This window comes from Melioribacter sp. Ez-97 (assembly GCF_051488665.1).
In the GTDB taxonomy this organism is placed as follows: Bacteria; Bacteroidota; Ignavibacteria; order Ignavibacteriales; family Melioribacteraceae; genus Melioribacter.
The window spans coordinates 57,672-147,987 of sequence record NZ_JBPSEG010000008.1 but is presented as its reverse complement, the minus strand read 5'-3'; the positions used below and the strand labels follow the sequence as shown (position 1 = coordinate 147,987).

At 42.3% G+C, this 90,316-nt stretch carries 83 protein-coding genes, 1 tRNA gene and 1 pseudogene; 33 read left to right on the top strand and 52 right to left on the bottom strand.

The genetic code is table 11. The features are described 5' to 3' along the window. The 3 genes and pseudogenes from ACSSWA_RS10560 to ACSSWA_RS10550 form a co-directional block, all read right to left on the bottom strand. Window positions 1–301 (bottom strand): annotated as a pseudogene (locus ACSSWA_RS10560) (hypothetical protein); the annotation flags it as partial. Between the two features lie 75 nt (window positions 302–376). Beyond that, window positions 377–523, bottom strand: a complete 147-nt coding sequence (locus ACSSWA_RS10555) for a phage integrase N-terminal SAM-like domain-containing protein (protein ID WP_437356546.1) — start codon at window positions 521–523, stop codon at window positions 377–379. 285 nt (window positions 524–808) lie between these two features. Further along, window positions 809–880, bottom strand: a tRNA-Lys gene (locus tag ACSSWA_RS10550). 303 nt (window positions 881–1,183) lie between these two features. Here ACSSWA_RS10550 and ACSSWA_RS10545 point away from each other — a divergent pair. After that, entirely contained in the window at window positions 1,184–2,527 is a 1,344-nt protein-coding gene (locus ACSSWA_RS10545; protein WP_437356545.1) for a sigma-54-dependent transcriptional regulator, read from the top strand. Window position 2,528: 1 nt separating this feature from the next. Next, window positions 2,529–3,611, top strand: coding sequence for a hybrid sensor histidine kinase/response regulator (locus ACSSWA_RS10540; RefSeq protein WP_437356544.1), 1,083 nt, complete (start codon window positions 2,529–2,531; stop codon window positions 3,609–3,611). On the opposite strand, the gene ACSSWA_RS10535 is transcribed toward ACSSWA_RS10540, so the two are convergent. The 11 genes from ACSSWA_RS10535 to aspS form a co-directional block, all read right to left on the bottom strand. Then, window positions 3,608–4,282: a response regulator transcription factor gene (locus tag ACSSWA_RS10535; RefSeq protein WP_437356543.1), complete on the bottom strand. Its 675-nt coding sequence runs from the start codon at window positions 4,280–4,282 to the stop codon at window positions 3,608–3,610. The genes ACSSWA_RS10540 and ACSSWA_RS10535 overlap by 4 nt on opposite strands. Further along, complete coding sequence (locus ACSSWA_RS10530) at window positions 4,279–7,734, bottom strand: ATP-binding protein (protein WP_437356541.1); 3,456 nt, start codon at window positions 7,732–7,734, stop codon at window positions 4,279–4,281. Before ACSSWA_RS10530 ends, ACSSWA_RS10535 begins: the two co-directional genes overlap by 4 nt. A gap of 31 nt (window positions 7,735–7,765) precedes the next feature. Continuing rightward, window positions 7,766–9,010 carry a type II secretion system protein GspD gene (locus ACSSWA_RS10525; RefSeq protein ID WP_437356539.1) on the bottom strand — a complete coding sequence of 415 codons (1,245 nt, stop codon included), beginning with the start codon at window positions 9,008–9,010 and terminating at the stop codon, window positions 7,766–7,768. A 1-nt stretch (window position 9,011) separates the two neighbouring features. Further along, window positions 9,012–9,899: a hypothetical protein gene (locus ACSSWA_RS10520; RefSeq protein WP_437356537.1), complete on the bottom strand. Its 888-nt coding sequence runs from the start codon at window positions 9,897–9,899 to the stop codon at window positions 9,012–9,014. Next, window positions 9,896–11,449 (bottom strand): hypothetical protein, encoded by a 1,554-nt coding sequence (locus ACSSWA_RS10515; protein ID WP_437356536.1) that lies wholly within the window; start codon window positions 11,447–11,449, stop codon window positions 9,896–9,898. The genes ACSSWA_RS10520 and ACSSWA_RS10515 overlap by 4 nt, the downstream gene beginning before the upstream one ends. A 1-nt stretch (window position 11,450) precedes the next feature. Continuing rightward, entirely contained in the window at window positions 11,451–12,677 is a 1,227-nt protein-coding gene (locus ACSSWA_RS10510; protein ID WP_437356534.1) for a type IV pilus twitching motility protein PilT, read from the bottom strand. A 28-nt stretch (window positions 12,678–12,705) separates the two neighbouring features. Further along, entirely contained in the window at window positions 12,706–14,493 is a 1,788-nt protein-coding gene (locus ACSSWA_RS10505) for a GspE/PulE family protein (protein ID WP_437356533.1), read from the bottom strand. A gap of 30 nt (window positions 14,494–14,523) precedes the next feature. After that, window positions 14,524–15,867 (bottom strand): type II secretion system F family protein, encoded by a 1,344-nt coding sequence (locus ACSSWA_RS10500; protein WP_437356532.1) that lies wholly within the window; start codon window positions 15,865–15,867, stop codon window positions 14,524–14,526. Window positions 15,868–15,978: 111 nt separating this feature from the next. After that, a complete protein-coding gene (locus tag ACSSWA_RS10495; protein WP_437356530.1) occupies window positions 15,979–16,389 on the bottom strand; it encodes a hypothetical protein in 411 nt (136 codons plus the stop codon). Window positions 16,390–16,462: 73 nt separating this feature from the next. Further along, window positions 16,463–16,846 carry a hypothetical protein gene (locus tag ACSSWA_RS10490; protein WP_437356529.1) on the bottom strand — a complete coding sequence of 128 codons (384 nt, stop codon included), beginning with the start codon at window positions 16,844–16,846 and terminating at the stop codon, window positions 16,463–16,465. Between the two features lie 1,051 nt (window positions 16,847–17,897). Then, entirely contained in the window at window positions 17,898–19,667 is a 1,770-nt protein-coding gene (gene aspS / locus ACSSWA_RS10485; protein ID WP_437356527.1) for an aspartate--tRNA ligase, read from the bottom strand. A gap of 161 nt (window positions 19,668–19,828) precedes the next feature. Between aspS and ACSSWA_RS10480 the strand changes: the two genes are divergently transcribed. After that, entirely contained in the window at window positions 19,829–20,335 is a 507-nt protein-coding gene (locus ACSSWA_RS10480; RefSeq protein WP_437356525.1) for a PaaI family thioesterase, read from the top strand. Window positions 20,336–20,354: 19 nt separating this feature from the next. On the opposite strand, the gene ACSSWA_RS10475 is transcribed toward ACSSWA_RS10480, so the two are convergent. The 6 genes from ACSSWA_RS10475 to ACSSWA_RS10450 all read right to left on the bottom strand — a co-directional run bounded on the left by ACSSWA_RS10475 (window position 20,355) and on the right by ACSSWA_RS10450 (window position 28,552). After that, window positions 20,355–21,653 (bottom strand): MFS transporter, encoded by a 1,299-nt coding sequence (locus ACSSWA_RS10475; RefSeq protein ID WP_437356523.1) that lies wholly within the window; start codon window positions 21,651–21,653, stop codon window positions 20,355–20,357. A gap of 833 nt (window positions 21,654–22,486) precedes the next feature. Further along, a complete protein-coding gene (locus tag ACSSWA_RS10470; protein ID WP_437356522.1) occupies window positions 22,487–23,914 on the bottom strand; it encodes a M16 family metallopeptidase in 1,428 nt (475 codons plus the stop codon). A gap of 1 nt (window position 23,915) precedes the next feature. Then, the gene (locus tag ACSSWA_RS10465) at window positions 23,916–25,280 is read right to left on the bottom strand and encodes a M16 family metallopeptidase (RefSeq protein WP_437356521.1); all 1,365 of its coding nucleotides are present in this window, start codon (window positions 25,278–25,280) and stop codon (window positions 23,916–23,918) included. An 8-nt stretch (window positions 25,281–25,288) separates the two neighbouring features. Next, window positions 25,289–25,639, bottom strand: coding sequence for a cupin domain-containing protein (locus ACSSWA_RS10460; RefSeq protein ID WP_437356520.1), 351 nt, complete (start codon window positions 25,637–25,639; stop codon window positions 25,289–25,291). A 17-nt stretch (window positions 25,640–25,656) separates the two neighbouring features. Next, window positions 25,657–27,033 (bottom strand): sigma-54-dependent transcriptional regulator, encoded by a 1,377-nt coding sequence (locus tag ACSSWA_RS10455; protein ID WP_437356518.1) that lies wholly within the window; start codon window positions 27,031–27,033, stop codon window positions 25,657–25,659. 4 nt (window positions 27,034–27,037) lie between these two features. Further along, entirely contained in the window at window positions 27,038–28,552 is a 1,515-nt protein-coding gene (locus ACSSWA_RS10450) for a two-component system sensor histidine kinase NtrB (protein WP_437356517.1), read from the bottom strand. 137 nt (window positions 28,553–28,689) lie between these two features. Here ACSSWA_RS10450 and ACSSWA_RS10445 point away from each other — a divergent pair, with 137 nt between their 5' ends. Next, entirely contained in the window at window positions 28,690–30,261 is a 1,572-nt protein-coding gene (locus ACSSWA_RS10445) for a DUF4139 domain-containing protein (RefSeq protein WP_437356516.1), read from the top strand. 25 nt (window positions 30,262–30,286) lie between these two features. Here the strand turns inward: ACSSWA_RS10445 and ACSSWA_RS10440 are convergent, their stop codons facing one another. Genes ACSSWA_RS10440 through ACSSWA_RS10405 form a run of 8 tightly spaced genes read right to left on the bottom strand, consistent with a single transcriptional unit; the run spans window position 30,287 to window position 38,449 of the window. After that, complete coding sequence (locus tag ACSSWA_RS10440; RefSeq protein WP_437356515.1) at window positions 30,287–31,090, bottom strand: sterol desaturase family protein; 804 nt, start codon at window positions 31,088–31,090, stop codon at window positions 30,287–30,289. Between the two features lie 17 nt (window positions 31,091–31,107). Further along, window positions 31,108–33,051, bottom strand: coding sequence for a glycoside hydrolase family 97 protein (locus ACSSWA_RS10435; RefSeq protein ID WP_437356514.1), 1,944 nt, complete (start codon window positions 33,049–33,051; stop codon window positions 31,108–31,110). Next, entirely contained in the window at window positions 33,051–33,920 is an 870-nt protein-coding gene (locus tag ACSSWA_RS10430) for an N-acetylneuraminate synthase family protein (protein WP_437356513.1), read from the bottom strand. Before ACSSWA_RS10430 ends, ACSSWA_RS10435 begins: the two co-directional genes overlap by 1 nt. Then, a complete protein-coding gene (locus ACSSWA_RS10425) occupies window positions 33,917–34,456 on the bottom strand; it encodes a KdsC family phosphatase (RefSeq protein WP_437356512.1) in 540 nt (179 codons plus the stop codon). Before ACSSWA_RS10425 ends, ACSSWA_RS10430 begins: the two co-directional genes overlap by 4 nt. Before the next feature lie 30 nt (window positions 34,457–34,486). After that, window positions 34,487–35,290 carry an SDR family oxidoreductase gene (locus ACSSWA_RS10420; protein ID WP_437356511.1) on the bottom strand — a complete coding sequence of 268 codons (804 nt, stop codon included), beginning with the start codon at window positions 35,288–35,290 and terminating at the stop codon, window positions 34,487–34,489. Window positions 35,291–35,297: 7 nt separating this feature from the next. Beyond that, window positions 35,298–36,635 carry an aminotransferase class III-fold pyridoxal phosphate-dependent enzyme gene (locus tag ACSSWA_RS10415; protein ID WP_437356510.1) on the bottom strand — a complete coding sequence of 446 codons (1,338 nt, stop codon included), beginning with the start codon at window positions 36,633–36,635 and terminating at the stop codon, window positions 35,298–35,300. Between the two features lie 6 nt (window positions 36,636–36,641). Further along, complete coding sequence (locus ACSSWA_RS10410; RefSeq protein ID WP_437356509.1) at window positions 36,642–37,445, bottom strand: cytidylyltransferase domain-containing protein; 804 nt, start codon at window positions 37,443–37,445, stop codon at window positions 36,642–36,644. Beyond that, window positions 37,442–38,449, bottom strand: coding sequence for a CDP-glycerol glycerophosphotransferase family protein (locus ACSSWA_RS10405; protein WP_437356508.1), 1,008 nt, complete (start codon window positions 38,447–38,449; stop codon window positions 37,442–37,444). Before ACSSWA_RS10405 ends, ACSSWA_RS10410 begins: the two co-directional genes overlap by 4 nt. Window positions 38,450–38,688: 239 nt before the next feature. Between ACSSWA_RS10405 and ACSSWA_RS10400 the strand changes: the two genes are divergently transcribed. From ACSSWA_RS10400 to ACSSWA_RS10360, 9 genes are all read left to right on the top strand, one after another. After that, entirely contained in the window at window positions 38,689–39,594 is a 906-nt protein-coding gene (locus tag ACSSWA_RS10400) for a metallophosphoesterase family protein (RefSeq protein WP_437356507.1), read from the top strand. 185 nt (window positions 39,595–39,779) lie between these two features. Then, window positions 39,780–41,099, top strand: a complete 1,320-nt coding sequence (gene rsxC / locus ACSSWA_RS10395) for an electron transport complex subunit RsxC (RefSeq protein WP_437356506.1) — start codon at window positions 39,780–39,782, stop codon at window positions 41,097–41,099. A gap of 13 nt (window positions 41,100–41,112) precedes the next feature. Continuing rightward, window positions 41,113–42,087: an RnfABCDGE type electron transport complex subunit D gene (locus ACSSWA_RS10390; RefSeq protein WP_437356505.1), complete on the top strand. Its 975-nt coding sequence runs from the start codon at window positions 41,113–41,115 to the stop codon at window positions 42,085–42,087. Next, on the top strand, window positions 42,084–42,647 hold the full coding sequence (locus ACSSWA_RS10385) for an FMN-binding protein (RefSeq protein ID WP_437356504.1): 564 nt from the start codon (window positions 42,084–42,086) through the stop codon (window positions 42,645–42,647). The genes ACSSWA_RS10390 and ACSSWA_RS10385 overlap by 4 nt, the downstream gene beginning before the upstream one ends. Next, window positions 42,644–43,318, top strand: coding sequence for an electron transport complex subunit RsxE (rsxE, locus tag ACSSWA_RS10380; RefSeq protein ID WP_437356503.1), 675 nt, complete (start codon window positions 42,644–42,646; stop codon window positions 43,316–43,318). The genes ACSSWA_RS10385 and rsxE overlap by 4 nt, the downstream gene beginning before the upstream one ends. Beyond that, entirely contained in the window at window positions 43,318–43,890 is a 573-nt protein-coding gene (gene rsxA, locus ACSSWA_RS10375) for an electron transport complex subunit RsxA (protein ID WP_437356502.1), read from the top strand. The genes rsxE and rsxA overlap by 1 nt, the downstream gene beginning before the upstream one ends. A 1-nt stretch (window position 43,891) precedes the next feature. Next, window positions 43,892–44,854, top strand: coding sequence for an FAD:protein FMN transferase (locus ACSSWA_RS10370; RefSeq protein ID WP_437356501.1), 963 nt, complete (start codon window positions 43,892–43,894; stop codon window positions 44,852–44,854). Further along, on the top strand, window positions 44,854–45,675 hold the full coding sequence (locus tag ACSSWA_RS10365) for an RnfABCDGE type electron transport complex subunit B (RefSeq protein WP_437356500.1): 822 nt from the start codon (window positions 44,854–44,856) through the stop codon (window positions 45,673–45,675). The genes ACSSWA_RS10370 and ACSSWA_RS10365 overlap by 1 nt, the downstream gene beginning before the upstream one ends. A 1-nt stretch (window position 45,676) precedes the next feature. Continuing rightward, on the top strand, window positions 45,677–46,123 hold the full coding sequence (locus ACSSWA_RS10360) for a SoxR reducing system RseC family protein (protein ID WP_437356499.1): 447 nt from the start codon (window positions 45,677–45,679) through the stop codon (window positions 46,121–46,123). Here the strand turns inward: ACSSWA_RS10360 and ACSSWA_RS10355 are convergent. Then, entirely contained in the window at window positions 46,120–47,277 is a 1,158-nt protein-coding gene (locus ACSSWA_RS10355; protein ID WP_437356497.1) for an MFS transporter, read from the bottom strand. The two genes, ACSSWA_RS10360 and ACSSWA_RS10355, sit on opposite strands and share 4 nt — an antisense overlap. A gap of 154 nt (window positions 47,278–47,431) precedes the next feature. Here ACSSWA_RS10355 and ACSSWA_RS10350 point away from each other — a divergent pair, with 154 nt between their 5' ends. Next, window positions 47,432–48,046 (top strand): L-threonylcarbamoyladenylate synthase, encoded by a 615-nt coding sequence (locus ACSSWA_RS10350; protein ID WP_437356496.1) that lies wholly within the window; start codon window positions 47,432–47,434, stop codon window positions 48,044–48,046. A 40-nt stretch (window positions 48,047–48,086) separates the two neighbouring features. Here ACSSWA_RS10350 and ACSSWA_RS10345 read toward each other — a convergent pair whose 3' ends face one another. The 6 genes from ACSSWA_RS10345 to ACSSWA_RS10320 all read right to left on the bottom strand — a co-directional run bounded on the left by ACSSWA_RS10345 (window position 48,087) and on the right by ACSSWA_RS10320 (window position 54,880). After that, window positions 48,087–48,647: a DUF192 domain-containing protein gene (locus ACSSWA_RS10345; RefSeq protein WP_437356495.1), complete on the bottom strand. Its 561-nt coding sequence runs from the start codon at window positions 48,645–48,647 to the stop codon at window positions 48,087–48,089. Between the two features lie 12 nt (window positions 48,648–48,659). Next, complete coding sequence (locus ACSSWA_RS10340) at window positions 48,660–50,318, bottom strand: glycoside hydrolase family 10 protein (protein ID WP_437356494.1); 1,659 nt, start codon at window positions 50,316–50,318, stop codon at window positions 48,660–48,662. A gap of 6 nt (window positions 50,319–50,324) precedes the next feature. After that, the gene (aroB, locus tag ACSSWA_RS10335) at window positions 50,325–51,422 is read right to left on the bottom strand and encodes a 3-dehydroquinate synthase (protein ID WP_437356493.1); all 1,098 of its coding nucleotides are present in this window, start codon (window positions 51,420–51,422) and stop codon (window positions 50,325–50,327) included. Next, on the bottom strand, window positions 51,409–51,951 hold the full coding sequence (locus ACSSWA_RS10330; protein ID WP_437356492.1) for a shikimate kinase: 543 nt from the start codon (window positions 51,949–51,951) through the stop codon (window positions 51,409–51,411). Before ACSSWA_RS10330 ends, aroB begins: the two co-directional genes overlap by 14 nt. 63 nt (window positions 51,952–52,014) lie before the next feature. Continuing rightward, window positions 52,015–52,716 carry an outer membrane beta-barrel protein gene (locus ACSSWA_RS10325; protein ID WP_437356491.1) on the bottom strand — a complete coding sequence of 234 codons (702 nt, stop codon included), beginning with the start codon at window positions 52,714–52,716 and terminating at the stop codon, window positions 52,015–52,017. Window positions 52,717–52,789: 73 nt separating this feature from the next. After that, entirely contained in the window at window positions 52,790–54,880 is a 2,091-nt protein-coding gene (locus ACSSWA_RS10320) for a peptidylprolyl isomerase (protein WP_437356490.1), read from the bottom strand. Window positions 54,881–55,064: 184 nt separating this feature from the next. Between ACSSWA_RS10320 and ACSSWA_RS10315 the strand changes: the two genes are divergently transcribed. Then, window positions 55,065–55,280 (top strand): hypothetical protein, encoded by a 216-nt coding sequence (locus ACSSWA_RS10315; RefSeq protein ID WP_437356489.1) that lies wholly within the window; start codon window positions 55,065–55,067, stop codon window positions 55,278–55,280. A 7-nt stretch (window positions 55,281–55,287) separates the two neighbouring features. Then, the gene (locus tag ACSSWA_RS10310) at window positions 55,288–57,405 is read left to right on the top strand and encodes a sodium:solute symporter family protein (RefSeq protein WP_437356488.1); all 2,118 of its coding nucleotides are present in this window, start codon (window positions 55,288–55,290) and stop codon (window positions 57,403–57,405) included. Here the strand turns inward: ACSSWA_RS10310 and coaD are convergent, their stop codons facing one another. The 8 genes from coaD to hrcA all read right to left on the bottom strand — a co-directional run bounded on the left by coaD (window position 57,406) and on the right by hrcA (window position 63,380). Continuing rightward, the gene (gene coaD, locus ACSSWA_RS10305) at window positions 57,406–57,885 is read right to left on the bottom strand and encodes a pantetheine-phosphate adenylyltransferase (RefSeq protein WP_437356487.1); all 480 of its coding nucleotides are present in this window, start codon (window positions 57,883–57,885) and stop codon (window positions 57,406–57,408) included. A gap of 55 nt (window positions 57,886–57,940) precedes the next feature. Further along, a complete protein-coding gene (gene rsmD, locus ACSSWA_RS10300) occupies window positions 57,941–58,489 on the bottom strand; it encodes a 16S rRNA (guanine(966)-N(2))-methyltransferase RsmD (protein WP_437356486.1) in 549 nt (182 codons plus the stop codon). A gap of 3 nt (window positions 58,490–58,492) precedes the next feature. Then, the gene (locus tag ACSSWA_RS10295; protein ID WP_437356485.1) at window positions 58,493–59,419 is read right to left on the bottom strand and encodes a hypothetical protein; all 927 of its coding nucleotides are present in this window, start codon (window positions 59,417–59,419) and stop codon (window positions 58,493–58,495) included. An 18-nt stretch (window positions 59,420–59,437) separates the two neighbouring features. Continuing rightward, window positions 59,438–59,995, bottom strand: a complete 558-nt coding sequence (locus ACSSWA_RS10290) for a hypothetical protein (RefSeq protein ID WP_437356484.1) — start codon at window positions 59,993–59,995, stop codon at window positions 59,438–59,440. A gap of 20 nt (window positions 59,996–60,015) precedes the next feature. Beyond that, window positions 60,016–60,450 (bottom strand): ComEA family DNA-binding protein, encoded by a 435-nt coding sequence (locus ACSSWA_RS10285; protein ID WP_437356483.1) that lies wholly within the window; start codon window positions 60,448–60,450, stop codon window positions 60,016–60,018. A gap of 128 nt (window positions 60,451–60,578) precedes the next feature. Further along, window positions 60,579–61,697 carry a molecular chaperone DnaJ gene (gene dnaJ / locus ACSSWA_RS10280; protein ID WP_437356482.1) on the bottom strand — a complete coding sequence of 373 codons (1,119 nt, stop codon included), beginning with the start codon at window positions 61,695–61,697 and terminating at the stop codon, window positions 60,579–60,581. Window position 61,698: 1 nt separating this feature from the next. Then, a complete protein-coding gene (gene grpE, locus ACSSWA_RS10275; protein ID WP_437356481.1) occupies window positions 61,699–62,328 on the bottom strand; it encodes a nucleotide exchange factor GrpE in 630 nt (209 codons plus the stop codon). Window positions 62,329–62,330: 2 nt separating this feature from the next. Continuing rightward, entirely contained in the window at window positions 62,331–63,380 is a 1,050-nt protein-coding gene (gene hrcA, locus ACSSWA_RS10270; protein ID WP_437356480.1) for a heat-inducible transcriptional repressor HrcA, read from the bottom strand. 170 nt (window positions 63,381–63,550) lie between these two features. Here hrcA and purM point away from each other — a divergent pair, with 170 nt between their 5' ends. Genes purM through prmA form a run of 4 tightly spaced genes read left to right on the top strand, consistent with a single transcriptional unit; the run spans window position 63,551 to window position 68,195 of the window. Then, window positions 63,551–64,546, top strand: a complete 996-nt coding sequence (gene purM / locus ACSSWA_RS10265; RefSeq protein ID WP_437356479.1) for a phosphoribosylformylglycinamidine cyclo-ligase — start codon at window positions 63,551–63,553, stop codon at window positions 64,544–64,546. A 15-nt stretch (window positions 64,547–64,561) separates the two neighbouring features. Next, the gene (locus tag ACSSWA_RS10260) at window positions 64,562–65,920 is read left to right on the top strand and encodes a TatD family hydrolase (protein WP_437356478.1); all 1,359 of its coding nucleotides are present in this window, start codon (window positions 64,562–64,564) and stop codon (window positions 65,918–65,920) included. A gap of 8 nt (window positions 65,921–65,928) precedes the next feature. Next, window positions 65,929–67,347, top strand: coding sequence for a D-alanyl-D-alanine carboxypeptidase/D-alanyl-D-alanine endopeptidase (gene dacB / locus ACSSWA_RS10255; protein WP_437356477.1), 1,419 nt, complete (start codon window positions 65,929–65,931; stop codon window positions 67,345–67,347). Next, window positions 67,344–68,195, top strand: a complete 852-nt coding sequence (gene prmA, locus ACSSWA_RS10250; protein ID WP_437356476.1) for a 50S ribosomal protein L11 methyltransferase — start codon at window positions 67,344–67,346, stop codon at window positions 68,193–68,195. Before dacB ends, prmA begins: the two co-directional genes overlap by 4 nt. On the opposite strand, the gene ACSSWA_RS10245 is transcribed toward prmA, so the two are convergent. Continuing rightward, the gene (locus tag ACSSWA_RS10245; RefSeq protein ID WP_437356475.1) at window positions 68,184–68,609 is read right to left on the bottom strand and encodes a MarR family winged helix-turn-helix transcriptional regulator; all 426 of its coding nucleotides are present in this window, start codon (window positions 68,607–68,609) and stop codon (window positions 68,184–68,186) included. The two genes, prmA and ACSSWA_RS10245, sit on opposite strands and share 12 nt — an antisense overlap. Window positions 68,610–68,807: 198 nt before the next feature. Between ACSSWA_RS10245 and ACSSWA_RS10240 the strand changes: the two genes are divergently transcribed. The 7 genes from ACSSWA_RS10240 to menE are packed head-to-tail and all read left to right on the top strand — an operon-like array spanning window position 68,808 to window position 76,947. Beyond that, window positions 68,808–70,145, top strand: a complete 1,338-nt coding sequence (locus ACSSWA_RS10240; RefSeq protein WP_437356474.1) for an isochorismate synthase — start codon at window positions 68,808–68,810, stop codon at window positions 70,143–70,145. Between the two features lie 35 nt (window positions 70,146–70,180). Next, window positions 70,181–71,923: a 2-succinyl-5-enolpyruvyl-6-hydroxy-3-cyclohexene-1-carboxylic-acid synthase gene (gene menD, locus ACSSWA_RS10235; RefSeq protein ID WP_437356473.1), complete on the top strand. Its 1,743-nt coding sequence runs from the start codon at window positions 70,181–70,183 to the stop codon at window positions 71,921–71,923. Beyond that, entirely contained in the window at window positions 71,892–72,725 is an 834-nt protein-coding gene (menH, locus tag ACSSWA_RS10230; protein ID WP_437356472.1) for a 2-succinyl-6-hydroxy-2,4-cyclohexadiene-1-carboxylate synthase, read from the top strand. The genes menD and menH overlap by 32 nt, the downstream gene beginning before the upstream one ends. Next, window positions 72,722–73,555: a 1,4-dihydroxy-2-naphthoyl-CoA synthase gene (menB, locus tag ACSSWA_RS10225; protein WP_437356471.1), complete on the top strand. Its 834-nt coding sequence runs from the start codon at window positions 72,722–72,724 to the stop codon at window positions 73,553–73,555. Before menH ends, menB begins: the two co-directional genes overlap by 4 nt. Window positions 73,556–73,557: 2 nt before the next feature. Continuing rightward, window positions 73,558–74,451, top strand: a complete 894-nt coding sequence (locus tag ACSSWA_RS10220; protein ID WP_437356470.1) for a 1,4-dihydroxy-2-naphthoate polyprenyltransferase — start codon at window positions 73,558–73,560, stop codon at window positions 74,449–74,451. Beyond that, window positions 74,448–75,524 (top strand): enolase C-terminal domain-like protein, encoded by a 1,077-nt coding sequence (locus ACSSWA_RS10215; RefSeq protein ID WP_437356469.1) that lies wholly within the window; start codon window positions 74,448–74,450, stop codon window positions 75,522–75,524. The genes ACSSWA_RS10220 and ACSSWA_RS10215 overlap by 4 nt, the downstream gene beginning before the upstream one ends. Then, window positions 75,508–76,947, top strand: a complete 1,440-nt coding sequence (menE, locus tag ACSSWA_RS10210) for an o-succinylbenzoate--CoA ligase (protein WP_437356468.1) — start codon at window positions 75,508–75,510, stop codon at window positions 76,945–76,947. Before ACSSWA_RS10215 ends, menE begins: the two co-directional genes overlap by 17 nt. Here the strand turns inward: menE and ACSSWA_RS10205 are convergent. Then, window positions 76,930–77,328: an acyl-CoA thioesterase gene (locus ACSSWA_RS10205; RefSeq protein ID WP_437356467.1), complete on the bottom strand. Its 399-nt coding sequence runs from the start codon at window positions 77,326–77,328 to the stop codon at window positions 76,930–76,932. The genes menE and ACSSWA_RS10205 overlap by 18 nt on opposite strands. A gap of 60 nt (window positions 77,329–77,388) precedes the next feature. Between ACSSWA_RS10205 and ACSSWA_RS10200 the strand changes: the two genes are divergently transcribed. Continuing rightward, window positions 77,389–78,663, top strand: a complete 1,275-nt coding sequence (locus ACSSWA_RS10200) for a toxin-antitoxin system YwqK family antitoxin (protein ID WP_437356466.1) — start codon at window positions 77,389–77,391, stop codon at window positions 78,661–78,663. A 5-nt stretch (window positions 78,664–78,668) separates the two neighbouring features. Here ACSSWA_RS10200 and ACSSWA_RS10195 read toward each other — a convergent pair whose 3' ends face one another. Next, window positions 78,669–79,253: a D-sedoheptulose-7-phosphate isomerase gene (locus ACSSWA_RS10195; RefSeq protein WP_437356465.1), complete on the bottom strand. Its 585-nt coding sequence runs from the start codon at window positions 79,251–79,253 to the stop codon at window positions 78,669–78,671. Window positions 79,254–79,322: 69 nt separating this feature from the next. Between ACSSWA_RS10195 and ACSSWA_RS10190 the strand changes: the two genes are divergently transcribed. The 4 genes from ACSSWA_RS10190 to pepF all read left to right on the top strand — a co-directional run bounded on the left by ACSSWA_RS10190 (window position 79,323) and on the right by pepF (window position 84,314). Continuing rightward, window positions 79,323–79,505, top strand: coding sequence for a hypothetical protein (locus ACSSWA_RS10190; RefSeq protein WP_437356464.1), 183 nt, complete (start codon window positions 79,323–79,325; stop codon window positions 79,503–79,505). A gap of 73 nt (window positions 79,506–79,578) precedes the next feature. After that, complete coding sequence (locus ACSSWA_RS10185) at window positions 79,579–80,391, top strand: hypothetical protein (protein WP_437356463.1); 813 nt, start codon at window positions 79,579–79,581, stop codon at window positions 80,389–80,391. Between the two features lie 40 nt (window positions 80,392–80,431). Beyond that, entirely contained in the window at window positions 80,432–82,405 is a 1,974-nt protein-coding gene (locus tag ACSSWA_RS10180) for an OPT family oligopeptide transporter (RefSeq protein ID WP_437356462.1), read from the top strand. Window positions 82,406–82,433: 28 nt separating this feature from the next. Further along, complete coding sequence (gene pepF, locus ACSSWA_RS10175) at window positions 82,434–84,314, top strand: oligoendopeptidase F (protein WP_437356461.1); 1,881 nt, start codon at window positions 82,434–82,436, stop codon at window positions 84,312–84,314. Window positions 84,315–84,373: 59 nt separating this feature from the next. Here the strand turns inward: pepF and ACSSWA_RS10170 are convergent, their stop codons facing one another. After that, a complete protein-coding gene (locus ACSSWA_RS10170; RefSeq protein WP_437356460.1) occupies window positions 84,374–84,532 on the bottom strand; it encodes a hypothetical protein in 159 nt (52 codons plus the stop codon). 71 nt (window positions 84,533–84,603) lie between these two features. On the opposite strand from ACSSWA_RS10170, the gene ACSSWA_RS10165 reads away from it, so the two are divergent. Beyond that, the gene (locus ACSSWA_RS10165) at window positions 84,604–85,746 is read left to right on the top strand and encodes an aminotransferase class V-fold PLP-dependent enzyme (RefSeq protein WP_437356459.1); all 1,143 of its coding nucleotides are present in this window, start codon (window positions 84,604–84,606) and stop codon (window positions 85,744–85,746) included. Here ACSSWA_RS10165 and ACSSWA_RS10160 read toward each other — a convergent pair. The 5 genes from ACSSWA_RS10160 to ACSSWA_RS10140 form a co-directional block, all read right to left on the bottom strand. Then, a complete protein-coding gene (locus ACSSWA_RS10160) occupies window positions 85,743–86,390 on the bottom strand; it encodes a phosphoribosylanthranilate isomerase (protein ID WP_437356458.1) in 648 nt (215 codons plus the stop codon). The two genes, ACSSWA_RS10165 and ACSSWA_RS10160, sit on opposite strands and share 4 nt — an antisense overlap. Window positions 86,391–86,443: 53 nt before the next feature. Next, on the bottom strand, window positions 86,444–86,659 hold the full coding sequence (locus ACSSWA_RS10155) for a hypothetical protein (protein ID WP_437356457.1): 216 nt from the start codon (window positions 86,657–86,659) through the stop codon (window positions 86,444–86,446). Between the two features lie 54 nt (window positions 86,660–86,713). Next, complete coding sequence (locus ACSSWA_RS10150; protein ID WP_437356456.1) at window positions 86,714–88,060, bottom strand: phosphomannomutase; 1,347 nt, start codon at window positions 88,058–88,060, stop codon at window positions 86,714–86,716. A gap of 109 nt (window positions 88,061–88,169) precedes the next feature. After that, window positions 88,170–88,349, bottom strand: coding sequence for a hypothetical protein (locus tag ACSSWA_RS10145; protein ID WP_437356455.1), 180 nt, complete (start codon window positions 88,347–88,349; stop codon window positions 88,170–88,172). Between the two features lie 4 nt (window positions 88,350–88,353). Beyond that, window positions 88,354–90,186: a hypothetical protein gene (locus ACSSWA_RS10140; protein ID WP_437356454.1), complete on the bottom strand. Its 1,833-nt coding sequence runs from the start codon at window positions 90,184–90,186 to the stop codon at window positions 88,354–88,356. Window positions 90,187–90,316 lie beyond the last annotated feature (130 nt).

Sequence of the window (90,316 nt, the reverse complement as noted above, 5' to 3'; positions counted from 1 at the left end):
TGTCATAAACTGGAAGTCTTATCATCCTATTAGCTTCTTCTATTGATTTGGGAGCAGGTATTATCATAGTCTCTGGTGATAGTTTTCTAAATAGTGCTTCCTGTCTCTGAAGATCAATTAAGTCATCTTCTGTATATCCATTTGCTCTCTTTTCTTCTAATGACCTCAATAGTTCACTTTCATAGATTTTTGGCAACAGTTCGGTGGGGTCATTTAAGCTATCTATGGTTGCAAATTTTATATTCCCAGCAACTATACTTTTAAGAGCCGTTTCTGATGAGATATATTTGTATAGTTTCATTTTGCTTATCCCTCTTCTTACAGATAACTATTATTTAACCCGCCAAATCACTATAGTATATGGCGGTTCTGCATACTATATGCTTTTATTGTTAAACAAAATAAAACGCTTAATCCATACGATGTATGCTCCTTCAGTCTTTCTACCGTAATGGTTCGCTCTGAGCGTTATTCTTACCCGGTCAAGTAGTTTGGGCTTGTCTTTAGTTTCTTTTAAGGTCATCAATTGTCCCCTCGATTCCCTCAATACACATATTTTAACAAGAAATTAAACAAATCTAAAAATAATGTCAATCAAATATTTTCGAATGCGCGCCGGAAACCGGCTTATCACGTAAAATAAAACCGAAGGGATTTTTCAGGCTATCTTTTTCTTTTACTCGATTACACAACCTTAAGACGAGACTTGCCGTTCTTAAATTTGTTTTTAACTTTTCGTCAGCCCCGGGACATGAAATTTTTAAAACAAAAAAGCCCTGCAAATTTTAATCTGCAAGGCTTTGAAAAGTGAGCGCGGGTGGGATCGAACCACCGACCCTCTGCTTAAAAGGCAGATGCTCTACCCCTGAGCTACGCGCCCGCTGTAATTTCAAAAAAATTTCCCGCCTTTAGCGGGATGCATTTACAAATGCATCATTTTTTGAGTCAACAAATATATGGTTTACGAAAATAAAATACAACTGTTTCAATTTATACCGCGTCAATTTTTCAATTTTTATACCAATAATGCGGAAAAAATTCCGCCTGCAAACGCCTTTATTAAACTTAAAGTGTGAGGAAGAAAACATTAACCGGCGCCGGCGAGCCTCAATCCCTTTTAACAAATTGTTTTATCCCCGATTTTTTTTATATTGTTCAACAACTTATTTTCCCGATTGCAAATATGAAAGACGCCAAAATATTAATCGCCGACGACGACGAAACTTTGTGTTACCTTCTGAAAGAAGAGCTGGTAAACGAAGGCTACCGCGTCGACGTTGTCTACGACGGCAAGTTTGCCATCGAGAAACTTAAATCGATTCCTTACGACATCATCCTGCTCGACCTCGAAATGAAGGAAGTCCACGGCGAAACCGTTCTCGAATACGTTATGGAAAATCATCCATCCACGCAGGTAATCGTATTGACCGCTAAATCCGACGTGCGTACGGCTATCGACTGCATCAAAAAAGGCGCTTACGATTTCATTACCAAACCGTACGAATTCGGGCAGCTCTGCGTAACGATCGAACGCGCCATGGAGCATAAAGACTTAATTGTCAAAAACAAAATCCTTTCTTCGAAAGTCAGTCAGGCATACGCAGGTTCGATTGTGGGCGAAAGCGAAGCCATTAAAGACGTAATCCGCCTTGCCGAAAAAGCCGCCCGGTCGGATTCGAATATATTGCTAGAAGGCGAAACGGGGACGGGCAAGGAATTATTTGCCGAGTTTATACATAAAAATTCCGAAAGAGCTTCAAAACCGTTCGTAGCAATCAATTGCGCGTCGCTGCCCGACCAGTTGATCGAAAGCGAATTGTTCGGCTACGAAAAAGGAGCGTTTACGGACGCCAAAACTTCCAAACAGGGACTGGTCGAAATTGCCGACGGAGGCACTCTCTTTCTCGACGAAATCGGAGAGCTGAGTCTTACGCTTCAACCCAAACTGCTGAGATTTCTCGAAAACGGCGAGTTCAGAAGAATCGGCGGCGTTTCGAATCTGAAATCGAACGTGCGGGTAATCGGCGCTACGAACAAAAATTTGATGGAAGAAGCCGAAAACAAAAATTTCCGGCGAGACCTCCTTTTCAGACTCAATGTTATTACTCTTACTATTCCCCCTCTGCGCGAACGACAGAACGACGTTCTTCTGCTGGCGGAATATTTCTTGAGAAAGAAATCGCCCGTCAGATCGATCAAAAAATTATCCGACAACGCGCGGAAAGCGCTCCTCCGGTATAATTTTCCGGGCAACGTGCGCGAACTCGAACATATGATCGAAAGAGCAATTATCTTTTCGGAAGGCAACGTTATCGAGCCGAAGGATTTGAACATACCGAAAGACGATTTCGACTTCAGTAAATTTTCGGAAGACGACGGCGAATTCCTTACGCTCGAAGAACTCGAAAAAATCCATATCAAAAGGGCATTGGACAAATTCCAGTGGAACCGGGAAAATACCGCCCGGGCGCTCGGAATAAGCCAGAAAACGCTCTACTCGAAGATTATCAAGTACAAACTGAAATAAAATGGCTAATCAAAATTTATCGGCTGCGCACCTTTCGCACGACCTTAATAATATTATCACGCGCATTTTAAACAGCCTCGAAGCGCTTAAAAAGAAAGTGGCAAATTACGACGAAGTGGCGCCGATAATTAACGGCATCGAAAACAGCGCTTTTATGGCAGCCGAAATAATGGAAGACATTCAAGCCGAATCGAAAGGGAAACCGCCGCGCAAAAAGAAAATCGACGTCAATAAATTAATCGAAGACCTTGTTTCTACCGTCAGCCTCAGTCAGAAAAATAAAATCAAATTCAATCTCAAACTTCAATCAGACCTTTATCCCGTCGAAGGACGATATTCCGATTTCTACCGGATTTTGCTGAACCTGATCGTAAATGCGGTCGAAGCTATCGGTAATCGCGGAACCGTTACTATTGCCACTTCGAATATCGGAATGACCGACCGCGCGGGTTCGTCCGATTTGTTCGACACTCAGCCTTTTGTGCAAATCAAAATATCGGACAACGGAACGGGCATCGACCCCGAAATCATTCCTTTTATTTTCGACGAGAATTTTTCGACAAAGTCGAAAGTCAAAAACAGAGGATTCGGATTATCCATCGTAAAACGATTGGTCGACAATTACGAAGGCACAATCAAAGTATCGAGCGAGAAAGGAAAGGGGAGCGAATTCTTGCTTGCGTTTCCGTCTTCCGGGCGTTCAAAAGTAAAAATCAGCGAAAAAGAAAAACACATACTGCTCGTTGAAGACGAAGATATACTTCTGGAACTGCTGACCGAACTGCTCGAGTCGTACGGTTATAAAATAACCGCGGCGCCGGACGGCAAAGGAATGTTTAAGAAATACGACCCGGTAAATCCGCCCGACCTTTTGATAATCGACCAGAAACTGCCCGATATCGACGGCGTCGAATGCGTCCGAAAATTAAGAACCATGAACAAAACCATTCCCGTAATTCTGGCGTCGGGCTCGCAAACAGACTACAGCATGGAACCCGGCGTCAACGAAATCGTGAACAAAACGATTCACAAACCATATAACTTCGAAGAAATCCTTTCGATTGTAAAAGAGTTGATCGGTTAGTTTTCCGTCTCGCCCGATTCGAGGTCGATAATATTCAGATCGTTTACGTAAGGCGTTATGACGGGTTTTTTAATCGAACCGAGTTTTTCGAGAACTGCGATTATATCCCGCGCCGCGTTTTCGATAAATTCGATTCTCTTGAGCACCGCTTCCTTCGAAAAATTATCTTTCGACAGCTCGCGTCTTATGGCGGCGGTGGAAAGATTAATCAGCGTTAGCGGCTGTTTGATTTCGTGATTTGCCGTAACAACCGTAGCGGCGTAAGTTTTGATTTTTTCGATTTCGATCAGGAACTTGTTGGTTTCGCTGAAGCGGAGGGCTGATTTTATGCGAGCCACCAGTTCTGTGCGGTTGAACGGCTTTTTAATATAGTCGAAGGCTCCCGCCTGCAAGCCTTCTTTCAAATTTTCCGCTTCGGTAAGCGCGGTCAATAATATTATCGGTATCTGTTTTGTCTCTTCGTTGTTCGTAAGAGTTTTGCAAACCTCGTAGCCAGAAATTCCCGGCATCATAATATCGAGCAGAATCAAATCGGGCTTTTCTTCGATCGCTTTCTTGATGCCCATATTTCCGTCGTAAGCTTTTATTACTTCAAAGCCTTCCTGCTCCAGCCTGTCCTGCAGCAGGAATACATTGTCGGGATAATCGTCGATAACGAGAATCTTTTTCATTTAACGCTCTTGTTTTGAAGAATGTTTTTCATTTTAGCCGAAAGCAGCGAGAATTCGACCGGCTTTGTAATCAGGTCGTCGAAACCGTTTTTTTCGATTACTTCTTTGTTTTCGAGCATGGCGTATGCTGTAAGAGCAATTACGGGAATCGAAGCAGTTCTGCTCTCGGCTCTGATTTTTTTAATAGTTTCGAAGCCGTCCATCATCGGCATCATAATATCGAGGAAGATCAAATCGGGTTCCACGTGATTCAACGTTAAAAGGCATTCCATTCCGTTGTGCGCAAAGATGGCGTTGCATCCGAGCTGCTTGACGAATTCTCCGATTGTAAAAAGCGTGTCCTGGTCGTCGTCTACGATCAATACCGTCGGTTTTATTTCTTTAACCGGAATCCGCTCCGACGGTTTTTCGGTCTCATCGGTTTCAATCAGTTTTTCTTTGAGCTGTTCGTTGTCGATTTTAATTCTGTCGCGGATTACTTTGAGAATATCGAGAGGATGATTTTTTTCTCTGAGAGCGACGGAATTCATTACGCGCGACAATTCGCCCGGATTCAGGTTTTCAATGTCTCCGGGCAGAACAAATACGATAATCGTATTGCGCGTAAACACGTTCTGCCTGATCATTGCGGCAAACAAAACGGCGTCCGTCGAGAACGATTCGAGGTCGATAAAAAATATCTGAGCCGAATTAAAATCGAGAGCTCCGATTGCAGCCTCGAGGTTCGACCTGTATTCGATTTCCGGCAAACCTTCGTTTTTTAATTTGTCGAATACTTCTTTCTTTTTATCCACCCAGAAAAGAGCGCCGGCTTTTTTACCAAGAAAATTTTCAATTTCCTGCTTCAATTTTTTTAGCGATTCAGCCGATGCCGGTTTAACCGTAAAATCGAATATGTTTGGTATCCAGCCTACTTTTTGGTCTTCCAGCACAGTAAGAATTACTACGGGAATATCGCCGTATTCTCCCGACTTCAATTTGTAAAGCGTCTCCCATTCTTTGCCGCGGTCGTCGATATTGCCTACAATAAAAAGATCGGGAACAGTCCCGGTCTTAAGTTCGGTTAAATTTCCCGGATTGATATTCTTGACGTCGTAATCGTACGACGTAAGATAATCCGCAATTAATTTACAGGTGTTTTTATTGGTAGTTATAATTGCGGCGCATTTTTTACGGTTTTCTTCGCTCTGCGCAACGGGCTCGTTTTCCGATTCGACCACGTCGACTATTACGTCGTTAAGTACAAAGGAAAAACGCGAGCCTTCGCCTCTATTCGATACGAGTTCAATTTTGGAATTCATCAGTTCCAGAAAATGTTTTGCGATCGAAAGACCGAGACCGGCTCCGCCGTATTTTCGCGAAGCTCCGGCGTCGATTCTTCCGAACTCTTCGAATATCTTTTCCCTGTTTTCTTCCGAAATGCCTATGCCCGTATCTTCCACTTCAAAATAGAGCGAGGCTTCGTCGCTTTGCTCGACTTTTAGTTTGACGTACCCCTTTTCGGTAAATTTAAACGCATTAACCAATAAATTCGAAAGGATTTGTTCAAGCTTGGAACGGTCGGTCTCTACCGCAAAATCGACGTTCCCGGGAATATCGACTATAAATTCGAGATTTTTCTCTTCCGCCATCTGTTCGACGTCGATAAGAATATCTTCTATTAATTCGGATAATAAAAATCTCTCTTTGTTCAATTCCAGTTTGCCGGCGTCCACTTTGGAGAAATCGAGGATATTGTTAATAAGCCGCAAAAGTTTTCTGCCGTTTCTTAAAATCACTTTTAATTTTTTGCCGCTCTTTTCCGAATGGATTTCTTTTAACATCAGTTCCGTCAGTCCGAGTATCGATATCAGCGGAGTTCTCAATTCGTGAGACATGCTGGCAAGAAAGCGCGATTTGATATCGGAAAGTTCGACCGCTTTTTTTCTTTCCTCTTCTAGTTCTTCTGCTTTTTTCTTCAATTCCAGATGAAGCTGTTTCAATTCTTTGTTTTGCAGTTGATATTCTTCGTTAAGGCGTCTCAGCTCGCCTACGATATTTTCGAGTTGTTGGAGCGAAAGCGCGTTTACCAGTCCGACAGCCAGTTGTTCCTGGATATTGTTCAGATAATTTTTAATATCCTGATCGGGCAGTTTTTCCGACGCCAGTTCCAGCGCCGCCACGGTTTTATCGTTATAAATTATTGGGTAAAAGAGCAGATAGCGGATTTTAATTGCGCTTAGTCCCGTTTTAATTTCAGGATGATTTTCGTCAAACGTCAGTTCTACAATTTCGCCTTTCTCGACAGTCCGTTTGAGATAAGCAGCCGGCTTTTCGATCGATTCGGCGTCGATTCCGTACGAGGCGCCGACAGTCAATTTATTCTTATCGACTATATGAATTAAACCGAAGCCGATTTTCGTCGTTTTTACAATCTTATTCAGAGCCGCGTCGCAAATCTCGCCGAGCGTAGGATTCCTGTTGATCAGTTTAATAAATTCTGTGTATTCCCTCTCGGCGTTTTCTTTTTCGTTAATCACGTCGAGCATTTTATTGAACGCTTCGCCGAGTTTTCCGATTTCGTCTTTAGTTATAATTCGCGCTCTGTGATTTAAATCTCCTCCGGCTGTAATCTCCGCGGCTTCGTCGAGTATCTTAATTTGCTTTCTGAATTTATAAGTAAAAATCAGAACTATAATAAACGTGAATGCGACGCCCGAAACGACAATCAGAATCACGACGTTCTTGAGAGTATTTCTGAAATTCACTCCTTCTTCGAATGTGTCGAAAGTAAGAAATGAAAATTTACCCGTGGGAGTAATAATTTGTCTGGGCGTATAAATCGACGCGCTGAAATCGATCTCGTCCGATTCTTCGCTGAATAGATCGTAGTTGTTCTTGTATTTGAGATTATTGACGGCTTTATCGAGATAGCTCATAATAGTCTTGTTCTTCGAGGAATTCGAGACTTCCATAACTCTGTTATTAACCACGAGCGCAACTTCCGACCGGATTTTTTCGCTTATTTTATTTAAGAAATCCGAATCGATTACCATTCCGTAATAATAAATCGTATTATCCGGCGCGTTCCAATAACCGAGGACAATTCCCGGATTGTTATTGATAAATTCTCTGAAGTCGAGCCGGCTCAAATTCAATCCCGCATTTTTCTTTACTTTGAGCGACTGCAAATCGATAACGGAATTATTTTTCAAGGTAAAGATGAAGTCGATGTCGAGGGAATCGAGATTATACGAAGCGCCGCTGCCTGCAATTCTTTTTACGTCGTACTCGTTTTGCTGCAAATAATTTTCGAAAAGGAACGCGAGGTCGTTGGTGGAATTCAGAATAAGCTGGGATTTAAAGCGCGTAAAAAGTCTGTCTGTCAGCGAGTAATAAATAGTTGAAGTAGCGGCAATAGTAATAAGCGCTATTACAAGCGATATTAATATCAGCTTGGCATTTAGTTTCATCTTTTCCCGACATGGTTAATGAGTCGCCGTATTATTTATCTTTGTTCTCTTTATCCCGCTGGGATTCCTGCATGTACTGCTGCATTTCTTCCGCATTCTTTTTCAATTGTTCTTTCAAAACGCCTTTGCCCTTCTTGTCGGCAATTCTGTCTTTAAGCGAAGGCAGAATATCGGCTTTAATAAGCATGATTATTTCTTTAGTGGTGATTGATTTCTGGTCGTAGCCGAAAATATATCTCAGTCCCAGAACCCACCATGGCAGGTCTTTCAATATAGGCACGCCGCGTCTGTCGGAAGTTTCTTCGTTGACGTAGAGTCCTCCGATTGCTGTTTCTTCGCCGTCAAGCAGAAGCACGCTTGTTTCCGCCGTAGTCTTCCTTATTTCGGTTGTAATTGTTCCCGGATTTGCCGAACTCCTTTCGACTTTGAGTTTCATATAGACATAATCGATGCCGTCTTCGGTATAAATGTAGGGCGTCACTTCGATAATCGTTCCCGTCGAATAGAAACGGTCGATTATATTTCCGGCAAAGTCGCGTTCTTTTATCGATATATCCGAACCGACCTGAGTTCTGCCCTTAACGCCGTTGACCGTGCTTACGGTGGGACGAGAAATAATTTTTCCGAGATTCTCGGTTTCGAAGAAACGGAACAATGCTGTTGCGTCGCCTTCGAATTCGCCCATTGTAAATTGGGAGTTTGTTTCTACTCCGAATTCGGGCGGCTGCTGCTGCACCTGATTCGTAGTGGATGTTTGCTGTTGTTCTTCCTGCAGAGTAACGAGTTTACTTCCTATCGAGAGTCCGCTTCGCGAAAGGAGGAATTCCCAATTAATTCCGCGTTCTCTCATTTCCGCTACATTCCCTTCAAATAGGAGCGCGGAAATTTTGACTTCCCGCTCGTCGACCGGCGCATAAATTTCTTTCGAAAGTTCGGCTTTCGTGTCGTCTTTTCTTTTAACGATTATTGTCGATTCGGTTTCCTCGTACATCAAATTATTGTATTGTACGATTATCAGCAAGGCTTTTTTATATTGAATGTTTTTAAGTTCTATACCGATCGGTTGATTGATATCGACTGTCGATACGATTTTTTTGCCTGTGATTTTCTGACTTACCGCGCTCAAGACTTCGATTGCCTGATTGAAAGTAATATTTTCGGAAAGCGTTACAAGTTCTTCCGGATTGACATAGCCTTTTAACTTTTCCTGAAGGTCTGCTTGCGCGTTCAACAACGAGGCAATTAATAAGACCGATATGAAAATTAACCTTTTCATTTTATTTACTCTTTTTATTTTCTTTTTCGAGTTTGAGAGTAACCGTTTCGACAATGCCTCCTTTATTCAAAAGGAAATCGACCTGATTGTTGTCGTAATCGATTTTAGTCAAATATCCGAGATATACTCTGTCGCCTTCCCACAAGAGATAAGTATTGCCGTTGGCGTCGGAAAGGAATGCGCCGTCGGGAATGAGCGCCAGCAGCGACGCAGTCTGAACGTCCAGAAGTCCTTCGACATTCGGCGGAATTTCGTTGCGTATTAACGGATAGAAGACGTCGTATATCAAATTCGGTGTCAGCCGGTTTTCCGTAAAATCCTTCACATAAAAACGGTCGTCATTCGAGAAATAGACCATGGCGTTAAATTTGAACGAAACCAGATAATGCGGAATGCCGTCTTCGTCCACCTGTACGTTGTTCGCCATATTAAGATCGCCGATTTTCTTCAACATCTTGCTCTCCTCGATGGCGTAAATCAATCTGTTCAAATCATTGAATTCGGCGACTCCGCTCAGTTTATAAACATAATAATTTAGCTGCGCTCCCGTTTCGGTTCTGTCGTATTCGATATTTACGTATGAATACGGCGAGAAATTAAAAGATACTCTGTTGACGAAGTCATAAAAGTCGGATTGCGGCAAGTTAAACGGAACGTTGTATTTTCTGTTCGAAAGAATCGAGTCGAGTTTTGCAACTCTGTCCCTCAAAAGAATAAGCTGCTGCTCCAGCGTTTCGGTGTCGAGCTGGAACAATGTCATATCTTTAATTTTCTTCTGTCTGTCCTCTATTTTTCCTTTAAGATAGACATAATTAAATAGAGCGCCTCCTATAACTATCAGCACGAGGATGATAAATATTATTACGGTATTTTTAACTTTGGCGCTCATTGAACGCTGCTCTGTTTTTCGTTTATTTTCAGATTGATTATATACGAGAAAGCCGTCTTTTCGCGTATTGTTTCCGAGTTAATGCTTTTTACGACCGCCGCGGGATAATTTCTGGCAAATTCCGTAAGCACGCTTCTGGAGAGAGAAAAACCGTAAATAATAATATCGCCGGGATTCGGATTTTCGAATTTCGATATCCAGAAGTTTCTTCGCCGTTCCATAAAGTCGGATATTGCGGAAAGATTTTCGCTCCAGATTCCCGCGTCGACGGTAGCTGAATCGAGTATCGCCTGAGTGGCGTCGAAACTATTTATTCTGTTTTGAAGCGGAGTTATTTCCGCAATCAAAGCCTGGTTTTGTATCTGTTTTTGATTAAGCCTGTTAATTTCGAGGTCGAGCTCGTTGATCTTCTGCATATTCGACAATATCTCGAACGTGAAGAAAAACGTTGCGCCGAACAACAACGGCATCAATGCATAACTGTGCCATCCGAATTGCAGAAACTTCTGATTCTCCTGAATGTAACGCGGCAGTATGTTGACGCCTTTATGTTTTTTATCGAGCTCGTCGAAATATTCGATTCCGGCGGAAATCGGGATCGAATAAAGAGCCAGCTCTTTCTGATCTTCCTCGCTCAATTCGGAAATGTCGATATCTTCGAATTTCATCTCGCTGACGTTGGCTTCCGGGAAAGTGCCGTAAAAAGAAAGAATCAAGTTTTCCGAACGGTCTTCGCCGCACAAAATTATATTGTCTAATTTGGAGATGCCGCCGTTTTCCATTTCGAGTAGTATCTTCGAAAAATAAACGTCGTAAGTATGCAAATTTGAAACGCCTACGTCGAGCGTGGCGCCGATATGTTTCAATTTATTTCCTTCGAGGAATATAAGCTTGCTCGTTTCCCTGCCGATATAAATTATAAGAGTATTGTCTTCCGGGAAAAAGTTTCCGTTTTTTGCAACATAATAAGCCAGCGACAATTCAGCCGGTTTAATGGCGGGAATTTTCAGATAGCGACGTTTATTAAAATTAGCCAGCCGGTTAATGAGACTAACTGCGGGAATATCGCCTTCGAGAAAAACGCTAAGAATTGTTTTTTCGTCGAATTCGGTATAACCGAGCATATCGGGCGTAACTTTAACGCCTTTGGAATCGTAAATGTCGGAAATTATTGCCTGTAATAATTTCTTCTTGTTTGCTTCCGCAGGAATTTCGGAGAAGTGATAATTTGCCGTCGGCTCGCTTACAACCGGCATAAATTGAACCTGCGAAAGCTTAATGCCCGACAATATAGAATTCAATCGCGAGATATCGGAAACGTCCCCGCTTTCGCTCTCGCTTTCAGCAATGTTTTCCAATTCGTCGAACGACAAATCGCTTTCAGCCGCGGGAGTTTCCAGATCGAGCATAAAATCGTTAGAGCCTGCAGCGCCGGGAGCGGATACGGAGAGAGACAAGACCCGCAATACCTTAACGGATTCTTTCTCTTTTTCGAGCAATGCGACTTTTGCATTGACGCCTTCCGTATAAACGCTTACCAGATATTTCATTTTATCCCGCTTTTAGTAACTGCATAATACGTGTTTTATTATTGGCGTAAGCGATAGCGTTTTCTTTCGAAATCTTTCGCTCGGTATAAAGTCTAATCAAATCCTGTTCCAGAGTAATCATACCTTGTTGCCCGCCCTGATTTATCATCATGTAAATTTCGCTTGTATTATTGTTTTTAATAGCGGCTTTAACGCTCGGAGTAACAATCAACACTTCTTTTGCAAGAACGCGCTTGCCGTCGAGACTCGGCACTAGTTTTTGAGAGACTACGGATATCAGAACGTCCGCCAGTCGATTTCTTACGCGTTCCTGTTCGGAAGGATGCACTTCGGCTATAATACGGTCAATCGATTCGACCGCCGAAGAAGTATGAAGAGTCGAAAAAACTTTATGTCCTGTATCGGTTACTTCGAGAGCTGCCATAATGGTTTCGGGGTCTCTCATTTCGCCTATTACAATTATGTCGGGGTCCTGACGCAACGCCTGAATAACTCCGTCTTTGAACGAAAGCACATCCCTGCCGACTTCGCGGTGTTTGATAATAGATTTTTTCGACGTATGGACGTACTCAACCGGCGATGCGATGATTACGATGTGACACGGATCGAATTGATTATGATAATCGATTATGGCGTCGAGAGTGGTCGATTTACCCGAACCGGTTATACCGGTTACAAGCGAAAGCCCGAATTTTATGTAATTATGGCTCATTGCTTTAACCGCCAGCGGATGAAATTCGAGCGAATTCAATGGTCTCACTTTAGCTTGAATTGCGCGCATGTTCAAAGCAAGCGTATCGAGATCGAAATAAGCGTCGGCGCGAAACCGCACGTTTACATTTTCCTTTTCATAGAAGAACGTATAGCTGAAATCGAGATTCCGTTCGTTCATAAGTATCTGGCGCTGATTCGGATTCAACAACGACATTATCAGTACGCCGGCTTCGTCGGGATTCATCTGCGGCAGGTCTTCGACGCGTTCTTTATTGCCGAAAATTCTGAACCAGACGTAACCCTGAGTTCCGAAACCGCCTATTTCAACGTCGGACGCCTGACGTTCGAGCATCAAAGAAAGAATATGATTTGCATATTTCAGCAGAAGCAATTTCTGCTCTTCGTTCAATTTATCGATATGCTCTGCGATAAACCGCACTCTTTCCGGTCCGAAATAAATTTCGGGTATCTTCGATACGAACGCCGATAATAATTGTTTAGCCTGTTCAGTCATAATTATTAAAATAAAGAAATTATTCTTATTAATCTTCCATTGTTGCGCCGATTACCTCCTGAATCGAAGTAAGTCCCAATCTAACTTTTTCGAAACCCGACTCGCGCAAACTTTTAGTGCCGTCTTTTCGCGCTTGAGTTCTGATGGCTTCCTCGTCGACTTCTTCGCCCGAAGAAACGATAATTTTCCTTATTTCTTTTGTAAAATAGAGCGCCTCGTGGATTGCAAGACGTCCTTTATATCCCGTATTATTGCATTTTTCGCAGCCGACTGCTTCGTAAATTTCGTATCCCTGCCATTCTTCCAAATTCAAACCCGAAGACTTGATATGCTCTTCTATATTATCCACTTTTCTTTTGCATGATTCGCACAGCCTTCTAATCAGACGCTGAGCGACGATAATATTAATGGCATATGCTATAAGAAAAGGTTCTATTCCCATTTTATAGAGACGAGCTACGGCGCTCGGAGCGTCGTTTGTGTGAAGGGTTGAAAAAGTAAGGTGACCCGTATTTGCAAGTTTAATTGCCGTCTCGGCGGTTTCTTTATCGCGCATTTCGCCGACCAAAACGATATCCGGGTCGTGGCGCAATATAGCTCTTATCGCTTGCTCGAAATTCATTTTATGACCGATCTTAAGCTGACGCGCGCCTTCGATAACGTATTCAACCGGGTCTTCGACGGTAAGAACATTTTTCGTCGGGTCGATTACCTGATACAAAGCCGCAATCAAAGTAGTCGATTTGCCGCTTCCGGTTGGACCGGTCAGAATAACCATTCCCTGCGGCTGTTTGATAGCTTTTTCGAAAGCCGTACGGGCATAACCGGTCAAACCGAGTTTGCTCAAATCGCGTATAACTTTTCTGTCGTCGAGAATACGAATTACAATGCTTTCGAATTTATTTCTAAGTTCGGTTCCCACCGTGGGCAGCACGGAGACTCGAAATCGTATAATGTGTCCGTCTATTTCTCTTTGGATAAAACCGTCCTGCGCTTTTTCGCGTTCGAATCGGTCGAGTCCCTTGGAACGGTCTTTAACAACCGCCATAACCGCTTCGGGCATCGTATTTTCCTGAACGTGCCACAATTGCAATTTGCCGTCTATTCTGAAATGGATTTCGGTTCGGGTAGCCGATTTGGGAATAATGTGAATATCGCTTACTCCTTTTCTTACGCCTTCGACCAAAGCGGCTTCGACCAGATTTATCAGCGCGCTTTTGTTTATTTCGGCGTCGAGTTCTTCTTCGTCGATGCTGGCTTCGTCCTGCGCCATCTGAAATTCTTCTTCGGCTTCCTGAATCATTTTAAGATATTCGTTTTCCGAAGTTATCAGCATATTGATCAATTTGTCGTAGTCCTTTTTGCGCAGGTAATTGATCTCGTATTTTTTGGCGTTGAGAGCGTACGCTATTTTGGGCAAATTCCTGTCGGTCGGATCAACTGCGGCAAGTATAAGTTTATCTTTGATCTTGTCGTCGTATTTAAAAGGAATTACGCGATGTTCCAGCAAAAGGCGTTTGACTTCTTCGCCCTGTTTGGTCATTATGTTTTTAATTTCGGTGATTCGTTCTTCCGGCAGTTCTTCCGGTTTAATATTCAGTTCCTTGAACGCATAAAGAATAGCCACTTCGCGGAAAATCACATCGTGCTCAAAACCGAATTCCTCGACCAGAATTTGAGCGAGATTGCGTTTTTTCTGAAGCTGATCGGCTTCCTTTATTTTAAGCGCCTGCTCGAGTATGTTGGAATCGATTATTCCTTTTTTAAGAAGGAGATAACCGATCTTGTCAGCCATTTCGAGTTGCGAATCCAACATAATCAAATACCTTTTTTATAAATTTTAAAATTACCCCATCATCGGGGATTTGGGACTGATCGTCGCCGTTTCGGCGGAAATCAACGTCAAAGCTATCATTACAATCATAATAATCATTGCAATTACCACCTGTATCAGTTCGATAACGTTTTTTAGCCGAAATACGGTTTCGCTTTCGTAGTAATTTGCAAGTTGCAGCGCCGTATTTTTAATAGTTCCGGTTTCCTCGCCGGAATGAAAACGCGATATAGCGGTATCGGTAAAAACTCCGCTTGCCTGAAAAGCTTCCGTAACTCCGATACCTTTTTTAATCATCAAGGGTATTGCCACGTTTTTAATCTGATGCTCAAAATACGAATTTCCCGTGGCTTCCGCAGCGATTCTTATCGGTTCGATACTTTCCGCAGAGCCGCTGTAGAGCGTATAAAATACGCGGCAAAATACTTCGATCGAAGTTTTATGAATCAAAGAACCGATAACGGGTATCTTGTACATCAGCCTGTCGACAATCATTTTGCCTTTTTTGCTTTTGGCAAACTGCCAGATAAAAACGGGCGGCAGAACCGAAGCCAGAGTTACCCATAATACATTATCGATTAAAAACTCGCTTAAATTAAGCGTTGCGGCTGTAAGAGGCGGTAAATCTATCTTAAATTTCACAAAAAGTTTGGCGGTTTCCGGAAAAATATACCCGACATAAAACAAAACAGCCAGAAAGAGAACGAATAAAGTAACCAGCGGAGTAATGAGAGCGCTTCTCAAATTCTTACGAAATTCCTGCTGGCGTTCGAGGAATTTGGCGGTGGCTTTGTAAATTTCCGCCATGTTGCCGCTTTTGGACGCCAGTCCGAGCATGTAAGCCGTAAACTTGCCGAATATCGACTGGTATCTTAAAAACGTGGTTTGGCTGTCTGCGCCTTTTTTCAATTCGTTGTTAATTTGTTTTAATGTCTCTCTGAGTGTTTTGTTTTCAATGTCGTTTATAAGGAGCGTAAGGATTTCGCTGTAAGGCAGTTTTTGCTCAAGCAGTTCGGCGGATATCTTAACAAAAGAAACGATATCCTGTTGAGGCGGTTTGAGATTGAATTCAAGTAATTTTTTATTAACCGAAATTACGTCGTAACCCAATTTTTGGAGAGCGTTTACTACTTCTTCTTTCGAAAAAGCTCTCTGCTCTCCGGTAATCGGTTTTTCGTTCCCGCGTCTTATTTTATAAAGATAAGAGCTTTTTTTCTGGATAGAGCGGATTTTAAGATTATGCTTTTCGGCAAGTTTATGGATTTTCTTTTTAGCCTCTCCGTAGGAAGGCTCGTTTAAAGTGCCTGTAATCGCCTGTCCGTTCGGTTTGATTGCGCTGAATCTGACTTCAATCATGATTAATTCATTTTTACAAGTAAATTAAGTATATTTTTTAAAAGCCTAAAGGCTGGTGTTCTATACCAGCCCTTAGGTTAGTTTAAGTGGCATAAATAATTGCTAAAAATATTATTCACCTCCGCCACCGGCTCCCGTTTCTGCTATCTGGAAATCATTCGGCGTAACTGTACATGTAAGCGATATTTTATTTCCTGATTCATCTGCTTCCGTACCCGTTGCAATTATTTCAACTTGTTGTCCTTGTGCAGTTACTACTATTGGCGCGCTCATATTAGCAGTTTGCTGCAAAGAAGCGGGAATAGTTTCTTCCCATCCATCGAATTTATTGCCGCCTCCGCCTAATGCTTCTGGTCTTCTATAATACTGCTGCGCCATGGAAGCGAGGTTAGTCAGATCCGCCGTTAATGCGTCTCTGTTAGCCTGATAACTGCTTGCCGTAAATACGTTAATACCGACGACTACGGCAATACCTACGATAATAACGCCTAGAACGATAAGTAATAATTGTTGTTGACCCATAACTTACTCCTGTTAATTTGTTTGTGTTATGTTAATTAGTAAAGAATAATATCTCAGAAAAAATTTATTAATTTTAATTAATTATAACTGTTCTGTAATTTGTAGCGCCTACCGAAATTTTCACTTTTACAGAGTCGTTACCCGTAACCACTTCATTTCCCGTGCCAATAATTACAACGCTGTCCTGTCCGATTGTTTCAATCCGATAACTGCCATTAGCGGTTATTTTTAAGCCTTCGGGAATTTTCCAGCCTTCAAACGACCGAGCCCCTCCTCCCAGAGAAACGGGCTTCATGTAATATTGTTGCGCCATAGCGGCAAGATTTACCAGTTCATTTGTAACGTTGTTTCTTTTGGCTTCGATTGCATTCGCCCTGAAAAGACTTATTCCCATATAAATTGCAATTCCCACTACTATCAAACCGAGTATTATTAATAATAATTGCTGCTGTCCCACTAAAAAGCCCCGATATTTTTTTACTTATTATTATCGGCTGTTATTACCTGAATCTTTAACAAATACCGCACCAAATTTTAATCGGTAATAATTTCCGATAATATCCATTAGAATATAAGAAAGGGAGGAAATAAAGCAAAGTTTTTTCTTCGAACGGTGAAGTATTTTAAGATGGGGCTGTAAAAATTACATGTAGATATTTGTCGCTATTATTGGTTTATCGTCAGACTCCAAGTAACTCAGAAATAATTACACTGCGGCGGGATTCAGAATGACAAAATAGTACTAATTTTAATCCTCGCATTTAGAACGACAAACTCTATAAAGTGTCATTCTGAGGAGTCCCGACGTAGACGGGACGACGAAGAATCCGAGTGACTATTTTGATATACTTAACTAACCAGGAGATGCTTCCCCCGCCGTTGTCGGGGTCAGTATGACAGTTCACTAATCCCTCACCACTAATCCCTGATCCCTAACTCCGGGAGTCCCGACGTAGGACGGGACGACGAAGAATCTGTATGACAATTTTGATTTACTTAACTGACCAGGAGATACTTACCCCACATTCTGCGGAGTCGTACAGATTCCTTTCGCTATTCGTCATTACGAGCCCCGCTTAAAACGGGGCGAAGTAATCTCACTGGTATTCATCAGAGTTTGCTTCGTCGCTCGCTTTGCTCGCTCCTCGCAAAGACGGCTGTCCTTACAGAGTTTGTTTTTTCCCGTAGTTGGCGTCGTATAGATCCCTTCTCGCTATTCGTCATTACGAGCCCCGCTTACAACGGGGCGAAGTAATCTCTAGTGACATTAATTAGCGTTTGCTTCCCCCGCATTCTGCAGGGTCGCAAAGACAAGGGCGTTTGTAGCGCGGACGTGCGGGCGCCTGCCTACCGGTAGGCAGGTTCTTAGTGTAGACGTGCCGGCGTTCTATATTGTATAACTTTGAACGATAAACCACGAACTCCCAAACGACGAACTCCAAAACGAAGAACGTTGAACCCCAAACCATCCGAAGTCAATCACAGGAAAATCGCGAATTTTAATTGGCTCACTTTCTCACGCGGATATGGAGTTCCGTCAATTGAGCGTCGTCTACAAACGAAGGGGCGTCGTCCATAAGCGAAATGCCGCTCGATGTTTTCGGAAACGCTATCACGTCTCTTATCGAAGATTTACCGGCAAAGAGCATCACAAGCCTGTCGAATCCGAATGCGATTCCTCCGTGCGGCGGAGCGCCGTATTTGAAAGCATTCATCAGGAATCCGAATTTTTCCCTGGCTTCCTCGTCGCTTATGCCGAGCGTTTTGAACATCTTTGCCTGCAGGTCGGAACTGTGAATACGAATACTACCGCCGGCTATTTCGTTGCCGTCGAGAACAAGGTCGTACGCGCGCGCTTTTACCTGCGACGGGTCGGTATCCATCAATGGTATGTCTTCTATTCTCGGGGAAGTAAAAGGATGGTGCATTGCATAATAACGCTTGGTTTCTTCGTCCCATTCGAACAGCGGAAAATCCGTAACCCACAACAACGCATGCTTATCGTTCTTTTCGAGGAGATTCATTCTTCTTGCCATTTCGAGGCGAAGCGTACCCATAATCGACAAAGTTTTTAATCGGGGTCCGGTCAACAAGAGCAGCAGGTCTCCCGGCTTGGCTTCCATTTTACTTACAAGATTCGATTTTTCATCGTCGCTCAAAAATTTGGCAATCGGAGCTTCGAGTTCATTTTCTTTAACCCGCATCCAGATCAATCCGCCGGCTCCCAATTTCTTGGCGTAATCTGTCAGTCCGTCGAGCTGATTTCTAGTATATTCGCCGCAGCCTTCGGCTTTTAATCCCGTAATAATTCCGCTTTTCTGGATCGATTCCTTAAATACGCGAAATTCCGAATTCTTGAACACTTCGTTTAAGGTAACCATTTCGAGTCCGAACCTGAGGTCGGGCTTGTCGCTGCCGTATTTTTCCATCGCTTCGTCGAACGTCAATCGCGGAATCGGAGTTTTTAATTCAATCCCCCAGATATCTTTGAAAAATTCTTTCATCAAACCTTCGGCTATACCAAGAACGTCTTCCACATCCGCAAACGACATTTCAACGTCAATCTGGGTAAACTCATATTGTCTGTCGGCTCTCAGGTCTTCGTCTCGGAAACAGCGCACGATCTGGAAATATCTGTCGTACCCGGAAACCATCAAAATTTGTTTGTACGTTTGAGGCGACTGCGGCAATGCATAAAACTTTCCTTTATGGAGTCTGCTGGGTACAAGAAAATCCCGCGCTCCTTCCGGAGTCGATTTCATTAAAAACGGAGTCTCTATTTCCACAAAGTTATTCGAATCGAAATATTTTCTGGTTATCTGGTACATTTTATGACGAAGGAGAAGACTTTTTTGCATTACCGGTCTGCGCAAATCAAGATATCTGTATTTCAACCTGATATCCTCGCTGACGTCGATATCGTCTTCGATCTGGAAAGGAGGAGTTTCGGCGGAATTAAGAATAACAAGCTTGTCGACCATAACGTCGATCATACCGGTTTCGAGCGCCGGGTTTTCGGTTCCTTCGGGTCTTTTTCTAACCAAACCTTCTATCGAAATAACATATTCGCTTCTTAATTTTTTTGCTGTTTCATGGGCTTCTGGATTATACCCGGGTTCGAAGACCACCTGAGTAATACCGTAGCGGTCGCGTAGTTCGATAAAAATAACGCCGCCCAAATCGCGTCGCGTTGCAACCCAGCCGTTGAGAACGACTCTTTCCCCGATATTCGATTCTCTTAATTCTCCGCAGGTATGCGTGCGTTTCTTAAATTCCATAACGCTCTTTTGTCTCCTTTGCTTCCTAAAAAATTACGGCAAAAATAACTAATTATTAATGCTATTACAAATCGTTTAACTATATCACATTATTTTTGAAGTAAATTAAATTAACAACGAATATTTCTTTATATTTGAAATAAATATTTTCCGGTGAAAAAATGAAGCATAAAATTGTAGGCAAACAGAAAAATTCCAAACTATGTTTCGTGTGCGGCATGAAAAACGATCTGGGACTGAAAGCTCATTTTTACGTTACAGAAGGTCAGGAATTAATAGCTTTGTTCAAGCCGTGCGAAGAACACCAGAGTTATCCGGGAAGACTCCACGGCGGCGTAGCAAGCGCAATTCTGGACGAAACAATCGGCAGAGCTATTTTGAATAAATACGACACGGAAGTTTGGGGCGTAACAATCGAGCTGAACGTTAAATTCAAAAAGCCGATTCCTTTAAACGAAGAATTGAAAGTCGTCGGCAGAATAACCAAAGAAAACAACCGGATTTTCGAAGGCACGGGAGAAATATATTTGCAAAACGGCGAAACGGCGGTTACGGCTTACGGTAAATATTTCAAAGTGCCGCTCGAAAAAATTGCGGATTTCGACCCCGAAGAAAACGAATGGAAGATAATAGAAAAAGAAGACGATCCGGACGAAATCGAAATCTGACTTTGTATTATTGATATGTTTATTTAATTTTCTTGAGTCGGGGAAACCGGTAAATAATAAACGAAAAAATCAAAAGGAGTATAATTCCGTTAATCAGCACCGCCGTCGGTATTCCCACAAGCTCGGCTTCGCTTCCGATTAAAAGCGAACCCAGAGGGGCAAACGCCAGAAAAGAAAATGTATAAAGGCTCATAATTCGTCCCCTGAATTTTTCTTCCACGAGCGTTTGAATGAGACCGTTACAAAGATTGTATATTACAATCATTAAGCCGCCCAGCAGCATAAGCAATAAAATTGTAATTATAAAAGATCTGTTGAAAGAAAAAAGGATAATAACAACCGGAACTGTCAATGTAGCGTAAGAAAGTATCCTCCCTCTTATCACATATTTATTTATCGTTGCGATTATTAACGCAAAGATAACCGCTCCGACTCCGCGCGCAGACTGCATAAATCCGTTTGTAGTTGCGTCTCCATTTAATATGTTTACAGCCCACGCCGGGAAAATTGTAACCAGAGATATTCCGAACAGGCTGATTGTTGTGACGATCAAAACAAAAGCCATTATCGTTTTTTGAGTGAATAAATATCCGAATCCTTCTTTGATATCTTTAAACACGGAGTTTTTTCCCACAGTTCTTTCGACCGGATTTACCTTCATGCGAAAAAGACCGATCAAGACAGCCATAAACGAGATTGTATTAATTATGAAACAGGCAGCGGGGCCTAACAATGCATAAATGATTCCTCCCAATGCGGGACCGATCGAAGTTGCGGTGTTAAACATTGTCGAGTTGAGAGCGATTGCGTTAACCATATCCTCGCGCGGAACCATTTCGTTTACGAAGGCATGACGTGCCGGAGCGTCGAATGTGTTCATCGTTCCCATTCCGGCGGAGATAAGCAGTATATGCCAGCTCTCTATTATTCCCGTAACTGTAAGAAGCGAAAGAATAAAAGACAGAACCATCATTCCCGATTGAGTATAAATGAGTATTTTTCTTCTGTCGAAGCGGTCGGCGACAACGCCCGCGTAAAAAGTCAAGATCCAGGCGGGTATTCCTCCTGCAAATCCGACATATCCCAGAAATGCAGGCGACTTTGTTAGTTCATATACAAAAAACGCCAATGCGGTATTCTGCATCCACGAACCGAACAACGATATCATTTGAGCCCAGAACCAGATTCTGTAGTTCCTGTGACGCAGAGCGGCAAACGTATTTTTAAGTCGAAAATTGCTTTTAATAGCCGGCAATATTCTCTTTGTGCTGCCGTCTTCCGGCGGTATGACCGGATATTCCGATTTACTTTCTGACATACTCGAAAATTCTAAAATGAAAATGTAAAAATAGCAAATTGCAGGGAGAGATGGTTGGGAGGTTAGGGGTTAGGGATTAGGGATTAGGGGTGAGGGGTGAGGAGTTTTGGGGTTTGTCGTTTGGGAGTTCGTGGTTTATCGTTTAATGTTATACAACATAGAACGCCCGCGCTTCCGCGCTACGAACGCCTTCGTCTTTGCGACCCCGCAGAATGCGGGGGAAGCAAACGCTAATTAATGTCACTAGAGATTACTTCGCCCCGTTGTAAGCGGGGCTCGTAATGACGAATAGCGAAAAGAAGCCTGTGCGACCCCGCAGGATGCGGGGAAGCAAATCTGAATAAAACCCCGTCTTTGCGAGGAGCGAGCTAAGCGAGCGACGAAGCAAACTCTGATGAATACCAGTGAGATTACTTCGCCCCGTTACAAGCGGGGCTCGTAATGACGAATAGCGAAAGGAAATCTGTACGACTCCGCAGAATGCGGGGTAAGTATCTCTTGGTCAGTTAAGTAAATCAAAATTGTCATACAGATTCTTCGTCGTCCCGTCTACGTCGGGACTCCTCAGAATGACACTTTATAGCGTTTGCCGTTCTAAATGTGAGGATTAAGTAAAATTAATACTATTTTGTCATACTGACCCCGCCGCAGGCGGGGAAGTTTTCCAAAAAGATATGCGAAATTATAAAATAACCCCGGCTTAAAACCGGGGCACAAAAATATATTTTAAAAACTAACAAACTAATAACGCCGTAACGCCAGCACTAAGAAACTAATTTCTTAATTTACAAATCCTGTAATTTGGTAATCTTGGCAATAGTGCAAACAACTCCTCACATTTCCGGCGCTTTACCCAATACGTCTTCCACAGTCATTTCAACAACTTCTCCAAGATTCAGCTTTTTAATTCCTTCGGCGATTCGATTTTTATCTCCCACTACAACAACGATCATATTACCGGGATTAATATATTTTTTCGCCGCCGCATTAACTTCTTCGTCTTTAACCGACAGAATATTATCGATATACTTATTGAAATAATCTTTAGGCAAATTGTAATAAACCAATTCTTCCAGCTCGCCCGCTATTCCCGAAACCGTCTGGAAATTATTTGGATATCCGAGAGCGACATAATTCTTCGCTCTGCCAATTTCTTCCGGCGGAATAGGTTTGCGTATGCCGTTCAATTCTTTGAAGAATTCTTGCAACGCTTTGTCGGTCACGTCGGTTTGAACCGATGAATAAGCTATAAAAAATCCTCCGACGGGACGGAATATGAACCTGGAACCCGCGCCGTATGTGTAACCGTGTTCCTCTCTCAAATTGTTATTGAGCCGCGACGTGAAAGAGCCGCCGAGTATTGTATTCATTACATTTATCGAATAATAATCCGGCGTTGCGCGCGAAGGAGCAATGTCTCCGATATAAATAACAGATTGAGCCGCGCCAGGTTTGTCCACCAGAAAAATTTTGCCCGGATTAGAGTTCCGGGGCGCTTCGGTTTTAAGACTGCTTTCGCTTTTTTTATTCCATCCGGATAAATATTTATTCAACAATTTTTCGAGTTCCGATCTGTCGATATCCCCGACGGCTACAATGAAAGAATTGCCGGGAGTAAAATATTTATTGTAATAATCGATTGCGTCCTGCCGGGTGAAACTCTTAATCGATTTTTCCGTGCCGATTTCAGGTCTTCCGTAAGGATGATTTCCGAACAACAATTTATTGAATGCGGCGCCGGCAATCGCATTCGGCTGGTCGCGCCTTTGTATTAAAGTCGTTAAGCGTTCTTTTTTCAATCTTGCCAGTTCCTCTTCGGGGAAATCCGGTTCGAGTAAAATCTTACTGAAAATTTTGAGCGCGTCGTTAATTTTCGAGACGGGCACATTCAAACTGAGACTCGATGTAAAGAGAGAAGAACCGATATTCAGATTCGCGCCGAGGAAATCGATCTCGTCCGCAATTTGAAGAGCATTCATACCGCCGGCGCCTTCGTCGAGCATGTCGAATACAATATCCGCTAATCCTTCCTTATCTTCGGGATCGTTCAAAGAACCGGTTTTCAAAACCAGATTTAATTGTATAAGAGGCGTCTGATGTTTTTCCATCAGATAAACTTTCAAGCCGTTTTTAAGAGCGAATTCCTCAATTGCCGGAAGCTGCAATCCTTTTGGCGGCGGCAATTTCGGAGGTTTGACTTTTTGCGCGTTGATAGTCAACGCCGTTAAAACCAAAACGAAAATTAATATTAACTTTTTCATCTTATTTTCCCTCCCCTTGTTCGTCCGCTGCCAGTTCGGTTTTTCCTTTAGGTACAATGCTCAAAACTACTTTTCCGTTTTTCTTGAGGAAAACACGCGCTGCGTTTTTCAAATCGTCTGTACTTAGCGCTTTATAACGGTTAAAGTCTTCATTGGCATAGTCCGGATTATTTGCGTAATAAAAGTATTCGTTCAACTGATTGGCTTTTCCGCGGAAGCCTCCCGGCTTTTCCAGGTTCCTCAGAAATGAAGCTTCGTACTGATTAACCGCACGCTGCAATTCTCTTTCGGACGGGTTTTCGGATTTCAGTTTTTCAATTTCTTCTTCAATTGCCGATTTGATTTCATTCAGATTATGACCCGCCCGAGCCGTAGCTATAATAAAAAACTGCGAGGATAATTTAGACGAGCTCTGGAACGCCGACACGTCCTGCGCTATCTGGAGATCGTAGACCAGTCTTTTATACAATCTCGAATTTTTGCCGCCAGCCAGAATATTTGCCAGGACGTCCATTTCGGCGTCACCCGGCGAGAAACGCGGGGGCGTTATCCACGTCATATAGAGTCGCGGCAGTTGAACTCTGTCCTCGAGCGTAACGAATTTATTTTCGTTCAATACCGCCGCAGCCGGATTCAACGGCGGAACGGGTTTGCCCGCCGGAATTTCTCCGAACCACTTTTCGACCAGCTTCAAAGTTTCTTCCGGATCAATATCGCCGGCTATAACGAGCGAGGCGTTGTTCGGCGTATAATAAGTTTTAAAGAAGTCGACAACGTCGTCGTAAGTAGCGGCGTCGAGGTCAGCCATCGACCCGATCACAGGCCAGGAATAAGGGTGTCCTTCCGGATACAAATTTTTATAGATTGTTTCCCATGCGAGTCCGTAAGGTCTGTTTTCGTAACTTTGTCTTCTTTCGTTTTTTACCACTTCTCTCTGCCCGTTTACTTTTTCGGGAGTCATTGCGTCGAGAAGATATCCCATTCGATCGGATTCCAAAAAGAGAGCAAGCTCAAGCGCGTTCGACGGAATGTCTTCGTAATAATTAGTTCTGTCTTCGGTAGTAGAGCCGTTATTCTGCCCGCCCGCCGCTTCGAGCAGTTTGTCGAATTCGCCCTCTTGAACGTTCTTGGAACCCTCGAACATAAGATGTTCGAACAGATGCGCGAACCCGGTTCTACCGGGCTTTTCGTATCCGGAACCTACATGGTACCAGATATTGACGGAAACCGTTGGCGTCGTATGGTCTTCGTGCAGTATTACATTCAGCCCGTTCGGTAACTGATGATGAGTATATGGTATTTTAATCTGGGCGAATACCGCCGAGGAAACGACAAGCATGGCAATTGCAAAAATAAATTTCTTCATTTTCGACCTTATTGTTTGATAAAATCTTCTCTGTATGGATTGAAGACGTCGATCAAAGCGCTGTCTTCGAGCGCGACAACCGAATGATTCAAATTCGGCTGAACGAAGAAAACGTCGCCCGCTTTAAGAACCTTTTTTTGTCCTTCGATTTCGACTTCGAACGAGCCTTTTACTATGTAAGAAATTTGTTTGTGAGGATGCTTGTGAGCATACCCGACGGCGCCTTTATCGAATTCAACAAGTACGAGCATCAGGTCTTTGTCGTATCCGAGTATTTTTCTTTTAACGCCTTCGCCGACATTCTCCCATTGATAATTTTCGTTTTCGACAAACCCGGTAATACCGAAATCTTTTTCCATAACATACTCCTGTTTAATTAAAGATTATCTTCCTCTTGCGACAATTTTGTCGGGATATTCAATTCGTCCATTTTTCTGTAGAGAGACGAAAGTCCTATTTCGAGCGCTTTGGCGACTTCGTCTTTATTGTAATCGTATTTTTTCATCACTTTAAGAATATGCTCGCGCTCGAAACTTCGCATAGCTTCTTTGAGCGAGTCGGGATAGTCGTGCGCCATCGGCACGCCTTTCAGATATTCGGGCAAATTCTCGACTGTAATCAGTTCCTTGTTGCTGAAAATAATCGCTCTTTCGATTACGTTTTCGAGCTCTCTAACGCCGCCGGGCCATTCGTGATTCAACAGAATACGCATCGTATCGTTGTCTGTGCCGATTATCTTTTTTCCCATTTCCTTGCTGTACTTCTCGATAAAATGATTAACAAGCAGCGGGATGTCTTCTTTCCTTTCGCTCAAAGCGGGCAGATTTATTTCGACTACGTTCAAACGATAATAAAGGTCTTCCCTGAACTCTCCGGTTTTTGTTTTCTCGTACAAGTTCTGATTTGTAGCCGCAATAATTCTAACGTCGGTGCTTACCGGTTTAACCCCGCCGACGGGAATAAAAGCTCTGTCTTCAATCGCCCGCAGAAGTTTTACCTGCATATTCAAAGGCAGGTCGCCGATTTCGTCGAGGAAAAGAGTTCCTCCGTCGGCAACTTTGAAAAGCCCGAGTTTGTCTTCGGTCGCGCCAGTAAACGAGCCTTTTTTATGTCCGAACAATTCGCTTTCGATCAGGTTTTCGGAAATGGCGCCGCAGTTAATCGGCAGAAACATTTTATCCCTTCTGTTACTGTTGTAATGAATCGCTTTCGCTACCAGTTCTTTTCCCGTTCCGCTTTTACCGATAATCAGAACGTTGCTGTTTGTAGGAGCGACCTGCGTAATAATCGAAAAGACTTTTCGCATCGGTTCGCTCTTTCCGATCAGATTTGTAAAATCGGCTTCGGTAGAAATGCGTTGTCTGAGGGATTTATTTTCAAAGGCGAGATTCTTGTATTCGAGCAATCTTTTAATTCTGATAATCAGGTCGTCGAATTCAACAGGTTTAATCAGATAATCGTAAGCGCCCTGTCGCAATGCGTCGATTGCGGTGTTGACCGAGGCATAAGCGGTCATTATCACAAAAAATGTTTCGGGAGAGATTTTCGACGCCTGTTCGAGCAATTGAATGCCGTCGAGTTTCGGCATTTTTATGTCGGTAATAACGATGTCGAACTTATCCGATTTTATTTTTTCCAGAGCTTCTTCGCCGTCGCCTACAACGTCGGTCGAATAACCTTCGTCTTCTAGGACCATTTTTAACGAATCTCTGATCGGTTTTTCATCGTCCGCAATTAAAATTCTGGCAGCCATAATTTTACCTCAAATTACTTTTCGTGTTTTCTTTGATCGGGATTTTAACCGTAAAAGTACTGCCTTCGTTCAATTTACTTTCGACGGTTATTTCTCCGTTATACTGTTTAATAATACCGTAACTGACTGATAGTCCGAGTCCGGTGCCTTTACCCACTTCTTTTGTTGTAAAGAACGGGTCGAAAATTTGTTTGACTGTATTTTCGTCCATACCGCAGCCGTCGTCTGAAAAACTGACGTAGATGAATTCCCTGTCGTAATCGGATTTAACCGTAATTCTGCCGTTGCCTTCAATAGCGTCGAGCGCGTTAATCAATATATTTACAAAGACCTGCAGGATTTGATCGGTAGCTACGTTAATCCTCGGCAGCGACTCTTTTAAGTCGGTTTCGAATTTTACTTTTTTAACCCTCTTGTCGTATTTAACTATTCCAAGCGCGGTTTTAATAATATCCGTAATGTCGCTCATAGATTTTTCGTAGCTCGGAGGTCTCGAAAAGTCGACGAGTTCCCTCACGATCTTGGAAATTCTGTCGATGTTTTCTTTAATATTGGATAATTGTTCCGTGAAAAACGGGTCGTTGCTTTTCCGCTGAAGAATTTGAACGAGCGACGATATCGATGCGAGCGGATTTCCGATTTCGTGCGCGACGCCCGCCGCCAGCTGACCTATGACGGCTAATTTTTCCGACTGGTCGATTTGAGCCTGCAGTTTTTTAAATTCGGTGAAATCTTTAATAATTATCGATCTTCCCGCATAACCTCCGTTGCTTCCGGGCAATTTGGAAACGCTCAGTTTAACGCTCAGAATTTTGCCGTCTTTGGTTCTTCGCTCCGTTTCGAGAATTTTTGTAGCGCCTTCTTTAACTTCTTCCTGAATTTCCTTCAATTCGTTTTGATATTTTTCGCCTTCGGGCAAAAGAAATGAAGACGGTTTGCCGATAATCTCTTCTTCAGTATATCCGAAGATTCGTTCGGCGCCTTTATTCCACGCAATGAATGTTTCGTTTTCGTCCACCATCATTATTGCCGAATCGGAAGTGTGAAGTATATTCTTAAGGTATTGTTGGCTCAATTCGAGTTTGGAAGCCAGACGATCGCGGTCGTATTTCAACTCGTTCATTTTGGCTTCCTGATGGAGCATGCTATACCGCGCGTAAAGCTGCTCGATTATCTCGTCGATAAATCCGAGAAGTATTATCGGGTCGTTGGGACCCGTCAGTTCCGTTTCGATAATATTGAGGATCGCGTATCTGCCCTGACTGAAAAGCTGACTGACGTCGATTAAACTCATATTCAGATTCGAGCAGAGAGTGTATATTTCGATCAGATACAAATCCGCTATTTTATAGTCGCCTTCTTCCAGAACGTCAATAAACGTAAGTAAAGAACTTTCGGTAAATGTTTCTATTTGCGAATCCGAAAGTTTATCTTTGAAAAGTTGTTTTAGTTTGGCAGCCCAGTTCGAGGCGATTTCCTTGAAATGTTTTTTGAGAAATTCAATTAATAACTTTTTCATTGCATGCTTTCTGACCGTTTCAACGCATTAAATCGATTTACAAAGATAAATAAAGACCCGCTCAATATAAAGACGATTATCGAGGAACCGACGGTCAAAAAGCCGGGTATAAGAACCAACATAGAAGAGGCAAAAAAATGAAACGATTTTTATTTGTATTACTGACGTTATTCCACAGCGCAAATCTCTTTCCCGCCGAAACGGCCAAAGCAAATCTCAAAGAAGTAAAAGTTTACGTTCGCGGAGCGGAACTGATACATACAGCCGCATTGAAATTAAACAAAGGCGAGAACGAAATTTTCCTGGAAGGACTTGCCGCAAATTTCGACCCGGGCAGCGTAAATATTAAAATCGACGGCAGCGTATCAATCCTTTCGATTACAAAAGAAATCAATTTCCTTAAAAGTAACGTTAACAACGAAAGAATAAAAAGCCTTGAAGATTCTTTGAAAATCCTCGAAGAAAAATTAAAAGTCAATAACGACAAGACCGATATTCTGAAAGCGGAATGGGAACTGATACTTGCCAACAAAGAATTAAAAGAGGGCGACGCCTCGCGTTTGATCGACAATATTAGGAAGCTCGGAAAATACTACGGCGAACGCCTGACCGAAATTAAAGCCTCCATTAGGAAACTCGACGCAGATAACGAAACAATAAAAAGAGATATCGAAAAATTGAAAAAGCAAATCGAATATCTCAAAGATTCTCGCCCGCGCAACGATTTGAAAATTGTTCTTTTTTCGCCGTCGGCTCAATCCGTTTCAATCGACGTTTCGTACATGATCGACGACGCAAGCTGGAGTCCCAATTACGACATAAGAATTAACAATCTGCTAACGCCTCCTATAATTTCGTACAAAGCGGATATAAGGCAGAAGAGCGGCATCGATTGGACGAACGTTAAAATAATTCTATCCACGCGAAATCCGCAAAGGAGCAACATTAAACCCGAATTGAATACCTGGATGATCGATTTCTACGATATGCCCGTTTATTACGGGGCTGCGCCAAAATTAAAAAGAGAAACCGCAGCCGTTGCATCGGAAGACGTTCTTTACGACGCAGCCGTAACTCAATCCTTCCGGCAGATACAAAACATATTAACAACCGATTTTACGCCCGCTTTAAATTACACAATTCCGTCCGACGGCATACCGCATTCGGTTTTGATAAACAATTTCGAAGCCGAAGCTTCGTATAAATATTACGCCGTTCCGAAGCACGACGAAAATGCGTTTCTGGTTGTCGATTTAATCGACTGGAAAAAATTCGATTTACTCGACGGCGAAGCAAACGTATATCTCGAGAACAGTTACATAGGAAAAAGCTACATCGAAACAAATACGGTTTCGGACACTCTGCAAATTTCGGCTGGAAGAGATCAATCCATAATTGCAATGAGAAAATTAATCAGGGATTATAAAGAAGGTAAATTCCTAAGCAAAAAAGTAGAGCGCAGATTTACTTACGAATTATCGTTGAACAACAAGAAACAGACGCCCGTTGAAATTACATTACAGGACAATATACCCGTGTCGAAGAACGAGGATATTAAAGTAGAACTCATTGACGGCGGAGGGTCAAGTTTCAATCCTCAAACGGGAATTCTCGAGTGGAAATTAAAACTGGAACCCGAAGAGACAAAGACAGTACGATACACATTTTCCGTCGAGTATCCCGGCGATAAAAAAATTCCGGGTTTATAATTTTAAACGCACAGCCTGCCGATATTCACCTAAGTATTTTATCGAGCAGGCTGTTTTTCTTTTTCTTAAATGGTCTGAAAGCGAAAAGGAACTGCTTGAAATAATTGTCCGGAAAAAATGTTTTCAAACCGTATTGTTCGGCTTTCTCTCCGGGTAAAAAAGCAGAATTGAAAAGCCAATCCCAAACAGCAAGTTTTGTAGCGAAATTTCTGTTTCTACCTTTTCCGGTAGTGTGATGCCAGCGGTGCATTTCCGGTCCGTTAATAATGTATTGCAGCCAACCCCTTCGCACATTCAGATTCGAATGGATATACATTCCCCAAACCGCGCTGATAATGCCTTTGTACGCGACAACCTCAGGGGGCGAGCCGAGCAGTATTATCGGCATAAATTCCACGGTTTGATTAATAAGAATTTCGAAGGCATGGCTTCTCGATCCGGAAAGCCAATCGACTTTTTCCGGAGAATGGTGAGCCTCGTGAAGCCGCCATAAAAATTTATTTCGATGCTGCCACCTGTGCATCCAATAAATATAAAAATCATGGGTTACGGTAAAAAAGATTAACTGAATCCAGATCGGTACATTGTCAAACAAACCGAGTCGCGACAAGCCGGTTGCATTGTCGATACCTTTAATAATAACGGTGAATATAAAAATACCGAGAATGTAACTTTGCGCAATTGTGTACAATGCCAGGTCGTCAAAGAATCCTTTGCGCAGCACTTCCTGCCCTTTATTGTAAGGAAATATCCTTTCGAGCAGAACGAATAAAACCGCGGTTAAAATGATAACCGCATACGATATTAATTCATACGATTCGAATTCCATATTGCGCAATTATACTTTTAATCTATTACTGCAGCCCATCCGCCGCCGGGAGCGAGATTAATTTCAATCATATCTCCCTTTCTAACAGTCGATCTTACAATCTTATAATCGTTGCCGTTTCTGTCGGCGTTAATGCCGTCCTGATAAATTGTAATTTCATAATCCCTGTCTTCATCCAGAAACGAAAAATCGAGTTTTAAAGTTCTTGAGTTCCAATCAGTCATTGCTCCTACAAACCATTTATCGCCCGATCTTCTCGCTACAAGGGCATAATCGCCTGCTTTAGCGTCCAGAACCTTTGTGTCGTCCCACACTGTCGGAACAATCGAAAGAAAGTCAAGCGACTCTTTTTCACGCAGATAATTTGTAGGACTGTCCGCAAGCATTTGCAGCGGGCTTTCGTAAATTACGTACATGGCAAGTTGATGGCATCTCGTACCCTGACTCATCGGCTGTGTGAATATATCCCTGAAATTTCCTTTAACGGCATTATTCATTGCCCCGGGAGTATAATCCATCGGGCCTGCGAGCATTCTTATAAACGGAATAGTAATGTTGTGTTCAGGAGTTACGTCGTCGCTCCATTTGTTGTGCTCGAGACCCAACACTCCTTCGCTTGTAAGCACATTCGGATAAGTCCTGTATAAGCCGGTGGGTTTATAAGCGCCGTGGAAATCGACAAGCAGTTTGCGTTTGGCGGCTTCGCGTGCCACTTTATAATAGTAATTGACCATCCGGGCGTCGTCCCTTTGCATAAAGTCGACTTTAATTCCTTTGACGCCGAGTTTTTCAAAAAGATTCATTGCTTCTTCAAACTGGTCGTCGAGCGTTTTCCAGATTACCCACAGAATTATTCCGACGTTTTTTTCTTTAGCGTATTCTACAATTTCTTTTACGTCCATACCGGGACTTTCTTCCAGGAGATTTCCCAATTTGTACCATCCTTCGTCGAGTATCACATATTCGATTCCGTGTTGAGAAGCAAAATCGATATAATATTTATAGGTAGCCGTATTGATTCCAGCTCTAAAATCGACTTTATAAATATTGTTTGCATTCCACCAATCCCACGCTACTTTACCGGGTTTAATCCATGAGAAATCGATTTCAGGATCGTGCGGTTGAGCGAGTTTATAGACCATAGTATTTTCGATTAAGGCGCCGTCGTTATCCGTAACTACGAACACTCTCCACGGAAAATTTCTGGTCCCGTTCGTTCGCACTATATAATCTTTACGTTTAGTCACATAAACGTCCCTGTCGCTTTTCATTTCCGTTTCGGCGGGATAGTAAGGGAACAATCCTTTCAGAACGGTAGAATTGGCGCCTCTGAGATAGAGTCCCGCATAATCATAAAGATCTGCTTCTGTAATAGTTACTTTAACGGAATTATTCAGATCGACCAAAGCCGGGAGCGAGCAAAAACTTTTTTCGTCAATTTCACTTAACGGAAGATATTTATAAAGACGTTCGGAATGGGACATAAAACTTTCTTCCTGCGGGAAATAGACTTTGAAATCGTTTGCAAAATTTGCCTCAAAAATTTCTTCTTTGACCGTAATAGAATCTTCAAACGACGTCGATATTCTGTAACCGAAACCTTCGTCGTAAACTCTTACAAAGAGAGTAAAATTATTTTCGAAATCGAGCCGCAGCTCGTTGAACTCGTCCTTAATTACCGCGTATTTTTGTTTTACGACCGGTTTCAAATCGCGATTGACGTAATTGACCGAATTGTTTTTCACCTGCGGTTGTTTCCCCAATATTCCCCTGTCGAGCGTCATCGATATAACGGAGGGCTTGATAATCATCTCATCGTTATAAAAAACCGAATAGGTAAGATTATCGTTTGCGCTTATTGAAACTCTCAGCTTTTTTGAGGGCGATTCCACTTCATATTGACCGGCAATGAGATAAAGAGGTAGGAATAAAAAGAGAGTTAAATAGATTATACGTTTCATTATCCGCTCCTGCGTAGTTTTGTTTTACTTTTTAATTCGCTTTCGTAAACTCTTTTAACGCCGTCGCCTAAGGCTTTTTCGATATCGCGTATGTCTTTAACCAATCTGTACATGCCGCCGATTTCTACCGAGGCAGCCTGGTCGGTTCCCCACATTGCTCTGTCGAGCGTAATGTGTCGTTCAATAAAAACCGCGCCCAATGCAACGGCTGCGAGCGAAGGCGCCAATCCCGTTTCGTGTCCAGAATATCCGATCGGAATTTCGGGATATCTTTTTTTGTATGTTCCGATAACGCGTAAATTCAATTCTTCCAGTTTGCAGGGATAACTCGAAGTCGACTGAGCAATAAGCAAATTATTCTTTCCAAGATAATTTACCGCGCGGTCGACCTCTTCGATTGTGGACATTCCGGTCGAAAGCATAACCGGTCTGCCGGTCGATTTAATTCTTGCTAACAATTTATCGTCCGTAAGCGACGCCGAGGCAATCTTATACATAACCGGTTCGAATTCTTCGAGGAAATCGACAGCCTGCTCGTCCCACGCAGAAGCGAACCAATCGATTCCTTTCGCCTTACAATATCGGTCAATCTCGGCGTATTCGTCGTAGCCGAATTCCACTTTATGACGGTATTCGATATAACTAATTCTTCCCCACGGCGTATCGCGTTCAAGATGCCACTGGTCTTTCGGAACGCACAATTCGGGCGTCCTTTTTTGAAATTTTACAGCGTCGCACCCTGCAAAGACGGCTCCGTCGATCAGTTTTTTAGCGAGTTCAAGCGAGCCGTTGTGATTAATTCCGATTTCGGCTATAACATAAACCGGTTCGCCTTCGCCTATAATTTTTTTACCCACCTTCACGCTCATTTCTTTCCCTTATTCGTTGCTTTCGTTTTGGCTTCAATAATCAGTTCGGCAAGGTCGCGGAACGCGCCGTTGCCGCCGGGATGTTCCAAAACAACGTCCGCTGCTTTTTTTGCAAAGCGCGTGGCATCCGAAGGGCAGGCGGCAAGTCCGACCGATTTCATAATGCCTAAGTCGTTTGTATCGTCGCCTATAAAAGCCACTTCGTCTTTAGTAAGATTTTTTCTTTTCAAAATGTCGTCCAGAAGTTTTTCCTTTTCCATAACTCCCATGTGGAGCTCGTTAATCTTTAGTTTTTCGGCGCGCGTTTTAACAATGTTCGTATCTTCGCGAGTAACGATTCCCGTTTCGACGTCGACCAAACTTCTGAGACGTTCGACGCCCATTCCGTCCCGAATCGAAAAACGTTTCATCAATTCGCCCTCTGCGGAATAATAAACTCCCGTATCGGTTAATACTCCGTCGACATCGGTAAGAACCAATTTAATTTTCGCCGCTTTTTTATAGAGTTCTTTTTTAGTAATCTTTTTTTTCGACATTTTAAATTCCTTATAAAGTGTAATGTAATTTTACCAGCAAGTCCAGCCGCCATCGACCACCAGATTTGCGCCTGTCATATATTCCGAAGCGTCGCTGGCAAGAAAAATCAACGCGCCCCAATAATCGTTGGGTTTTGCCATTCTTCCGAGCGGCGTTTTAGAAGAATATTTTTGAATAAAGAAATCGTCCTGGTTGTTTTCAACCCCGCCGGGACTAAGAGCGTTAACGCGGACTCCTCTGTGCCCCCAATATGCGGCGAGGTATCTGGTAAACATTAATACTCCGCCTTTGGTAGCCGAATATGCGGGGGGTTTATGGAACGATTGAACTCCTTCTTTATTACGATAGAGCGATTGATCCGGCGCAACGATTCCGTATGTGGAAGCGATATTTATAATGCTTCCTTTGCCCCTTTCTGCCATCGGCGTTCCGAGTATCTGCGAAGTTAGAAAAACTCCAGTAAGATTAACGTCGAGAGATTTTTGCCATAATTCCAGCGGGTAATTTTCGAATTTGGATTCCTCCGCCGCGGCTTTCGGATTTTCGAACATATCGTTGATAGCCGCATTATTAACGAGCACGTCAATCTTTCCGAATTTTTGAAGGATTACATCTCTTGCTTTTTTAATGGAGTCCGGTTTGACGACATCCATTCCGAGTCCTACGGAATTGCCGGAAAGCTCCCGCGCAAATTCAGTAGCCTTTGATTCGTCGATATCGGTAACAACAACGGTTGCGCCGGCTGACGATAAAGCTTTGCAGTGTTCCATACCGAGGAGACCGAGCGCCCCAGTAACAACTGCAATTTTATTTTCGAGCGTAAACAATTCCATTATTAGCTCACTTTTTTGAAGCCGGTTTCATATTAAAATTATCCGTCTTTCTGAAAACAGGTTCTACGGGCTTTCCTCTGAGAAGCGATTTGATATTGTTCCCGTCTATAGCTTTTTTAAGAAGAGCAAGCGATTCTTCCAGAGCCTGCAGAGTATAGTCGATATCCTCGTCCGTATGAGAAAAACTGATATTGTGAAATCCCTGCCAGAGCACTCCGCGTTTAATCATTTCCTGCTGCACAAAAGATTTTTGCAGCAGCGGGTCTCCTCCTTTCGGATCGAACGTAGCCATCGAACGCCAGTTGTATCCCACGGCTTTTGTAGAATCGAGACCGAGTTTTGAAGCGATTTCGTTGTAACCGTCTTTTATCTTCCTGCCCTGTTTATCGAGAAACGGGATCACATTTTTATCTTTCATTTCTTCTATAGTGGCTTTAGCCGCTGCCAGCGAGAGAGCCTCGCCGCCGAATGTAGTGTAGAAGAAGATATCATCTTCGGCAAGTTTCATTATTTCTTTTTTCCCGGTAAGTATCGCAATCGGCATTCCGTTTGCGACCGCTTTAGAATAAGTCGCCAGGTCGGGAGTTATTCCGAAATATTCCTGAGCGCCGCCGAGCGCCATACGGAATCCCGTCCACATTTCGTCGAAGATTAGAACAATCCCTTTTTCTTTGCAAATCTCGGCTACTTTATGCAAAAAATTGTCTTTCGGTTCCTGGAAGACTACCGGCTCGAGTATAACCGCGGCGGTATCGTCGTCGATTGAATTCTTAAGAGAATCGATATTGTTATAATCAAAAGTGAAGGTTAATTTCTGAACTTCTTCCGGAATGCCAAAATTACGCGCCGTAACGGAAACGTACCAGTCGTGCCAGCCGTGATAGCCGCAGCAGAGGATTTTGTTTTTCCCCGTATACGCCCGCGCAAGCCGTACTGCGGCGCTCGTAACATCCGCGCCCGTTTTACTGTATCTAACGGATTCGGCGTTCGGGATTACGTCTCGAATCATTTCCGCCACTTCAACTTCAAGAGGATGCATCATCGAAAACGTAATTCCGTCTTCGAGCTGCTTTTTAATGGCTTCGTCGACGCGGGGATATGCATAGCCGAGCGACAACGGTCCGACTCCCATTAAATAATCAATATACTCGTTGCCGTCCGCGTCCCACACATGAGAACCTTTCCCTTTAACCAGATATTTCGGCGCCGCGCCGTTAATCCATTGCGTGGGACCTTTAGCCAGCGTTTGAGTTACGGAGGGAATTAATCCCAACGCCCTGTTGTAGAGTTCGTCCGATTTTGCAATAACCGGATAATCATTGTCAAGTCTTATTTTGTTTGCCATGTTTTATTAATCCGTCTTTTTATTTATTGCCGATTTATATTCTTCGATGTTTTTCAATTCGTCGAGATGATTTTCGTACCAGTACCTGCCGAGATATTTTTCATTTAATTTTTTTATTTCGGGCTTTCGTTCGAGCAATGCGAGAATATCATTCAAACCGAAACCGGGTTTGGCGGGATAAAGCTCTTCGAAAACTCTTTTTATAAAAAGATAGTCTTCTTCGTAATCGATCGTCCAGCGCATCGATGTAGAATAATTGAGCCCCGTTTCCCAGACTACATTCCCGAGTTTGAACAGATGGGGATTTTCCCAGAAATAAGGCGTAGTGTGTTCGCGTTCGTAATCCTTTTTCGCATTGCGCCAGGCTTTTTCAAGAGCTTCGATCGACATTATTTCGACGTCGTTGCCGTCGGGATAAGTAGCCGGATGAAGATTGCTCGCGTAATCGTAATCGCCTTCGGAAAAGAACTTCAGCACTTTATCGATAATTGCAGGATCGATGAGAGGACAGTCCGACGGAATTTTAACCACCGCGTCCGCTCCGTATTTCAAACCCGCCTTGTAATGCCGATCGAGAAGATCGGTTAAATGACCTCTAAAGCATTCAACATTAATTTCCCTGCAAAACTTTTCAATCGGGTCGTCTTCTTTTTGATTGGAAGTAGCGATTACAATTTCGTCTGTCATAGTCGACTTTTGCACGCGTTCTATCATTCTCGAAAGAAGGGGCTTTCCGAGAACCGGCAGCATCACTTTGCCGGGAAGGCGCGTCGAAGTCATTCGAGCCTGTATGACGGCGACTATTTTCATGCCGTAATCAAGTCGAAGTTCTGATGAATTTCATTTAATGAATTACTGGGCGATTCGAGATAATGGATGCCCAGCTTAGCTATTCTTTCAGCCGAGGTGCCGTTGTTTTGAATCGGCATCAGCCTTTTCAATTGTTCAATGTCGAAAGACGAATAAACTTCTTTTCCCAATGCCAGCCCGATATAGACGACCGAGGAGTATTTTGTAATCAGCGCGTCGCAATTGGCAATCATATGATTTGTATTTGCGTTGTGATAGACGAGCGCGCCGGGAGCGTATTTATTGATTTCGCGCGTAGCCCTTTCGACATTTTCATTAGGGTGAAGTTTGAAAATCAGCTGACGTCCGTTTGCAATCTCCACGCATTTTTTAATAAACTTTTTTCTGTTTTCGTATTTGAACGTTTCCCTCGCGTCGGAAGTTGCTACGAGCACATAATTCTTATGAGGGAAATCGTTATTCAAAAACTCTTTCGCGTTGTCGAAGTTCGGAATTCCGGTTACGAAAATTTTATTCGGGTCGGCTCCTTTACGCGCGAATAATTCTTTGTACCCTTCGGAAGCCACGCAAAAAATATCGTAAAGATTCGACATGCCCATTGTGGATGTACTTGCAATCCACCGCGGAAAATTAAAATATTTTACCAGATAAAAAGCGAAATTTTCTGGGTCGGTCATTCCTTCCTGAACGAGAATCAATTTTTTGTTTCTAATATTCCTAGGAACGATTAAATCGGCGCATGTATAAACCAGATCGTAATCGTGCAGCTTGCCTTTGTAATCGATTTTGAGATTATTGCTTTCGAGGTATTCAAGCGTCATTTTTTTGAAATTGCCGCCTAAAATCGTAAAATCGAGAATCCCTTTCGAAGCGAACCATCCGATATATCCGTCGTCGTAAAACGGAGTAAAATAACAATCGTAATCTTCGAAATACTTCGATATTTTGTGCATCATTGTAGTTTGATTGAGAGAACCGCCGATGAAGAGTATTTTCTTTTTCATGTTGATTTATCTTTATTTGAGAAAATACAAAACTGCTAAAAATATTTTTATTCAATGTTAAGAAAAAGTTAGATAACCGTTATCAAATTGTTTAGTCATCAATTTTATTATTTCCCCACTCGAATTTAGTCAAATTCCATTTAGGCTTCAAAAAGAATACTTAATTTTTACTTAACATTACGGTAAAACTTTCTTAACATCCGAGCGTTATATTTACTTCAAAGAGATTTGTCCTTTTTATGAAAATAGCTCATATATCCGACCTTCATTTGAACAGGAAATTCAGAAGAAGGAACTTAGAAAAAACCGAAAGACTGATTGAGTTTGCTCTCAGTAAGCTTGCCGACCATATTGTAATAACGGGCGACATATCGGACAATTCGAACGAAAGGGATTTTGCCGATTTGAGAGAACTATTAATAAAATACGATCTGTTTCATTCGGACAAAGTTTCCGTTGTAATCGGCAATCACGATATTTTCGGAGGAGTTGAACTTGCTTCGGACATAATCGATTTCCCTTCCCGCTGCGAAAAAACGAACTACAATCTGAAAGTGGAAATATTTTACGAATATTTCAGAAATCTTTTCGATTCTACCGTAACAATAACCGAAGGGAAACGATTTCCTTATTTAAAAATCTTCAACGATACAGCGTTAATCGGCGTCAATTCGGTCAATTATTATTCCAAACTGAAAAACCCTTTTGCGTCGAACGGGAAAGTGAAAAAATCGGAACGCGAAGAAATCGACATGCTTCTATCCGCCGAAGAGATTAGAAACAAAGAGAAAATCGTGCTTATACATCACCACTTCTACAAAAACTCGGAAGCGGGCAAAAGTTCGGAGAATTCAATTTGGAGCCGCATCGAAAGTCACACGATGAAACTGAGAGGCAAAAAGAAATTGTTGTCGCTTTTCAAAAGGAGCGGAGTTCGCATTATCATGCACGGACACAGTCACGATATGAGACTCTACGAACGAAAAGGAATCGTTATACTTAACGCGGGAGCCTCGGTCGACGGAACAGCTTCATCTTTATTTCTCGTAGATATCGGACAGGGCGAACTCAATATCAGCTCGGAAATATTACCTCCAATAAATGTGAAAATGTCGGACTATTATAACGAACCTGTCGTTTTATAATTTCGAATTCAATTCTTATAAAAGAGAAGACCATTTTCTTAACCTGAAATTATCGCAGATATAGACTCCGATTAACTGCTTTACTTTTGTATTCCAGTCTTAATATATCGATTCTATTTTGGAAATTTTCGCATTCCCTCTGGCATAATTTATGTGGATTGTTTTATTCAATATACGAGGAGGATATGCCGACTACTTTTAAGGGCGGGATTCATCCGTCGGAGATGAAAGAACTTACCTCGGAAAAACCATTCGAATTTTTACCTCTTCCGGACCAAATCTTTTTGCCGCTTTCCCAGCATGCCGGCAAACAGGCGTTATTGTTGAAAAAGAAGGGCGACGCCGTTAAAAAAGGCGAGACGATTGCCGAAGCGGACGGTTTTATATCCGCTCCGGTTCATTCTCCTGTTTCCGGAAAAATTAACAAAATAATTTCATTATTAACGTTAACGGGAACTCGGTCGGATGCTGTTGTAATCAATCGCACGGACACCGAAGAAGAAGAGTCGATGGAACCGTTAAATCCCGATTCAATTGCCCGCGGGCAGATTATAGAACGAGTTAAGCAAGCGGGAATCGTAGGACAGGGCGGCGCCGCATTTCCTACTTATGTAAAATTATCCCCTCCTCCTGATAAAAAAATCGATTACGTTATTCTAAACGCTTGCGAGTGCGAGCCGTATCTCACAAGAGACTATCGTCTCCTTATCGAAAAGACCGAGGAAGTAATTGCCGGTCTGAAACTTATCCTCAAAGCTACGGGCGTTTCAACGGGAATTATTGGAATCGAAGACAATAAACCGGAAGCCATAAAACAATTGAAGACTTATTTAAATAAAGAAGAAAATATCTTATTAAAAACGCTTAAAACAAAATATCCCCAGGGCGCCGAAAAGATGTTGATAAAAGCCGTCACTGGAAGAGAAACGCCTCCCGGCAAACTGCCTTTCGACGTCGGGTGTATTATTCAAAATGTGGGCACAGCCGTATCCGTTTACAATGCAGTCGTAAAAGGGAAACCGCAAACTCATGCTTTCATAACCGTTTCGGGACTCGGCATAAAAGAGCCTAAAAATCTTATTGTTCCTGTAGGGACGCCATTGAAAAACATTATCGATTACTGCGGCGGAGTTAAAGATAACGCGAAAAAAATTATTGCAGGCGGACCCATGATGGGATTCGCGCAATTTGATTTGAATTCTCCGGTTACAAAAGCCGCTTCCGGAATATTGGTTCTTACTGAGAAGGAAACTTCAACGACAAAAGAAAGCAACTGCTTAAATTGCGGCAGATGTTTATCCGTTTGTCCGCTAAATCTGGCGCCCACGCGGCTTTATAAATTTGCAAGGTTCAACAAATTTGAAGAAGCGATTGATATTGGAATACTATCGTGCATGGAATGCGGTACATGCGCTTATAACTGCCCTGCCGGCATTCCTCTCGTGCAATGGGTCCGGTTCGGCAAACGGAAATCTTCGGCATTATTAAAACAAAAAACAAATTAAAAAAGATAAATCTATGTCCGGTTCGGCAAATCAAACGGTTAATGTAATGTCAGGATTAGAACTGAGCAGCTCGCCGCACGTTCACTCCAGATTTACAACCCAACAGGTAATGTGGCTGGTAAGTTTATCGTTGCTGCCGGCTGTAATTTCGGCGGTTGTTTTTTTCGGAATTTATCAATTGGCAGTAATAGGCGTTAGCTGCGCCGCAGCGGTTCTCTCCGAGATTATCGTCAAACAAATCAGGAAATCCGAAATTACGGCGTATGACGGGAGCGCTTTTTTAACGGGCTTGCTGCTCGGTTTAATACTACCGCCTAATTTTTCATTGACAGCAGCCGCTATCGGTTCGGCGTTCGCAATTATTATCGGGAAAGAATTATTCGGCGGGCTCGGTTATAATATTTTCAATCCCGCGCTCATCGGAAGGGCTTTTCTTCAGGCGGCTTATCCCGTCGCTATGACAACCTGGAGCAAACCGAATTTTGCAGTCGACACGGTTACTTCAGCCACTCCGCTGGCTGCTTTCAAATTCGACAAAATAATAACGGGAATCGAACCTTTGATCGTCGGGAATGTCGGCGGCTCTATTGGTGAAACATCGGCATTGGCTATCGTCATCGGAGGCGTATTTTTGATCGTAATAAAAATCGTCAACTGGCGAATACCGTTGTCAATGATACTGGGAATGATTTTATTCGGTTCGATTTTCTGGTTTATCGATCCGCTCAAATACCCGGGTCCGCTGTTTCATCTTTTCAGCGGCGGATTTTTATTGGGCGCATTCTTCATGGCTACCGATTGGGTAACTTCTCCTTATACTTCCGCTGGCATGTGGATTTACGGTTTATTAATATCGTTGATAATCGTAGTAATACGACTCTTCGGAGGATTACCTGAAGGCGTAATGTACGGCATTTTAATAATGAACGCATTTGTGCCGATTATCAACAGATTGACGCACCCGAAAATTTTCGGTGAGGTAAAATGAATAACAGTATAAAAATGATTATCGCGCTTACTTCAATTGCTTTGGCGTCGGGAGCGGTTTTATCCGGAGTTTCGAACTGGGCGGCTCCTCATATAGAGGCTAACAGAATTGCCGAGACCGAAGCGGCAATTTATTTTGTGCACAACAAGGCCAAATCCTATAAAAAAATCGAAACGGATTTCGGCGAGGTCTATAAAGTTTATGACGAAGATGGCATTCCTGCCGGATACTCTATTGTATCCGAAGGCAACGGATTTCAGGGAAAAATAAGACTTATGATCGGAACGGATACAACTTTGAACAAAATAACGGCAATCGAAATTCTGGAACAAGTCGAAACTCCCGGACTCGGTTCCCGAATCACCGAAGAAGAATTCAAAAACCAATTCAAGAATTTATCCGCTCAGCCTTCCGTTAATTGGGTCAAAGGGAAAACGCCGGAAAAGCCGAATGAAATAGAGGCGATTACAGGAGCGACTATTTCATCGAAATCGGTTTGCGCTATTATTAACGAAGCGTTACAAAAAGCAAGAATCGAAAAGCAATCGAATAAACTATGAAAAAGCAAATATCATACTGGAAAGAATTTACCAAAGGATTATGGGAAATTAATCCGACGTTCAAACAGGTTCTCGGAATGTGCCCAACGCTTGCGGTTACTGTCTCCGCAATCAACGGTGTGGCAATGGCTCTGGCAACTACATTCGTGCTAATTTTTTCGAGTTTGTTGATATCGCTAATCAGGAAATGGATTCCCAATCAAGTACGCATTGCGGCGTATATAGTTGTAATAGCTACATTCGTAACCATAGCCGACCTGGTAATGAAAGCAAAATTTCCCGAATTGAGCAAAGCGCTCGGTCCTTTTGTGCCTTTAATTGTAGTCAACTGTTTGATTCTCGGCAGAGCCGAAGCTTTTGCATCGAAAAACAATCCGTTGCGTTCTCTGCTCGACGCTTTAGGCAACGGAGCGGGTTTTTTAATTGCCCTCGCTTTGATGGGAAGCATTCGCGAATTATTGGGAAACAGAACCGTATTCGGATTTCAAATATTGCCCGAATCATTCCAGCCTTTATTAATTATGATATTGCCTGCCGGAGCTTTTATTACGCTCGGATTAATGATGGGATTGGCAAACAGTTATATGAATAAAAAGAAAAAGTCCGAAATTGATTCCGTCATTTCTAAATACAAAGAAAGAAAAGTAATTGTCGGGGAGGGTAAATCTTAATGGAACTTTTGATTATTTTTATTTCGGCGGCAATTGTTAATAATTTCGTGCTTTCGCTCTTTCTGGGAATTTGCCCTTTCATCGGAGTTTCAAACAAAATTTCGTCTTCCGTTTCGATGGGAATGGCTACTACTTTCGTGATGGTTATTACTTCGGTAGTAAGCTGGATTCTTTATTTCAAAATATTGCTTCCTTACAATCTCGAATTTCTTCAGATACCTTCGTTCATATTGGTAATTGCTTCGCTTGTTCAATTTGTGGAGATGGTAATAAAAAAGGTTAGTCAGCCGATTTATCGCTCATTAGGAATTTTTCTGCCGCTAATAACGACAAATTGCGCTATATTGGGTCTCGCTTTGTTATTGTCGATGAGAAATTATTCTTTTATGGAAAGCGTATTTTTCGGACTGGGCGCAGGCGCGGGATTCACAATGGCTCTGGTTATAATGGCAGGAATACGCGAGGAGCTCGAAATGGCTGACGTACCGGAAGCATTCAAAGGCGCTCCAATCACTTTAATTACAGCAGGACTTCTTGCTCTGGCATTCATGGGTTTTGCGGGAATGATTTGAAATGAAAAAATATCTTCTCATATTGATTATACTTGCCGCCTGTACCGATGACACAACATACAGGCGCGCTTCCATCGTAATGGGAAGCTCGATAGAAATACAAGCGCGCGGCGTAAACGAAGTAACGGCGGAAAAAGCAATAACGGCAGCTTTCGAAGAAGCGCGCAGGATCGATACGCTCTTTTCTACTTATATCGAAGGCAATCCGATGTGGAAAATTAACAATACGGTTGCAGACGAAATTCTTATCGACCGCGAAATATTTCACGTTATGAGACGATGCGAAGAATTGTGGAAGTTGACCGGCGGAGCGTTTGACCCCGCAGTCGCAAACCTCGGATTGCTTTACGGTTTCGATAAAGAAGACGGCGATTATAGCATCCCTTCCGAAAAAGAAATTCAGAAAGCGCTTTCGAATTCCGGATGGAAGCATATCTCCTTACGCGAACCGAATATACTCGTCAAACCTGCGGGCATAAAAATTAATTTCAACTCGTGCATTCCCGGCTACGCAGCCGACAGAATTGCCAATCTGCTCTCCAATTTCGGCATAAAAGAATATCTGATTAATGTTGGCGGAGAAATATTTGCCAGAGGAAAGGAATGGAAAGTCGGTATTCGGCATCCGCGCAATCAGAATGATTTGCTGGCAGTCATTAAAGTCGACGGCTTCGGAGTGGCGACTTCGGGCGACTATGAAAAATATATCGACTCAAACGGCAAAAGAATTTCTCATATTTTCAATCCGGTAACGGGAAAGCCTGCAGGTCATTATGAATCGATTACAGTAATTGCGCCTGACGCAATGACAGCAGACGCCCTATCGACGGCTCTTTTTGTAATGGATATTGAAAAGGCTTTGAAATTAATAAACTCGCTCGAAAATACGGAAGCCGTTTTGGTCGATTCGACGGGAACGATTCACAAATCTCTAAATTTCGACAAATATATCGCGGGGGAATAATGGATTCGATTTTGATAATAGCTCTGGCTACCATGGGAGGACTCGGATTTATATTCGCCGGCGGACTCGCATTTGCCGACAAAAAATTGAGAGTGGAAGAAAATCCTCTGATAGCAAAAATTAACGAGCTTCTTCCCAATGCAAACTGCGGCGCATGCGGCAATGCCGGATGTTATGATTTTGCCGTGAAAGTAGTCGAAGGAAAATTATCGCCTTCTTCCTGCCCGGTATGCGACGATGAATCTTCGGCGGAAATAGCAAAGCTTATAGGCAGCGACGACGTCAACGCAATAAAACTTTTACCGCGTATCCTTTGCGGCGGCGCTGACAAAGCTAAAAATAAAGAGGTTCGTTACGCGGGACCGTCTAATTGCGCTTTGGCTGACATCGTTGCAGGCGGGGACAAAAAATGCGGCTACGGTTGTCTCGGCGGCGGAGACTGTGTTGACGCTTGCAAATTCAATGCAATTTATATGGGAGAAGACAAACTACCTGTCGTAATCGAAGAACTTTGCAAGGGCTGCGGATTATGCGCTCAAGCCTGCCCGCGCGGTATAATCGAAATGCATCCCGCGGAAAGAGATTTATTCGTCTATTGCAAAAGCCACGACGATCCGAAAACTTCCAAAGAGAATTGTTCCGCGGCATGTATCGGATGCGGCATTTGCGCACGAAATTCGAACGGAGCCGTAGAAATTATAGATAACCTTGCGGTAATACATTACGAGTTATTGAATTCCGCTGAAATTCCTGTCGAGAAGTGTTCAACGCGGGCAATAAAAAAAATCGAGAGAAATAAAATAACCGCTTCTCTGAACTGACATGAAAGAAGAAATATTAATTGAAGAAGGGATCGTTTCCAGGTCGTTGGGCAAGTTTTCCGAAGTGATTCTGGAAAACGTCGCCGAATGTGAGGAATGTTCGGCGCGATTAATTTGCAAACCGCGGGGCGGCGATACGAAAATTGTAGTGGCTCGCGATCCTTTTGGAACAGAGCCGGGCGAGAAAGTTAAAATTGCCGTCAGCGGGTCGGCTATCCTCAAATCTGTTTTTCTTCTTTACGGTCTTCCGCTTCTGGTTTTTATAATCAGTTTAACTGCAGCTTATTCATTAAAGTTTTTATTCCCGGGCGACGAGTTAAAATCCTTCGTCTTTGCAATATTGATTACCGGTTTTTATTATGCGCTCTTTTCATTCGCTTCAAAGAAATTTATCCATTTCTCGAATCCCAGAATAATTTCGGTATCCAGAACCCAGCGCGATAATTAGATTTTTTTTACGAGCAGCGTTACAGCCACAATAAAACTGACCGCCGAAGAAATCAAAAAGGGCAATTGAAATCCGTAAGCATCCCAGAGCAATCCCGTAAAAAACGATCCGCTCAAGACCCCGATACTCATCATCCCGTTTAACAACCCGATAGCCGAGCCTTTAAATGAAGGGTCAACCAGATCGTTGATCCACGCCTTAATTATGCCTTCCGTAGAAGCCGAGTATACGCCGTAAAGAGCAAAGCACAACCAGATAATTATTATCGACTGATATAACGCAAATATCAAATAGACAATTGAAAATACCGTCAGTCCGGCGGACACAATATATTTCTTGCCTATTTTATCCGAAATCATTCCGAGCGGATACGACATCAAAGCATAGATTATATTAAAGAAAACGTACCCAGCAATAGCAAGAGTATCCGACCTTGAAATATCCTGCGAGCGTAAAATCAGAAACACGTCGCTGCTGTTAACTATCGAAAACAAAGTTATCATTAACAACACGAATTTGTAATTTGCAGGAGCGGTTTTCCAGAACATCCGGAACGTTATTTTACTTCCGTTTTTAGCCGACGGCGTTTTAACTTCTTTGACAAAAAACGTAAACACTATAGCCAGCATAGAAGGAATAAAAGCGATAAGATAAATAAGAATATAATTTGCCGGGAAAAAATAAAGCAGAATAATTGCAGCCAACGGTCCCGCTACGGCTCCCAGGGTATCCATCGAACGATGGAAACCGAAAACAGTTCCGGAATTATTTTTGTTCGAATAGCTGCCCAGCAGCGCGTCCCTCGGCGAGGTTCTGATACCTTTGCCAATTCTGTCGGTTATACGGGAAACAAATACAGTAGATATATACGGAAAAATTCCTGGGAGCGACTTAACAACGCCGGAAAGACCGTAACCCGCCTGCACGAAAATCTTTCGTTTTCCGGTTTTATCCGAAAGGACGCCGAAATATCCTTTCATCAGTCCGGCGGTTATTTCCGCCAAGCCTTCTATAAGTCCGACCACAGCCATCGAAGAACCGAGTACGGCGGTCAAAAAAAGCGGCGTTACAGGATAGAGCATTTCGCTGGCAAAATCCGTAAAGAAACTGATTGCGCCGAGAACAATTACCGGTTTGGGTATTTTCCCAAACATTTCTGCATCCTCTTAAAATTCGAATCGAAATTTATCTTTTTTTGTTGACAATTTGAAAATAACTTCTAACATTATGGTGTAAGTTAAAGCTTGTTGAAATGACGTCGTATAATCAACCGCATCAACCCTATCCAAACAGATAAAAGGAGGACAAATGGAGTTTTATGAATTGCATCCCATTACGCCCCAGCAAAGATTCATCAACAAAGCCGTCGACGTATTACGCAGAGGAGGTGTGATAATTTATCCCACCGATACTGTTTACGGTATCGGCTGCGATATTTTCAACCAGGAAGCTCTCGAACGAATTTATACCATAAAACAGGACAGCGGAACCAAGCTCTTCAGTTTCATTTGTCCCGACCTGAAAGATATTTCGAAATACGCAAAAGTATCGGACTATGCTTACAAGACAATGAAAAAATTGCTGCCGGGACCTTATACATTCGTGCTGCCGGCTGCAAAAGAAGTGCCTAAAAAATTATGGACAAAAAGAAAAACAGTCGGAATTAGAATTCCGGACAATAAAGTTGCTCTGATGCTGGCAAAGGAATTGGGCAATCCGATAATAAGCACGAGCGTTACTAACAGAAAGGGAGAAATTTTATACGACCCCGAAGAAATACGATTGATTTTCAACAATCAAATCGACTTAATGCTTTCTGTCGGCGCTCTCGAAGGAAAACCTTCGAGCATAATCGACCTGAGCGATGAAGAACCCGAAATAATTCGCGAAGGAGCCGGCGATATCAGTATGTTCGTTGTGTAATATTTTTTACTGTCCCGGTCGAACGACCGGGGCAGTCAGTTTATAATCTCCGCCAGACAATTCGATCGCCTTCCTTAATGCCGTACTTATCCGTAAAACCGGCGTTTACTTCAACGACGAATTTAGCGGGTTTGCCAGAGCTATACGAGGATTCCGAATACGGCGTTGTATATTTGTGTATTTTAACAATTTTCCCTTCGGCGTCGGCAAATATCATATCGAGCGGCAGTATAGTGTTTTTCATCCAGAAAGATTGAGGAGTTTCATGCGGAAAGATGAAAAGCATTCCTTGATTTTCAGCCATATATTCGCGATACATCAGACCGGTTGCGCGTTGAATGTCGTCGTCGGCTATTTCCACGTCGATCTTTACAATCTGTTCGTCTTTGCCATTAACAAACGAAAGCTCGCCTTCTTTCACGAAAGAAAAAGCCGTTTTGTTTTTCAACGCCCGGTTCAATTCCGGATTGCCTTTTTCTTCATTCATAAAAAGCCCGGGTATATTTAAAAGATAGATCAAAAAAACGACCGCAGCCAGAGCGGCTACAATCTTAATCGTCTTGCTTTGATTTTTACTCTTTTTGGATTTGTTTTTTCCCATTGTCAGACTCAGTTAAAATTTCAATTCGGTTTTTTTATTCGATTTTTTGAATGTGATAATAACATGTTTCAGTTCCGCCGGAGCTTCTTTTTCCACAATTATGTTTTTGCCAGTTTCCAGGGCATATTCTTTAAGCAGATATTTATTCTCCGATTTATATTCCACTTCGATTGTTTCCTTATCCTTGCCGTAAATTAATAATTTGACGGAACCGTCTTTGCCTTTTACGAGCAACGGTTTCGAGTCGTACGACAGAATATCCTTAAGCCCTTCGAAGAAATCGATATACGGTAAACGGAGGTCGCGATTGCTCTCCTGCCAGTATCTGTTCAATGACGTAATTGCGAAATAACACTTAGGAAATTTCAAACGGCTTATCTCCACTTTCATGGAATTTTCTGTCGCGGGAATGATATCAATTAAATAATCATTGCTTAATTCGGAATTAGAATCGGGCATGCAATAAAGGGCGTAATATCTTACGTCAGTCGAATCTCCTGCGCTCTTTTGCCATTTCAATTCTATCGAACCGGATTTCATTGAGCGCTCTGCTGAAAAAGCCGAGAGCCGAAAATCGTTAACCCTTTTTGCGCCTTCGATTTTCTGAGGAATGGAAATACTTGCAAATGATTCGATCCGGATTTCCTTAATGTTGGAATATCTAAAAAATGCTATTCCGTCGGCGCCTATTTTTTTCGAGTACTCGACCATTTTATTGATTGCGGCTTTAACTTCGGGTTTGTAAGCCGCTATTCCGACAATTACGTTTTTACCGAATGAATTTTCAACCCATTCGCGCGCTATTTTATCGAATGCGGTCTGGTCTTCGAAAGACCAGTAGACTTGCGGGGCAATATAATCGAGAATGCCTCTGCGGAGCCATTCACGCGAATCCTGATAAACCTGAGAATAACCTTCCCAACCGTACATTCCTTTCAGATTTCTGTAGATTCCGATGGGAGTGGCGCCCACTTTTACGTACGGCTTTATCGATTTTGCGGATTTGTAAATCGACTCGATTAATTCGGTCACATTGTTTCTGCGCCATTCGTCGCGATTTTCATCGCCGCCGTAATTTGCATAAGAGTAATCGTCGTCTATATTATTTCCCGGATATCTGATGTAATCAAGCTGAATTCCGTCGACATCGTACTTTTCAATTAATTCCGTTACCAGATTCTTGATATAATTTCTGACTTCCGGACGCCCTATATCGAGCCAGAGCGACAATCCGTTTTCATCTTTATGTCTTATAATCCATTCGGGTTTTCGAACGGCGATATGATTTGAATCCATAGGCAAAGAATTCGACGCGTAAACCTGAACGGCGTTTATCCAGGCGTGAATTTCGAGTCCCCTCTTATGAGCTTCTCCGATAGCAAATTCCAGGACGTCAAATCCGGGCGAAACGTAAGGGCTCGGCGGGTCGTACGAAGAATTGAATAAAACCGTTCCGTTGCTCCTGACCTGGAAGTAAACCGTGTTTAATCTTTTTGCTTTAATCGAATCGAAAATTTCAATCAAGGCGTTTTTTTGAATGTCGATATCGTAAGTTGCCGGAGGCCAGTCGAGACGATGATTCGTAGCCACCCATACGGCGCGCGTTTCCCTTTCGGTTTCAGCCGAAATTAGCCCGACTGCTATAAAAAATATTGCCAGAATTTTTTTCATTTACGATTATACGCCAAAATATTGAAGTCCGTTATTAATTGCGTAAAGAACGTCGCGTTTATCGGCTTCGGCGTCGATAATAAGTTTGCCCGCTTTTTCGAGCAGCACAAAATTAATCGAGCCTTTTTTATTTTTTTTGTCGCGGAACATAATTTTATAGAGAGTTTCGGGATTATATTTACTTAATTTAATTTCGTTTCCGAATTCAACAATCAACGATAGATACTTCTCGAGATATTTATCGTTCATCAATCCCAATTTATTCGAAAGGTGCAAAGCGCACGCAATTCCCGCAATTACCGCCTGACCGTGTTTGATTTTATGATTTTGTTCCACTTCAATTGCGTGAGCGAATGTATGACCAAGATTCAGAATTTTTCTCAATCCGGTTTTTTCTTTTTCGTCTTTTTCGACGGCGCTGCCTTTGAACGAAACCGATTCCGTAATCGCTTTATTGAGGAACGCGGCGTTATAGTCAAAAGCCTTATGATAATTTTTAGAGACGTAATCAAAAAAGTCGTCTCCGATCAACAAGCCGTATTTGATTACTTCGCCGAGTCCGCAAAGCAGTTCTTCGCGCGGAAGTGTTTTAATAAATTCCGTATCAATCAACACCGACTCCGGTTGATAAAAAGCTCCGATAATATTTTTCGTATGACCGTAATTTATTCCGGTTTTACCCCCGATTGCGCTGTCGACCATGGCAAGCAAAGTAGTGGGAATATGAATATATCCGATTCCTCTGGCGTATACCGAAGCAGCAAAGCCTCCCAAATCGCCCGTTATTCCTCCTCCTATTGCGATTAAAAACGAACTCCTTCCGAGATTTTTGCGCAGCATTAAATCGAATATTTTTTTCAAACTGTCTAAAGATTTATTTTTTTCATCCGCTTTGAATTTGTAGACGATTGCATCGCCGTTCAGACTTTTAACCAGGCTCTCAATTTTATCTTTGTGAAGTCTGTAGACATTCGTATCGACTATAATAATCGAATCGTTATTGCCGGCAAGCGAGTTAATTTGTGATGCATACCTTTTAATTACGTTGTTCCCGATGTAAACGTCGTAGTTACGCGAAGGAGCCTTTATGTTAATTTTTTTCATTTATTTTCCTTTGAATACTTTGAGCAATTCTGTCAACCGTAAGACCGACCGGACGCGAGTCGCACTCGATTATCAAATCCGCCTGTTCGTAGTAACGGCGTCTTTTATCGAGTAAATTATTGATCCTTTCGATAAATTCTTCCTTGCTGTTTTTGTTCAACACAAGGTCTTTGAAAAGCGGTCTGTCGGTTTTGTTTTTCAATCTTTTATAGAGAGTTTCGCTGTCCACTTTGAGATAAACAATAAAACCGTTTTTTTTCATGAATTTCAGATTTTCATCTATTGTAATCGTACCGCCGCCAAGCGATATTATAACGTTGTCGTTATTCGATATTTCTTTCAAGAGCCGCGTTTCAACTTTCCTGAAATAACTTTCGCCTTTTTGTTCGAATATATCGACTATCGACATACCTTCCCGTTTTACAATCTCTTCGTCGAGATCGTAAAAATCGAGTCCCAATACGTTGGCCAGGATAGGACCCACAGTACTTTTGCCGCTCGTCATAAAACCGGTCAGATAAATAACCATTCTTGCGTTTACGCTTATTTATTGGTTCGAAATATAAGCAACTTACGAGAAATAGTTAATGAATCAGAACGGCATAATTCCGACAAGGTTCACAACAATTCCGATTCCGAACGTAATGCCGTCGACATTAACCTTCGTAGTATACGCTTCGGGATAGAGCAAATAGCTTTTCCCTTCGTAATTCACGAAAGCGCCGGTATATCTGCTTTTCAATTTTATGTCGGGATCGCGGAAACGGATGTGACCTCGCAATGCGATCTTATCGTTAATATAATAATCGATTCCCAGCGAAGCCTGAATACCGAAATCGATATTGAACCGGTCGTTTTCCGTAGAAACGTTAACCACATTCCGGATCATCTTTCCGATATAAACTCCAATGCCTCCGCCCATAAAAAACTTAAATTTATCAGACGAAAACGGGAGCCGATAATAGACGCTAAGATCAATCGGATATAATTTATAACCTTCTTCAATCGATATTGCGGTCCCGTTAAGATTAAAATCATCTCTTATTATTGTTTTGCGTATCATTTCGAACGCCAAAGCCGTCTCGATCGATTCCGACAGGTAATAACGAATTTCCCCCGACAAACTGTAAATATCGTTTAACTCTTCATAAACATATTTCATATCAAGGTTCGAAGATTCCGGGTGTAAAAACAATTTTGAAGATGTGGTATAATTGCCCGTCAGTGAAATTTCGGAAATCTGCGCGTTAAGGGAGGCAACCGACACTAAGCATATGATTAACAGCCGTTTCATCGGGATTAAAGATAAATCATTGAGAAAAAAATAGAAAGGATAAAAAAAGAGGGGCGTAAGCCCCTCGATTAAATTACCTGTAAAAGAGATGACGATTATCGACTATATCGGCTTCGTCTTTGAGTTTTTGAATCCACTGAGTCAAAAGAGTATTTTTCTTTCTGTTAAGAAGTTGTGTCGCAAGCCCGGTTTTTTGGAGTTGATATGTTTCGGGCACAAATTTGGTTCTGTATCTGACGTTAATCAGATAAACTCCGTTGTTGCCTTTGACCGGATTCGACCATTTGTTAAGTTCGCCTTTTAAGCAATAATCGGTAAAAGCAAATTCCTGTCCCAATCTCGGAATTGTAGACGCAGCGGTAAATTCGCCCGTAGTATCAATACGAACGCCGCCCCATACTTCCATAGCGACTTCAGGGTTGCCGTTGTCGCCCAGACGAGCCCGGATTTTTTCTGCGATCGACATAGCTTTTTCGAATTTCTTTTCGCGCAAAACTCTATTGCGAATTACGTCTTTAACTTCGTCGAATTCTTTAAATCCCGCTTTAATTTTGTCGGAAACCATCGCAACCACGTAGCCGGCGGGAACTTTGAATACATCGCTAATTTCGCCAACTCCGTTTTCGAACGCCCATTTAACCAGCGCTTTATTGCCGCCGAGTCCGGGTATGAACTGGCTGCCTTCATAGAAAGGCGGCGTTTCGACTACGTTATAATGCATCAATTCGGCTTCCGATTCGAAACCGTTTTCTTTCGCGATGTAAGAGAAATCGGATGCGCTCTGGTATAAATCGTCTAACGACGAAGCCGACATCTGAATTCGGTTGACTATTTTTTCGATTACGTATTCCGTATTTGTTTTTCCGGTTACTTTAATAATGTGATAGCCGTAATTGGTTTTAACCGGTTTTTGAACTACGCCTACCTGACCGTTGAAGCAGGCGTCTTCGAATTCTTTAACCATTTGACCTTTGCCGAACCAGCCCAGATCGCCGCCGCGGGAAGCGCTGCCGGGATCCTGGGATTTTTCCTTTGCCAGAGCGGCAAAATCGGCGCCGTTCATCAACTGGTTATAAATTTCGTTTGCCTTTTTTAAGTCTTCGCTGTCGTTCGCCGTGGAACGGACAAGAATATGCGAAGCCTTTACGACGGGACTTTTGCTGCTTACTTTGCCAACGATACGGTAAACAATGTATCCCTGACTTGTAGCTACAGGTCCGATAATATCTCCGACATTGCTGTTATAAACCAGGTCCTGAGCTTCGGCAGGAATTGCGGTTAAAGATACGGTATCTTTGGAATAAGGTACGTCGGAGTAAATTTCCACGTAAGATTTGAAAGAAGCCGTATCGTCTTTCAATTTAGCTACGATTGCTTCGAGATTATTTTTTATTCCGAGTGAATCCTGTTTTGAAGGAACCCTGCGGAAAAGAACGTATTTAATTTTCCTGGCGGGTTCGACTTTGAAATCTTTTTTATTCTTCTCGTAATATTCTCTAAGTTCTTCGTCCGTTACGTTAACGTCTTTATCGGGAATTATATTCGGATTCAACTGAATATAATCGGCTTTCATTTTAATGTTTTGTTTAATGAAAGCGTCTTTAATTTCCTCTTCGCTAACTATAACCGAAGCAAAGAGATATTCCTGCAGTTTGCGTTGTTTGAGTTGTTCTCTGATTAAATCTTCATAATAGAGGACGATTTCTTTATTACGCGGGTCTCTCATTGCCTGTTCGTACAATTGCCTGTTGAAATTACCCGTCGAATCGGTAAATTGTTGTCTCAGTTCCGCGGGAGGATTCGGACCCAGAAGAGCATCCCTTACTTCATCATCCGTGACAACTATTCCAAATTCTTTAATTTTTTCGTCGATTAATTTTTGAGTTACCAGAGCATCCCACACCTGGTCTCTGAAAAAGTCCATCTGGTTTTCATCTATTGACTGACCGGTAGCCTGTTCCTGATTTTGACGGGCTCTTTCGACCATATTGGAAAATTCCTGGTAGGAAATACTTTCTCCGTTAATCGAGCCTACGTTTTGCGATTGCTGCCCCAAAAACTCAAGGACTCGCGAATCAGATATTACCATAAACAGAACAAACATACCGCCAACCATTAGGATGAACCACGGAGCTAAACTCCTCATCCGTGCCATCATAGCCATATAAGACAACCTCCGTTTTTAGAAAAAAATTAATTTTAGAAGCTTAATTTAGATACACATCAGCTTAAATGCAATGATTTTATTGTCTTCGGAGAATTCGAAATCGACCGGATATGCCAAAATTAATTTGCGATTAATTTCCGAGCGTCCTAACTTGAATGACGATTTTAAAAAGGTTTTGGATATGAAACTCGATTTTATGAACACCTGGCTGCCTTTTATCTACCTCTATGTGGGAGGAGGCATCTTCTTTTTAATAGGTTTAATTATCATCCGAAAATCCAAAGCTCTCGACATGAGACAAAAACGCCACCGCTTCTGGTGGAAAGCTCTAATATTCGGATATTTCTATTTTATGGCGCTTCATGCCTTTCTAATAATTGCCGCACTATATCTATGAGAATAATATGGAAATAATGAAAAATATCGGTACTCAAACCGACTGGATAGTTCTTGTTATCTATATGATAACAATGCTTCTTTTCGGAACTTATTTTGCCAAATATAATAAAGACACAAACGATTTTTTCTTCGGCGGAAGGCGATTCAGCTGGTGGCTTATCGCAATGTCGATTGTTGCAACGGGCATTAGCAGTCACAGTTTCATCAAATATTCCGCTATGGGTTTCAAATACGGATTTTCTTCGTCGATGTCGTATATCAACGATTGGTTCTTCGTGCCACTTTTTATGTTCGGATGGCTGCCGATAATTGTCTATTCAAAAATCCGGTCGATACCCGAATATTTCGAACGAAGATTTTCTCCCGCAGCCAGATTTCTGGTCACCATACTTCAGCTTCTCTACTTAACGGGTTATGTAGGCATCGGTTTTCTTACAATGGGCAAAGCAATATTGCCTCTTATGCCCGAATCGATGTCGATATTCGGTATAAACTTTCATATTACTTTAATGGGATTGATTTGGGTTACCGCGGTAATTACCGGCGCGTACATAACTTTCGGCGGACAGACGGCTGTTATCTTTACCGATTTGGTTCAGGGAATGATGTTGATTTTTGCGGGTCTACTCGTATTCTTCCTCGGCATTTCATTTGTCGGCGGCTGGGACGCATTCTGGAATTTATTGCCCACAAGCTGGAAACTTCCGTTTGCAGGGTATAATTCGCCTGCCGAATTTAATTCCGTCGGAATTTTCTGGGAAGACGCGATTGCAGGTTCGGTTGGATTCCTGTTTATGAATATGGGACTGATAATGAGATTCATGGCTACCAAAAACGTACACGAGGGCAGAAAAGCCGCGGCGGCAAACATATTATTTATGCTGCCAATTTCCGCCGTGGTTGTAGGCGGAGGCGGATGGGTAGCCAAGGCAATCTCGGTAATGAATCCGGATATACTGCCTCCGAATACTAATCCCGACACAATTTTTGTTGTAGTATCAAATATATTGACAGGTCCGGGCGTCTTCGGTTTTGTAGTTGCAGCAATCGCAGCGGCATTGATGTCGACAGTAAGCACATTGGTTAACGCCGCATCTGCAATCTACGTAAACGACGTGGATAAGCCGCTCAGAATCTGGTTGAAAAAACTCGATAAAGGGCAGCGACTCGACGAAAAGAGAGCAATGGTTGTGGCAAGACTTTCGACGGTCGCATTTACCTTCCTTGGAGTTCTGGCAGTTTACGCATTCGTTTCGTATCCGACAATTTATCAGGCGCACGCATTTTTCCACGCCACATTAACTCCGCCGCTTATGATTGCAATTTTCCTGGGAGCTTTCTGGAAAAAATATACGCCTGCAGGATTAGTAACTACAGTCATAGGAGGCATTTCGCTAATGTTGTTGGGCAACCGCTTCCCGTATGAATTGATACGCCCGATTGCGCACGGCACTCCGTTCGACCCGGTTCATCCTTATACATATATGAGCGCTCTATACAATTTGATTGTCTGCGGCGCGCTTGCCGTTCTGGTTACGGTATTTCAGCGTCAACTACAAAAATTATCGACGAGAATTTATAAAAACAAGCGCCGCGATTTAATTGTCTACGGCATGATTGCTTTTAACGTGGTTATTGTTATTACCGACGTACTCGTAACGCTCTTACGTCTCGATTTTGCGTCAGTCGAAGTTCTTTTCTCGCTGTCGTTGATTATGTCGTTCTTCGTGGCGTTAATTACAACGCACTACGTTAAATACGACCCCGAGGCTCAAACGACCGGATTGACGATTTGGTCGATTCACAAAGCCAAAGAATTTTTCAAAGGCGGTAAACTTAACGAGCGCGAAGGCGAGAAGGCATTCGTGCACTGGAAATTGATTACGGACGACAACGAAGACGTAATAAATTTCTCTGAAAAAGACATGCGTAAAATGGAAGCTCATCCCGGCGATCTGGTTTATCTGTGCGACGCAAGGAAATATCTGGGCGGTTTGAAATCGGTTCATACTGTTTACGGAGAGCCTCACAACGAAGACGGCGTCGTTTACATCAGAAAACGCCATCTTGAATCGGGATTGTTTATTGAAGGAAGAATCCTTTACGGCGAAAAAGAAATGTAATCAGTAACCGAATTTTTCTTTCAATTTTTTCTCGACGAACGGAGGAACAAAATCCGATACGTTTCCGTGAAATTGCGCAAGGTTTCGCACGATAGTGGAATTCAAATAAGTGTATTTATCATGCGGCATCAATAAAATCGTAGTTATATCTCCGGCGAGCTTGCGGTTCATCAAAGCCATTTGAAATTCATACTCGAAATCGCTCACCGCCCTCAATCCCCTGATTATGCCGATTGCTCCCACCTGTTTTGCATGGTCAACAACCAATCCGTTAAAAGAATCCACTTCGACATTTTTAAAATCTTTCAAACTTTCGCGCAACATTTCCAATCGCTCCTCGACCGAGAAGAGCGCCGTTTTCATCGGATTTGTCGCAACGGTTACAACTACCTCGTCGAAAAGTTCGCTTGCTCTTTTTACTATGTCGATGTGTCCGTTTGTTACGGGGTCGAAAGTGCCGGGATAAATTACTTTTGCCATTATTCATTCCGTCAAATATAAAATCGATATTTCAATTATAATAAAAAAATGCCAGTCACCGAAAATCGAACTGATAGATTAAACTGTCGCCCAGTTTTTTTATCGGCTCGCGTTCGAATTCCGCTTTGTCTTTATCGAATGTTTGAATCGAGCGCTCAACTATCATAATGCCTGATGTTGACAAAAATCCGTTCGTCATTATTTTTTTTACAACTTTATGGATATCGTCTTTGAAAAACGGCGGATCGGCTAAGATCAAGTCGTATGTTTCGTGATCGTTTTGGCTTGAGAATCTGAGAGCGTCCATACGATAGATTTGCGTTCTATCTTGAATTCCCAACGATTCTATATTTTCCCTGAGCGTTTTCGAAACAAAAAAATCTTTTTCAACGAAGTGCGCCAGCGCGGCTCCACGGCTCAATGCTTCGAGCCCGAGCGAACCGGAACCAGCGTATATATCGCACACTTTTATTTCTTCGAAGTCGATTATGTTGTTCAGGTAATTAAAAATCGATTCCTTAACTTTGTCCGTAGTCGGTCTAACCAATTTCGATTTGGGGAATTTAATCGTCCTGCCTTTGAATTTTCCGGATATAATTCTCATAATTCAGACAATCCTTATTGCAATTCCCGTGGCGGCGGTAAAAGAATTGCGCTGCGAGAGATAAAGAGGATTCCTGGTTACCTGTTCGGTAGTTTTGAAATATTCGAAGGGATTAATCTTAATAATTTCCCTGGGAAATTTTTCGCCGAATTTATTGATGAACTCGTCGGTCAGGCTTTGCCCGCTTATTACAAAATTATCGACCTTGCCGTAATCTACTCCGTATTTTGAAAGCATACCGACGGTATTCTCGACCGACGCAATTAAATCGCTTTGATTGTTATATTTTTCAAAATAGAACGGAGTGACGCCTTCGAGCGCCATGAACGAAGAATAATCCTGCTCGATATAAAAGCTGAACGTAATTTTCTCGATAAATTTATTTTTTGAAAGATAAAAAAAGGCAAGCGACGACAGGTGAGCGTTGTCGATATACTTCAAAGTCAGTCCGTTGCGAACACAAAATTGTTTTATCAAATTTGCCAATTGCCGCTTCAATAAAAAAACAATCAATTTGTTTTCTTTCCGGATTTCGGATTTATCGGCTTCGATATACTGAACGAGAAAATCCTCGGGATTCGTTTCCGGATACAAAACGGAAATTTCCCATTTGATATGCTCCATCAAATCCTTTCTTGTGAGCGAATGTTCGTATGGAATTTCGAAAACAGTAAAGAAGGAATTTGAGAGGGTAAACGAAGAGAACTTGGAAGTAAGGTTTGTCTTTACCGAAAGTTTATTAAAAGCATCCTGGAGAATATCGAGAGTTTTTTTTTGCCAGTTTTCATCTTCGCCTGAATAAGCTCTAAACGGTCTGCTTAGCGCCGTCTGGTCGATATTCTCCAGAAAGAACGAATTGTTTTTATAACTAATTTCAACTAACTGCAGTTTTGATTCAGTTAAATTTATGCCTACATGATTTTGAAACACAACGACTCAATACTTAAATTATTCCCACGAAGCAGTATTTTGCAGAGCGTCGCTTCTGAGGTCTCCGATTGTGCCGTAACCGTCGGGGCATTCAATGTAATAACGTTGACCGATGATTCTGATCGTGTCGATATTAATAATTCTGCCTCTGCGATCAATAACGGTATCGACCGAGACGGAAGTATCGACCTGGAGCAGATACGGTTTGCCCGATTTGGGCGAATGAGTAATCGAATCCCATACGAGATTTCCGTCGCTCAAATTGAGGAACGGATTTGTAGGTCTTCCAGTAATCGAGTCGACGCCTTCAATTGCTTCTTTAACCGAAGGGTCGTTTTTCAGGAATGCCATAAGGCTGTCAATCGAATCGGTATAACGGTTATACTTCTCGTGCCACAGTCTTTCAGCCGATCTCAGATTCGACATTCTAAGTCGCGATTCCTTTTTATAGAATTGCTCCTGTTCGAGAATAGCCTTCGGATCGAGATATGCCACTTTTATTAATACAAAGACCAGCACAGCTATAATCGCATAGAGAATTGCATGGATATACCATGGTTCAGACTTGTGAGACATTATTCCTCCGATAAATCTTCTTATTTAACAATAATTTTGTCCTTTATCGTCTCGAGTTTTGAGTTGCCAATACCTTTTACATTCAGCAAATCTTCGATCGAATTAAATTTGCCGAATTTATTCCGGTATTGAACAATAGCTTCGGCAGTCTTAATACCGATGCCCGGCAGTTTCGTGAGTTCGTCAATTCCCGCATTATTGACATTAACGGGTATAAACCCGGATTCTGCCGCGTTATTGTTATTAACCCGAATTTTTGTCTCCCTAAAATCTAAAAGTTCCGGTTTAATATCAACATTATTTTCGATTATTTTTGATTCGTGAACCAGGTCGTCCAATTCCACGCTGCTTAAAAATAAGCTGTCGTCTTGCTTGTAATTGTAAAGGAAGACTTTACTGCCGTGAGTCCTGAGAAAATAATTGAATACGCCCCCGACGATTAGAAAAAAAATCAAATAGAAAATAACCCGGATTTCCGATTCTGTAAATCCGAGTTTGCGCGTAAAATTATATATTAGCCCGATGTCGCACCTCAACTAATGTTACAGCCAAATTTAAGTTATAATCTAATAATATACAAACATTAATTATCCACTTTAATATTCGGCATATTCATCAATTCTTTCAGGAGTTCTTTTTCTTTTGCATTTACTTTTTTGGGAACGTGTATGTTGATGCGCACCAATTGGTCGCCGGCTCCATGACTGTTGAGGTGCTGAATACCTTTTTCTCTCATACGGAGGAATTTTCCCGGCTGTATTCCCGGCTCGATTTTAAGTTTTGCTCTTCCGGTCAACGTAGGCACTTCCACTTCGGTTCCGAGAACAGCTTCCGGAAAGCTGATAGTAAGTTCGTAAATTACATCGTCGCCTTCGCGCGTAAAATATTCGTGGGGCTGTTCCTGGAAAACAACTATTATATCGCCTGCCGGACCGCCGTTTTTGCCGGCGTTTCCTTCGCCGCGGAGAGTCATATAACTTCCTTCGTGGACGCCCGCCGGGACATTAACCTTAATTGTAGTTTCGCCATAGACTCGACCGTCGCCGGAGCATTTGACGCACGGTTCGGCTACGATCTTACCGGTACCTCCGCAATTATTACAAGTGGTTATATTTACGAACTGTCCGAAGATCGATTTGGAGACCTGGCGAATTTCCCCGCTACCGTTGCATACCGTACAGGTTTTATGTCCCGTGCCGGCTTTTGCTCCGGTACCGCCGCACGAGTCGCATTTGATATATTTCTTGAGTTTAATTTTTTTTGTTGTGCCTCTTGCAATTTCTTCGAGCGTCAATTTCAGATTAATTTTAATGTCGGAACCGGGAGTTCCGGCGCTGCGTCTTTGCGACCTTCTTGAAGACGCGCCTCCGAAGAAATCATCGAATATAGAAGAGCCTCCAAAAGCGCCGCCGAAAATATCTGAAAAATGACTGAAGATATCGTTAACGTTGTCAAATCCATGAAAGTCCTGTCCGCCTTTCAGTCCGCCGTGTCCGAAACGGTCGTACTTGGCTCTTTTTTCGGCATTACTTAAAACTTCATAAGCTTCCGCGGCTTCCTTGAATTTTTCTTCGGCTTCCTTATCTCCGGGATTCCGGTCGGGATGATATTGCATTGCCAATTTACGATATGCTTTTTTAATTTCATCCTGCGAGGCGTCCCTGCTCACACCCAGGACTTCGTAATAATCTCTCTTTGCCATATTATTGTCCTTCCTCGTTATTTTGATTTTCGGGAGTATCCGCGCTTACAATCACCTTGGCATGACGAATCACTTTGTCTTTATACATATAGCCCGGCTCAACTACGTCCACTACAGTGTGAGGGGGCAATCCTTCGACAGGCTGCTGCATCAGAGCTTCGTGCATTTCGAAGTCGAAAGGCTGTCCTTTTGCTTCTATTTTTTTAACTCCCTGAGCTTCGAGGGTTTTTGTAAACTTATCGAAAACCAGCTCCAATCCTTTTTTCATCGCTTCGTAATTATTGTTTTCGTTCATATGACCCAACGAACGTTCCAGGTCGTCGTAGACTGCCAGTATATTCTTTATGAAAGGTTCGGCGGCGTATTTAATAATATTGAGCTGGTCCTGCTCGGTGCGTCTTTTATAATTTTCGAATTCCGCTACTTTTCTTAAAAGAGTATCCTTTAATTCCGAATTCTCTTTTTCAAGTTTCTCCAATTTCTCATTTAATTCCTTAATAATATCCTTCTCCTTTTCGCTTTCTTTATTTTCAATTTCTTCCGGACTCTGACTTTGTCCGGTTTCTTTTAGTTCCTGTTCCTGATTTATTTTAACCTCTTCATTACTCTTTTTATGAGCTTTCTTTTTCATAGTCATCTCTGTTTTGTTAACTCCTCGGTTAATTGATTTGCAATATAAACCACGGCTGCGATTATTTTAGAATAGTTCATTCTTTTGGGTCCCATAATTCCAACGGTCCCCTCAAGGTCTCCTATTTTATACTCTTTGGTAATCATGCTGTATTCGCTCAGTTTTTCGTCCTGGTTTTCTTTTCCGATCGAAATAACCAGATCGTCTTTTTGGGTTTGCCGCTTTTTATCCAGAACGTGTATAATGATGTCTTTGTTTTCAATAAGTTCAATGACGCTCTGGAATTGTTCGTGATCGGCAAACTCCGGCTGCTTAAGAATATTCTTAGCGCCTTTTACAACTACTTTATCGCCGCTGATGTCTGTAAAAATTCGATCTACCGAATCGAGAAAAACACGGACTATCGGCTTATATTTTGTTTCGTCGATATCTTTAATCCTTTCGGCAATAGTAGAACGTATCTCGGAAAACTTTAATCCGCTCAGTCTTTCGTTCAGATATAGTTGAACGGTTTCGATATTTTCCTCGTCTATTTCCGCGTCGAGTTCCAGAGTTATGGTTCTTATCAAACCCGATTGAATGGTAACGACCACTAAAATTCTTGTTGACGACAAACGGACAATCTGGATTCTCTCGAGTTTTGCCTGTTCGATCTTCGGATATGTTACCATTGCCAGCTGATCTGTAAGATTACTCAAAATGCCGGTCGTAATTTTGAGCAAATCGTCCGTTTCATAAGAAGAATGAGCGCTCAAATTGGCGTCGATAACCTCTTTCATTTTCCTGTCGAGATAAGGCGGCTCCATCAGGGAATCGACATAGACTCGATAACCTTTGTCTGTGGGAACCCGCCCGGCGGACGTATGCGGATGATCCAAATATCCCAATTCTTCGAGGTCGGCCATAATATTCCGTATCGTGGCAGGCGACAGCCCGATATTGTATTTTTTGGATATATTTCTCGAGCCGACCGGATTTGCGGTCAATATGAACTGATGAATCACAAACCTCAGTATTGCCTTTTCTCTGTCTTTTAACTGATAATCCGACATAACTTTACCATATAATCTTAAATCGCACCTGCAAAAATACCAAAATTAAAAGAATTATACAGGATTAGATAAAAACTTTAACCAGGCGTTGCGTGTTACAAACCGAGACACAGGAAAGTTTCCATTTTTAATGCTTATATTTGCAGATAAAATTAACAGGGATTTTCAAAGTGGCAGTTAATTACAAAGACGCCGGAGTCAATATCGAAGCCGGCGAAAAGACCGTCGACAAAATAAAAGGATACGCCAAGTCGACATTTAACGAAAACGTTTTGAGCGGCATCGGGCACTTCGGAGCTTTTTATCAAATTGACCTTAAACGCTGGAAAAATCCCGTTCTCGTTTCGAGCGTCGACGGAGTGGGAACAAAAATCAAAATCGCTTTCAAGATGAACCGACATGATACTATCGGACAGGATCTCGTAAACCACTGCGTTAACGACATTGCCGTTTGCGGAGCCGAGCCTCAATATTTTATGGATTATCTGGCATTCGGAAAACTCGAGCCCGAAAAAGCCGAACAAATCATCAAAGGATTTTCGATTGCTTGCAAAGAAAACGGAGTGGCGCTTATCGGAGGCGAAACAGCCGAAATGCCCGGACTCTATGCCCCGGACGAGTATGACGTATCGGGAACTATAGTTGGCATTGTGGAAAAGGATAAAATAATCGACGGTTCGAAAGTTAAAAAAGGAGACGCGTTAATCGGATTGCCGTCGACAGGATTACATACGAACGGATACTCGCTTGCGCGCAAAGCGCTCTTCGATAAGTTCAAACCCGAAGATAAATTCGACGAATTGGAAAACTCTCTCGGCGACGAACTTCTTAAAATTCATAAATCGTATTTAAAATCGATTAATATACTGAAAGAAAATTTGAACGTTGCCGCTTTTTCCCATATTACCGGCGGCGGAATAATCGGAAATACCAAAAGAGTCGTTCCGGAAGGTCTTTCAATTAAAATTGACTGGAACTCGTGGGAAGTTCCTCCGATATTCAAACTTATACAGAAAACCGGCGATATCGACGACGAAGAGATGAGACACGTTTTTAATATGGGAATCGGGCTGATAGCAATACTGGACAAAAACGACGTCGACAAAGCTCTCGATCTGCTTAAGTCTGCGGGCGATTACGGACAGGTTATCGGCGAAATTGTTTAATAAACGGAAATCAAAATGTTTATAGATACTCACGCTCATTTATTCTATCCGAATTTTAACGACGACCTCGAAGAAGTTATCCGGAATGCCCGTCAATCCGAAGTCGATTATATACTCGTTCCGGCAACGGATCTGGCTTCGGCTGCTCAGGCTATTGAACTTGCGGATAAATACGACTTCATTTATGCGTCGGTAGGAATTCATCCGCATGATACAAACGAGTGGGACGATTCGTTGATCGATAATCTGAGGGACCTATCGAAACATGAAAAAGTAGTGGCTATAGGCGAAATCGGTCTCGATTATTATTACGATTTTTCTCCCAAAGAAAAACAAATTAAAGCCTTCGAAGCGCAAATAGAACTTGCCCTCGAATTGAAGCTTCCCATTATCGTTCACAACCGCGAAGCTTCCGGCGATATTATGGCTATAATAGAAAAATATAAAGACACTCCGTTGAAAGCCCAGTTCCATTGTTATTCGGGAAGTCTGGAAGAGGCTCGACGATTAATTGAACTGCGGCACTTCGTTTCGTTTACCGGCAACATTACGTTCAGCAAAGCAAATACACTCAGAAATATTGTCAAAAAGATTGCGGTCGAAAACATGCTTCTCGAGACAGACTCGCCTTTTATGACGCCGGCTCCTCACAGAGGCAAAAGAAACGAGCCCTCTTATATAAGATTAATCGCGGAAAAAATTGCCGAGCTTCACGAAATAACCGTCCAGGATGTTGCGAGAACCACTTCCTATAACGCTTTTAAACTTTTCGGCATCGGTAAGAAACCCGATCTGAGTTATACGTATAAAATCGGCAATTCGCTCTATGTTAACGTAACAAACCGGTGCAATGCCGATTGTGTCTTTTGCGACAGGAAAGGCGACGCGGTAATCAACGGTTACAATCTGAAGATGAAGAAATCCGAAGAACCCGACGCCGACGTTTACATTAAAGAAATTGGCGACCCGAAACAATATAAAGAAATAGTTTTTTGCGGTTACGGAGAGCCTACTATCAGATGGGACGTTGTAAAGGAAATTGCGCGTTATGTTAAAGAAAACGGAGGAAAAACACGCCTCAACACTGACGGGCACGGAAATTATATTAACAAACGCGACATCACTCCGGAGCTCGAAGGATTAATAGACGTAGTATCGATAAGTTTGAATTCGGTCGAGCCCGAGCAATACGCAAAATTAATGAGAGTCGATCCCAAAATGCACGCAGAAATGCTCGACTTTGCCCGAAAGGCAAAAAAATATTCTAAAGTTGTAATGTCGATTGTGGGCATCAACGGCGTCGACGCCGAAAGAGCCAAAGAATTCGTCACGGAAGAACTCGGAGTCGAATTCAGAGAAAGAGAATATTTTTAGAAGCCAAAGTGAAAATAAAACTAATTTTATTAATATCACTATTCTGTTCCACAGTACTCCCGCAGAAATTAGAAAACGAACTCCGGCATAAGCTCGATTCATTATTATCCGAGCCTTTCTTCGCATACACAATTCCCGCTGTCGATATTTACGACTTGACGGACAACGTTAATTTATACTCCGGAAACAACAAACTGCTTTTAAGACCCGCGTCGATTACAAAACTTTTTACGGCTACGGCAGCGCTGCTCTTCCAAGAGGATTTCAAATTTTCGACGGAGTTCCATGCTCACGGCGTTTTCGAAGACTCGGTTTTCAAAGGCGACATTTTCATTAAGTGTTCAGGCGACCCTCTCCTTTCGGAAAATGAATTGTCGGAATTTATAGACGAAATTAAAAACAGAGGCGTCAAATCAATTGAAGGGAATATCCATGCGGATGTAACCTCGTTCGATACAAGCAGATGGGGCAAAGGATGGATGTGGGACGACGATCCGTACTCTTATGCGCCTTATGTTTCCGCTTTCAATTTGAACGGCAACACTGTATCGGTAATCGTCGAAAAATCAAACGGCAATATCTCATCCCGTTCCCTTCCCGAAAGCCGGCATATCAGAATTATCGGGAATCTTATGTTTGATGAATCCGGAGTAAACATAATCGAACCCGGGCGATACTCACATAACGATACGATAATCATTAAATTGAACGGCTCAATTAATTCCGGATTTACCGTCGACACCATTAACGTCAGCGTCGACAATCCCGACAAATTTTCTCTGAGTCGTTTTATCGAGCTTCTTGAAACGAGGGGCATAACTTTCAGAGGCAATGCCGGATTCGATAAACACGAAAATTGCGACAAAAAATTTTTTGAAATAGCAAGACCCATTGACACGGTACTGACGCGTATGCTGAAGGAGAGCGATAACCTATGCGCCGAAGCCGTTTTAAAGGCAATTTCTTCATGCTGCAACGAGCCCCCGTACAAAACCGGGAAAGGAATCGAATTAATCGACAGTCTGATGTCGTTAATCGGTACGAATAAGGAAGAGTACAGAATTGTGGACGGCTCAGGTTTATCCTTTTACAATTTGATCAATACGGAAACTGTATCCAAACTGTGGAGATATCTATTTTACAACGAACCCGGCATTTTCGTTAGAATCTATAATATGCTTCCCATTGCAGGTTACGACGGCACATTGAAACACAAAATGACAAAGCCGGAATTAAAAAGACGCTTCCGCGGAAAGACCGGAACCTTAAGCGGAGTAAGCAATCTATCGGGATTCGTTCGCGACGGCAATAATCATTTGCTCGCGGTAACGGTTTTTTTTCAGAATTTCATAGACAACCGAAAAGAAGCTTTAAATTATCAGGAAAAAATAATTGAACTTTTGTTAAAATTTACGGGGCAAAAATGAAAACATATAAACAGATTACTCTTACCATCGTACCGCGCAACTACGAATTAATCAGCGGTTTAATGTGGAATCTTCCGATCGAAGGAATAAATGAGACCGACTCTTCGCTTATAATTTATTACGATGCGTCCAATCGGATTTCAATCGGGGACTTCAAGAAAGTTTTGAACGAAGCTATCAGAAACAATTTAATAGAAAGCTACGACATATCGGAATCGGATGTTGAAAACAAGAACTGGAACGAGGAATACGAAAAGAACGTACGGGTAATTGAAGTAACGGAAAGAATTGTGATTAAACCTTCATTTAAGGAATACAATCCCCGGAAGGATCAAATTGTTATAACAATAGATCCGAAAATGTCTTTCGGGACGGGCGAACATCAGACAACCAGATTAATGATTGAAATGACAGAAAAATACGTTACGCCCGGCGCAAAGATACTCGACGTTGGAACAGGCACGGGAGTGCTCGCCATAGCCGCGGTAAAATTAGGAGCCGCAAAAGCCGTGGGAGTCGATAACGACGAATGGTGTCATTTGAACGGAAACGAAAACATATCGCTAAACGGCGTTCAAGACAAAGTTAAAATAATACTCGGAGAAATTACGGATATCGCCGAAGATCAGTTCGATATCGTTCTGGCGAACATTAATAAAAATATACTGATGGAAATAGCAGACGAGATTAAAAAGAAAGTTAAGAAGACCGGATTAGCGATACTTTCCGGTCTCCTTAATGCTGATGAGAATGATATTATTAATCGTTATACAAGCGTCGGATTCCGCCCTGTCGATAAAAAATCGATGGGCGAATGGCTCTCGATCGTATATCGATTAGACCGATAATTTATCCAGAAGAGCGATTAATTGTTTTTGCTCGCTTTCACTTAGTCCCGCAGTGAGGGAAGCCAGTCTTTCCGTATACTCAGGCAAAATACCTTCGACTTTTTTTCTGCCTTCGGGCGTAAGCTCGCCCAATATAACTCTTCTGTCTTCTTTCGAGTGAACGCGCCTTACGAAGCCTTCTTTTTCAAGGTTGTCGACAACGCAGGTTATATTCGCGCCGGTTACCATCATTTCGTCGCTGATTCTTTTCAGCGGCACCGGACCGGTACGACTCAATATTTCAAGAACCGCAAACTGCGGCGCGGTTAATTTTTTTTCGAAGACGTATTTTGCCTGGACCTTTCGAATTTTATCGGCTGTACGGTTCAGTTTTTCAATCAGTTTCAATGCTGCTTCTGTTTTTTCTGATGCCATTACTTACTCCTTCGTTTAATTATTACGAACGATAAAATCAGGTCCCCATCCCTCTGAGCAATTTATTATTATGAACTTCTTTCATCTGAGTGATAACTTATGAAATTTAATTGATAAAAGAAAATCAATTTTTCGCACCTCAATTTTCTTTTTTCTATATCTTTTAGTACCAAATTAGTATTTTTTTAGTATTTTTCAATGAGAAAATTAAGCATAACTTTGATATATAACAATAAAAATTTTTTAGAATTTATTAATTCTTCAAACATTAAAAGCTCGCATAATAATAATGTAGTCTATTCTTACATAGAAGAAATAGACCATAACAGTTACAAATCTTTATTTCAAGAAATAAAAGATATCAAATCCTGGTTTTACTTTAATACGCCTTTCGAAAATAAGTCCTTCCTTGCATTCGGAAATTTATTCGAAAACGCGACAGGAAAAATTTCAAAACACGCATTCAATCTGGACATAAGAATACCCACCTTCTTTGGCGGCGCAATGTTCCCGATTCCTCAAAAGACGGATTTGTGGAACGACTACAAAACAGAAGAATGGTTTGTGCCCGAATTCATTTTAATGAAAAATCAAAACAGATACTTTCTCGTAACCAATTTAAATTACGCAATTTTAAAAACGCCCGACATTTCAACCCGTCTTTTACGCCGTTTGAAAGAACTAACAGGCGTTGCCGTACAGAACGATAATGATACAAATCTGCCTTCCGACAGCGTCAACTTTTATGCCTGGCGTATACAAGTTGAGTCGGCTCTTGATCAAATAAAAAAAGGCTATGCCGACAAAGTTGTTCTGGCAAGATATCTTGCAAAACCGATAAAAAAAGAAGCGGAAGTTTCTCAAATAATATTAAATTTGGAGGAGAGATATCCCGACTGTTATATTTATTTATGGCGTCGGAATAGTTCTCTTTTTTTCGGAGCTTCGCCCGAAAAATTTATCTCGATACGAGAGAGTAAATTATCGATCGACGCTTTGGCCGGTTCGGCTAAGCGCGCAACAGATAAAAATGAAGACGACAAAATTGCGGATTTTTTATTAAACGATTCGAAAAATTTATACGAGCATAATGCCGTGCTTTCTTATATATTAGATAAAATCAAAGATTACGCTTCCGATATCAGTCATCCTGCGCGGCCAAGGATAAAGAAATTGAGAAACATACAACATTTATGGACTCCTGTGACGGCTGTAATCGATAAAAACACCGGCGCGGATGAATTGATAAACAGACTTTTCCCCACTCCGGCAGTATGCGGTTTACCAAAAGAACGGGCGCTTGAGATAATCGAAAATTTAGAGACATTCGACCGCGGACTTTACTCGGGCATTTTAGGCTGGAAAGACGCGAATGGGAATGCGGAACTGACGGTATCGATACGTTCCGGACTGATTAAAAACAGACTTTTATATCTGTTCGCAGGATGCGGTATTGTCGACGGCTCGGACAGCGAGGAAGAATTCAAAGAGACCGAACTAAAATTAAAACCAATACTTAACTTATTCTATTCATGAAAATATCTGTAAACCGGAACACTCTTTGGAGTGATTTGTTCGTTAAAAGGCTTGAAAAATTAGGCGTGCGGTATGCTACAATCTCGCCTGGCTCCCGAAGCACTCCGCTAACTTTGGCTTTCACAAATTCAAAAAAAATAAAAACATTCCAGATTGTAGACGAGCGTTCAGCCGCTTTCTTCGCGCTCGGAATGGCAAAAAAAACGGGCTATCCGACCGCCGTTGTCGTAACATCCGGAACCGCAGTGGCTGAAATTTATCCGGCAATTATCGAAGCTTATTACCAGCGCGTTCCTTTGATTGTTTGTACAGCCGACCGACCTCCCGAACTAAGAAATACAGGGGCAAACCAAACGATCAATCAGGATAATATTTTCCGCAACCACATCAGATTGTTCAGGGACTTGGGACTTCCCAATGTAAAATATTCCGGTTTAAGTTCTGTAATAAAAACCGCCGACGAATTGTTTGAAACATCATATTACAAGGACCGAGGTCCCGTTCATGTCAACTTCCCGTTTGCCAAACCTTTCGAACCCGATTCGTACACCGATGAAATCGACAGCTCGCTAATCTCTAAATTATCCGCAATAAAATTACCGAGTCCTAAACCGTTAAAATACAACAGGACTGAGTTCAACGGAATCGTCAAAAGCCTGAAAAGTTCCAGGCGGGGTTTGATTATTCTCGGTTATAATAATTACGACGTAAAATTTATTAAGGCGGTAACGCGTTTGTCGAAAAAGCTCGGCTTTCCGATTTATGCCGACGCCGCCTCCGGTTATCGATTCGGGTCTCACAACAAAGAGATGATAATCGAAAATTTGACTTCCCTGCTTCATTCAAAAAAATTCAAAGAGTTCTTCCGACCCGAAATTATTTTACAGTTCGGAGGCACGCCGACTTCGAATATTGTTCTTCATTTTTACAGGGATTCCGCGGCAAAAAAAATTCTGATTAATCAATACGGCGACCGGTTCGATCCTTCCTTGACCGCCAAAACAATTTTGAATATGAAGCCGTATGATTTTTGCGTCAAAGCCCTAAAAATTTCGAGCGGCAGTCCCGACAGCCGTTGGCTAAATAAAATTATTGAATTCAACAATATCGCAGGCGAAATTAAAAAATCATTTTTCAAGAAGAGCAAATTATCTTTCGAAGGATTAATTCCCGAGACTGTATTCGAGAACGTCAAAGGCGAATGCGACGTAATGATATCGAACAGTCTACCGATACGCGACAGCGATTTTTTTGCGTCAACTCGCGTCAATAAAATAACAACGCATTGCAACAGGGGCGCGAGCGGTATCGACGGAATTACTTCGACCGCGCTCGGAATTTCCGCCGTCTCCAAATTGCCGGCTTTATTAATTACGGGCGACCTGGCGTTCTTTCACGATTTAAACGGACTCCACAGTTCAATGAAATTCGGAATTCCGTTGACTGTTATTTTAATCAACAATAACGGAGGAGGAATTTTCGAATCGCTTCCGATTTCGCGCTATAAAAAAATCTGCAGGGAAAATTTTATTACGCCTCTTAATTTAAACTTTCGTAAATTTGTCGAAGCTTACGGCGGTAAATTTTTAACGGCAAATTCCAAATCGAAATTTATCCAACATTTGAACGCTTCCGTCGACAGCCGCCGTCTTACTGTAATCGAAGTTAAAACCGATGCCGTCGAGTCAAAAAAATTGAGATCGAAAATCTGGCAAAACGTGGCAGAGAAAATCGACTTCTTAATCGATGAGGCTGAAAATAGACAACGTCCATATTAATTATATTACGGGTAAAGGAAGAAGCGTCTCGAAAACTCCGGTACTTTTCATTCACGGTTTTACGGGCAATTCGAGCGACTGGGAATTTATTATGGATAAGCTGAATCCTTCCTTTTATCCGATAGCCATCGACCTGATTGGGCACGGTATGTCCGATTCGCCGGACGATCCCAATATCTATACATGCAGCACAATTGTAAAGCATATCGACATTTTAATGAAAGAGCTGGACTATAACAATTTTATACTCTGCGGTTATTCCATGGGAGGCAGAGCGGCGCTTTCATATTCTTTAAAATATCCGAACAAAGTGCTCTCGCTTATTCTTGAAAGTTCAACGGCGGGATTGGAAGATTACAACGAGAAAAAAGAAAGAGTGGAATACGATTTTCTTCTTGCAGAAAAGATCAAAAGCAACGGACTCGACAATTTCGTGGAATACTGGTTCGACCAGCCTCTTTTCGAAAGTTTGAAAAAACTCAATAATTTCGAACAAATAAAGAACCAAAGGAAGCAAAACAGCGTTACGGGTTTATCCAATTCCCTTGTGGGATTCAGTACGGGTTTAATGCCGAGTTACTGGTCTAAACTTAACGGAATCGATTTTCCCGTGCTGCTAATAAGCGGCAGCGGAGACCGGAAGTACACGGAAATATCCCGAAGAATGAATAAACTGATCCGTAACTCGAGACACGAAACCGTGGAAGGAGCGGGACACAACGTGCATTTAGAAAAGCCCGAAGTTTTTGTAAATTTGCTCAACTCATATTTATCAAAAATTATTAACGGAAAAATATCATGAAATTCAACTGGATAAAAGCCAAAGATTATCAGGACATTATTTACGAAAAGATGGACGGCATTGCCAAAATAACGATCAACCGTCCGGAAAAAAGGAACGCATTCCGGCCCGAAACCACGAAAGAATTATACGACGCTTTCAACGACGCACGCGAAGATTCTTCGATCGGCGTTATTTTACTTACAGGCAAAGGTCCCGCTAAAGACGGAAAATACGCTTTTTGTTCGGGAGGGGACCAATCGGTACGAGGCGACAAAGGCTACGTCGGAAGCGACGGAGTTCCGCGACTGAATATTCTCGACGTTCAAAAACAAATAAGAAGCATTCCGAAACCGGTAATCGCTTTGGTGGCGGGTTATGCAATCGGAGGAGGTCACGTTCTTCACGTAGTTTGCGATCTGACAATTGCGGCTGACAACGCAATCTTCGGACAGACCGGACCGAAAGTCGGAAGTTTCGACGGCGGATTCGGAGCCAGTTATCTTGCAAGAATAGTAGGACAGAAAAAAGCGCGCGAAATATGGTACCTCTGCCGTCAGTATAACGCTAAAGAAGCTTACGAGATGGGATTGGTAAACAAAGTTGTTCCCGTTGAACAATTGGAAGAGGAAGGAGTTCTATGGGCTAAAGAAATACTCGAGAAAAGTCCTCTGGCTATACGCCTTCTTAAATCGGCATTTAACGCCGAGCTCGACGGTCAAGCGGGAATTCAGGAATTGGCAGGCAACGCCACTCTGCTCTATTATATGACCGACGAAGCTCAGGAAGGCAAAAATGCATACAACGAAAAAAGAAAACCGGATTTTTCAAAATTTCCGCGGGTGCCTTAGTTATGAACAGTTCTACCGCCGTATCGAAATTTGACGCGTGGATACTTGCAAGCCGCCCCAAAACATTACCGGCTGCCGTTGTGCCCGTTCTCGTAGGCGCTTCAATTGCCGTATACGACGGAGTATTCAATCCCACAGCGGCTCTTTTTACGCTGCTCTGCTCTCTCTTAATTCAAATAGGCACAAACTTTGCCAACGACCTTTACGATTATTTACACGGCGCCGACAATAAAGATAGAACAGGTCCGCAAAGGGCGGTCGCTTCCGGTTTAATATCGGTTCGCGAAATGAAGATTGCCGTAGCGCTTACATTCGGGCTCAGTTTCCTGATGGGACTTTATCTGGTTTATCTCGGCGGCTGGCTAATATTGGTTATCGGTATTGTTTCGATCCTGGCGGGAATTGCATATACCGCCGGACCTCTGCCATTGGCTTATAACGGTTTAGGGGATATAGCGGTATTCCTGTTTTTCGGACTCGTTGGCACAACGGGCACATATTATGTTCAGGCAGGTCGAATTTCTCCTTTTGCATTCTGGGCTTCCGTGCCTGTAGGAGCTTTGATTACAAATATTCTCGTCGTCAATAATTATCGCGACAGAGAAGAAGACCGAATGAACGGAAAGAAAACACTGGCTGTATTAATGGGCGAAAAGTTCACCCGGTATCAATACGTTTTTTTTATGATTCTTTCGTATGCCGTCCTGTTCGTTGTATACTTTACGTATAAAAATACTCTTACGGTATTTTTGCCTTTGTTGAGTCTGCCGCTGTCGATAAAATTAATCCGGATGATTTTTACTTTAAAAGGGAAAGAATTAAATCGCACTCTCGAACTTACCGCAAAACTTTCCGCAATTTACGGAATTCTGTTTGCGGCGGGTATACTCTTATGAAAATCGGTATAGATAAATACTTTAAATACACGCTCAAATTCAAAAAAAGATTTTCAAACGCATCCGCTTCTTTCGACAAGAAAGACTTTTTAATAATTAAATTCAACATCGACAACAGTTATGCTTCTTTCGGAGAAGCAAGCGTCTCATACGATTCGGATCCGGAAAAAATAATTAGCAGTCTGAATTCAATCATTCGGGAGCTGCCCACGCAGCCGGCTGACGCCGTCGATTATCTGAAAAAAATTTGCATCGAAGATACGCTCCGCTACGCTTTGGAACAGCCGCTGTTGTTTTATCTTCTGAAACAACAAAAAAACTTTTTTAAGCCCTTTCAAGGTAAACGTATTATTAATGTCAATGCGATTATCGATTTGGACGATATAGAAGGGACATTGAAAAAAATTGAGGAAAAAGTAAAAGCGGGTTTCGGCGTTATTAAAATTAAAGCGGGAAGAAAAGATTTTGAAGAAGATTTGAAATTATTAAAAAGAATTGATTCTCATTACGGCGACTCTATAGCGCTTCGGCTCGACATTAACGGCAAGTGGGATTACCATACAGCATTGGAAAGACTCCCTTTATTAACTGATTTCAATATCGAATATATAGAAGACCCGGCAGACAGCCTCGAGGACAACCTGAAATTAGCCAAGGAGAGCAAAATCTCCGTTGTCCTCGATCAAACCTTACCCTCTCTCGACGAAACTTTAAATATTCTTAGTAACAGCGACGTCAAACAGATCGTCGTCAAACCTTCGATTCGTTTCGGCGTTTTTAATACTATCGATTTAATCGATTATGCCCGTAAACTAAATAAGCAAATCGTAATCTCGTCCGCATTCGAAACCTCGTTAGGTAAATCCGTCCTGGCGTTTATTTCCTCTTTTGCTCCTATGGAAACAGCCCACGGTCTCGACGTGTACGATTTGACGGATACTTCGTTCTACGATCCTTTTCCGCTCGAAAGCGGAAAAATCCGGTTCGATTATTCCGCTTTATCAGGAAATTTTGAAAAAGTATATAACTCGATAGAAACCCGGATACAGAAGAAAATTGACAAAGAAAAATAATCATTGGCTTCTTTCTGCAGTCCGAAATTCTCCGGACTCAATCGCCGTTGAATACGAAGGGCGGCAATACACTTACGGGGAAATTAATGAAAGAGTAACAAATATTGTCCGATCTTTAAATTCCATCGGCATAAAAGAAGGTTCGAAAGTTGCGCTATTATCGAAAAATCAATTGGATTTTTTCCTGATAGTAAACGCCCTTTGGTATGCGGGAGCTGTCGTTATTCCAATCAATTACCGGCTTGCCGAAAAAGAATCTGCCGAATTAATAAAGAATATCAAACCCGATTTACTTCTCTGTGACGATAAAGCCGTTGAATCAGAAGAAGATATTCCCGCCATCCGGATTGATTCGATATTTCACAATAAAACCGGAGAAGAAATTAAGCCGGCGCCGTTTGATTCGTCAAAGCCCGCAGCGATTATTTTGACTTCGGGAAGCAGCGGCAAACCGAAAGGAATTATTCATACTTTCGATACAATATACAACAGCGCGCTCTCATTTTCGGAGTTTTTCCATCCTGCCGAAGAATCCCGCTGGCTGGCGTCTCTTCCGCTTTATCACATCGGCGGTTTTATGATACTCTGCCGAGCTCTTCTCTTAAAGCACAAAATTATGCTGATGCCGGAACCGTCTTTTGAACATACAAAAAAATTACTGAAAGAAGAGACTTTCGATTTTTTGTCGTTGGTGCCTACGCAATTAAAAATATTGATCGACGAGAATATTCGACCGGCTGCAAAAACCGTTTTCCTCGGCGGAGCCGCCGCCGAATCCCGATTAGTGAACAGAGTTCTCGAATACGGATGGAATATCGTTAAGGTTTACGGATCCACCGAAACGTGCTCAATGGTAGCGGCGCTCGAAGCTCGTAAACACAAAGACAAAATCGCTTCCTCGGGCAGACCAATGCCCGGGTGTCAAATCGCAATAATGCAAGACGACAAATTTCTGCCGCCAGGAGAGCGCGGTGAAATTTGCATTAAATCGCCGTCTAATTTTGTCGGGACTTTTTATCCGGAAGAAACTTATCGTACCGAAGAATATTTTCGTACTGGCGACATTGGATTTTTAGACAACGAAGGATTTCTTTACGTCGAAGGACGCCGGGACGATATAATTATAACCGGGGGAGTTAACGTTAGCTCGGCAGACGTATTAAACGGATTGACAAAACTCGAATATATTTCCGACGCTTATGTGTTTGCGGAGCAAGATGAAAAATGGGGCAGCCGGATTTCAGCCGCAGTGGTTGTCGGGAAAAACTATGAAATATCGGAAGCAAATATTAAAGAAGATTTAAAATCTTTTCTCGCGTCGTTCAAAATTCCGAAAAAAATTTACTTCCTTCCTAAAATTCCCAGGAACGAAATGGGAAAAATTAATCCGGAGAAATTATTTAAGCTATTGAATCAAGTGTAATTCAAGCAATTGTCGAAGGTCGTCGGGAATTTTAATCTTCTTAAAATCGGCGTCGACAGCTACATGAACGGTGCGTCCCTTTGCCGCCAGCTCCTCCCTTTCGTTATAAACTTCGTAGTTTATTTCGTAAGAAGATTCTTTTATGTTCGCTACGCTTAAGTTTATGGTTACCGTATCGAACGGTCTTAACGGTTTATGAAAATCGGCTTCGGAATGAATTACAGGCAGCAGGATTCTCTCTCCCGTAAAATATTCCTTCAAATGACTGCTTGCCAAAAAATCCTCGTATGCTGAGTGAAAATATCCGAACAAATTTCCGAAGAATAAAACTCCGGCGGGGTCCGAATCGTAAAATCGTATTATCCTTTTAACAACGTGCATGCTTATTACCTATTTAATTTTATTAGCTTTATATTTGTCCCGACAAATTTGACTCCGATTATGAAGCGCAAATTAATAAAAATAATATTCTTCTTCTTTATTGCGACAATCTTTTACGGACAAACAAAACCCGAACTCAGAAAAGAATACTATGAAAACGGACGGATTAAATCCGAAGGATATTACGTCGACGGAAAAAAAGAAGGCGTCTACCGTGAATATTACGAGAGCGGTCAGTTATGGAAAGAATGGTATTTCAAAAACGGTCTCGAAGAAGGAATTTCCGTTTGGTATTTCGAAGACGGAACGAAGAGCATGGAATGGAATTACGTCAACGGCAAGCTGGAAGGAATTTCACGATGGTACTACGAGACGGGAGAATTGTGGGCGGAACCTAATTATGTAAACGACAAGCTGGAAGGTTTCAGTAAAACTTATTACAAAAGCGGCGCGGTTCAGGGCATCTGGAGCTACAAGAACGGAAAATTGAACGGCGTCTCCAAAATATTTTACGAAAACGGGCAGCTCGAAGTCGAGAGGAATTACGTGGACGACAAACTCGAAGGAATCAGCCGAGTTTATTACGACTTCGGGGTGATTGCCCTCGAAGCCAACTATAAAAACGACCGGCTCGACGGAAATTCTTATTTTTATTATCCAGACGGCTCCATAAAAGTAATCGACACTTACTACAACGGACAAATTGTAAAACGCGTAAGATACGACGTGGGCGGTAAGTTCGACAAAATCGAAGAAAGTTTTTCGGAATATTACGACAACGGCGCGCTCCGGGCTATGCTTAATTTCAAAGAAGGCAAACTCGACGGAAAGATTCTCCGTTTTTACGATTCCGGATTTATAAAAGAAGAAATCTATTACAACTCCGGTCAGCCGGAAGGCGAAGCGAGGTTTTATTACGACGGCGGCATTTTGAAAGAGACAGTTAATTTCAACTTCGGAATGAAAAACGGCATCGCAGTTTTATTCGATGAAGACGGCGTTAAAAAAGCCGAGATTAATTACGTAAACGGAATTCGCGAGGGCGAAGCCAAAACATATTATTCCACCGGAGAATTAAAAAGCGTTATGTTTTATAAAAACGACAGACTCTCCGGCGACGTGAAAACATTCTACAAAAACGGAGATATAAAAGCCGAAGAACATTTCAAAGACGGCATACGGCAGGGCATTTCCAAATATTATCACCCCGGCGGAACGCTCGCAGATTTTATTACTTACAAAGACAACATGATTAACGGGAAAGTTTTTACTTACGATCCCGAAGGCAATCTAATCGGCGAACAGTTGTTTGAAGAAGGCGAGCTAATCGAATGATATTCCTACCCGAATAATTCGTTTTCTACAATTTCGCAGATTATATGCGCGATTGTAATATGCCCTTCCTGAATCCTTTGAACATTATCCGAAGGGACGACAATCGCTGTGTCGACCAGCGATTTTAATTTGCCGCCGCTTCCTCCGAGCAGACCGATCGATTTCAGTCCTTTTTTCTTTGCCATATCCACTGCTTTGATAACATTAACGGAATTGCCGCTCGTTGAAATTGCAATAAGAATATCTCCCTCGCTGCCGAGTCCTTCCACATTACGCGCAAAAATATTTTCGAAACCGATATCGTTTCCGCCCGCCGTCAAATTCGACGAATCGGTAGTCAACGCAACCGCGGGCAAAGCGGGTCTTTCGATATGATGACTGAGCCGCACCATTAATTCTGTTGCAATATGCTGGCTGTCGGCTGCGCTGCCTCCGTTGCCGCATAACAATACTTTCCTGCCTTTGCCATAAGCTTCTTTTATCAAGTCGGCTGCTTTAAAAATATCCGCGGCGCATTCTTTTTCTATTTTTATTTTCGTTTCCGCGCTTTCCTGCAAAGAATCACGCAAAAATTTATTTCTGTTGAACATTCCGTATATTTCCCGTTATTATTGTTTTTCAAAAATAACAAACTTTATCATAATAAACGGGTAATTACGATGGGTAAAAAGAAAAATAAACCGGATGATAACGAATTCCCTCTTTTCTGTGATTACACGTGTAAATTTGCCGATTTTACAAATCCCGAAGCAATCGGAGCCTGCAGAAAAGACCTCGCTGTCTGGTGCAAGCATTTCAAGAGATACAATAATAAAAACAATAAATGCCTGGCTCGTAAATGATTGATAAACGGGTCGGTTTCTTTGGTTAAATCTGACGGATTTCATAAGTTTAATTTATCATTACAAAGACGTTATGACAAAATCGAAAAAACTACTATTCTGGATTATTGCTTTTTTAATAACGGCATCGTCGGCGGTCTATCAGCGAGTGACCGGACCCACCTATCCTTACAAGAACAAAATTGAATTTGCCGGCAGAACAATTGAATACAAATTGCTCAGAAGCCACAGCTCTGCAGGCGATTATCAAATTTCAATCGATACAAAAGGCGGAGGAATAACCGGAACGCTTTTCTGGCGCAGGTATAAATTCGATAAAGATTACAATAAAGTTGAAATGGCGGGCGACTCGATTCTTACAGCCTTTTTGCCAAAACAGCCTCCGGCGGGCAAACTCGAATATTATATTGCACTCCACAATAAAAATGAATCGATTTATCTTCCTCCGGACAAAACGGTTGTAATTCGTTTCAAAGGCGACGTGCCTGCAGGCGTATTGATTCCGCACGTGATCATCATGTTTTCGGCTATGTTATTCGGCGCGCGGGCGGGCATGGAAGGTTTTGTTAAAAACGGGAATTTGAAATTTTACACGCTAACTACAATAATTCTTTTGTTTGCAGGCGGTTTTATTCTCGGACCTCTTATGCAATATTACGCTTTCGGAGAATTCTGGACCGGCTTTCCGTTCGGATACGATTTAACAGACAATAAGACTCTCGTTGCAATGCTCGGCTGGATTATTGCATATCTGAAATTGAAAAAATCTCCGAGACCGGAAAGATGGGTAATCGGGGCGGCGTTACTGATGTTCATAGTTTATCTTATTCCCCACAGCGCTCTGGGCTCGGAGCTCGACTATAGCAAATTGAACGACAGTTATTGATGTACCATAAATACAATCCTAATAAAAACAGGAGCAATGTATGAACGAGACTCCAAACACAAACGGACTCCCGTCGAACGCCTACAGGGAATTAAAACCCGGCGAAAAATATATTCCGGTTATGCTTTCGGACAAAGAATATCCGGAAGTAACTCCCTACTCGGTCGTTACCGGAATTATAATGGCGATTATTTTTACCGCAGCGGCGGCTTATCTGGGATTAAAAATCGGACAGGTTTTCGAAGCTGCAATTCCTATTGCAATACTTGCGGTCGGTCTTTCAGCGGCATTGAGAAAGAAAGGCGCGCTCGGACAGAATGTAATCATTCAGTCGATCGGCGCGACATCGGGCACAATCGTAGCCGGGGCAATATTTACGATTCCCGCTCTCTACATACTTGAACTGGAAGCCGAATTTTATAAGATTTTTCTGGCGTCGGCTCTGGGCGGTTTTCTCGGCATACTTTTTCTTATTCCGTTCAGAAAATATTTTGTATCCGAAATGCACGGTAAATTTCCTTTTCCCGAAGCTACCGCAACGACCGAAGTTCTGGTAGCGGGCGAAAAAGGCGGCAAACACGCAATCGTGCTGGTGGTTGCAGGTTTAATCGGCGGTATTTACGATTTCGTCGTGGCTACTTTCGGCTGGTGGAGCGAACTGTTTACTACTAAAGTAATTCCCGTCGGACAGTCGATTGCCGATAAAATCAAACTCGAATTCAGATTAAGCGTAAGTTCGGCAATACTCGGACTCGGATACATTATCGGATTGAAATATTCGGCTTTGATTACCGCGGGCTCTTTTCTATCGTGGTTTGTAATTATTCCGGTTATTGCTTACTTCGGCGATTATATAACCACTCCGATCGGAGCAAACATAAGTTTATTGATCAAGGATATGTCAGCCGAACAGATTTTCAGAAGTTATGTGCGCCATATCGGTATCGGCGGCATCGCAATGGCTGGATTTATCGGAATTATCCGCTCGTCGGGTATTATTAAAAAAGCATTCTCGCTCGGATTTCAGGAACTCTTCGGGAAAAAAGTTAACGAGGACAGCGAACGAACCCAAAGAGATTTACCGATGAAGATTATTTTCGTCGGACTTTTTATTACAACTATTCTAATCTTCATATTCTTCTTTTTCGGAGTTGTAAATAACCTGTTTCATGCTCTTATCGGATTATTGATCGTCTTAATTATATCATTCCTTTTTACAACCGTTGCAGCAACCGCAATCGCAATCGTGGGAACAAATCCCGTTTCGGGTATGACGTTAATGACTTTGATACTTTCATCCGTAGTGCTTGTATCGGTCGGATTGACCGGTCCTGCGGGAATGGTGTCCGCATTAATAATAGGCGGCGTAGTTTGCACGGCGTTGTCGCAGGCGGGAGCTTTTATTACGGACCTCAAAATCGGTTACTGGCTGGGATCCTCGCCGTACAAACAGGAGAGGTGGAAATTCGTCGGAACAATTTTTTCCGCGGCTACGGTAGCATGGATTATAATGGTACTGAACGAGACATACGGATTCACCGGCGAAAACGCGCTCGTAGCTCCGCAGGCAAACGCTATGGCAGCCGTTATCAAGCCGTTGATGTCGAATCAACCGGCGCCGTGGCTTCTTTATCTTGCGGGCGCGCTTCTTGCGCTCATTCTTACAATGATTAAAATTCCCGCGCTTCCCTTCGCTCTCGGTATGTATATTCCTCTGGAATTAAACACCCCTCTTCTTGTCGGAGGTTTAATTGCTCACTTCGTTTCGACTCGCAGTAAAGACGAACAATTAAACAACTCGCGCCGCGAAAGAGGAACTCTGATAGCTTCCGGATTTATTGCAGGCGGCGCGCTCTTTGGAGTTCTTAGCGCTATACTCCGATATGTAGGATATAATTGGGTTAATCATGAGTGGCAGGAATCGCACGCCGCAGAATTGCTGGCAATCATTATGTTTTCTTTAATAAGCGTCTATATGATCTGGGATTCTCTCAGAGCGCGCAAAGGAGAATAATTTTGAAAATTAAACACGGATTACTATTATGAAAGCCAAAATTTTTCTAACATTAATAATGGTATTTGCTATGCTTCAAAACGGTAAATCGCAGGCGCTCGAAAGAAACGAAGTGCCCGATAAATACAAATGGGATAATTCAATACTCTATAAAAGCATTGAAGACTGGGAAAAAGAATACGACCGGCTCGATTCGGAAATCGAAAAATTCTCTCAGTATAAAGGCGCTCTCGGTAAAAGCGCGGACGTTCTTTACAATGCGCTGCGAACTTATTTTGACCTGTTGAAAGATTATTACAAACTTTCGGATTATGCATTCCGCGTTGCCGATGAAGACCTCAGAATAAGTTCGAACCAGGCTTTGAATCAAAAAGCTACTACGCTCGGCACCAAATTTTCAGAAGTCACATCATTCGTCAATCCCGAAATTCTGAAAGCGGGACGGGAAAAAATTGAACGATTCCTCGACGAGAAAAAAGAATTGGACGAATTCAGATTCTATTTGACGGACATACTCCGGCTTGAAGATCATACGCTTTCCGAAAACGAGGAAGCCATACTGGCAAGCGCGGGCTTGATGACTTCGACCCCGGGCGAAGTATACAGCATATTCGACAACGCCGAAAAACCGAATGCGGTAGTTAAACTTTCGACCGGCGAGGAAATTGAATTGACCTCGGCTAACTATACGAAATATAGAACGGTCGAAAACAGGGCTGACCGTCAATTGGTAATGCAATCTACATTCGAAAATTACAAGAAATTCAGAAATACAATCGGCGCCAATTTGGTCGGCAAGTTAAAAGCCGATTATTTCTACGCCAAGAACAGAAAATACAATTCGGCTCTGGAAAGTTCTCTCAACGTCAACAACATACCCGTTTCCGTATACGAAACCCTGATCGAACAAATCCATAAAAATCTTCCGACGCTTCATCGATTCCTCGAACTGAAAAAAAGAATGCTCGGAGTAGACACTCTTCACTATTACGATCTTTATACTCCGCTCGTAAAATCCGTCGATTTCAAATACAACGTGGAAGAAGGTCAGAAATTGTTACTCGACGTTTTCAAACCGATGGGCGAAGAATACGTCAACACGGTTAAAAAAGCATTCAAAGAAAGATGGATCGATTTTATTCCGAATAAAGGAAAACGCAGCGGAGCTTATTCTTCCGGCGCGGCTTACGACTACCATCCGTACATACTTATGAATTGGACGGACGACTACGAATCGGTATCGACTCTTGCTCACGAATTGGGTCATACGATGCACAGCTATTTTTCCAACAAACATCAGCCGTTCGTAAATTCCCAATACTCTATCTTTGTCGCCGAGATTGCTTCGACGATAAACGAAACACTGCTAAACAACTATATGGTAAATAATGTCAAATCCGACGAAGAGAAACTTTATCTGTTGGGTTCTTATCTCGATCTGCTCAGAACCACAATCTTCCGACAAACTTCATTTGCAGAATTCGAATGGGAAATTCACAAAAGAGTGGAAAACGGCGAGCCGCTCACAGGCGACGATTTGAGTAATATTTATTACGATATAGTCAAAAAATATTACGGCAACGACGAAGGAGTTTGCATTGTCGATCCTTACGTAGCATACGAATGGGCATACATTCCCCATTTTGTGCACTATACATATTATGTATACCAATATTCGACTTCTTTAATTTTTGCCACAGCCTTTGCCGAAAAAATCGTTAAAGAAGGTCAGCCTGCGGTAGACAAATTCTATCATATATTGAAAGGCGGCAGTTCCGAATATCCGATCGATTTAATCAGAAAAGCGGGCATCGATCCGCTTTCGTCGGAAGCATTCGATCTTACAATGGCTAAGATGAATAGAGTGATGGATATGATGGAAGAAATTCTCGAAAGGAATATAAATTAAAAACAGCCAGCCCCGCACTGCGGGGCTTCCAATAACAATGGGTCAACTAGCCCTTTTTATTAGTTCAATTTCAGTTTTCTTAACGCCATTCCGATTGCGGTTTCGACGGAGTAGCGTTCGTCGAGATATTCGATCACTAATTTGCAGAACTTTTCCTTATATCTCTTCGGTATCAAAACTCCGTAAAACGCAGCGGCTAATTCCAATAACTTGTTCATTTTATTATTCCCGAATCTCTGATTTATTATCGGATCGAAAAAATTTTTTTTAATAGCCTGGAACAAAAATTATGGATATAAACGAAATCAGGAATCTTTTTCCTCATTTAAAGACAGGACAAATCTACTTCAATCACGCGGCTCTGGGACCATGGTCGAAACCTTTGCTGGAAAGGCTTGAATTGTACGCTCGCCAGAGGAGCGGCGACAAAATCGAGAATTTCAAATTTTTTCTGAGATGGAACGCCTCGGCAAAAGCCAAACTTGCGCGTCTGCTCAATACAAAAAGTTCCAGAATTGCATGGACGGATAACGTATCGAACAGTCTCAACATACTAGCGCAGGGACTCAGCTGGAAAACCGGCGACCAAATAATTATTAACGATCTGGAATTTCCGTCGAATGTCTATCCGTTTTTGAATTTGAAAAAATACGGAGTGGAAATAACGTTCGTAAAAAACCGGAACGGAATGGTTGACCTTGAGGATATTGAAAAAGCAATAACTCCGAGAACAAAATTAATTTCGATAAGCTCGGTGCAGTTCCTTACCGGTTACCGGGCAAACATCGAAGAGATCGGCAAACTATGCAGGAATAAAGGAATAATTTTTTGCGTCGATGCAATCCAGGGCGTAGGCGTTATTGATACTGACGTCGTAAAATATAACGCTGATTTTTTAACCGGCGGAACTCAAAAGTGGTTGATGTCGATGGAAGGTTTGGCATATTTTTATATTTCTGAAGAACTGCAGGAAAAAATTGATCAGAGATTCGTTGGGTGGACTTCAGTTGAAGACGCATGGAACTTGCTGGACTACAACCTTGCTCTGAAAAAAGACGCAGACCGGTTTCAAAACGGCACGATGAATTCGCTCGGCGTTGCTCTCTTCGACGCCATGCTTGACATCTTTACTAAATACGGAATAGAAAACATCGAAAAAAGGATTCTTGACAATACAAACTACTTTATCGAACAATTGTCCGACTCGGGTTTTGAGCCCGTTCTAAAAAATACTCCCGAAAGCAATCGTGCGGGGATAGTCACAATACAGGTCGACAATCCGGAAAAAATATTCGAAGAGCTTGAAAGGAATGAGATTCATTGTTCGCTGAGACAAGGTTTAATCCGTTTTTCGCCGCACTTTTACAATACCAAAGACGAAATCGACAGAACAATCGACGTTCTGAAAAAAGCGGCGGAAAGAAATTTTTAAGATATGGCGGCGAAGAATTTCTCAAGCTTGTACGGATCGAGATTTCCGTCGGTTCTTACGCCGCTGCATACGTCGACTCCAAACGGATTCACTTCTTCGACAGCCCGTTTAATATTATCCGGATTTAAACCGCCCGCAAGGAAAACGGGCGTTTTCGATTGATCGACTATTTTACGGCTGATTTTCCAATTGTGGGTTCTTCCCGTTCCTCCGAGTTCCTTAATTTTAAGATCCGGATTGCCGCTGTCGAGAAGAATAAGGTCGACATATTCCGATATCTTGACGGCTCTATCGATTGATTCTTCTCCGGTTACATGCACTGCCTGAACGATTTTCACTGACGGAAGTTCTTTCCTTATCGAAGCGTAGACGCCTGTTTCAACTTCGTCGACAATTTGGATTGCGGCAGTGTGCGTTCTGGAATGATGCTCAATAATTTTATCGGCGGATGTTTCGCTTGTAAGCAAAAAGGTTGATACAGGCGGAGGAATTTTTGACGCTATTTCACGTATTAAGCCGTCGGAAATAACGCCCGGACCGCTCGGCATATAGCCCACCAATCCGATTGCCGAAGCTCCGAATTCTATTGCCATTCTTGCTTCGTCAATCGAATTGATGCAGCATATTTTAACTCTGGTCTGCATATAAGGGGAAAAAGAAATGCGCGGATACGAATATCCGCGCTTCCGAAAAATTTTTATTCGTTAGGATTATAAGTCAATTCAACTTTTACGTGAAAGTCGGCTCCGCTGAAAAGCGTATATTTGACTTCGCTGATTGTGCATTTATAATCCTCGCCCACCAAATCGCTTATTACTTTTGCAATTGCATTCTCGAGCGTATTAACGCTAACGCCTTTAAGTTTGTTTTGCAGCAATTTATCCACATCAATCGGCTTTTCCTGTTCGCGCATGATAATTCTCCCTTATTTATTGTGCATTTTAGACGGCGCACCAAATAAAATGTTTTAGCTTCTGATAAAATTAAGCAATTCTTCCGTTTTTTTGCGCATTAATTCGATGTCCCCTTTTGCCTCCACATTGAGTCTCAGCAGGGGCTCCGTATTGCTCATTCTCACATTAAAACGCCAGTCGGGATATTCTACGCTTACGCCGTCGAGCTCGTCAATCTTTCCGTCGCTGTATTTTTCTTTAATTGCAATCAGTTTGCCTGCCGGGTCGGAAATCTTGGAATTAATTTCGCCCGAGCACGGATACGCTTTAATCATTTCTCCTACGAGTTCGGATAATTTGGCATTCTCTTCGGAAAGGAGCTGCAGAATCAATAAGAACGGAATCAATCCGCTGTCGGAGTAAGAATTTTCCCTGAAGTAATGGTGAGCCGACATTTCGCCTCCGTATACGGCGTTAACTTCTCTCATCTTTTGTTTGATAAAAGCATGCCCGCTCTTGGAAATAACCGGCACTCCGCCGGCTTTTGTAACTACGTCGATAGTATTCCATGTTAAACGCGGGTCATAAACGATTTTTTCGCCCGGATGATTGCGTAAAATCGATTTAGCTAACAATGCAACAATATAATATCCTTCGATAAAATTGCCGTGTTCGTCGAAGAAAAAGCATCGGTCGTAGTCTCCGTCCCACGCGACGCCCAGGTCGGCTCCGCTCTCTTTAATAGCGTTGATTGTAGGTTGACGATTCTCGGGCAGCAACGGATTCGGAACTCCGTTCGGAAATCCGGGATCCGGTTCATGAAATACTTTTACCATTTTTATCGGCAGCAGTTTTTCCAGACGGTCTAATGCCGGACCGACGCATCCGTTTCCTGCGTTTACAACCACTTTGAACGGAGAAATCTTTTCCGGGTTGTAGAATTTATTTAAATGACTGATAAACTCTTCCATTATATCTTTCTTCTGTACCGTTCCTTTAACTTCGGCAATTTCACCCAAATCGTCATTTAGTATCATTTTTTCAACTTCGTTCAAACCCGAATCGTATCCGAGCGGTTTGGAGCCTTCCCTGACAAATTTAAGTCCGTTATATTCGGGCGGATTATGGCTGGCAGTAATCATTACGCCGCCGTCTGCATTAAAATGAGGCGTTGCAAAATAAATCATTTCCGTACCGCACAAACCGATATCGATGACGTCGCATCCTGCGTCCGTAAGTCCTTTTGCCAGCGCATCCGATAATTCCGGAGAAGAAGGTCGAACGTCGCGACCGATAACAATTAACTTTGCATCGAGATACTTTGCGAGCGCCCTGCCTACCTTATAAGCCAAATCGGCATTCAATTCAGAAGGAACTTTACCTCTGATGTCGTAAGCTTTAAAACAAGGAATTCTGTCCATACTGCCTCCGAAATTGATTATGCAAAAATAAGGAAATTCCGAACAATATGACCATTAAACGCGGATTTATGTTTCAGAATAAGTTTTTGAGGTAAGGGACTTACAATTATCAGCTTAATCTGAGCTCCGTATCTTTATCGAAGAAATGGAGACGATCAAGTTCCAGATACATATCGATATTTTCGTTAACGCGAAGCTCTGTTACAGAATTAATTTTAGCCGTAAACTGCACATCGTCGAGCGTGAAATAAACGATCGATTTATACCAAGGTAAATCGTCGAAATCCACTAATTTAAACGCACGCTTTTTCCGCCGTCATAACATTCATTAATTCTTCTTCCCATTGATTCAGCGCTTCCGTCATCTTTTCTTTTGTTTCTCCGGTCTCTTCGTATATGCAGTTTACTATTCTTTTATAATAAGATATTCCGTTAATAATATTCTCCTTGAAAGCCGTCAGGTATTTTTCGGTATTTTTTTTATTCCGGTCTGCAATATCGCTATCCACTTTTTTCAGAACCAAATTTTTGTAATAATCAATATATAATCGAAGTTCTTTAATAAAGAAATTCGGACGCGCGCTGTCCGTAATTAAATTAATTCTGCCGTAAATATGATCTACAATTCCCCTCAAATCGGATCTTTTTGAATAGTATGCGATATTCGGACCGGGACAAACCGATACGGCTCTGCTTTGCTTGGGCGTGGGAATTTCATGATTAATCAACGGCGATACGGTCAGCCCTTCGCATAAACAGGCTTTGTCTATAACTTTTTCGTATTGACGCTTATATTCCGCAGGATCGGTTATTTCATTTTTCAATTGTTCGATTTTTTTCTTGACGTACGATTTCGACGCCGTACAAATCGGCTTTTCCGAAAATTCTGTATTCGAAACGAGGAATTTTTTGGGACAAGGGCTTCCGGGTTTATTCAATTCAACCCGTTCGTATTTTTCGATATCTTTGCTATTATTTCTTAAATTGTTGAATGGAACTCCGAGCGGCGATATTTCGCTTAAGTATAAATCCTCTTCGCGCGCTTTGAGCAATTTATCCAGCGTATATTCGTCAATATTTATAACGTCGGGCGCCAACAAAAACAGAGACCCCCAGCCTACGGATTTAACTCCGTAATGACGAACCAGGAATTCCTGTTCGCTCGACTTGCCGACTCCGCCCTGAACCGTAAGATCGTAATCGAGCTTCGACTCATCGGTATAATAACCTTTTTTCAACAACGCAGGCAAATACTCTTTCTTTAATTCCGTTAATAATTCAGTTTTTCGATTTTTGAATTCTTCCAGAATAGGACCCAATAAATATCCATCGGTGGCGAAAGCATGCCCTCCGCAGTTGAGCCCCGACTCTACTCTGAATTCCGAAATCCAGATACCCTTTTTAGCTAAAAACTTGCCCTGGATAAGAGCCGAGCGAAAATCGCTCACTTTAATTACGACCTTCTTTTTAAAATTGCCTTCATTATCAGGATAAAAATCTTCAAACGACGAGATGTATCCGTAGAGTCTGGGATTCATCCCTGCAGAGAAGATAACTTTACTTGAGAGACTACTCATTGCAAAGCCGCGCAATGCCGCGTGCGCGTCGTTGAATTTCGAATCCAACTCAACTCCGCCGGCGCCGTAATTTTTTTTATCTACTTTTGTCATAATATTTACGTCTATCGAGCCGGGAATCATTTTTTCGCGAAGACTTTTTTCAATTCGATTTTTTTCAAAAGCGTCTTTTGTTGACAGCATCGTTTCGTATTCTTTTTTCAAAGGAGAACTTTGAGGAAGCATTTCGAAATATTTATCGATATCTCCGCCGCTGCCGAAAGACGAGCGTTTTACTTTTTCGAAATCCTCTTTTACAATTTCGTCAATTGCGTTCAAGTATGCTCGAGTTCGTTTGGCGCGCGAGTCGTATTCGTTTGTTTCGATAGGAATGTAAATTTTGTTCCTCTTTTTAAGATGATGTTCGCGCATTTTTTCAAGCAATGTATCGTCCACAAGGGATATTACCGATGAGATTCCGTATTTTGCTACTTTTACAGGAGCGTCGACTGAATATCCTACGCCGAGCACAGGTATGTGGAATTTGTGATTGTTATGGTTTTGTTTCATTAATTTTCTTCCAATTAATTTTTGAAATGCCTAAGAATATTTACGGCGGGTTTTTCTTTTATATGTATAATGATTCCAAGTTTTGAAACCAATTTAATGAAAAGCTATTATATAACTAAGCCGCAATGCG

Excerpts from the sequence above, each read along its gene's own strand:
- ACSSWA_RS10370 (WP_437356501.1), top strand. The coding sequence starts at position 43,892 with ATGAAAAAATATCTTCTCATATTGATTATACTTGCCGCCTGTACCGAT.
- ACSSWA_RS10350 (WP_437356496.1), top strand. The coding sequence starts at position 47,432 with ATGGAGTTTTATGAATTGCATCCCATTACGCCCCAGCAAAGATTCATC.
- menB (WP_437356471.1), top strand. The coding sequence starts at position 72,722 with ATGAAATTCAACTGGATAAAAGCCAAAGATTATCAGGACATTATTTAC.
- ACSSWA_RS10190 (WP_437356464.1), top strand. The coding sequence starts at position 79,323 with ATGGGTAAAAAGAAAAATAAACCGGATGATAACGAATTCCCTCTTTTC.
- ACSSWA_RS10320 (WP_437356490.1), bottom strand. The coding sequence starts at position 54,880 with ATGGCTATGATGGCACGGATGAGGAGTTTAGCTCCGTGGTTCATCCTA.
- ACSSWA_RS10500 (WP_437356532.1), bottom strand. The coding sequence starts at position 15,867 with ATGATTGAAGTCAGATTCAGCGCAATCAAACCGAACGGACAGGCGATT.
- ACSSWA_RS10160 (WP_437356458.1), bottom strand. The coding sequence starts at position 86,390 with ATGCAGACCAGAGTTAAAATATGCTGCATCAATTCGATTGACGAAGCA.
- ACSSWA_RS10220 (WP_437356470.1), top strand. The coding sequence starts at position 73,558 with ATGAACAGTTCTACCGCCGTATCGAAATTTGACGCGTGGATACTTGCA.
- pepF (WP_437356461.1), top strand. The coding sequence starts at position 82,434 with ATGAAAGCCAAAATTTTTCTAACATTAATAATGGTATTTGCTATGCTT.
- rsxC (WP_437356506.1), top strand. The coding sequence starts at position 39,780 with ATGCCGACTACTTTTAAGGGCGGGATTCATCCGTCGGAGATGAAAGAA.
- ACSSWA_RS10470 (WP_437356522.1), bottom strand. The coding sequence starts at position 23,914 with ATGAAAAAGTTAATATTAATTTTCGTTTTGGTTTTAACGGCGTTGACT.
- ACSSWA_RS10245 (WP_437356475.1), bottom strand. The coding sequence starts at position 68,609 with ATGGCATCAGAAAAAACAGAAGCAGCATTGAAACTGATTGAAAAACTG.
- ACSSWA_RS10540 (WP_437356544.1), top strand. The coding sequence starts at position 2,529 with ATGGCTAATCAAAATTTATCGGCTGCGCACCTTTCGCACGACCTTAAT.
- ACSSWA_RS10385 (WP_437356504.1), top strand. The coding sequence starts at position 42,084 with ATGAATAACAGTATAAAAATGATTATCGCGCTTACTTCAATTGCTTTG.
- ACSSWA_RS10415 (WP_437356510.1), bottom strand. The coding sequence starts at position 36,635 with ATGGCAAACAAAATAAGACTTGACAATGATTATCCGGTTATTGCAAAA.
- aspS (WP_437356527.1), bottom strand. The coding sequence starts at position 19,667 with ATGGAATTTAAGAAACGCACGCATACCTGCGGAGAATTAAGAGAATCG.
- ACSSWA_RS10155 (WP_437356457.1), bottom strand. The coding sequence starts at position 86,659 with ATGCGCGAACAGGAAAAGCCGATTGATGTGGATAAATTGCTGCAAAAC.
- dnaJ (WP_437356482.1), bottom strand. The coding sequence starts at position 61,697 with ATGGCAAAGAGAGATTATTACGAAGTCCTGGGTGTGAGCAGGGACGCC.
- ACSSWA_RS10535 (WP_437356543.1), bottom strand. The coding sequence starts at position 4,282 with ATGAAAAAGATTCTCGTTATCGACGATTATCCCGACAATGTATTCCTG.
- rsmD (WP_437356486.1), bottom strand. The coding sequence starts at position 58,489 with ATGAGAATTATATCCGGAAAATTCAAAGGCAGGACGATTAAATTCCCC.
- ACSSWA_RS10365 (WP_437356500.1), top strand. The coding sequence starts at position 44,854 with ATGGATTCGATTTTGATAATAGCTCTGGCTACCATGGGAGGACTCGGA.
- ACSSWA_RS10520 (WP_437356537.1), bottom strand. The coding sequence starts at position 9,899 with ATGAGCGCCAAAGTTAAAAATACCGTAATAATATTTATCATCCTCGTG.
- ACSSWA_RS10425 (WP_437356512.1), bottom strand. The coding sequence starts at position 34,456 with ATGTCGAAAAAAAAGATTACTAAAAAAGAACTCTATAAAAAAGCGGCG.
- ACSSWA_RS10480 (WP_437356525.1), top strand. The coding sequence starts at position 19,829 with ATGAAGCATAAAATTGTAGGCAAACAGAAAAATTCCAAACTATGTTTC.
- ACSSWA_RS10405 (WP_437356508.1), bottom strand. The coding sequence starts at position 38,449 with ATGAAAAAGAAAATACTCTTCATCGGCGGTTCTCTCAATCAAACTACA.
- ACSSWA_RS10185 (WP_437356463.1), top strand. The coding sequence starts at position 79,579 with ATGACAAAATCGAAAAAACTACTATTCTGGATTATTGCTTTTTTAATA.
- prmA (WP_437356476.1), top strand. The coding sequence starts at position 67,344 with ATGAAAACATATAAACAGATTACTCTTACCATCGTACCGCGCAACTAC.
- ACSSWA_RS10445 (WP_437356516.1), top strand. The coding sequence starts at position 28,690 with ATGAAACGATTTTTATTTGTATTACTGACGTTATTCCACAGCGCAAAT.
- ACSSWA_RS10495 (WP_437356530.1), bottom strand. The coding sequence starts at position 16,389 with ATGGGTCAACAACAATTATTACTTATCGTTCTAGGCGTTATTATCGTA.
- ACSSWA_RS10195 (WP_437356465.1), bottom strand. The coding sequence starts at position 79,253 with ATGTTCAACAGAAATAAATTTTTGCGTGATTCTTTGCAGGAAAGCGCG.
- ACSSWA_RS10215 (WP_437356469.1), top strand. The coding sequence starts at position 74,448 with ATGAAAATCGGTATAGATAAATACTTTAAATACACGCTCAAATTCAAA.
- aroB (WP_437356493.1), bottom strand. The coding sequence starts at position 51,422 with ATGAAAAAAATTAACATAAAGGCTCCTTCGCGTAACTACGACGTTTAC.
- rsxE (WP_437356503.1), top strand. The coding sequence starts at position 42,644 with ATGAAAAAGCAAATATCATACTGGAAAGAATTTACCAAAGGATTATGG.
- ACSSWA_RS10205 (WP_437356467.1), bottom strand. The coding sequence starts at position 77,328 with ATGCACGTTGTTAAAAGGATAATACGATTTTACGATTCGGACCCCGCC.
- ACSSWA_RS10310 (WP_437356488.1), top strand. The coding sequence starts at position 55,288 with ATGGAAATAATGAAAAATATCGGTACTCAAACCGACTGGATAGTTCTT.
- ACSSWA_RS10345 (WP_437356495.1), bottom strand. The coding sequence starts at position 48,647 with ATGGGAAAAAACAAATCCAAAAAGAGTAAAAATCAAAGCAAGACGATT.
- ACSSWA_RS10555 (WP_437356546.1), bottom strand. The coding sequence starts at position 523 with ATGACCTTAAAAGAAACTAAAGACAAGCCCAAACTACTTGACCGGGTA.
- ACSSWA_RS10475 (WP_437356523.1), bottom strand. The coding sequence starts at position 21,653 with ATGTCAGAAAGTAAATCGGAATATCCGGTCATACCGCCGGAAGACGGC.
- ACSSWA_RS10515 (WP_437356536.1), bottom strand. The coding sequence starts at position 11,449 with ATGAAATATCTGGTAAGCGTTTATACGGAAGGCGTCAATGCAAAAGTC.
- ACSSWA_RS10545 (WP_437356545.1), top strand. The coding sequence starts at position 1,184 with ATGAAAGACGCCAAAATATTAATCGCCGACGACGACGAAACTTTGTGT.
- ACSSWA_RS10440 (WP_437356515.1), bottom strand. The coding sequence starts at position 31,090 with ATGGAATTCGAATCGTATGAATTAATATCGTATGCGGTTATCATTTTA.
- ACSSWA_RS10330 (WP_437356492.1), bottom strand. The coding sequence starts at position 51,951 with ATGGTTATTTATCTGACCGGTTTTATGACGAGCGGCAAAAGTACTGTG.
- coaD (WP_437356487.1), bottom strand. The coding sequence starts at position 57,885 with ATGGCAAAAGTAATTTATCCCGGCACTTTCGACCCCGTAACAAACGGA.
- ACSSWA_RS10165 (WP_437356459.1), top strand. The coding sequence starts at position 84,604 with ATGGATATAAACGAAATCAGGAATCTTTTTCCTCATTTAAAGACAGGA.
- grpE (WP_437356481.1), bottom strand. The coding sequence starts at position 62,328 with ATGAAAAAGAAAGCTCATAAAAAGAGTAATGAAGAGGTTAAAATAAAT.
- ACSSWA_RS10525 (WP_437356539.1), bottom strand. The coding sequence starts at position 9,010 with ATGAAAAGGTTAATTTTCATATCGGTCTTATTAATTGCCTCGTTGTTG.
- ACSSWA_RS10260 (WP_437356478.1), top strand. The coding sequence starts at position 64,562 with ATGTTTATAGATACTCACGCTCATTTATTCTATCCGAATTTTAACGAC.
- ACSSWA_RS10150 (WP_437356456.1), bottom strand. The coding sequence starts at position 88,060 with ATGGACAGAATTCCTTGTTTTAAAGCTTACGACATCAGAGGTAAAGTT.
- ACSSWA_RS10505 (WP_437356533.1), bottom strand. The coding sequence starts at position 14,493 with ATGTTGGATTCGCAACTCGAAATGGCTGACAAGATCGGTTATCTCCTT.
- hrcA (WP_437356480.1), bottom strand. The coding sequence starts at position 63,380 with ATGTCGGATTATCAGTTAAAAGACAGAGAAAAGGCAATACTGAGGTTT.
- ACSSWA_RS10450 (WP_437356517.1), bottom strand. The coding sequence starts at position 28,552 with ATGAAAAAGTTATTAATTGAATTTCTCAAAAAACATTTCAAGGAAATC.
- ACSSWA_RS10200 (WP_437356466.1), top strand. The coding sequence starts at position 77,389 with ATGAAGCGCAAATTAATAAAAATAATATTCTTCTTCTTTATTGCGACA.
- ACSSWA_RS10355 (WP_437356497.1), bottom strand. The coding sequence starts at position 47,277 with ATGTTTGGGAAAATACCCAAACCGGTAATTGTTCTCGGCGCAATCAGT.
- ACSSWA_RS10510 (WP_437356534.1), bottom strand. The coding sequence starts at position 12,677 with ATGACTGAACAGGCTAAACAATTATTATCGGCGTTCGTATCGAAGATA.
- ACSSWA_RS10410 (WP_437356509.1), bottom strand. The coding sequence starts at position 37,445 with ATGAAAATAGTCGCCGTCATACAGGCTCGAATGACTTCGACGCGCCTT.
- ACSSWA_RS10435 (WP_437356514.1), bottom strand. The coding sequence starts at position 33,051 with ATGAAACGTATAATCTATTTAACTCTCTTTTTATTCCTACCTCTTTAT.
- ACSSWA_RS10390 (WP_437356505.1), top strand. The coding sequence starts at position 41,113 with ATGTCCGGTTCGGCAAATCAAACGGTTAATGTAATGTCAGGATTAGAA.
- ACSSWA_RS10465 (WP_437356521.1), bottom strand. The coding sequence starts at position 25,280 with ATGAAGAAATTTATTTTTGCAATTGCCATGCTTGTCGTTTCCTCGGCG.
- rsxA (WP_437356502.1), top strand. The coding sequence starts at position 43,318 with ATGGAACTTTTGATTATTTTTATTTCGGCGGCAATTGTTAATAATTTC.
- ACSSWA_RS10325 (WP_437356491.1), bottom strand. The coding sequence starts at position 52,716 with ATGAAACGGCTGTTAATCATATGCTTAGTGTCGGTTGCCTCCCTTAAC.
- ACSSWA_RS10240 (WP_437356474.1), top strand. The coding sequence starts at position 68,808 with ATGAGAAAATTAAGCATAACTTTGATATATAACAATAAAAATTTTTTA.
- ACSSWA_RS10140 (WP_437356454.1), bottom strand. The coding sequence starts at position 90,186 with ATGAAACAAAACCATAACAATCACAAATTCCACATACCTGTGCTCGGC.
- ACSSWA_RS10460 (WP_437356520.1), bottom strand. The coding sequence starts at position 25,639 with ATGGAAAAAGATTTCGGTATTACCGGGTTTGTCGAAAACGAAAATTAT.
- ACSSWA_RS10530 (WP_437356541.1), bottom strand. The coding sequence starts at position 7,734 with ATGAAACTAAATGCCAAGCTGATATTAATATCGCTTGTAATAGCGCTT.
- menH (WP_437356472.1), top strand. The coding sequence starts at position 71,892 with ATGAGGCTGAAAATAGACAACGTCCATATTAATTATATTACGGGTAAA.
- ACSSWA_RS10400 (WP_437356507.1), top strand. The coding sequence starts at position 38,689 with ATGAAAATAGCTCATATATCCGACCTTCATTTGAACAGGAAATTCAGA.
- ACSSWA_RS10170 (WP_437356460.1), bottom strand. The coding sequence starts at position 84,532 with ATGAACAAGTTATTGGAATTAGCCGCTGCGTTTTACGGAGTTTTGATA.
- ACSSWA_RS10430 (WP_437356513.1), bottom strand. The coding sequence starts at position 33,920 with ATGAGCGTGAAGGTGGGTAAAAAAATTATAGGCGAAGGCGAACCGGTT.
- ACSSWA_RS10315 (WP_437356489.1), top strand. The coding sequence starts at position 55,065 with ATGAAACTCGATTTTATGAACACCTGGCTGCCTTTTATCTACCTCTAT.
- ACSSWA_RS10360 (WP_437356499.1), top strand. The coding sequence starts at position 45,677 with ATGAAAGAAGAAATATTAATTGAAGAAGGGATCGTTTCCAGGTCGTTG.
- ACSSWA_RS10290 (WP_437356484.1), bottom strand. The coding sequence starts at position 59,995 with ATGTCTCACAAGTCTGAACCATGGTATATCCATGCAATTCTCTATGCG.
- ACSSWA_RS10420 (WP_437356511.1), bottom strand. The coding sequence starts at position 35,290 with ATGGAATTGTTTACGCTCGAAAATAAAATTGCAGTTGTTACTGGGGCG.
- ACSSWA_RS10180 (WP_437356462.1), top strand. The coding sequence starts at position 80,432 with ATGAACGAGACTCCAAACACAAACGGACTCCCGTCGAACGCCTACAGG.
- ACSSWA_RS10340 (WP_437356494.1), bottom strand. The coding sequence starts at position 50,318 with ATGAAAAAAATTCTGGCAATATTTTTTATAGCAGTCGGGCTAATTTCG.
- ACSSWA_RS10455 (WP_437356518.1), bottom strand. The coding sequence starts at position 27,033 with ATGGCTGCCAGAATTTTAATTGCGGACGATGAAAAACCGATCAGAGAT.